The 115,343-nt window shown below is 63.5% G+C and carries 101 protein-coding genes, 2 tRNA genes, 1 pseudogene and 1 riboswitch (1 of these 105 running past the window's edge); of the genes and pseudogenes, 55 read left to right on the top strand and 49 right to left on the bottom strand.

Going from position 1 to position 115,343, the window contains the following annotated elements:
- From rpsC to rpsL, 12 genes are all read right to left on the bottom strand, one after another.
- Positions 1–305 carry the 5' portion of a 30S ribosomal protein S3 gene (rpsC, locus tag MRBLMC3_RS16710; protein WP_021239758.1) on the bottom strand. Its footprint begins 391 nt before the window's first position, so 305 of the gene's 696 nt are visible here — the first part of the coding sequence; the start codon lies at positions 303–305; its stop codon lies beyond the left edge, outside the window.
- Positions 306–310: 5 nt separating this feature from the next.
- A complete protein-coding gene (gene rplV, locus MRBLMC3_RS16705; protein WP_363738609.1) occupies positions 311–697 on the bottom strand; it encodes a 50S ribosomal protein L22 in 387 nt (128 codons plus the stop codon).
- Positions 697–975 carry a 30S ribosomal protein S19 gene (gene rpsS, locus MRBLMC3_RS16700; RefSeq protein ID WP_007686576.1) on the bottom strand — a complete coding sequence of 93 codons (279 nt, stop codon included), beginning with the start codon at positions 973–975 and terminating at the stop codon, positions 697–699. Before rpsS ends, rplV begins: the two co-directional genes overlap by 1 nt.
- A 5-nt stretch (positions 976–980) precedes the next feature.
- A complete protein-coding gene (gene rplB, locus MRBLMC3_RS16695) occupies positions 981–1,817 on the bottom strand; it encodes a 50S ribosomal protein L2 (RefSeq protein WP_022682112.1) in 837 nt (278 codons plus the stop codon).
- Positions 1,818–1,819: 2 nt separating this feature from the next.
- Positions 1,820–2,137 (bottom strand): 50S ribosomal protein L23, encoded by a 318-nt coding sequence (locus MRBLMC3_RS16690; protein WP_363830637.1) that lies wholly within the window; start codon positions 2,135–2,137, stop codon positions 1,820–1,822.
- Positions 2,130–2,753, bottom strand: a complete 624-nt coding sequence (rplD, locus tag MRBLMC3_RS16685; RefSeq protein ID WP_133652658.1) for a 50S ribosomal protein L4 — start codon at positions 2,751–2,753, stop codon at positions 2,130–2,132. Before rplD ends, MRBLMC3_RS16690 begins: the two co-directional genes overlap by 8 nt.
- Before the next feature lie 2 nt (positions 2,754–2,755).
- Positions 2,756–3,511: a 50S ribosomal protein L3 gene (gene rplC / locus MRBLMC3_RS16680; RefSeq protein ID WP_133652657.1), complete on the bottom strand. Its 756-nt coding sequence runs from the start codon at positions 3,509–3,511 to the stop codon at positions 2,756–2,758.
- Between the two features lie 274 nt (positions 3,512–3,785).
- Positions 3,786–4,094, bottom strand: a complete 309-nt coding sequence (gene rpsJ / locus MRBLMC3_RS16675) for a 30S ribosomal protein S10 (protein ID WP_007686587.1) — start codon at positions 4,092–4,094, stop codon at positions 3,786–3,788.
- A gap of 208 nt (positions 4,095–4,302) precedes the next feature.
- Positions 4,303–5,493 (bottom strand): elongation factor Tu, encoded by a 1,191-nt coding sequence (gene tuf, locus MRBLMC3_RS16670; protein ID WP_133652656.1) that lies wholly within the window; start codon positions 5,491–5,493, stop codon positions 4,303–4,305.
- A 136-nt stretch (positions 5,494–5,629) separates the two neighbouring features.
- The gene (gene fusA / locus MRBLMC3_RS16665) at positions 5,630–7,702 is read right to left on the bottom strand and encodes an elongation factor G (RefSeq protein ID WP_133652655.1); all 2,073 of its coding nucleotides are present in this window, start codon (positions 7,700–7,702) and stop codon (positions 5,630–5,632) included.
- Positions 7,703–7,876: 174 nt separating this feature from the next.
- A complete protein-coding gene (rpsG, locus tag MRBLMC3_RS16660) occupies positions 7,877–8,347 on the bottom strand; it encodes a 30S ribosomal protein S7 (protein ID WP_363738602.1) in 471 nt (156 codons plus the stop codon).
- A gap of 15 nt (positions 8,348–8,362) precedes the next feature.
- Positions 8,363–8,734 (bottom strand): 30S ribosomal protein S12, encoded by a 372-nt coding sequence (rpsL, locus tag MRBLMC3_RS16655; protein WP_007686591.1) that lies wholly within the window; start codon positions 8,732–8,734, stop codon positions 8,363–8,365.
- 482 nt (positions 8,735–9,216) lie between these two features.
- Between rpsL and MRBLMC3_RS16650 the strand changes: the two genes are divergently transcribed.
- The gene (locus MRBLMC3_RS16650; protein ID WP_363830634.1) at positions 9,217–10,395 is read left to right on the top strand and encodes a M23 family metallopeptidase; all 1,179 of its coding nucleotides are present in this window, start codon (positions 9,217–9,219) and stop codon (positions 10,393–10,395) included.
- Between the two features lie 215 nt (positions 10,396–10,610).
- On the opposite strand, the gene rpsI is transcribed toward MRBLMC3_RS16650, so the two are convergent.
- The 3 genes from rpsI to MRBLMC3_RS16635 all read right to left on the bottom strand — a co-directional run bounded on the left by rpsI (position 10,611) and on the right by MRBLMC3_RS16635 (position 12,823).
- Entirely contained in the window at positions 10,611–11,138 is a 528-nt protein-coding gene (gene rpsI, locus MRBLMC3_RS16645) for a 30S ribosomal protein S9 (protein ID WP_363738599.1), read from the bottom strand.
- On the bottom strand, positions 11,138–11,617 hold the full coding sequence (gene rplM, locus MRBLMC3_RS16640) for a 50S ribosomal protein L13 (RefSeq protein ID WP_007686594.1): 480 nt from the start codon (positions 11,615–11,617) through the stop codon (positions 11,138–11,140). The genes rpsI and rplM overlap by 1 nt, the downstream gene beginning before the upstream one ends.
- Before the next feature lie 159 nt (positions 11,618–11,776).
- Positions 11,777–12,823, bottom strand: coding sequence for a COX15/CtaA family protein (locus MRBLMC3_RS16635; RefSeq protein ID WP_363830631.1), 1,047 nt, complete (start codon positions 12,821–12,823; stop codon positions 11,777–11,779).
- Between the two features lie 146 nt (positions 12,824–12,969).
- On the opposite strand from MRBLMC3_RS16635, the gene MRBLMC3_RS16630 reads away from it, so the two are divergent.
- Positions 12,970–15,006 (top strand): hybrid sensor histidine kinase/response regulator, encoded by a 2,037-nt coding sequence (locus MRBLMC3_RS16630; protein WP_363830628.1) that lies wholly within the window; start codon positions 12,970–12,972, stop codon positions 15,004–15,006.
- Between the two features lie 13 nt (positions 15,007–15,019).
- Here the strand turns inward: MRBLMC3_RS16630 and MRBLMC3_RS16625 are convergent, their stop codons facing one another.
- Both MRBLMC3_RS16625 and MRBLMC3_RS16620 read right to left on the bottom strand, forming a co-directional pair.
- Positions 15,020–15,649: a 2-dehydro-3-deoxy-6-phosphogalactonate aldolase gene (locus MRBLMC3_RS16625; RefSeq protein ID WP_363830625.1), complete on the bottom strand. Its 630-nt coding sequence runs from the start codon at positions 15,647–15,649 to the stop codon at positions 15,020–15,022.
- Between the two features lie 93 nt (positions 15,650–15,742).
- On the bottom strand, positions 15,743–16,642 hold the full coding sequence (locus MRBLMC3_RS16620; protein ID WP_363830622.1) for a 2-dehydro-3-deoxygalactonokinase: 900 nt from the start codon (positions 16,640–16,642) through the stop codon (positions 15,743–15,745).
- 111 nt (positions 16,643–16,753) lie between these two features.
- Between MRBLMC3_RS16620 and MRBLMC3_RS16615 the strand changes: the two genes are divergently transcribed.
- The 5 genes from MRBLMC3_RS16615 (at position 16,754) to MRBLMC3_RS16595 (ending at position 22,911) form a co-directional block, all read left to right on the top strand.
- Positions 16,754–18,556, top strand: a complete 1,803-nt coding sequence (locus MRBLMC3_RS16615) for an IlvD/Edd family dehydratase (RefSeq protein WP_363830619.1) — start codon at positions 16,754–16,756, stop codon at positions 18,554–18,556.
- A gap of 74 nt (positions 18,557–18,630) precedes the next feature.
- Positions 18,631–20,208, top strand: coding sequence for an aldehyde dehydrogenase (NADP(+)) (locus tag MRBLMC3_RS16610; protein WP_363830617.1), 1,578 nt, complete (start codon positions 18,631–18,633; stop codon positions 20,206–20,208).
- Positions 20,205–21,218, top strand: a complete 1,014-nt coding sequence (gene araD1 / locus MRBLMC3_RS16605; protein ID WP_363830614.1) for an AraD1 family protein — start codon at positions 20,205–20,207, stop codon at positions 21,216–21,218. The genes MRBLMC3_RS16610 and araD1 overlap by 4 nt, the downstream gene beginning before the upstream one ends.
- Entirely contained in the window at positions 21,215–22,138 is a 924-nt protein-coding gene (locus MRBLMC3_RS16600; protein ID WP_363830612.1) for a Gfo/Idh/MocA family protein, read from the top strand. Before araD1 ends, MRBLMC3_RS16600 begins: the two co-directional genes overlap by 4 nt.
- 17 nt (positions 22,139–22,155) lie before the next feature.
- Positions 22,156–22,911: a FadR/GntR family transcriptional regulator gene (locus MRBLMC3_RS16595; protein ID WP_133652647.1), complete on the top strand. Its 756-nt coding sequence runs from the start codon at positions 22,156–22,158 to the stop codon at positions 22,909–22,911.
- Between the two features lie 42 nt (positions 22,912–22,953).
- Here the strand turns inward: MRBLMC3_RS16595 and MRBLMC3_RS16590 are convergent, their stop codons facing one another.
- The 7 genes from MRBLMC3_RS16590 to yajC form a co-directional block, all read right to left on the bottom strand.
- On the bottom strand, positions 22,954–24,462 hold the full coding sequence (locus MRBLMC3_RS16590; protein WP_363830609.1) for a YifB family Mg chelatase-like AAA ATPase: 1,509 nt from the start codon (positions 24,460–24,462) through the stop codon (positions 22,954–22,956).
- Positions 24,463–24,543: 81 nt separating this feature from the next.
- Positions 24,544–25,215, bottom strand: a complete 672-nt coding sequence (locus MRBLMC3_RS16585; protein ID WP_363738581.1) for an RlmE family RNA methyltransferase — start codon at positions 25,213–25,215, stop codon at positions 24,544–24,546.
- Complete coding sequence (locus MRBLMC3_RS16580) at positions 25,212–26,330, bottom strand: Ppx/GppA phosphatase family protein (RefSeq protein ID WP_363738579.1); 1,119 nt, start codon at positions 26,328–26,330, stop codon at positions 25,212–25,214. Before MRBLMC3_RS16580 ends, MRBLMC3_RS16585 begins: the two co-directional genes overlap by 4 nt.
- 103 nt (positions 26,331–26,433) lie before the next feature.
- A complete protein-coding gene (locus MRBLMC3_RS16575) occupies positions 26,434–26,718 on the bottom strand; it encodes an MTH938/NDUFAF3 family protein (RefSeq protein ID WP_414714660.1) in 285 nt (94 codons plus the stop codon).
- 113 nt (positions 26,719–26,831) lie between these two features.
- Positions 26,832–27,818 carry a protein translocase subunit SecF gene (secF, locus tag MRBLMC3_RS16570; protein WP_363738577.1) on the bottom strand — a complete coding sequence of 329 codons (987 nt, stop codon included), beginning with the start codon at positions 27,816–27,818 and terminating at the stop codon, positions 26,832–26,834.
- Between the two features lie 15 nt (positions 27,819–27,833).
- Positions 27,834–29,435: a protein translocase subunit SecD gene (gene secD / locus MRBLMC3_RS16565; RefSeq protein WP_363755458.1), complete on the bottom strand. Its 1,602-nt coding sequence runs from the start codon at positions 29,433–29,435 to the stop codon at positions 27,834–27,836.
- Positions 29,436–29,442: 7 nt separating this feature from the next.
- Positions 29,443–29,778 (bottom strand): preprotein translocase subunit YajC, encoded by a 336-nt coding sequence (gene yajC, locus MRBLMC3_RS16560; protein ID WP_363738575.1) that lies wholly within the window; start codon positions 29,776–29,778, stop codon positions 29,443–29,445.
- A 189-nt stretch (positions 29,779–29,967) separates the two neighbouring features.
- Between yajC and MRBLMC3_RS16555 the strand changes: the two genes are divergently transcribed.
- From MRBLMC3_RS16555 to MRBLMC3_RS16545, 3 genes are all read left to right on the top strand, one after another.
- Positions 29,968–30,044: transfer RNA gene (locus tag MRBLMC3_RS16555), tRNA-Pro, on the top strand.
- A 137-nt stretch (positions 30,045–30,181) separates the two neighbouring features.
- Positions 30,182–30,721: a glycoside hydrolase family 108 protein gene (locus tag MRBLMC3_RS16550; RefSeq protein WP_363830606.1), complete on the top strand. Its 540-nt coding sequence runs from the start codon at positions 30,182–30,184 to the stop codon at positions 30,719–30,721.
- Between the two features lie 10 nt (positions 30,722–30,731).
- Positions 30,732–31,001 (top strand): 3TM-type holin, encoded by a 270-nt coding sequence (locus MRBLMC3_RS16545; protein ID WP_363755454.1) that lies wholly within the window; start codon positions 30,732–30,734, stop codon positions 30,999–31,001.
- A gap of 502 nt (positions 31,002–31,503) precedes the next feature.
- On the opposite strand, the gene MRBLMC3_RS16540 is transcribed toward MRBLMC3_RS16545, so the two are convergent.
- Positions 31,504–32,043 (bottom strand): hypothetical protein, encoded by a 540-nt coding sequence (locus MRBLMC3_RS16540; protein WP_363830604.1) that lies wholly within the window; start codon positions 32,041–32,043, stop codon positions 31,504–31,506.
- Between the two features lie 318 nt (positions 32,044–32,361).
- Between MRBLMC3_RS16540 and rpsM the strand changes: the two genes are divergently transcribed.
- From rpsM to MRBLMC3_RS16475, 13 genes are all read left to right on the top strand, one after another.
- The gene (rpsM, locus tag MRBLMC3_RS16535) at positions 32,362–32,730 is read left to right on the top strand and encodes a 30S ribosomal protein S13 (protein ID WP_097090689.1); all 369 of its coding nucleotides are present in this window, start codon (positions 32,362–32,364) and stop codon (positions 32,728–32,730) included.
- 76 nt (positions 32,731–32,806) lie between these two features.
- A complete protein-coding gene (gene rpsK, locus MRBLMC3_RS16530; RefSeq protein ID WP_004208752.1) occupies positions 32,807–33,196 on the top strand; it encodes a 30S ribosomal protein S11 in 390 nt (129 codons plus the stop codon).
- Between the two features lie 121 nt (positions 33,197–33,317).
- Positions 33,318–34,382 (top strand): DNA-directed RNA polymerase subunit alpha, encoded by a 1,065-nt coding sequence (locus MRBLMC3_RS16525; protein WP_363830601.1) that lies wholly within the window; start codon positions 33,318–33,320, stop codon positions 34,380–34,382.
- A gap of 245 nt (positions 34,383–34,627) precedes the next feature.
- Positions 34,628–35,053 (top strand): 50S ribosomal protein L17, encoded by a 426-nt coding sequence (rplQ, locus tag MRBLMC3_RS16520; RefSeq protein ID WP_133652635.1) that lies wholly within the window; start codon positions 34,628–34,630, stop codon positions 35,051–35,053.
- Positions 35,054–35,164: 111 nt separating this feature from the next.
- A complete protein-coding gene (locus MRBLMC3_RS16515; protein WP_363830598.1) occupies positions 35,165–37,438 on the top strand; it encodes a prolyl oligopeptidase family serine peptidase in 2,274 nt (757 codons plus the stop codon).
- 240 nt (positions 37,439–37,678) lie between these two features.
- Positions 37,679–38,224 (top strand): hypothetical protein, encoded by a 546-nt coding sequence (locus tag MRBLMC3_RS16510; RefSeq protein ID WP_363755450.1) that lies wholly within the window; start codon positions 37,679–37,681, stop codon positions 38,222–38,224.
- A 91-nt stretch (positions 38,225–38,315) separates the two neighbouring features.
- A complete protein-coding gene (locus tag MRBLMC3_RS16505) occupies positions 38,316–38,930 on the top strand; it encodes an OB-fold-containig protein (RefSeq protein ID WP_363830596.1) in 615 nt (204 codons plus the stop codon).
- 9 nt (positions 38,931–38,939) lie between these two features.
- Complete coding sequence (locus tag MRBLMC3_RS16500; protein WP_363830594.1) at positions 38,940–40,655, top strand: flotillin family protein; 1,716 nt, start codon at positions 38,940–38,942, stop codon at positions 40,653–40,655.
- A 17-nt stretch (positions 40,656–40,672) separates the two neighbouring features.
- Positions 40,673–41,320 carry a YoaK family protein gene (locus tag MRBLMC3_RS16495; protein WP_363830592.1) on the top strand — a complete coding sequence of 216 codons (648 nt, stop codon included), beginning with the start codon at positions 40,673–40,675 and terminating at the stop codon, positions 41,318–41,320.
- Between the two features lie 219 nt (positions 41,321–41,539).
- Positions 41,540–42,793: a TCR/Tet family MFS transporter gene (locus tag MRBLMC3_RS16490; RefSeq protein WP_363738554.1), complete on the top strand. Its 1,254-nt coding sequence runs from the start codon at positions 41,540–41,542 to the stop codon at positions 42,791–42,793.
- Between the two features lie 42 nt (positions 42,794–42,835).
- Positions 42,836–44,395 (top strand): glutamine-hydrolyzing GMP synthase, encoded by a 1,560-nt coding sequence (guaA, locus tag MRBLMC3_RS16485; RefSeq protein WP_133652629.1) that lies wholly within the window; start codon positions 42,836–42,838, stop codon positions 44,393–44,395.
- 202 nt (positions 44,396–44,597) lie between these two features.
- Positions 44,598–46,310 (top strand): type I secretion system permease/ATPase, encoded by a 1,713-nt coding sequence (locus MRBLMC3_RS16480; protein ID WP_363830590.1) that lies wholly within the window; start codon positions 44,598–44,600, stop codon positions 46,308–46,310.
- A gap of 5 nt (positions 46,311–46,315) precedes the next feature.
- The gene (locus tag MRBLMC3_RS16475; RefSeq protein ID WP_363738419.1) at positions 46,316–47,698 is read left to right on the top strand and encodes an HlyD family type I secretion periplasmic adaptor subunit; all 1,383 of its coding nucleotides are present in this window, start codon (positions 46,316–46,318) and stop codon (positions 47,696–47,698) included.
- On the opposite strand, the gene pelF is transcribed toward MRBLMC3_RS16475, so the two are convergent.
- The 8 genes from pelF to MRBLMC3_RS16435 are packed head-to-tail and all read right to left on the bottom strand — an operon-like array spanning position 47,699 to position 60,839.
- Positions 47,699–49,189, bottom strand: a complete 1,491-nt coding sequence (gene pelF, locus MRBLMC3_RS16470) for a GT4 family glycosyltransferase PelF (protein ID WP_363738417.1) — start codon at positions 49,187–49,189, stop codon at positions 47,699–47,701.
- Positions 49,189–50,058 (bottom strand): hypothetical protein, encoded by an 870-nt coding sequence (locus tag MRBLMC3_RS16465; protein WP_363738415.1) that lies wholly within the window; start codon positions 50,056–50,058, stop codon positions 49,189–49,191. Before MRBLMC3_RS16465 ends, pelF begins: the two co-directional genes overlap by 1 nt.
- Positions 50,055–50,996, bottom strand: coding sequence for a hypothetical protein (locus MRBLMC3_RS16460; RefSeq protein WP_363830589.1), 942 nt, complete (start codon positions 50,994–50,996; stop codon positions 50,055–50,057). Before MRBLMC3_RS16460 ends, MRBLMC3_RS16465 begins: the two co-directional genes overlap by 4 nt.
- On the bottom strand, positions 50,996–52,522 hold the full coding sequence (locus MRBLMC3_RS16455; protein WP_363830587.1) for a hypothetical protein: 1,527 nt from the start codon (positions 52,520–52,522) through the stop codon (positions 50,996–50,998). Before MRBLMC3_RS16455 ends, MRBLMC3_RS16460 begins: the two co-directional genes overlap by 1 nt.
- Complete coding sequence (locus MRBLMC3_RS16450; RefSeq protein WP_363830585.1) at positions 52,519–54,273, bottom strand: tetratricopeptide repeat protein; 1,755 nt, start codon at positions 54,271–54,273, stop codon at positions 52,519–52,521. The genes MRBLMC3_RS16455 and MRBLMC3_RS16450 overlap by 4 nt, the downstream gene beginning before the upstream one ends.
- Positions 54,270–55,133 (bottom strand): endo alpha-1,4 polygalactosaminidase, encoded by an 864-nt coding sequence (locus tag MRBLMC3_RS16445; RefSeq protein ID WP_363830583.1) that lies wholly within the window; start codon positions 55,131–55,133, stop codon positions 54,270–54,272. The genes MRBLMC3_RS16450 and MRBLMC3_RS16445 overlap by 4 nt, the downstream gene beginning before the upstream one ends.
- Positions 55,130–56,527, bottom strand: a complete 1,398-nt coding sequence (gene pelG, locus MRBLMC3_RS16440) for an exopolysaccharide Pel transporter PelG (protein ID WP_363830581.1) — start codon at positions 56,525–56,527, stop codon at positions 55,130–55,132. Before pelG ends, MRBLMC3_RS16445 begins: the two co-directional genes overlap by 4 nt.
- Positions 56,528–56,552: 25 nt before the next feature.
- A complete protein-coding gene (locus tag MRBLMC3_RS16435; RefSeq protein ID WP_363830578.1) occupies positions 56,553–60,839 on the bottom strand; it encodes a cadherin domain-containing protein in 4,287 nt (1,428 codons plus the stop codon).
- Positions 60,840–61,451: 612 nt separating this feature from the next.
- On the opposite strand from MRBLMC3_RS16435, the gene MRBLMC3_RS16430 reads away from it, so the two are divergent.
- The 10 genes from MRBLMC3_RS16430 (at position 61,452) to MRBLMC3_RS16385 (ending at position 71,575) form a co-directional block, all read left to right on the top strand.
- Positions 61,452–62,318, top strand: coding sequence for an endo alpha-1,4 polygalactosaminidase (locus MRBLMC3_RS16430; protein ID WP_363830576.1), 867 nt, complete (start codon positions 61,452–61,454; stop codon positions 62,316–62,318).
- A gap of 220 nt (positions 62,319–62,538) precedes the next feature.
- Positions 62,539–63,960, top strand: coding sequence for a DNA recombination protein RmuC (rmuC, locus tag MRBLMC3_RS16425; protein WP_363830573.1), 1,422 nt, complete (start codon positions 62,539–62,541; stop codon positions 63,958–63,960).
- 158 nt (positions 63,961–64,118) lie between these two features.
- Positions 64,119–64,751: a nicotinate-nucleotide adenylyltransferase gene (locus tag MRBLMC3_RS16420; protein WP_363738943.1), complete on the top strand. Its 633-nt coding sequence runs from the start codon at positions 64,119–64,121 to the stop codon at positions 64,749–64,751.
- A gap of 12 nt (positions 64,752–64,763) precedes the next feature.
- Positions 64,764–65,153 (top strand): ribosome silencing factor, encoded by a 390-nt coding sequence (rsfS, locus tag MRBLMC3_RS16415; protein WP_007686701.1) that lies wholly within the window; start codon positions 64,764–64,766, stop codon positions 65,151–65,153.
- Positions 65,154–65,298: 145 nt separating this feature from the next.
- Positions 65,299–65,721 carry a 23S rRNA (pseudouridine(1915)-N(3))-methyltransferase RlmH gene (locus MRBLMC3_RS16410; protein ID WP_363830571.1) on the top strand — a complete coding sequence of 141 codons (423 nt, stop codon included), beginning with the start codon at positions 65,299–65,301 and terminating at the stop codon, positions 65,719–65,721.
- 121 nt (positions 65,722–65,842) lie between these two features.
- Complete coding sequence (locus MRBLMC3_RS16405) at positions 65,843–67,078, top strand: murein hydrolase activator EnvC family protein (RefSeq protein ID WP_363830569.1); 1,236 nt, start codon at positions 65,843–65,845, stop codon at positions 67,076–67,078.
- 124 nt (positions 67,079–67,202) lie between these two features.
- A complete protein-coding gene (locus tag MRBLMC3_RS16400) occupies positions 67,203–68,492 on the top strand; it encodes an RsmB/NOP family class I SAM-dependent RNA methyltransferase (protein WP_363738393.1) in 1,290 nt (429 codons plus the stop codon).
- Positions 68,493–68,537: 45 nt separating this feature from the next.
- Entirely contained in the window at positions 68,538–69,023 is a 486-nt protein-coding gene (locus tag MRBLMC3_RS16395; protein WP_363830566.1) for a diguanylate cyclase, read from the top strand.
- A 126-nt stretch (positions 69,024–69,149) separates the two neighbouring features.
- On the top strand, positions 69,150–69,812 hold the full coding sequence (gene rpe, locus MRBLMC3_RS16390) for a ribulose-phosphate 3-epimerase (protein WP_363738389.1): 663 nt from the start codon (positions 69,150–69,152) through the stop codon (positions 69,810–69,812).
- The gene (locus MRBLMC3_RS16385) at positions 69,809–71,575 is read left to right on the top strand and encodes a heparinase II/III family protein (protein ID WP_363830564.1); all 1,767 of its coding nucleotides are present in this window, start codon (positions 69,809–69,811) and stop codon (positions 71,573–71,575) included. The genes rpe and MRBLMC3_RS16385 overlap by 4 nt, the downstream gene beginning before the upstream one ends.
- A gap of 161 nt (positions 71,576–71,736) precedes the next feature.
- Here the strand turns inward: MRBLMC3_RS16385 and htpX are convergent, their stop codons facing one another.
- On the bottom strand, positions 71,737–72,666 hold the full coding sequence (gene htpX, locus MRBLMC3_RS16380) for a zinc metalloprotease HtpX (RefSeq protein WP_363830561.1): 930 nt from the start codon (positions 72,664–72,666) through the stop codon (positions 71,737–71,739).
- Between the two features lie 86 nt (positions 72,667–72,752).
- Between htpX and MRBLMC3_RS16375 the strand changes: the two genes are divergently transcribed.
- The 9 genes from MRBLMC3_RS16375 to gltB all read left to right on the top strand — a co-directional run bounded on the left by MRBLMC3_RS16375 (position 72,753) and on the right by gltB (position 84,415).
- The gene (locus tag MRBLMC3_RS16375; protein WP_133652548.1) at positions 72,753–72,926 is read left to right on the top strand and encodes a DUF1674 domain-containing protein; all 174 of its coding nucleotides are present in this window, start codon (positions 72,753–72,755) and stop codon (positions 72,924–72,926) included.
- 197 nt (positions 72,927–73,123) lie between these two features.
- On the top strand, positions 73,124–73,552 hold the full coding sequence (locus MRBLMC3_RS16370; protein ID WP_133652712.1) for a hypothetical protein: 429 nt from the start codon (positions 73,124–73,126) through the stop codon (positions 73,550–73,552).
- Between the two features lie 84 nt (positions 73,553–73,636).
- Positions 73,637–74,536 (top strand): UTP--glucose-1-phosphate uridylyltransferase, encoded by a 900-nt coding sequence (locus MRBLMC3_RS16365; protein ID WP_133652547.1) that lies wholly within the window; start codon positions 73,637–73,639, stop codon positions 74,534–74,536.
- A gap of 125 nt (positions 74,537–74,661) precedes the next feature.
- Positions 74,662–74,778: riboswitch (yybP-ykoY riboswitch) on the top strand.
- 95 nt (positions 74,779–74,873) lie between these two features.
- Positions 74,874–75,452 carry a TMEM165/GDT1 family protein gene (locus MRBLMC3_RS16360; RefSeq protein WP_363738385.1) on the top strand — a complete coding sequence of 193 codons (579 nt, stop codon included), beginning with the start codon at positions 74,874–74,876 and terminating at the stop codon, positions 75,450–75,452.
- Positions 75,453–75,561: 109 nt separating this feature from the next.
- Positions 75,562–76,488 (top strand): complex I NDUFA9 subunit family protein, encoded by a 927-nt coding sequence (locus MRBLMC3_RS16355; protein WP_363738384.1) that lies wholly within the window; start codon positions 75,562–75,564, stop codon positions 76,486–76,488.
- Positions 76,489–76,644: 156 nt separating this feature from the next.
- Positions 76,645–77,454 carry an undecaprenyl-diphosphate phosphatase gene (locus tag MRBLMC3_RS16350; protein WP_363738382.1) on the top strand — a complete coding sequence of 270 codons (810 nt, stop codon included), beginning with the start codon at positions 76,645–76,647 and terminating at the stop codon, positions 77,452–77,454.
- A 165-nt stretch (positions 77,455–77,619) separates the two neighbouring features.
- A complete protein-coding gene (locus MRBLMC3_RS16345) occupies positions 77,620–79,071 on the top strand; it encodes an NAD(P)-dependent oxidoreductase (RefSeq protein ID WP_363738380.1) in 1,452 nt (483 codons plus the stop codon).
- Complete coding sequence (locus MRBLMC3_RS16340) at positions 79,071–79,790, top strand: DUF2059 domain-containing protein (protein ID WP_363830558.1); 720 nt, start codon at positions 79,071–79,073, stop codon at positions 79,788–79,790. The genes MRBLMC3_RS16345 and MRBLMC3_RS16340 overlap by 1 nt, the downstream gene beginning before the upstream one ends.
- Positions 79,791–79,876: 86 nt before the next feature.
- Entirely contained in the window at positions 79,877–84,415 is a 4,539-nt protein-coding gene (gltB, locus tag MRBLMC3_RS16335) for a glutamate synthase large subunit (RefSeq protein WP_363738377.1), read from the top strand.
- Positions 84,416–84,437: 22 nt separating this feature from the next.
- On the opposite strand, the gene MRBLMC3_RS16330 is transcribed toward gltB, so the two are convergent.
- Positions 84,438–84,905: a hypothetical protein gene (locus MRBLMC3_RS16330; protein WP_363830555.1), complete on the bottom strand. Its 468-nt coding sequence runs from the start codon at positions 84,903–84,905 to the stop codon at positions 84,438–84,440.
- A gap of 148 nt (positions 84,906–85,053) precedes the next feature.
- Between MRBLMC3_RS16330 and MRBLMC3_RS16325 the strand changes: the two genes are divergently transcribed.
- Positions 85,054–85,140: transfer RNA gene (locus MRBLMC3_RS16325), tRNA-Leu, on the top strand.
- A 201-nt stretch (positions 85,141–85,341) separates the two neighbouring features.
- Here the strand turns inward: MRBLMC3_RS16325 and MRBLMC3_RS16320 are convergent.
- From MRBLMC3_RS16320 to MRBLMC3_RS16285, 8 genes are all read right to left on the bottom strand, one after another.
- Complete coding sequence (locus tag MRBLMC3_RS16320; protein WP_363830553.1) at positions 85,342–86,979, bottom strand: recombinase family protein; 1,638 nt, start codon at positions 86,977–86,979, stop codon at positions 85,342–85,344.
- Positions 86,976–87,407: a DUF2924 domain-containing protein gene (locus tag MRBLMC3_RS16315; RefSeq protein WP_363830550.1), complete on the bottom strand. Its 432-nt coding sequence runs from the start codon at positions 87,405–87,407 to the stop codon at positions 86,976–86,978. The genes MRBLMC3_RS16320 and MRBLMC3_RS16315 overlap by 4 nt, the downstream gene beginning before the upstream one ends.
- Positions 87,407–87,736, bottom strand: coding sequence for a DUF3489 domain-containing protein (locus tag MRBLMC3_RS16310; RefSeq protein WP_363830547.1), 330 nt, complete (start codon positions 87,734–87,736; stop codon positions 87,407–87,409). Before MRBLMC3_RS16310 ends, MRBLMC3_RS16315 begins: the two co-directional genes overlap by 1 nt.
- Positions 87,737–88,194: 458 nt before the next feature.
- On the bottom strand, positions 88,195–89,565 hold the full coding sequence (locus tag MRBLMC3_RS16305; protein WP_363830544.1) for a hypothetical protein: 1,371 nt from the start codon (positions 89,563–89,565) through the stop codon (positions 88,195–88,197).
- A gap of 67 nt (positions 89,566–89,632) precedes the next feature.
- Complete coding sequence (locus tag MRBLMC3_RS16300) at positions 89,633–91,555, bottom strand: UvrD-helicase domain-containing protein (RefSeq protein WP_363830541.1); 1,923 nt, start codon at positions 91,553–91,555, stop codon at positions 89,633–89,635.
- Positions 91,552–93,867, bottom strand: coding sequence for an AAA family ATPase (locus MRBLMC3_RS16295; RefSeq protein ID WP_363830539.1), 2,316 nt, complete (start codon positions 93,865–93,867; stop codon positions 91,552–91,554). Before MRBLMC3_RS16295 ends, MRBLMC3_RS16300 begins: the two co-directional genes overlap by 4 nt.
- 142 nt (positions 93,868–94,009) lie before the next feature.
- On the bottom strand, positions 94,010–95,077 hold the full coding sequence (locus MRBLMC3_RS16290) for a hypothetical protein (protein WP_363830538.1): 1,068 nt from the start codon (positions 95,075–95,077) through the stop codon (positions 94,010–94,012).
- Positions 95,077–96,600: a hypothetical protein gene (locus MRBLMC3_RS16285; protein WP_363830535.1), complete on the bottom strand. Its 1,524-nt coding sequence runs from the start codon at positions 96,598–96,600 to the stop codon at positions 95,077–95,079. The genes MRBLMC3_RS16290 and MRBLMC3_RS16285 overlap by 1 nt, the downstream gene beginning before the upstream one ends.
- 166 nt (positions 96,601–96,766) lie before the next feature.
- On the opposite strand from MRBLMC3_RS16285, the gene MRBLMC3_RS16280 reads away from it, so the two are divergent.
- Positions 96,767–97,495 (top strand): hypothetical protein, encoded by a 729-nt coding sequence (locus MRBLMC3_RS16280; RefSeq protein ID WP_363830532.1) that lies wholly within the window; start codon positions 96,767–96,769, stop codon positions 97,493–97,495.
- Positions 97,496–97,498: 3 nt separating this feature from the next.
- Positions 97,499–98,374 carry a bacteriophage abortive infection AbiH family protein gene (locus tag MRBLMC3_RS16275; RefSeq protein ID WP_363830530.1) on the top strand — a complete coding sequence of 292 codons (876 nt, stop codon included), beginning with the start codon at positions 97,499–97,501 and terminating at the stop codon, positions 98,372–98,374.
- 12 nt (positions 98,375–98,386) lie between these two features.
- On the opposite strand, the gene MRBLMC3_RS16270 is transcribed toward MRBLMC3_RS16275, so the two are convergent.
- The gene (locus MRBLMC3_RS16270) at positions 98,387–98,782 is read right to left on the bottom strand and encodes a hypothetical protein (protein ID WP_363830528.1); all 396 of its coding nucleotides are present in this window, start codon (positions 98,780–98,782) and stop codon (positions 98,387–98,389) included.
- Between the two features lie 437 nt (positions 98,783–99,219).
- On the opposite strand from MRBLMC3_RS16270, the gene MRBLMC3_RS16265 reads away from it, so the two are divergent.
- From MRBLMC3_RS16265 to MRBLMC3_RS16250, 4 genes are all read left to right on the top strand, one after another.
- Positions 99,220–99,669: a hypothetical protein gene (locus tag MRBLMC3_RS16265; protein WP_363830526.1), complete on the top strand. Its 450-nt coding sequence runs from the start codon at positions 99,220–99,222 to the stop codon at positions 99,667–99,669.
- 287 nt (positions 99,670–99,956) lie between these two features.
- The gene (locus MRBLMC3_RS16260) at positions 99,957–100,907 is read left to right on the top strand and encodes a HamA C-terminal domain-containing protein (RefSeq protein WP_363830524.1); all 951 of its coding nucleotides are present in this window, start codon (positions 99,957–99,959) and stop codon (positions 100,905–100,907) included.
- Entirely contained in the window at positions 100,904–103,513 is a 2,610-nt protein-coding gene (locus MRBLMC3_RS16255; RefSeq protein WP_363830522.1) for a DEAD/DEAH box helicase, read from the top strand. Before MRBLMC3_RS16260 ends, MRBLMC3_RS16255 begins: the two co-directional genes overlap by 4 nt.
- A gap of 38 nt (positions 103,514–103,551) precedes the next feature.
- Positions 103,552–103,818, top strand: a complete 267-nt coding sequence (locus tag MRBLMC3_RS16250) for a DCL family protein (RefSeq protein ID WP_363830519.1) — start codon at positions 103,552–103,554, stop codon at positions 103,816–103,818.
- Between the two features lie 193 nt (positions 103,819–104,011).
- Here MRBLMC3_RS16250 and MRBLMC3_RS16245 read toward each other — a convergent pair whose 3' ends face one another.
- Entirely contained in the window at positions 104,012–105,271 is a 1,260-nt protein-coding gene (locus MRBLMC3_RS16245; RefSeq protein ID WP_363830517.1) for a hypothetical protein, read from the bottom strand.
- A 228-nt stretch (positions 105,272–105,499) separates the two neighbouring features.
- Here MRBLMC3_RS16245 and MRBLMC3_RS16240 point away from each other — a divergent pair.
- Together MRBLMC3_RS16240 and MRBLMC3_RS16235 are read left to right on the top strand one after the other, a co-directional pair.
- Positions 105,500–106,689: pseudogene (locus MRBLMC3_RS16240) on the top strand (IS256 family transposase).
- A gap of 138 nt (positions 106,690–106,827) precedes the next feature.
- Positions 106,828–107,328 (top strand): hypothetical protein, encoded by a 501-nt coding sequence (locus MRBLMC3_RS16235; RefSeq protein ID WP_363830515.1) that lies wholly within the window; start codon positions 106,828–106,830, stop codon positions 107,326–107,328.
- 53 nt (positions 107,329–107,381) lie between these two features.
- Here the strand turns inward: MRBLMC3_RS16235 and MRBLMC3_RS16230 are convergent, their stop codons facing one another.
- Positions 107,382–109,403 (bottom strand): DUF2075 domain-containing protein, encoded by a 2,022-nt coding sequence (locus tag MRBLMC3_RS16230; RefSeq protein ID WP_363830512.1) that lies wholly within the window; start codon positions 109,401–109,403, stop codon positions 107,382–107,384.
- Between the two features lie 70 nt (positions 109,404–109,473).
- Positions 109,474–110,010 carry a thermonuclease family protein gene (locus MRBLMC3_RS16225; RefSeq protein WP_363830509.1) on the bottom strand — a complete coding sequence of 179 codons (537 nt, stop codon included), beginning with the start codon at positions 110,008–110,010 and terminating at the stop codon, positions 109,474–109,476.
- 117 nt (positions 110,011–110,127) lie between these two features.
- Between MRBLMC3_RS16225 and MRBLMC3_RS16220 the strand changes: the two genes are divergently transcribed.
- Positions 110,128–111,312 carry a hypothetical protein gene (locus tag MRBLMC3_RS16220; protein WP_363830506.1) on the top strand — a complete coding sequence of 395 codons (1,185 nt, stop codon included), beginning with the start codon at positions 110,128–110,130 and terminating at the stop codon, positions 111,310–111,312.
- Positions 111,313–111,333: 21 nt separating this feature from the next.
- Here the strand turns inward: MRBLMC3_RS16220 and MRBLMC3_RS16215 are convergent, their stop codons facing one another.
- On the bottom strand, positions 111,334–111,828 hold the full coding sequence (locus MRBLMC3_RS16215; RefSeq protein WP_363830504.1) for a hypothetical protein: 495 nt from the start codon (positions 111,826–111,828) through the stop codon (positions 111,334–111,336).
- A 380-nt stretch (positions 111,829–112,208) separates the two neighbouring features.
- Here MRBLMC3_RS16215 and MRBLMC3_RS16210 point away from each other — a divergent pair, with 380 nt between their 5' ends.
- From MRBLMC3_RS16210 to MRBLMC3_RS16200, 3 genes are all read left to right on the top strand, one after another.
- A complete protein-coding gene (locus MRBLMC3_RS16210; protein WP_363830501.1) occupies positions 112,209–112,727 on the top strand; it encodes a hypothetical protein in 519 nt (172 codons plus the stop codon).
- A gap of 10 nt (positions 112,728–112,737) precedes the next feature.
- Positions 112,738–113,724: a restriction endonuclease gene (locus MRBLMC3_RS16205; protein WP_363830499.1), complete on the top strand. Its 987-nt coding sequence runs from the start codon at positions 112,738–112,740 to the stop codon at positions 113,722–113,724.
- Positions 113,725–114,163: 439 nt separating this feature from the next.
- Positions 114,164–114,436, top strand: a complete 273-nt coding sequence (locus MRBLMC3_RS16200) for a hypothetical protein (RefSeq protein WP_363830496.1) — start codon at positions 114,164–114,166, stop codon at positions 114,434–114,436.
- Positions 114,437–114,511: 75 nt separating this feature from the next.
- Here the strand turns inward: MRBLMC3_RS16200 and MRBLMC3_RS16195 are convergent, their stop codons facing one another.
- On the bottom strand, positions 114,512–114,928 hold the full coding sequence (locus tag MRBLMC3_RS16195) for a hypothetical protein (RefSeq protein WP_363830494.1): 417 nt from the start codon (positions 114,926–114,928) through the stop codon (positions 114,512–114,514).
- Positions 114,929–115,343: the final 415 nt, after the last annotated feature.

Here is a 115,343-nt window from a genome sequence, read left to right as displayed (position 1 = left end):
TTCAGGCTGACGTCCGAAGAGGTCAGGCTGCCCAGCTTCTTGCGCAGCTTTTCGATGTCCGCGCCCTTCTTGCCGATGATGACACCGGGACGGGCAGCGTAGATCGATACGCGGCACAGCTTGGCGGGACGCTCGATCACGACCTTGGAGATCGCAGCCTGCGGCAGGTTCTTCATGATGTACTGGCGGATCTTCAGATCCTCCAGCAGCAGGCGGCCATAGTCGGCGCCTTCGGCGAACCAGCGGCTGTCCCAGGTACGGTTGATCTGCAGGCGCAGACCGATCGGATTGCTCTTGTGACCCATGTCTCTTACGCCTCCGCTTCTTCAGCTGCTTCGCGAACGACGATGCGCACGCGGCTGAAGGGCTTCAGGATCCGGGTCGACTTGCCGCGGCCGCGAGCGTGGAAGCGCTTCATGGTGAAGCTCTTGCCCACCGATGCTTCCGCGACGACCAAGCTGTCGACGTCCAGATTGTGGTTGTTTTCCGCATTGGCGATGGCCGAAGCCAGCACCTTGCGCACGTCGACCGCCATCGCCTTCTTCGAGAAGGCGAGGATGTTCAACGCATCCTCGACCTTCCGGCCGCGGATGAGCGTGGCGACCAGGTTCAGCTTCTGGGCCGAACCACGGATCTGCGTGCCAACGGCCAGCGCCTCATTCTCGGCGACGCGACGGGGAGCCTTTTCCTTGCTCATTAGCGCTTGCCCTTCTTGTCGGCAGCGTGGCCGGGGAAGTAGCGGGTCGGGGCGAATTCGCCCAGCTTGTGACCCACCATGTCCTCGTTCACCGAAACCGGCACATGCTTGCGGCCGTTATAGACGTTGAACGTCAGGCCGACGAACTGCGGCAGGATGGTGGAGCGGCGCGACCAGGTCTTGATCGGACCCGAACGGCCACCGGCGTCCTGCGCCACTTCCGCCTTCTTCAGAAGGCTGAGGTCCACGAACGGACCTTTCCAGACGGAACGAGCCATCTCGCTTACCTCTTCTTCTTCGCGTGGCGGCTACGGATGATGAACTTGTCCGTCGCCTTGTTGTGGCGGGTGCGCGCACCCTTGGTCGGCTTGCCCCAGGGCGTGACCGGATGACGGCCGCCCGAGGTCCGGCCTTCACCACCGCCATGCGGGTGATCGACCGGGTTCTTCGCCACACCGCGCGTCAGCGGGCGCTTGCCCAGCCAGCGGTTGCGGCCGGCCTTGGCGAGGTTGGTGTTGGCATTGTCCGGGTTCGACACGGCACCGACGGTGCCCATGCAATCCGAACGGATGTAGCGCTGCTCGCCCGAGGACAGGCGAACCATCACCATGCCACGATCGCGACCGACCAGCTGGGCGTAGGTGCCCGCCGAACGGCAGAGCTGACCGCCCTTGCCGGGCTTCATCTCGATATTGTGGATGATGGTGCCGACCGGCATCTGGCCCAGTTCCATCGCATTGCCCGGCTTCACGTCGGTCTTCTTGCCGGCGATGACCTTGTCACCGGGCGCCAGACGCTGCGGCGCCAGGATATAGGCCTGGGTACCGTCGGGATAGTTGACCAGTGCGATGAAGGCGGTGCGGTTGGGGTCATATTCCAGACGCTCGACCGTGCCTTCCACGTCCCAGAGGCGACGCTTGAAGTCGATGATGCGGTAACGCTGCTTATGCCCGCCGGCGATGCCGCGCGAGGTCACATGACCCTTGTTGTTGCGGCCACCGGTCTTGCGCTTGCCTTCGGTCAGCGCCTTGACGGGCTTACCCTTGTGCAGGCCGCTGCGGTCGACGAGGATCAGGCCGCGCTGGGCCGGGCTCGTCGGGTTGTAGCTCTTAAGCGCCATGGTCAGCGCACTCCTTCGGTGATGTCGATCGACTGGCCGTCAGCCAGACGAACGATCGCCTTCTTCACATCCGAACGGGTGTAGGGCTTGCCCTTCCACTTCTTCGTCTTGCCCTTGGCGACCAGCGTGTTGACGCTCTTGACGGTCACGCCCCAGAGCGCTTCGACGGCGGCCTTGATCTCCGGCTTGGTCGCGTCATTGGCGACCTCGAAGACCACGGCGTTGTTTTCGGAGAGAAGGGTCGACTTCTCGGTGATGACCGGGGCGACGACGACGTCATAATGACGGTTGTCGACCTTCGTGGCTTCTTTCTTAGCCATTGAAACGCGCCTCCAGCTTTTCGACCGCGGCGCGCGTCAGCACCAGCGAATCCGCCCTAAGGATGTCGTAGACATTGGCGCCGACGGCCGGCAGCAGGTCCACGCCGACGATGTTCGCCGAAGCCTTCGCGAAGCTGACGTTCACCGCGTCGCCGTCGATGAACAGCGCCTTGTTGAGGTTCAGCTTGGCGAGGTGCGCGACCAGAGCCTTGGTCTTGCCTTCCGCCACGTCGAGATTGTCGAGAACGATCAGCGAGCCGTTCTTCGCCTTCGTCGACAGGGCCATTTTCAGGCCGAGCGCACGAACCTTCTTGTTGAGGTCGTGGCCGAAGGTGCGGGCACGGGCACCGTGCGCCTTACCACCGCCGATGAACACGGGCGCCTTGCGATCGCCGTGACGGGCCGTGCCGCCGCCCTTCTGGCGACCGAACTTCTTGCCGGTGCGGGCGACATCCGAACGCTCGCGGGTAGCGCGAGCTGGCGCACGACGCTTTTCGAGCTGCCAGAGGACGACGCGGTGCAGAATGTCGGTGCGGGGCTCGACGCCGAACACGGCATCGTTGAGCTCCAGATCTCCGGCAGCCTGCGCGTCGAGGGTCTGTACATTGACCTTCATGATTAGCCCTCCTGGCCTTCGGTCGCTTCGGGAGCGGCCGCTGCTTCAGCGGGCGTCTCAGCCGGAGCGTTGTTGCTGTTGGCGGCAGCCTTGAGGCTCGCCGGATAAGGCGCGTCGGCGGGGCGCTTCACCTTGACGGCGTCGCTGACGGTCAGCCAGGTGCCCTTGGCGCCCGGAACCGAACCCTTGACGAACAGCAGGCCGCGCTCGACGTCGGTGCGGACGATCTCGAGGTTCTGCTGCGTGCGCTCGCGGTCACCCATGTGGCCCGCCATCTTCTTGTTCTTGAAGACGCGACCCGGATCCTGACGGTTACCGGTCGAACCATGGGCACGGTGGCTGATCGACACGCCGTGGGTAGCGCGCATACCGCCGAAGCCCCAGCGCTTCATGGCGCCGGCGAAACCCTTACCCTGGGTGTGACCGGCGACGTCGACCAGTTGGCCGGCAATGAAATGATCGGCCGCGATCTCGGCGCCGACATCGAGGAGCGCGTCCTCGGCGACACGGAATTCGACCAAGCGCGCCTTGGGCTCCACTTCCGCCTTGGCGAAGTGGCCGCGCTGCGGCTTGGCGACATTCTTGACCTTCGCGACGCCCGCGCCGAGCTGAACCGCGACATAACCGTCGCGATCGACTTCCTTGCGGGCCACGACCTGGTTGCCCTCAAGGGCCAGAACCGTAACCGGAATATGACGTCCGTCCTCCTGGAACAGACGGGTCATCCCGACCTTCTTAGCGATCACGCCTGTGCGCATCACTGATTACTCCCATAGAGGCCCGCCTTAGCAGCGGGCGTATCCAACGAAAAAACCGCTCAGGATCTCTCCCTCGCGGCCCAACCCAATAGCATGATCACCCCGTCCGGGTTGGATGCCGACCCCTGCTCGGGGAAGGCGACGGGGGACCAGGACCACGAGCCATTCCGGTTCACCGGAGAGGCCGTGCGGTATCCCTTGTGTCCTTTGAGCTTCCGGCAAGCCGGAATGCCCGATACCCTGCCCTCATAATCGAGAGCAGGGACTTGCCAGCTTACGCCAGCTTGATTTCGACGTTCACGCCGGCAGCCAGATCCAGCTTCATCAGCGCGTCGACCGTCTGGGGCGTCGGCTGCACAATGTCAAGCATGCGCTTGTAGGTGCGGACTTCGAACTGCTCGCGCGACTTCTTGTCGATGTGCGGGCCACGGTTGACCGTGAACTTTTCGATGCGCGTCGGAAGGGGAATCGGACCGCGAATGAGGGCGCCGGTGCGGCGGGCGGTGTCGGCGATGTCGCCGGTCGCCTGATCGAGCACGCGATGATCGAACGCCTTGAGGCGAATGCGGATGTTGCTGTCCATTGTTCCTGTACCGATGCGAAAGAGCCAAAAACCCGGAGCATTTTCAAAAATCAGCCGGAGCAGCCGATGATTTATGAAAATGCGCCAACCAAAAAATATCCGCCCCGTTTCTTGCCCTTCTAGCTCTATCGAGCCGGAGAAAGGCGATCCGGGGCGGTAAAAAACTCAGCGGCGCGAATCAGGCGATTCGCGCCGCTGCGGTCCTATATTACTTCGAGATCGTGCCGACAACCCCTGCGCCGACGGTCCGGCCGCCTTCGCGGATCGCGAAGCGCAGACCCTGGTCCATGGCGATCGGAGCGATCAGCTTGACGCCGAGCTTCACATTGTCGCCAGGCATGACCATCTCGGTACCCTCGGGGAGGATCACTTCGCCGGTCACGTCGGTGGTGCGGAAGTAGAACTGCGGACGATAGTTCGCGAAGAACGGCGTGTGACGGCCGCCTTCTTCCTTCGACAGGACGTAGACTTCTGCGTCGAACTCGGTGTGCGGGGTGATCGTGCCGGGCTTGGCCAGAACCTGGCCGCGCTCGACTTCTTCACGACCCACACCACGGATCAGCGCACCGATGTTGTCGCCCGCACGACCTTCGTCGAGCAGCTTGCGGAACATTTCGACGCCGGTGACGGTGGTCTTGCGGGTGTCCTTGATGCCGACGATCTCGACTTCTTCACCAACCTTGACGATACCGGTTTCGACACGGCCGGTCACGACGGTGCCGCGGCCCGAGATCGAGAACACGTCTTCGATCGGCATCAGGAAGGGCTTGTCGATCGGACGCTCCGGCTGCGGGATGAAGGTGTCGACCGCTTCCATCAGCTTCAGAACGGCGTTCTTGCCGATTTCGTCGTTCGAACCGTCCAGAGCCTTGACGGCCGAGCCGGGGATGACGGGGATGTTATCGCCGTCGAAGTCGTAGGACGACAGCAGCTCGCGGATTTCCAGCTCGACCAGCTCGAGGATTTCGGCGTCGTCGACGAGGTCAACCTTGTTCATGAACACGACGAGCTGCGGCACGCCGACCTGGCGGGCGAGCAGGATGTGCTCGCGGGTCTGCGGCATCGGGCCGTCGGTGGCCGAAACGACGAGGATCGCGCCGTCCATCTGGGCCGCACCGGTGATCATGTTCTTGACGTAGTCGGCGTGACCCGGGCAGTCGACGTGCGCGTAGTGACGGGCTTCGGTCTCATATTCGACGTGGGCGGTCGAGATGGTGATGCCGCGCTCGCGCTCTTCGGGAGCCTTGTCGATGTTGGCATAGTCGACGAAGGTCGCGCCGCCGGTTTCGGCAAGCACCTTGGTGATCGCCGCGGTCAGCGAGGTCTTGCCATGGTCGACGTGACCGATGGTGCCGATGTTGCAGTGCGGCTTGTTCCGCTCAAACTTAGCCTTAGCCATTTTATCCTACCTTCTAATCAAATCAGCTTTGGTCTGACCGCTCGGCCGCGCCTCGCGAAGGCGCGTCCATAGCAGCAAATTTACAGAATGCCAGCCCAAAACCGAGCCACTTGCGCGGCCCGGCCAGGGAAACTCATCAGGCCATCTTCGCCTTGACCTCGTCCGCCACATTCTGCGGCACTTCATCATAGTGCGAGAAGATCATCGAGTAGTTCGCGCGCCCCTGGGTGAAGGAACGCAACGAATTCACATAGCCAAACATGTTGGCCAGCGGCACCATGGCCTCGACCACCTGCGCGTTGCCGCGCGTGTCGGTGCCCTGGATCTGACCGCGACGGCTGTTCATGTCGCCAATGACGTCGCCCAGATATTCCTCCGGGGTGACGACCTCGACCTTCATGACCGGCTCAAGCAGGGTGATGCCCGACTTCTGCGCCGCTTCGCGCATCGCGGCGCGACCGGTGATTTCGAACGCCAGCGCCGACGAGTCGACGTCGTGATAGGCGCCGTCGTAGAGCAGGATTTCGAAGTCGATGATCGGGAAGCCGATGAGCGAACCGGTGGCCGCCGTCTCGCGCATGCCCTTTTCGATCGCGGGGATATATTCCTTGGGAATGTTACCGCCCTTGATCTCATCCTTGAAGATGATGCCCGCGCCACGTTCGCCCGGGGTCAGCTTGACCTTGATGCGACCGAACTGGCCGGTGCCGCCCGACTGCTTCTTGTGGGTGTAGTCGATATCGACCGGTTTCTTGAGATATTCGCGGTAAGCAACCTGCGGCGCACCGACATTCGCCTCGACCTTGAACTCGCGCTTCATGCGGTCGACCAGGATTTCGAGGTGAAGTTCGCCCATGCCCTTGATGATGGTCTGGCCCGATTCGTGATCGGTCGTGACACGGAAGGACGGATCCTCGGCGGCCAGACGATTGAGCGCGACGCCCATCTTTTCCTGGTCGGCCTTGGTCTTGGGCTCGACCGACAGCTCGATCACCGGCTCGGGGAATTCCATCCGCTCCAGGATGATCGGCTGGCGTTCGGCGCACAGCGTATCACCGGTGGTCGTTTCCTTCATGCCGGCCAGAGCGACGATGTCGCCGGCATAAGCCGCTTCGACGTCTTCACGGCTGTTGGCATGCATCAGCAGCATGCGGCCGATCTTTTCCTTCTTGTCCTTGACCGAGTTCAGATAGGTACCCTTGGTCAGGGTGCCCGAATAGACGCGCAGGAAGGTCAGCGAACCGACGAACGGATCGTTCATGATCTTGAACGCCAGGCCCGCGAAGGGCGCGTCGTCCGCCGTCTTGCGGCTGTCGGGCTCCTCGGTGTCGGGGTTGATACCCTGCACGTCGGGGATGTCGAGCGGCGAGGGCAGATAGTCGACGACCGCGTCGAGCAGCGGCTGCACGCCCTTGTTCTTGAATGCCGAGCCGCACAGGACCGGCGTGAACGCCTGGCCCAGCGTGCCCTTGCGGATCAGCTTCTTGAGCGTGGCGGTGTCAGGCAGGTTGCCTTCCAGATAGGCTTCCATCGCGTCGTCGTCCTGCTCGACGGCGAGTTCGATCAGCTTTTCGCGATATTCGGCGGCCTTGTCGGCGAGATCGGCCGGAATTTCCTCATAGGAGAATTCAGCGCCGAGATTCTCGTCCTTCCAGATGATCGCGCGGTTCTCGACCAGGTCGACCAGGCCCTTGAAGTCCGATTCCGTGCCGATGGGCAGATAGAGGACGGCCGGGGTCGCGCCGAGACGGTCGATGATCGTCTGCACGCAATAATAGAAATCGGCGCCGGTGCGGTCGAGCTTGTTGATGAAGCACATCCGCGGCACCTTGTACTTGTCCGCCTGGCGCCACACGGTTTCCGACTGCGGCTCAACGCCCGCGACACCGTCGAACGCGGCGACCGCGCCGTCGAGCACACGCAGCGAACGCTCGACTTCGATGGTGAAGTCGACGTGGCCGGGGGTGTCGATGATGTTCAGGCGGTGGTCGTTCCAGAAACAGGTCGTCGCAGCCGACGTGATGGTGATGCCACGCTCCTGCTCCTGCTCCATCCAGTCCATGGTAGCGGCGCCGTCATGGACTTCGCCGATCTTGTAGGACTTGCCGGTATAGTAAAGGATACGCTCCGTCGTGGTGGTCTTGCCGGCGTCGATATGCGCCATGATACCGAAATTGCGATAGCGTTCGAGCGGATGGCTGCGGGCCATGATGCTTCTCCGTTGCCGGTGCGCCGGCGGTTGGGGATTCGTTAAATCTGCGCGTGGCCCCTAAACCAATCCGTCCGCCATGGGTAGCCACCCGTGGCGAACGGACCGATTTTTTGAAACCATGAGAGGAAGCGAGCGATATGGGTGCCCGCTTCGCCTTTTTCCAGCGCCGGATTACCAGCGATAGTGCGAGAAGGCGCGGTTCGCTTCCGCCATGCGGTGCGTGTCTTCGCGCTTCTTGACGGCATTGCCGCGATTGTTGGCGGCATCCAGCAGCTCGCCCGACAGACGGGCAGCCATGGTGGTTTCGCTGCGGTTGCGCGAAGCCGTGATCAGCCAGCGGATCGCCAGCGCCTGGGCGCGCTCGGGGCGCACTTCGACGGGAACCTGGTAGGTCGCACCGCCGACGCGGCGGCTGCGGACTTCGATGCCGGGCTTCACATTGTTCAGCGCATCGTGGAACATCGCGATCGGATCCTTCTTTGACTTCGTCTCGACAGTGTCGAGAGCGCCGTACACGATGGATTCGGCGACGGCCTTCTTGCCGTCCTGCATGATGCTGTTCATGAACTTCGACAGCACGACATCACCGAACTTGGGATCCGGCAGGATGACGCGCTTTTCGGGGCGACGACGACGTGACATATTACTGGTCTCCCCTTACTTCGGACGCTTGGCGCCGTACTTCGAACGGCTCTGCTTGCGGTCCTTGACGCCCTGGGTATCCAGAACGCCGCGCAGCACGTGATAGCGCACACCGGGAAGGTCGCGCACGCGGCCGCCACGGATCAGCACAACGCTGTGCTCCTGAAGGTTGTGGCCTTCACCCGGAATATAGGTGATGACTTCGCGCTGGTTGACCAGGCGCACCTTCGCCACCTTACGGAGAGCCGAGTTCGGCTTCTTCGGGGTCGTCGTGTAAACACGGGTGCAAACGCCGCGCTTCTGCGGGTTCGCTTCCATGGCAGGGACCTTCGACTTGGTCTTCTGCAGCTCGCGGCCCTTGCGGACCAGCTGGTTGATTGTTGGCATGAAGCCCTTCACCTTTTTCAGTTACTTTACCGCATGCATTTCCCGCGTTCCTTGCGGTCTGGAAAGCAATCGCCTCCAAACAGCAAAGGCCCCGGCGGAAACCCGCCCGGAGCCGCAAGAGCACCGGCAATGTTCAGCTCTGACGCCCCCAGAACCGGGAACTGGCGCGAACGAATCCGTCCAGCCGGGCCTTTGGGCAGGCGCGCCTATATCCATGTGGGGGACGCGGGTCAAGAACCGGCCGAAAGATCGGGCGCTGCCCTCCGGCGCAGGCGGCCCGCCGATCAGTCATCGGTCATCAGGCAATCGCCCGGAAAAAATCCGGTGGATCGGAACCAATGGCACGGATCCACGTTTCACCCCGTTCATCCTTCGACTCGTCACGAGTCCGTTTTGGCGGATTCGCGCGACTCGGATTGTTTTGTTAGCGCCCCGTTCACTTAAAAAGAAATGCGGGGTCGCAATTGTCGCAACGGAGCAAGGTGAGGGTGCCTGCCCTCTGGGCCAGCATGGCTGCCCACTGTTCGAAGCTGTGCCCGGAACGGGAAATTTTCCTGCACTCGGGCGGCCAGATGAAGTTCATCCGCATTTCGCGCCGGACGCAGCTTGTCGCGCTCGGGCTGCTTTCCTGCGCCCTGGTCGGGGGCGCGGGGCTCACTTTGTCCATGATCTCCCGCAGCGCGGAGATCGAGCAGGAACGTGACTCCCTCACCGCAAGGGGCAAGGCCGTCGCGAGCACCGCCAGCCAGGTCGAGCGCTATCGCAAGTCGGTCGACCAACTCGCGCAGGAGCTGAAAGAGCGCCAGGATTTCATGGACGACCTCTACCGCACCCATTTCGGCCAGGAGGACGCCGTTTCCGCCAGCGATGTGGTCGGCAAGGCCGACGGCGGGGCCAAGCACGGCACGTCCAAACTGGACACGAAGATCAGCGTCGCGCCCGAAGCCGCCACGCTGTTCCAGATCGATGCGCGGCAGCGCCGTTTTGCCGCCTTGCTGACCAGCGCAGTCCAGCATCGCGCCGACAAGGCCGCCGCCGCTATCCGCAGCTTCGGCCTCAACCCCAATGGCCTCGCCCGCACCGCCGCGCGCGCGCAAGGCGGACCCTTCGTTCCCTGGGAAGGCCAGGACGCCCTGCCGGGCGAGTTCGAAAAGCTCGCCAGTGCGCTGTCGCGGATGGAATTTCTGGAAGCCAGCCTGCTCGCCATCCCCTCCGGCAAGCCCACGGCAACGCCGATGCTGAGCAGCAGCTATGGCTATCGCAGCGATCCGTTCAACGGCCATGCGGCCTTTCACGCGGGGCTGGATTTTCCCGGCAGCATGGGTCAGCCGATCCTGGCCGCCGCATCGGGCAAGGTCAGCTTCGTGGGCCAGCGCAGCGGCTATGGCAATGTGGTCGAGGTCACCCATGGCAACGGCATCCTGACCCGCTATGCCCATCTTTCCGGCTTCAACGCGCGGGTCGGCCAGCCGGTAGCCCGTGGCGACACCATTGCGCGCATGGGCTCGACCGGCCGCTCCACAGGTCCGCATCTCCATTTTGAAGTGCGGGTGAACGGCAACGCCATCAATCCCCGCCGCTTCCTGGAAGCCCGCAAGGACGTCCTCCAGATCCAGCAGATCGCGACGGCGCGCCTGGCTGATGTCGGCGATCGCGGCTAAGGCGGTTTCCACACGATCGGCCGTGATCGCCGGTTAGGAGATCGCGGCTTTTCCGTCCGATCGAACCGGTTCGGCCATTCCGGATCCCGTCAATGCCTCCCCGATTGCGAGGAAGACGGCGGACCCTTGACATGCCCGACCGCGAGGGTCCCATCTGCCCGAAAAGAAAAGGGGCCGGAAAACCGGCCCCTTTGCATTGCTGTCGATCGAACCGATCAGCGCTTCGAGAACTGGAAGCTCCGGCGGGCCTTGGCCTTGCCGTACTTCTTGCGCTCGACGGCGCGGCTGTCGCGGGTCAGGAAGCCTTCGGCCTTGACCGCGCTGCGCAGCGCCGGCTCATATTTGGCGAGTGCCTGGGCGATGCCGTGCTTGACCGCGCCGGCCTGGCCCGAGAGGCCGCCGCCCTTGACGGTGGCGATCACGTCATACTGACCTTCGCGCTCGGTGACGCCGAAGGGCTGGTTGATCACCAGACGCAGGGTCGGGCGAGCGAAGTAGATTTCCTGGTCGCGGCCATTGACCGTGATCTTGCCGGTGCCGGGCTTTACCCAGACGCGGGCGACGGCGTCCTTGCGGCGGCCGGTCGCATAGGCGCGGCCGAGGCTGTCGATTTCCTGGGCGCGCAGCGGAGCGGCAGGCTGAACCGGCGCGATCGGGGCGTCGGCGGCGGGCGCGGCAGCGGCAGCCGGCGCGTTGGCGGTCAGCGACGCGAGGTCGGACAGGGACTGGCGGTTATCGGTCATTATGCACCCACCTTGTTCTTGCGGTTGCGCGACGCGAAGTCGAGCACTTCGGGGTTCTGCGCGGCGTGCGGATGTTCGGCGCCGGCGAAGATGCGCAGGTTGCGCATCTGCTGACGGCCCAGCGGGCCGCGGGGGATCATGCGCTCAACGGCCTTTTCCAGGACGCGCTCGGGGAAACGGCCTTCCAGAACCTTCTGGGGGGTGGTTTCCTTGATGCCGCCGGCATAGCCGGTGTGCTTGTAATAGACCTTGTCGGTCAGCTTGCGGCCGGTGAACTTCACCTTTTCCGCGTTGATGATGATGACATTGTCACCGCAATCAACGTGGGGGGTGAAGCTCGGCTTGTGCTTGCCGCGCAGGATGTTCGCGACGGTCGAGGCGAGGCGGCCGACGACGAGGCCTTCCGCGTCGATCAGAACCCATTTCTTTTCGACCGTGGCCGGGGTTGCCGGCTTGGTGGTCTTCATCAGCGCCTTCATGGTGCCAATACTCCAAGAATGAAACAGTGAATTGAACGCTGTTGCCAGCTTTCAGAAGATGGCGGCTAATGACGGGTAGGGCCGCGCAAGTCAAGCGATTCGGCGGCTTTGCTGACGGGTAAAATAATACCCGTAAAGCCGACATGCGCGCGACCGCGCCTATCCCCGGCGTTCCCCCAGGGCATGGGCGCCCCAGGTGGCCGATGCGACCACCAGCGCGCCGACCGCCTGGTGCAGCACCGCCAGCGGCAGCGCGATGCCGCTGACGACCGTCGCGATGCCCAGCGCGATCTGCGTGCCGACGGCGGCATTGATCGCGATCGAGGGGCCGCGCTGTCCCGCCTGCTTCGCCATCCTGGCGAGCATGATCAGCATGAACGCCGCCACCCAGGCCCACCAGCGGTGGATGAAATGCACCAGATAGGGGTCGCTGGAGACGGTCGCCCAGAACGAGCCGAGCCATTCGATTCCCTGCGGCACGAGATGGTCGTTCATCAGCGGCCAGGTGTTGGAGACATAGCCTGCATCCAGCCCGGCCGTGAACGCGCCGAACAGCAATTGCACCATGAGCGCCAGCAGCGCGGCCACGGCGAAGGGGTGCAGCATGGCCGGCTTCGCGAAGGGCGTCCTGGCACGTGTCAGCAGGTCGAGGGCGGTCCAGATCAGGCCGCCCATGATGAACAGCGCCGTCAGCAGGTGCACCGCCAGCCGGTAATGGCTGACATCGGTACGGACCGACAGGCCCGATTCCACCATCCACCAGCCGATCGCGCCCTGAAGCCCGCCAAGCGCGAGCAACGCGACGAGGCGCGGGCCGTAGCCCTGGGGGATCGTCCGTTTCCACGCGAACCAGAGCAGCGGCAGCGCGAAGGCGACGCCGATCAGCCGCCCCAGCAGCCGATGCACCCATTCCCAGAAGAAGATGAACTGGAAATCGCCCAGCGTCATGTCCTGCCGCAATTGCCGATATTCGGGGATCTTCTGATAATCGCGGAAGGCGTCCATCCACTGGTCGTGGGTCAGCGGCGGAATGGCGCCGCTGATCGGTTTCCACTGGGTGATCGACAGGCCGGATTCGGTCAGGCGGGTGATCCCGCCGACCACGACCATGCAGAAGACGAGGGCGGCGACCGTCAGCAGCCAGCGCGCGATCGGCGCGGGGCGTGGGACGGCGTTGGCGGGTCGGCTCAAGGTCATCGCAGTCATGGACCCGATCCATGCGCGCTTGTCCCGCGGGTTGCAAGGATAACCCTGAACCATGAACAAAAGGTCATAACGCCTTGTGCATGAAGGGATACAAAGCGCGGGAGGGGCGTATCTCGTCCCATGAGCATATTGATCGAGGATAATCAATGAGCGGCGCGCGGGGCATAGGGGAGATGATCGCCGCCCAGGGCGCGCTGGGCGCGCTGACCGCGCGCATCGACGCCGGGTCGCCGCTGGGGCCGGTTGACGGCTGGTCCCCGGCGCTGGTGTCGGCGGTCCGGCTGATGCTGTCGTCGCAGGCGGAGATCGTGCTGTTCTGGGGTCCGGAGCTCTGCGCGCTCTATAATGAAGCCTATGCGCCCACGATCGGGGACAAGCATCCCCGCGTGCTCGGCCGCCCGGCGCGGGAGGGGTGGACGGAGCTTTGGGACGATCTGGAGCCGCTGCTGCGCTCCGTCGTCGAACAGGGGCAGCCGGTGCATGCCAAGGACCGGCCCTTCTATATCGAGCGGGCCGGCGGGCTGGGCGAACAGGTGTTCTTCGACATCAACTATTCGCCGGTCTACGAGGCGGACGGCTCCATCGGCGGCGCGCTCTGCATCGTCAGCGAGACCACCAAGAGGGTGATAGCGGAAAAGGAGATGCGCGCCGATCGCGCCCGTCTCTGGGCATTGGCGCGCGACCCCTTCCTGGTCGCTGACCGGGACGGCACGTGGCTGGCCGCCAGCCCGGCCTGGACCGACATATTGGGTTGGAGCGAGGCCGAGCTGATCGGCCGCACGTCCGAATGGATGGAGCATCCCGACGATCTGGCGAAGACCAGGGGCGAAATCGCCGCCCTGGCGCAAGGCATGCCGACGGCGCGGTTCGAGAACCGTTTCCGGGCAAAGGACGGCAGCTACCGCAATTTCAGCTGGACGGCGGTGCCCGAAAACAACCTCGTCTATTGCGTCGCCCGCGACGTGACCGAGCAGCGCGCCCGTGCGCGGGCCCTCGCGGACGCCGAGGATGCGCTGCGACAGGCGCAGAAGATGGAGACGCTGGGCCAGTTGACCGGCGGCGTGGCGCATGATTTCAACAATCTGCTGCAGATCGTCACCGGCAATCTGGAACTGCTGCAACGCGACCTTCCCGAGGATCAGGCGCGGCTGCGGCGCGCGGCGGACAATGCGATGGCGGGCGCGGAGCGCGCGGCGCTGCTGACGCAAAGGCTGCTCGCCTTCTCTCGCCGCCAGCCTCTGGCGCCCGAACGAATCGATCCCAATCGGCTGGTGAGCGGCATGTCCGACCTGCTCAACCGCACATTGGGCGAGACGATCGAGGTGGAGACGATCCAGAGCGCGCGGATCTGGCCGGTCGAGGTCGACGTCAACCAGATGGAGAATGCGTTGCTGAGCCTGGCGGTGAACGCGCGCGATGCCATGCCGGACGGCGGCAAGCTGACCATAGAGGTCGCCAACACCCATATCGACGAGGCTTACGCCGCGCAGGAGGCGGAAGTGTCGCCCGGCCAATATGTGCTGATCAGCGTATCCGACACGGGCCAGGGCATGGACGAGGACGTGCTGAGCCACGCGATCGAGCCCTTCTTCACCACCAAGGAGGTCGGGCGCGGCACCGGGCTGGGCCTGTCCATGGTCTATGGTTTCATCAAGCAGTCGGGCGGCCATATTCGCGTCTATTCCGAACGCGGCCATGGCACGACGGTCAAGATATACCTGCCGCGCTTCTACGGCCCCCTGCCCGACAATGACACGGGCACGGTCAGCCGGGCCACGCCGGTATGCGGCGGCGACGAGACGGTGCTGGTCTGCGAGGATGACGACAAGGTGCGCGCCTATACCGTCGATGTGCTGAAGGAACTGGGCTATCGGGTGATGGAGGCGGACAACGGCGCGGCGGCGCTGCAGGCGCTGGAAATGGCGTCGGAGCCCATCGACCTGCTGTTCACCGACGTCATCCTGCCCGGCGGCATGACCGGCGCCGACATGGCCCAGCAGGCGCGGGCGCAGCAGCCGGGGCTGAGGATATTGTTCGCCACCGGCTATGCGCGCAACGCCATCATTCATCACGGCCGGCTCGATCCGGGCGTGGAACTGCTGACCAAGCCCTTCACCTATGCCGAGCTGGCCGCCAAGGTTCGCGACATGCTGGACCGAGACGACGCGCGGCAGGCGGGATGAAGCCTCCCGGCGGTCAGAGCGACCGCCGCCAGGCGGCGACCAGTTCGACCGCCCGGTCCCGCACCGAGGCGCCGCCGTCGCCCGGCCGGTAGAGCGCACCGCCGACGCCGATGCCTTCGCAGCCGGCGGCCAGCCATTCCCCGATCGAATCCGCGCCGGTGCCGCCGACCGCCCAGATGCCGACATGGCCGGGCAGCACGTCCTTCAGCGCCCTTACATAAGCGGGGCCGAGACGGGCGGCGGGAAACAGCTTGATCCGGCGCGCGCCGGCCTGCACCGCGGCGAAGGCCTCGCTGGGCGTCATGAAGCCGGGGAGAAGCTCCAGTCCCAGTTCCGCCCCGCGCGCGATCACCTGCATGTCGCTATTGGGCGTCACCATGATCCGTCCGCCAGCGCCATGCAGTTCCTCCACCGCCGTCACGGACAGTACCGTGCCGCCGCCGATCAGCGCGCGATCGCCATATTCGGCCTGCATTGCAGCGATGCTGCGAAGCGGATCGGGGGAGTTGAAGGGCACTTCGAGAATGCGGATGCCGGATTCGATCAGGACGTCGCCGATCTCCAGCGCTTCTTCCGGCCGGAGACCGCGCAGGATCGCGCAAATAGGCGGCGCGCCGTCGGCCAGCAAATCATCGAGGGTCATGGTGGTACTCCGTTGGAATAGGGCAGATGCGCCGGGGACGCCGAATGCTCCCGCCAGCAGGAGGTGGGGGAATGAAATGGTCCCCATCCCTCATCAGGAAAGGCCGAGGCCGGCGAGCGCGCAGGCATCGCCCTCCAGCACCTGCGTCGCCAGCCCCCGCCTGCCCAGCGCCTGGACATAGAGCATCGAGAGGCGGCCGTCGCCGATCAGCAGGATATCGTCATCCTGTTCCAGCATGTCCGCGACTTCCGCGATCTCCGCCCCGATCAGCAGGCCGGACAGATAGCCCGCCGCCCACTGGGCCGATCGCCCCGCCCGCAGCCGCATGCTCCGCGCGGCGAACAGGGAGGAGAGCAGCCGCCCTCCCTCCGCACGCGCCAGGCCTTCGGCAAAGCCCTGCGCCTCCTGCGCGGGATCGGACTGGTCGGTCTGCGCGCCGAGGGTGGAATGGTCCCGCAGCAGCGCGAAAAGCTCTCCCGTCGGCATGGTGCGGAAGGTGGTGACATGGCCGTCCTCCACCACCGCCCATTTATTGTGCGTGCCGGGCAGGACGACCAGCCGGCGGCCCTGGCCCAGCGCGGGATCGCGCGCGATGGCGCCGAAGATCTGCGTCTCCTCCCCGCGCATCACGTCGGGCGCGCCGTTCGGGTTCGTGCAGGCAAGGCCGGCCATGATCGCGACGGGCACGCCACGCCATTCGAACCGGGCCGACGCCATGCGCCAGGCGACGGCGTCGGCCGGACAGTCCGCATAGGGCGCCTCCACCCAGCCGTCGCGGGCGCCGGCCATGCCGCACAGGCGGATCTGCGCGGGTGCGGCCTGGTCCAGCCAGGGGCCGATGGTGGCAGCGAAGGCCGCCTCCGCCTGTCCCCGCGCCGCGGCGATGCCGGGGCCGTCATGACGCGCCGTCACGCGGCCCTGCTCCACCCGGAACAGCCTCAGGCGGCTGGTGCCCCAGTCCCCGACAACCTCATAGCGGCCCATCAAATCCATCACTTTGTCCGAAGCATCCTTGATATTCTATTTGTATGAGTATATCGGAGAGGCAAGCGGGTCAACTTGCCCGGAATAAAATGGTCATTTTCTTCGACAGGTGCCTTTTCCATGAATGATTCGTCCAAGCCCGTTAACAAGCTTCGCAGCCGCGCCTGGTTCGACAATCCAGACAATATCGACATGACCGCGCTCTATCTGGAGCGTTACCTGAATTTCGGCCTCAGCCTGGAAGAACTGCGCAGCGGCAAGCCGATCATCGGCATCGCCCAGACCGGCAGCGACCTCAGCCCGTGCAATCGCCATCATATGGTGCTGGCCGAGCGCGTGCGCGAGGGCATTCGCGAAATGGGCGGCATTGCGCTGGAATTTCCCGTCCACCCGATCCAGGAAACCGGCAAGCGGCCGACGGCGGGGCTGGACCGCAACCTGGCCTATCTGGGACTGGTCGAGGCGATGTACGGCTATCCGCTGGACGGAGTAGTGCTGACCACGGGCTGCGACAAGACGACGCCCGCGCTGCTGATGGCGGCGGCGACGGTCAACATCCCCGCCATCGCGCTGTCGGTCGGGCCGATGCTGAACGGCTGGTTCAAGGGCGAGCGGACGGGTTCGGGCACGATCGTGTGGCATGCGCGGCAATTGCTGGCGGCGGGCAAGATCGACGATGAGGGCTTCATCAAGCTGGTGGCGTCGTCGGCACCCTCCACCGGCTATTGCAACACCATGGGCACGGCGACGACGATGAACTCGCTGGCCGAGGCGCTGGGCATGATGCTGCCGGGTTCGGCGGCGATCCCCGCGCCCTATCGCGACCGGCAGGAGGTCGCCTATCGGACCGGCAAGCGCATCGTCGAGATGGTGGCGGAGGACCTGAAGCCCTCCGACATCCTGACGCTGGACGCCTTCCACAACGCCATAGTGGTGAACTCGGCCATTGGCGGGTCGACCAATGCGCCGATCCACCTGACCGCGATCGCGCGCCATGTCGGTGTCGACCTGCCGCTCAAGGATTGGGAGACGGTGGGGCACAGGGTGCCGTTGCTGGTGAACCTCCAGCCCGCGGGCGAATATCTGGGCGAGGATTATTATCGCGCCGGCGGCGTTCCGGCCGTGGTCGGCCAGTTGATCGGGCAGGGACTGATCCGCGAGGGCGCCATGACCGTCAACGGCAAGACGATGGGCGAGAATTGCAGGGGCGCGGAGATCGAGGATGAAAAGGTCATCCGTCCCTTCGCCCAGCCGTTGAAGGAAGAAGCCGGCTTCCTCGTCCTGTCGGGCAATCTGTTCGACGCGGCGGTGATGAAGACCAGCGTGATTTCGGACGAGTTCCGCCAGCGCTATCTGTCCAATCCCGAAGATCCCAATGCCTTTGAAGGACCGGCGGTCGTGTTCGACGGACCGGAGGACTATCATGCGCGGATCGACGATCCCGCCGTCGGCATCACGCCCGACACGCTGCTGTTCATGCGCGGCGCGGGTCCGGTCGGCTATCCGGGCGCGGCGGAGGTGGTGAACATGCGGCCGCCCGCCTATCTCATCACCGAGGGCGTGTCCGCCCTGCCCTGCATCGGGGACGGGCGCCAGTCGGGCACGAGCGGGAGTCCCTCCATCCTCAACGCCTCGCCCGAAGCGGCGGCGATGGGCGGCCTTGCGCTGCTCCAGACCGGCGACCGGGTGCGGATGGACCTGAACAAGGGTGTGGTGAACGTCCTCATTTCCGACGAGGAACTGGCGAGCCGCCGGGCGAAGCTGGTGACCGAGGGCGGCTATCCCTATCCCGCCTCGCAGACGCCCTGGCAGGAAATCCAGCGCTCCGTGGTCGGCCAGCTCAATACCGGCGCGATCCTGGAGGGCGCGGAAAAATATCAGCGCATCGCCCAGACCATGGGTCTGCCGCGCGATAATCACTGATCCCCTTTTCGGCATTGATCCCCTTTCGGCACTGATCCCCTTTCGGCACTGATCCCCTTTTCGGAGTTTTCCCCATGTTCAACGGAGCCATCCTTGTCGGCGCGAGCGAGCGCCAGGGCGGCGCACCCTTCTTCGCCATCGACCCGTCGACCGGCGCGAAGGGCGAGGTCGCCTTCCACAACGCCTCGGCCGCCGATGTCGCGGACGCCTGCGCGCTGGCCGATGCCGCGTTCGAGAGCTTCTCGACCCTGACGCCAGACGCCCGCGCCGCCTTTCTGGAGGCGGTGGCGGACGGCATCATGGCGATTGGCGACCTGCTGATCACCACGGCCATGAGCGAAACCGGCCTGCCGCGCGGCCGGCTGGAGGGCGAACGGGGCCGCACCGTCGGCCAGCTTCGCCTGTTCGCCGGCTATGTGCGCCAGGGCGACTGGCTGGACGCGACCATCGACAAGGCCCTGCCGGAGCGCCAGCCGCTGCCGCGCAGCGACCTGCGTCGCGTCAACCAGTCGGTCGGCCCCGTCGCCGTGTTCGGCGCGTCCAACTTCCCGCTCGCCTTCTCCGTTGCGGGCGGCGACACGGCATCGGCGTTCGCGGCGGGTTGCCCAGTCGTGGTGAAGGGCCACCCGGCCCATCCCGGCACCGGCGAACTGGTCGCCCGCGCCATCGCGACGGCGGTCAGGGAAAGCGGCCTGCATGAAGGCGTATTTTCCTACCTGCCCGGCACGACCAACGACCTTGGCGGCGCGCTGGTGGCCGATCCGCGCATCAAGGCGGTGGGCTTTACCGGGTCGCGCGGCGGCGGCCTGGCCCTCATGAAGATCGCCGCCGAGCGCGCCGAACCGATCCCGGTCTATGCCGAAATGTCGAGCATCAATCCGGTCGTGCTGCTGCCCGGCGCACTGGCCGCCCACGCCGAGGCACTGGGGACTGCCTTCGTCGGATCGCTGACCCTGTTTTCGGGCCAGTTCTGCACCAATCCGGGCCTGGTGATCGCGCTCGACAGCCCCGACCTCGACCGCTTCGTCGCTTCGGCCGCAGAAGCGCTGTCGGGCAATGCGGCGCAGGTCATGCTGACGCCCGGCATCCATGCCGCCTATGAAAAGGGCGTCGCCGCCCTGTCCAGCGCGGAGGGCGTCACCACGGTCGCGCGCGGCGCCGCGGGAGACGGCGTCAATCGCGGGCAGCATGCGCTGTTCGCCACCAGCGGCGATCGCTTCCGCGCCAATCCCGCGCTGGCGCATGAGGTGTTCGGTTCCTCCTCCATCCTCGTCAAATGCGCGACCGTCGAGGAGATGATCGCCACCATCGCCGATCTGGAGGGCCAGTTGACCGCGACGCTGCAGATGGAGGAGAGCGATCAGGCCGATGCCGCCCGGCTGCTGCCCACGCTGTCGCGCAAGGTCGGCCGCGTGCTCGCCAATGGCTGGCCGACCGGCGTCGAGGTGACCCATGCCATGGTCCATGGCGGTCCCTTCCCGTCGACCTCCGACGGGCGCTCCACATCCGTGGGCACGCTCGCCATGATGCGCTTCCTGCGCCCGGTCTGCTATCAGGATGTGGCCGACGCCGTGCTGCCGCCCGCCCTGCAGGCCGCCAATCCCTGGCAGCTCAACCGCCGTGTCGAGGGCAGGCTGGAGATCGCCCGGTGACCCTGCCCCCCGATCAGTCCCCCGATCAGTCCGCCATCCGTTCGCTGGTGCAGTTCGAGGAAGGCGGCCGTCGCGGTGTCGCCGCCCTCGACGCCAGCGGCGCGGCCCGGCGCGTGGAGGGCGCAAGCTCCACCCGCGCGCTGGCGCTGGAGGCGATTGCGGCCGGAACGGCCCTCGCCGCCATGGCGCAAGCGCGCCTGGGCGGAGCGGTGGACCTTTCCACCGTCCGGCTGCTCTGCCCCATCGATCATGAGGATGCCGCGCATCTGCTGGTCGCGGGCACCGGCCTTACCCATCTTGGCTCGGCCGAAGGGCGCGACAAGATGCACAAGGCGGCCGCGGCGGGTGAACTGACCGACAGCATGCGCATGTTCCTGATGGGCGTGGAGGGCGGCAAGCCCGCCGACGGTGGCATCGGCGCGCAGCCCGAATGGTTCTACAAGGGCGACGGCCAGAGCCTGATCCATCCCGGCGAGGATTTCGCCATGCCCGCCTTCGCGGAGGATGGCGGGGAGGAGCCGGAGGTCGCCGGCATCTACCTGATCGACGCGGACGGCACGCCGGTCCGGCTGGGCTTTGCCCTGGGCAATGAATTTTCCGATCACGTCACCGAACGGGGCAATTATCTGTGGCTGGCGCACAGCAAGCTGCGTCAGGCGTCCCTGGGGCCGGAACTGCTGCTGGGCGACCTGCCCGACGATCTGCGCGGCACCAGCCGCATCGTCCGCAACGGCGAGACAGTCTGGGAAAGGCCGTTCCTATCGGGCGAAACCAACATGTCCCACCGCATCGACAATCTGGAACATCATCATTTCAAATATGGTCTGTTCCGTCGTCCGGGCGACATCCACGTCCACTTCTTCGGCACGGCCACCCTCTCCTTTTCGGACGGCTTCGCGACGCAGGAAGGCGACGTGTTCGAGGTGGAGGCCGCGCCCTTCATCCTGCCCGTGCGCAACGGCCTGCGCCGGGCGGCCGATGAAGGCCAGACAAGGGTGAAAGTCCTATGACCATCCGGGCAGGCCTTGTCGGCCTGGGCAAGATCGCCCGCGACCAGCATCTTCCCGCCATCGCGATGACCGAGGGCATAGAGCTGGTCGCGGTCGCCAGCCGCAATGCGCAGGCGGAGGGCGTGAACAACTATCCCGATCTGGACGCGATGCTGGCCGGGGAGCGGGACATGGACGCCGTCATCCTCTGCCAGCCGCCGCAGGTCCGATACCAGGCGGCGCGGCAGGCGCTGCTGGCGGGCAAGCATGTCTTCCTGGAAAAGCCGCCCGGCGCCACGGTGTCGGAAGTGGAGGCGCTGACCGCCCTTGCCCGCGCGCAGGGCGTCACCCTCTATGCAAGCTGGCACAGCCGCTATGCCGCGGCGGTCGCCCAGGCGAAGGCGTGGATGGCGTCGCGCACCATCAGGCGCATCGACATCCAATGGCGCGAGGATGTCCGCCATTGGCATCCGGGCCAGCCCTGGATCTGGGAAGCGGGCGGCTTTGGCGTGTTCGATCCGGGCATCAACGCCCTGTCGATCCTGACGGAAATCGTGCCGGAGCCGGTGACGATGCTGTCCGCCAGCCTGGAGGTGCCGGAAAACAAGGACGCGCCGATCGGCGCCGCGCTGCGCATGGCGACGGCTTCCGGTGCGGCGGTGGAGGCGGTGTTCGACTGGCGCCAGACGGGGCCGCAGACATGGGACATCGCGGTCGAGACCGCGAACGGCAGCCTGCTGCTGTCGGAAGGCGGCAACATGCTGCGCCTGGACGGGGAGATCCAGCTCAAGGCGCCGGACCAGGAATATCCCGCCATGTATCGCCGCTTCGTCGATCTGGTGGCACAACGGGCGATCGACGCCGACATCGCGCCGCTGCGGTTGGTGGCGGACGCCTTTCTTTGTGGCCGGCATTGTCCTACGACGGCATTTGAGGACTGAACAGGGGGAACAGGGCAGTGGGAAGCGAGCGCAAGGACGGACCGGAACGCAAATTTCCGACGGACGAGGGCTCGCTGCGCATCCACCAGGCGATCGCCCGGCAATTGGGCACCGCGATCCTGACGGGCGTCCACAAGCCCGGCGACCTGTTCGAGGGCGAGATCGAGGCGTCGGTGCGGCTGCACGTATCCCGCACCGCCTATCGCGAGGCGGTGCGCATCCTGATCGCCAAGGGCATGCTGGAAAGCCGGCCCAAGGCGGGCACCCGCGTGCTGCCACGCAGCCGCTGGAACGTGCTGGACCCGGAAATGCTGGCGTGGATGTTCGCGGGCGAGCCGGACCGCGATTTCGTGCGCGACCTGTTCGAACTGCGTGGCGTGATCGAGCCGGCGGCGGCCGAATTCGCGGCGCGGCGACGGACCGATGAGCAACTGGCCGTGATGGCGGCCGCGCTCGACGAGATGGAGAAGCATGGACTTTCCACGCCGGAGGGCCGGTCGGCGGACCAGCGTTTCCACCATGCGGTGCTGGCCGCGACGCATAATGACGCGCTGGCCGCGCTGGCAAGTTCGGTGGGGGCGGCGGTAAGCTGGACCACCACGTTCAAGCATCGCAAGAAGCTGCTGCCGCGCGACCCCCTGCCCGATCACAAGGCGGTCCACCAGGCGATCGCCGCCCGCGACACCGCCGCCGCGCGCAACAGCATGGTGGAACTGCTGCGGCTGGCCATGGCCGACATGGACGTGGTGATGGCGGAACCTCGCAGGCCCTGAGCCTGGCGCGGCGACGGGAAAGCCCCCGTCAGTTCAACTCCCTCAGTTTACGGGGGCGCGCCGCCGGTAGCTGAGCGCTTCGGCCACATGGACGCGCCCGACGCGCTCCGCGCCCGCCAGGTCGGCGATGGTGCGCGCCACGCGCAGCACGCGGGTATAGCCGCGGGCGGACAGCTTCATCGCCGCGGCCGCCTGCGCCAGCAATTCGCGCCCGGCCTGATCCGGCCCGGCAACCTCCTCCAGCCTTTCTCCATCCACCTCGGCATTGGTGCGAAGCCGCGTGCCGTCATAGCGCCGCGTCTGCACCGCCCGTGCCGCCGCGACCCGTGCGGCGACCTCCGCCGATCCCTCGGCGGGAGGCGGCAGGACCAGATCGGCCGCCGTCACCGCCTGCACCTCCACATGCAGGTCGATGCGGTCGAGCAGCGGTCCCGACACCTTGGCCTGATAGTCCGCCGCGCAGCGCGGGGCGCGGGAACAGGCCAAGGCGGGATCGCCCAGATGGCCGCAGCGGCAGGGATTCATCGCCGCCACCAGTTGCACCCGCGCCGGAAAGGTCACATGCGCATTGGCCCGCGCGACGGTGACTTCCCCCGTCTCCAGCGGCTGCCGCAGCGAGTCGAGGACGGTCCGCTGGAATTCGGGCAGTTCGTCGAGGAACAGCACGCCCAGATGCGCCATGCTGACCTCGCCGGGCCGTGCCTTGTGCCCGCCGCCGACCAGCGCCGCCATGGAGGCGCTGTGATGCGGATTGCGGAAGGGGCGGGCGCGGCTGATCCGGCCGCTCTCCAGCGTGCCGGCGACGCTCGCCACCATGGATGTTTCCAGCGCCTCGCCCGGCGTCAGTTCGGGCAGGATGCCGGGCAGGCAGCTCGCCATCAGCGACTTGCCCGCGCCGGGCGGGCCGACCATCAGCAGATTATGGCCGCCCGCCGCCGCGATCTCCAGCGCGCGCTTGGCGCTTTCCTGGCCCTTGACCTGGCGCAGGTCGGCGGTCCGCGCCGGCGGCTGCACTTCGCCGGGCTGCGGGGGCGACAGGGCGGCAGCGCCCTTGAAATGGTTGAGGATCGCCAACAGGTCCGGCGCGGCGATTACCTCCACCTGGCCGGCCCAGGCAGCTTCGGCGCCCTGCGCCACCGGGCAGACGAGGCCCAGTTCCCTCTCCCCGGCATGAAGCGCAGCGAGCAGCACGCCAGGCGTCGGGGCGATGCGGCCGTCCAGGCCCAGTTCGCCCACCACGACATAGCCCGCAAGCGTTTCGGCATCGATCACGCCCATGGCGCCCAGCAGCGCCAGCGCGATCGGCAGGTCGAAATGCGACCCCTCCTTGGGCAGGTCGGCGGGGGAAAGGTTCACGGTGATGCGCTTGGGCGGCAGCGACAGGCCGATGGCTGCGATGGCGTTGCGCACCCGCTCCCGGCTTTCCGCGACCGCCTTGTCAGGCAGGCCGACGACGATGAAATTGGGGAGGCCGGGCACGAGCTGGCACTGAACCTCCACGCCGCGCGCTTCCAGCCCCAGATAGGCGACCGTCGATACCGTCGAAACCAATGATGTTCCCCCAACGCCCCAAACGGCCTGCCTTCGCAGGAACAGGCAGGCATTTCAATCTCTTGGTAGAGATGAGCGGGATCAGCCTTCTTCGGCGCGCCCCTTGAAGCCCTGGGCCACGACATACCATTCGACGCTGCCCTTGCGGCTGGCCGGCGGCTTGGCGTGCTTGATCGTGGTGAAATGCCTTTTGAGGATGGCGAGCAGGTCGGCGTCCGTGCCGCCCGCGAACACCTTCGCCACGAAGGTGCCGCCCTTGCGCAGATTTTCGACGGCGAACATGGCTGCCGCCTCGACCAGTCCCATGGTGCGCAGATGGTCGGTCGCCGCATGCCCGACGGTGTTGGCTGCCATGTCGGAAATGACCAGGTCGGGCGCGTCGCCCAGCGCCTCGGCCAGAAGAACGGGCGCCTTGTCGTCCATGAAGTCCATCTGGAACAGCGTGACGCCCGGAATGGGATCGGTCGGCAGCAGGTCGATGCCCACCACCTTCGCCTTGGGGCAGAGTTTCCGCACCACCTGCGCCCAGCCGCCCGGCGCCACGCCCAGGTCGACCACGGCGCGGGAACCCTTCACGAAATGGAATTTCTCATCCAGTTCGATCAGCTTGAAGGCGGCGCGACTGCGCCACCCTTCCGCCTTGGCGCGGCGGACATAGGGGTCGTTCAACTGTCGTTCGAGCCAGCGGGTGGACTGTGCCGTCCGCCCCTTCGCCGTCTTGACCCGCACCTTGCCGGCACCAGTGCCTCTCACATCTTCACTCCGTCGCGGTCCATCAGGCCGCGCAATATGCCCTCGCGAATGCCGCGATCGGCCACGCCCAGTCGCAGGGCGGGCCAGATGTCGAGGATGGATTCCAATATGGCGCAGCCGGCCACGACCAGGTCGGCCCGCTCCGTCCCGATGCAGGGCAGCTTCTGCCGTTCCGCCAGCGGCATGGAGGACAGCCGCGCCGAAATCGCCCGCATCGACGTGGAAGGGACGATCAGCCCGTCAATCGCCTGCCGGTCGTAGCGCGGCAGGTCGAGATGCAGGCTGGCGAGCGTCGTCACCGTGCCCGATGTGCCCAGCAGGCGAATATCGGCCTGCGGCGAGGGCAGTCGGCGCGCCAGCGGCGCGAAGGCGTCCGCCACACGCGCGCGCATCCGGGCATAGGCCGACAGCCGGTCCATGGGATCGGCATGATCGAACGCCTCGCTCTCCGTCAGGGAGACGACGCCCCAGGGCGCGCTCACCCAGTCGACGATATGCGGCGCGCCCGCGCGATTGGCGTCCACCAGCACCAGTTCGGTCGACCCGCCGCCAATGTCGAAGATCAGCGCTGGCCCATCGCCCGGCTCCAGCAGCGCGTGGCAGCCCAGCACCGCCAGCCGTGCTTCCTCCTGCGCGCTGATGATGTCGAGGGCGATGCCGGTTTCCCGATAGACCCGCTGGATGAATTCAGCCCCGTTGGAGGCGCGGCGGCAGGCCTCTGTCGCGACCGAACGGGCCAGCGTGACATGCCGGCGGCGCAGCTTGTCGGCGCAGACCGAGAGGGCCGAAATCGCCCGCTCGATGGCTTCGTCGCTGATCCGGCCGGAAGCGGCAAGCCCCTCCCCCAATCGCACGATACGCGAAAAGGCGTCGATGACGATGAAGCCGTCCGCCGAGGGTTTGGCGATCAGCAGGCGGCAGTTGTTCGTGCCGAGGTCAATCGCCGCATAGGACCCCCGGCCCCGCAGCGCGTGAGGCAAGAGGCCCCGTGATTTCGACGGGGGAGTGAGGGCCGCAGCCTTGCTCCCATTGCCCGGACCGGAACGGACCCCCTTGCCCGAAATTCCGCCGGCCGGGCCGGAACTCTGCGGCGATGGGCGGCTGTGCTGCACCATGGCCGTATCTCTTTTCTTCTTCGCCAGCGCCGAGAGGCGCCGGAACTTGCCCCAAGAGTAGGCAAAGGAAGAGGAAAGCGCAAGGCGGGGCGGACAGCCCCCCTCAGACAAGCGGCATGAGGGCCGCGACGATCCACCGTTCCTCCGCGCGCAGCACGCCCCAGGCGCGGGCGGCGGCGCGGCTGTCCATCACCTCCACGCCGATCCCGCGGCCTTCCAGTTCGCGCACGAAGGCGCGCGGCGGCTGGCGCAGGGCCGCGCCGGTGCCGACCAGCAGGAATTCCGGCGGGACATCCAGGTCGAGCAGGTCGCCCAGATCCGCGACGGTCAGCGCATCGACGGCGGGGGCATGGCGCCAGGCGAGCGCCCGCACGGGAGACAGCAGCAGGCCGTCGGGAAAGACATCGTCCCTGACGCGAAAGCCGCGACCCTGAAAGCCGGTGACGATCGGCCCCTGCCCCGCATCATCGCGGCGCAGCTCTATCCCGGACCTGTTCCCGTTCAGGGCCGCGCCCCGTCGTCGCGCGGGCCCATGCGCTCCGCCTGGGCGGCGGGATTGGCCTTGCTCGCCTTCTTCTCCGCCGCGGCGGGGGACAGGCCAAGGCTGATCAGCAGTGAGGAGGAGACATAGACCGAGGAATAGGTGCCGACGATGATGCCCAGCATCATGGCCGCAGTGAAGCCGCGCAGCACATGGCCGCCCAGCAGCAGCAGCGCGCCCAGCGCCAGCAGCACGGTGAGGGAGGTCATGACGGTACGCGGCAGCGTCTCGTTGACCGACAGGTCGATCAGCGACTTCATGTCCATCTTGCGATATTTGCGCATGTTTTCGCGGATGCGGTCGTCGATCACCATCTTGTCGTTGATCGAATAGCCCACGATCGTCAGCACGGCGGCGACAATGTTGAGGTCGAATTCCAACTGGGTGATGGCGAAGAAGCCCAGCGTCATCAGCACGTCGTGCATGATCGCGACGAAGGTGGAGACGCCGAACTGCCATTCGTAACGGAACCAGGAGAAGATCGCGATGCCGATCACCGCCAGCATCACCGCCAGCACGCCGTTCTGGATCAGCTCGCCCGAAACCTTGCCCGACACCGTGTCGTAGCGGGAGAAGGTGACGCCGGGGAATTCCGCCGTCATCGCCTTGCGCGCCTTTTCGACGATGGCGTTGGCCGCGCCCGCGCCGCCCTGTTCCGGCAGCGGCAGGCGGATCTGCACTGTCCTGGGATCGCCGAACTGCTGGAGCGAACCGTCGCCCACGCCCAGCCGGTCGATCACGCCGCGCACCTTGTCGGTTTGCGGCGGCGTTTCGAACTTCGCCTCGATCATCAGTCCGCCGACGAAATCGACGCCGAGATTGAGGCCCTTGTAGAAGGTCGCGCCGACCGCGACCACGGTCAGCAGCGCCGTCAGGGCAAAGGCCCAGTGGCGCAGCTTCACAAAGCCGATATTGGTGTTGTCCGGGACGAGCTTAAGCAGTTTCATGTTTCTCTCCGCCCGTCAGATGTGGATTTCGGTCGGGCGCTTGGCGCGAACCCAACGCGACACCAGCAGGCGCGTGAAGGTGACGGCGGTGAACACGCTGGTCGCGATGCCGATCAGCAGCACGATCGCGAAGCCCTTGACCGGACCCGACCCCAGAGCGAGCATGATGCCGCCGGCGATGGCGTGGGTCACGTTCGCTTCGAAAATGGTGCGGCTGGCTTCCTTATAGCCATGTTCGATCGACTGGACCACATTGCGGCCCCGACGGCGTTCCTCGCGGATGCGTTCGTAGATCAGCACGTTGGCGTCGACCGCCGTACCGATGGTCAGCACGAAGCCGGCGATGCCCGGCAGCGTCAGCGTCGCGCCGAGAATACCCATCACGCCCAGGATCACCAGCACGTTGATGGCGACGGCCAAATTGGCGTACATGCCGAAGCGGCCGTAGCTCAGGAACATGAAGGCCGCGACGGCGACGACCGCGATGATCGAGGCGGTAAGGCCGGCCTTGATCGAGTCGGCGCCCAATTGCGGACCGACCGTGCGCTCCTCCACCACGGTCAGCGCGACGGGCAGCTTGCCCGACCGCAGCGCGATCGCGAGCTGGTTCGCGCTTTCCACCGTGAAGCTGCCGCTGATCTGCGCGCTGCCGCCCAGGATCGGTTCATTGATGTTCGGCGCCGACAGCACCTTGCCGTCCAGGATGATGGCGAAGGGACGGTTGACGTTCTGCGACGTCACCTGGCCGAATTTGCGCCCGCCCGCACCATTGAAGCGGATGTTGACGATCGGCTCGTTGCCCTGCTGGTTATAGCCCTGCTGCGCGTCGGTCAGGTCTTCGCCCGACACCATGACCTGCCGGTAGACGGCGATCATCGGCGGCCCGGCCGGATTGGTCGGATAGGGCAGCACTTCGCTGCCCACCGGGGCGCGGCCCTGCGCGACTTCGGCCGGGTTGGCGTTGACGTCGACCAGCTTGAATTCCAGCTTCGCGGTCTGGCCGAGCAGATCCTTCAGCGCCTTGGGATTCTGGAGGCCCGGCACCTGCACGACGATGCGGTTGTCGCCCTGCTGCTGGATGGTCGGTTCGCGCGTGCCCATCTCGTCGATGCGTTTGCGGATGACTTCGGTCGCAACTTCCATCGCGCCCTTGACCGCATTGTCGATGCCCGCCTGGGTCGGCGTGATGACGATGGTGGAGCTGTTCACCACCTCGACATTGAAATCGCGCTGGCCGGTGAGGCCCGCACCCTGCGTCAGCGGCCGGATACGCTCCACGGCGGCGTCAACCTCCGACGGGTTGCGGACCATGAAGCTGAGCTTCCCGTCGCGGCTGGAAATGTCGCCGATCGCGATCTTCGTGTCGCCCCGGCGCAGTTCCGTGCGGACCTGCTCCTCCATATTGGCGAGCCGCTGCTTGGCCACATCCTGCGTCGATGCTTCGAGCAGCAAATGGCTGCCGCCCGACAGGTCGAGGCCCAGATTGACGCGGGTCTGCATGAATTTGGGCAACTGCTCGACCACCCGGTCAGGCAGGAAGCTCGGCACGGCGCAGGCTATGCCGATCAGCAGCGGCGCCAGAATCGCAAAGACCGCCCAGCGGGGAAAGTTCAGCATGGACGTCTCAGTCGTTCGCGGGCTTGGCGGTGGCGGGATCGATCACGTCGGTCAGGGTGGACTTCACCGCCTTCACCTTCATGCCCGGCGCCAGTTCGACCTCGGCATAGAAATCGTCGACGCGGACCACCTTGCCGACCAGGCCGCCGCCGGTCACGACCTGATCGCCCTTCTTCACGGCGTCGATCTTGGCCTTGTGGTCCTTCATCTTCTTTTGCTGCGGACGGATCAGCAGGAAGTAGAAGACGACGAAGATCAGGACCAGCGGGGCCATCTGAACCAGCATGGAGGCGCCGGACGATTCCCCGCCCGCGGTTTGGGCAAAGGCTGGAGATATGAACATGCTTGGGACTTTCGCCTTCTTCTCTTGTCCTGTCGCGGGCGCAGACAAACGCCCACAGATCAAGGGCGCGCGGCTAACACAGATCGCACGGCTGAGGCAACATGATTAGGGTTTCCGACGAATGCGCAAAAAGCCTGCATCGAATGGCTTGCATATTCGCCAAACTGCTTCTAATTGCGCCGCTCCGGTCGGGACGTAGCGCAGCCTGGTAGCGCATCACACTGGGGGTGTGGGGGTCGGAGGTTCGAATCCTCTCGTCCCGACCAAATTTCCGGCAGGGCTTTTTTCAGCCTGCCTGGTTTCCTTCCCTCGCCGGATGACCTGCCTCAGCGCTTTTCCGCTGTCCTACAGCTAACCAAATGGGATAAATGATCCGCCTTTCGGAAACAGGAGGGCGGTTTTCATGGATATTGCGGCTATGATCGACGAGGTCATCGCGCGGGAGGGCGGCTACAGCAACCATCCGGCGGATCGCGGCGGTCCGACGAATTTCGGCATCACCCAAGGCGTGGCGCGGGAAAACGGCTATGGCGGCGACATGCGGGCGCTGCCCAGGTCGGTGGCCGAGATGATCTATCGCCGGCTTTATTGGGAGAAGCCGGGTTTCGCCTTTGTCGCCGAACTGGCTCCGGCGGTGGCGGAGGAACTGTTCGACACGGCCGTGAACATGGGGGCCACGGTCGCGGGCGGCTTTCTTCAGCGGGCGTTGAATGCCCTCAACCGCAACGGGCGGGATTATGCCGATGTGAAGGTGGATCGGGCCGTGGGCGCGAGGACGCTCGCCGCGCTGGGCGCATTCCTGGCCGTGCGCGGGCCCGCGGGAGAGAAGGTGTTGCTCAAGGCGCTGGAGGCGCTTCAGGGCGAGCGCTATCTGGCGCTGGCCGAGAGCAGGCCCGCCAACGAGGCCTTTCTTTACGGCTGGCTTGCCAATCGGATCGGTTAGGAGGGTCGGCATGACCTCTACGCGCAGGCGCATCGCGCGCGACCGGTGGACGCTGTCGGCGCGTCCCGCCTTTCTTTATGTGATGTACGGACTGCTGCTGTGGTCGGTGCCGCTGGGGCTGATCGGCGGGGTGCGCCCCGACGTGGCGGCGGGGATCATTCGGGCGATGCAGGCCTATTTCAGTGCCTTGCCCGAACCGCTCTATGCGCTCTTTGGCACCGGTTATCTCGGATATACGGCGGCGCGGGCCTGGGGGAAGGCAAAGGGGGTGGAGCGCTAGGACGGATCGATCGCGGGGTGAGGCAGGAGCGATCTTCGCGCGCCTATATCAGGCAAGACCGCGCCACATATGAGAGGGGCCGCTGGAGGGATAAGTCTCCAGCGGCCCATCATTGACATGGTCAGCGGCCGGAAGTGCCGCCCAAGGGAAACGTTGGTTCGCGCTATTCTGCGGATAGGGCGCTTCGCCTGCGGAACCGCAGTCGACAGTCACCGGATGTCTGCAAAACCGACGCTATGGCGTCGCTCAGCGGCGCGTTCCCCGAATGGACTTGACCGACCCCATTGCTGAACCATGAGACATCGGATCACCTCCTTTCGCTAGTTGAAGCCCCTATAGCCGTTCCCGGATACTGGTCCTTCGCCGTCTATGAAATGATATGTGAATCAGACGGGCCGCCAGTTCAAGGCTTGTAAAATTCTTTTTTCGAATCATACTTCTGCGTCCGCCGATCGCAGGTGATTTACCGTCACGTCGACGCAGTTCACCGGAAATCAAGGACTTAGGCGCGGCAGTCCTCGACGACGCGGCTCACCTCCGCCCAGCTTGGCAGCACCAGCATCTCCATGCCCTGCACCTCGACCGCGAAACGGCCCCGGCTATAGGCGATTTGGTCGAGCGTGGCGTCGCTCGCGGCGCGGATCGCCTGCGTCGCGGCGATGGTCCCGGCGGGGGCGCTTGCGGGCCAGTTGACCGCGCCATAGCTGGTCCGCACCGTCATTGCCGCCTGCGCCGGGCCGGGCCGCAAAAGCGCGATGCGGCGCGTCGCGCGGTCGCAGCGGATGATGAACTTGCTGCTTTGCGCGTCGGCGCCGAACAGGGCGACCGATCCGGCGCCGTCCACCTGATAGCGCCAGTCGCCCGCCGTGGTCGGCCGGTCCTGCCAGTTGGCCGGCGGGGGTGGAGGCGGCGCGGGCCTGGCGACGGGGGCCGGGCGCGGCGCGGGCACGGGCGCAGGTGCGCGCTGCGCAGGCGCGCCGACGCAGGAAGCCAGCACGGCCAGGGCGGCCACGGACAGGATGGAGGGCAGAGTGAAGCGCATCGCGCCTTCATGCCCCAGGGAACAGGATTGCATCAACCCGAAAAGGGCGCGACGATGCGTCGGACGGGTTGGAGATTCAGGGTCGCGGAAGCGCCGGATTTCACCGCTTTCGCGGCCGCCCGTCATTGACAGCCAAGGGCCGAATCGCTAAGGGCACCCCTTCCCGACACGCTCACGAGCGGCAGTGCTGTGGCGCTGGCCGTCTTTTTTGCGTCTTGGGGCCTATCGAATCGGCTGTCGTCTGCCTAAGGACTGCAGCCCTGACGCTTTGAGATGGGGTGGCGCCAACCGCCCCGTGGAGCAGGAGTACAGATTACCATGGCACGTATTGCGGGTGTCAACATCCCGACCAACAAGCGCGTGATCATCGCGCTCACCTACATCCACGGCATCGGCCGTCACACCGCCGTCGCGATCGCCGACAAGCTGGGCATCGACCACAGCCGTCGCGTCCAGGACCTGTCCGACGCCGAAGTCCTGCAGATCCGCGAAGCCATCGACGCCGATCACACGGTGGAAGGCGACCTGCGTCGCGAAACCGCGATGAACATCAAGCGCCTTATGGACCTCGCCTGCTATCGCGGCCTGCGTCACCGCAAGGGCCTGCCGGTTCGCGGTCAGCGCACGCACACCAATGCGCGCACCCGCAAGGGCAAGGCGAAGCCGATCGCTGGCAAGAAGAAGTAATCGTTGAGGGTCAGCCCCTTCGGCTCGGCCCTCCGGTCACTTCCGCTTTTAACGATTTCAGTAGGATTAGAGCAAAATGGCACGCGAACCCCAGCGCATCAAGCGCCGCGAACGCAAGAACATCTCGGCCGGCGTCGCGCACGTCAACGCCAGCTTCAACAACACCATGGTGACGATCACCGACGCCCAGGGCAATGCGATCAGCTGGTCCTCGGCCGGCATGATGGGCTTCAAGGGCAGCCGCAAATCGACCCCTTACGCCGCGCAGGTCTGCGCCGAAGACGCCGGCCGCAAGGCGGCCGAACATGGCGTGCGCACCCTGGAAGTCGAAGTGAAGGGTCCGGGATCGGGCCGTGAATCGGCCCTGCGCGCGCTGCAGGCCGTTGGCTTCCACATCACCTCGATCCGCGACGTGACGCCGATCCCGCACAACGGCGTGCGTCCTTCCAAGCGCCGCCGCGTCTGATAACGACGCGCGGCTTGTCGGCGGGCGGCGGACGCGTCGCCCGCTCACCCATCTGCATCGGTCGGAACGTCCTGTCGGGTCAGGATTTTGAACGTTTCGGCCACATCCCCAGGGGAAATACATGACTGTCAACATGAAGAACTGGCAGGAATTGAAGAAGCCCAACAGCCTTGAGATCAAGGTGGCGGGCGACGGCAGGCGCAAGGCGACCTTCGTCGCCGAACCGCTGGAGCGCGGCTTCGGCCTGACGCTCGGCAATGCGCTGCGCCGGGTTCTTCTCTCCTCGCTCCAGGGCGCGGCGGTCACCTCGATCAAGATCGAGAACGTCCTCCACGAATTCTCCTCGCTCGCGGGCGTGCGTGAGGACGTCACGGACATCGTCCTCAACATCAAGCAGGTCGCGCTCAAGATGGAAGGCGACGGTCCCCGCCGTCTCCAGCTGTCCGCCACCGGCCCTGCCGAAGTGCGCGCCGGCGACATCACCACCGTGGGCGACATCGAAGTGATGAACCCCGACCTGGTGATCTGCCATCTGGACCAGGGTGCGACCCTGAACATGGAGCTGACCGCCGACGTCGGCAAGGGCTATGTCCCCGCCGTCGCCAATCGCCCGGCCGATGCCCCGATCGGCCTGATCCCGATCGACGCGCTCTATTCGCCGGTGCGCCAGGTCGCCTACAAGGTCGACAACACCCGCGTCGGCCAGGAACTGGACTATGACAAGCTGTCGCTGACCGTCGAGACCGACGGCACCGTGACGCCCGAGGACGCGGTGGCCTATGCCGCGCGCATCCTTCAGGACCAGCTCCAGCTGTTCGTCCATTTCGAGGACGCCCTGCCCGCTTCCGCTCCGGCTACGGGCGCCGCCTCCGGCGCTTCGGCTGGCGAAGGCGAGAGCGACGCGAACCAGATCAACCGCTACCTGCTCAAGAAGGTGGACGAGCTGGAACTGTCGGTCCGCAGCGCCAACTGCCTCAAGAACGACAACATCATCTATATCGGCGATCTGGTCCAGAAGACCGAGGCAGAGATGCTGCGCACCCCGAATTTCGGTCGCAAGTCGCTGAACGAGATCAAGGAAGTGCTGTCGTCCATGGGCCTGCGCCTGGGGATGGACATCCCCGGCTGGCCGCCGGAAAATATCGAGGAAATGGCCAAGAAGCTCGAACAGGAGCTGCTGGGCTGAGACGAAGCGAGCCGCGCAGCGCAGCAGCGCGGCGGTTCGCAAAGCGAATGCGAACGACCGGCCAGCGACGCATGGCGTCGACTGACGTCACGGGATTTACTGCCGTGACGGTCCGCCGGACGATCGAAAGGGCATAGGGCGGCGGCCCTTGAACGCCGCCTGGTCTGGGGTACCAGAGGGCGCCCATCGAAATAGCATTTCGATGGGACCCGCTAGACGGCCCCTTAACGAACGAAGGAAGAAAAATGCGTCACAAGGTTGGTCATCGCAAGCTGCAGCGCAGCGCCGGGCATCGCAACTCGCTGCTCCGCAACCTCGCCGCCTCGCTCATCAAGCATGAGCAGATCCTGACGACCACGCCCAAGGCGAAGGAACTGCGTCCTTACGTCGAGAAGCTGATCACCCTCGCCAAGAAGGGTGGCCTGTCGAACCGTCGTCTGGCCCATTCCCGCCTGCAGGACGACGCGCAGCTCACCAAGCTGTTCGAAGTCCTGGCCGAGCGCTACAAGGACCGCAACGGCGGTTACACCCGCGTGATCAAGGCCGGCATCCGCGCTTCGGACGCGGCGCCGATCGCGATCATCGAACTGGTCGACCGCGACGTCGATGCCAAGGGGCAGGATTCCGGTCCGGTCCAGGGCGCCGATGCCGATGAGCTGGAAGCGGCGTGATCGGCTGATACCACTGCTTCGAAAGTGGTAATTTGATTTCGGAACAGGCCGTGGCTTGATAAGAGCCACGGCCTGTTTCGTTTGTTTTCATGGGGATGGAAGTTGGAGAGGATGCGCGCCCTTGGCTGCCTGGCTCTGGCGTCGCTGCTGCTGCTTGCCCTCCCCGCCGGAGCAGAGCCGGGCGCAGGTCCGATTGCGCCCGGAGACCAAGCAAACATAGCGCGCAACCTGGCCGCTGCGAGCGGTTCGGGAAGCAAGCTTCCGGAGACGGCATATCGTCCGCGCGGCAATGACGGCGATCTGCACGGCCATGGCCTGCGCTACCCCGAGGCGAGGCGGATTGACCTGATCGAGGATCATTTCGGGGTCAAGGTGAGCGATCCCTATCGCTGGCTGGAAAAGGAGCCGCGCGACGATCCTGCCGTCCGCGACTGGGTGGGACAGGAAAACCGCCTCACCCGCCGTTACATTGACGGCTTGCCGGGGCGCGAGATCCTCAAGAAACGAATGCAGGCGCTGTTCGCCCATGGCCGCTACATGATCCCGCGCAAGGCGGGGGGGCGCTACTTCTACGGCTATAACAAGGGGCTCCAGAACCAGACGCCGCTCTATGTGCGCGACGGACTGAACAGCGCGCAGCGATTGCTGATCGATCCCAATGCCTGGGCGGAGGACGGGTCGGACGCGCTGGCGGAATGGGCGCCCTCGCCCGACGGCCGCTTCCTGCTCTATGCCGTGCAGGAGGCGGGCAGCGACTGGCGCACGCTGAAGGTTCTGGACGTCGCCTCGGCCCGGCCGCTCGACGATGTCGTGCAATGGGTGAAATTTTCCCAGCTTGCCTGGGACGGGCAAGGGCAGGGTTTTTTCTATTCGCGCTTCGACGCGCCGCGGGATGGCGCCGGGTCGCAATCCGCAACGGTGGGGCAACAGCTCTATTATCACCGGCTCGGCACGGCACAGGCGCAGGACCAGCTGATCTACGCCACGCCCGATCAACCGCGCCTCAGCCATACGGCGCAAGTGACGCAGGACGGGCGCTGGCTGGTCATCAGCAGCTTCCAGGGCACGGACCCGCGCCGGGAGCTGCATCTGGCCGAACTGACGGGCGGCAGGGTGAAGATACGCCCGCTGGTGAAGGGCATCACCAATGACTGGCGACTGATCGGCAGCCGGGGGTCGACGCTCTACTTCATCACCGACCAATATGCGCCGCATTTGCGCGTGGTTTCGATCGACGCTCGCTTCCCCCGGCGCAGCAGCACACAGGTGGTGGCCGAACGCATGGATACGCTGGCGGGCGGGTCGCTGGTGGGGGACCGGCTGATCCTCGCCTATCTGTCCGATGCGGAAAGCGTGGCGGAACTGGTCGACCTCAGCGGGCGGAAGGTCAGCGACGTGCCGCTGCCGGGCACGGGCACAGCGGCGGGCTTCGGCGGGCGCGACGGCGACCCGGAAACCTTCTTCAGCTTCTCGGGCTTTGCCACGCCATCGAGCATCTACCGCTTCGACACGGCGACGCTGCGCTACGAGCTGTTCGCCCGGCCGGAACTGCCCTTCAATCCCGACGACTACGGCATTGAACAGATCAGCTATCCGTCGAAGGACGGCACGATGATCCCGATGACGGTCATCCGCAAGAAGGTGCTGGCCCTTTCCAGAACGCCCGCGCCGACGATCCTGTACGGCTATGGCGGCTTCAACATCGCGCTGACGCCTGGTTATTCGGCGACGCGCATGGCGTGGCTGGAGCAGGGCGGCGTCTATGCCATCGCCAATCTGCGCGGCGGCGGCGAGTTCGGCAAGGCATGGCATGATGCGGGCCGGCTGGCCAACAAGCAGAATGTGTTCGACGACTTCATCGCGGCAGGCGAATATCTGAAGGCCAATGGTTATACCACGAAGGACGGCCTCGCCATCGAGGGGCGGTCCAATGGCGGGTTGCTGGTCGGCGCGGTGGTGAACCAGCGGCCCGACCTGTTCGCCGCGGCACTGCCCGCGGTGGGCGTGATGGACATGCTGCGCTTCGACCGCTTCACCGCGGGCCGCTACTGGATCGACGATTATGGATCGCCGGACCGGGAAGAGGATTTCCACCTGCTTTACGCCTATTCGCCCTATCACAACATCATAAGCGGCAAGGACTATCCGGCGATCCTCGTCACCACGGGCGATACCGACGACCGGGTGGTGCCGGCGCACAGCTTCAAATATGCCGCGGCGCTGCAGGCGGCGGAGCTGGGGCCGAAGCCCCGCCTCATCCGGATCGACACCAGGGCGGGGCACGGCGCTGGCAAGCCTGTGGACAAGTTGATCGACGAATATGCCGACAGCTATGCCTTTGCCGCCTATTACACGGGGCTGAAACTGAGCGCACAGCCGCAATAGCCGCAACCGTCCGACGCGGCGCCTGGCGGTCCGGTGGACCGGGCCGGCGCTTAGCCATGGCGACACACCCGGCGTTCAGGCCCCCGACAGCCACAACCGCCTAGAGCGATTTCCAAGCGATCGGAACCGATCGCTGATTAAGAAATCGCGGCAAACAAGGAATTCGGAGCGGCTATCTGATTCAATCGGATCGAAACCCGCTCTAGCCATCGGCAAGATTTGCGTTGAGGGACGAGGGCCATGAACAAGATGAGGTGGATGACAGGGTCGCTGATCGCGCTGGGCCTGCTGACGGGCGGCATCGCATCGGCGCAGCCCTATCGACCGGGGCAAAGCGCGCCGCAGGAACAGGACGGGCTGTCGGACGAAGCGCAGCCGCCGGCCGATGACGCCGCCCCGGATGATCGCCCCGGCCAGGCGCGTGCCGACGATGATTTTTCCGACGTCGTGGCGGCGGATCAGGATCATGCCGACGCCGCATCCCCCGGCCGCGACGGCAGGCAGGACGATCTGGCCGAGGCGCGCCCCTCCGACCAGGAAGGGGAGGATGCGATCACCTATTGCGCCCTCGCCGCCCGCGACGAGGCCGAACGGGACGGCGGCTTTGCCGAGGTACGGCAGGTGCAGGAGCCCCGCGAGACGCGCAACGGCTATGATGTGGAGGGCGATGTCGAGGTCCGATCCGGCTGGCGGGCGCAGGACGGCCGGCCGCGCCACTTCACCTGCTCGGTGCAGAATGGCCGGATCGCGGACCTCTATTTCGGACGGGATCGCGCCGCCCGCTAAGCGCGCTCGGTTCGCCGCAGCGCCGCCACGCTTTGCCCTATCCCCTTTTTCGTCAATATATTAGCATTGACGCGAATCAGGGGAGACAGGGGTGGCCGCGTTTCTTTTCGCGACCGAGAATATCGTTTTCGTCTCGGCGATCGTGCTCATGCTGCTCATAGGGGCGGTGCAGGCCATCGGCATCGCGGGCGATTTCGATCTCGACATTCACGGCGACGCGGATCTGCTGGGCTGGCTGGGGCTGGGCTGGCTGGGGCTGGGCCGTCTGCCGCTGTTGATGCTGCTCGCGATCTTCCTGGCGCTGTTCGGCATGATCGGGCTGATCGGACAGCATCTGCTGCTTGACTTCGCCGGCGCCATGCTGTCGCCGCTGATCGCCGCGCCCGCCGCCTTCCTCGCCAGCCTGCCCTTGACCGGCTTTGCCGCGCGGTGGCTCCCCCCCTTGCTTCCCCGCGACCAGAGCAGCGCCGTTCCGCTGGACGCGCTGACCGGCAGCTTTGCCCGCATCGTCACCGGCGTGGCGCGCAGCGGCTCCCCCGCCCGCGCCCGGGTCGAGGATGCCTATGGCCAGGCGCATTATGTCATGGTCGAACCCGACAATGCCGGCCAGACGCTGGAAGAGGGCGAAACCATCCTGCTGGTCCGCCGGGAGGACCATGTCTTCCGCGCCATATCGCATGGCGACCATTATCTGCCCCGCCTTTAGGAGTATTCCATGAATTTGCCCGCCGTGCAGGAGAGCTTTTCGCTCATGCCCTACCTGATCATCTCCGGGACGGGGCTTCTCCTCCTGATCGTGCTCGGCGTCGTACTGGCGCGGCTCTACAAGCGGGCGTCGAAGGAAATCGGCTTCGTGCGAACCGGCTTTGGCGGAGAGAAGGTGGTGATGAACGGCGGTGCGCTGGTGCTGCCGATCTTTCATGAGACGATGCCGGTCAACATGAACACGGTGCGGCTGGCGGTGGAACGCAAGAACAGCGACGCGCTGATCACGCTGGACCGCCTGCGCATCGACGTGAAGGCGGAATTCTATGTCCGGGTGAAGCCCGATGCGCAGTCCATTGCCACCGCAGCGCAGACGCTGGGCGCGCGGACGATGAATCCGGAGGCGTTGAAGGAACTGGTCGAGGGCAAGTTCGTCGACGCGTTGCGTTCCGTCGCCGCGGGGATGACGATGAACCAGTTGCATGAGCAGCGCAGCGAGTTCGTGCAGAAGGTGCAGCAGGTGTCGTCCGTCGATCTCGCCATGAACGGGCTGGAGCTGGAGAGCGTGTCCCTCACGGGTCTGGACCAGACCTCGATCGAGCATTTCAACGCCAATAATGCGTTCGACGCAGAGGGCCTGACCAAGCTGACCGAGCAGATCGAACTGCGCAAGAAGTCGCGCAACGACATCGAGCAGGAAACCCGCGTCCAGATCGAGACCAAGAATCTGGAAGCGGAACGCCAGTCGCTGCTGATTTCTCGCGACACCGAATTCGCCCGGCTGGAGCAGGAACGCGAGGTCGAGATGCGCCGCGCCGTGCAGGCGGCGGAGGTGGCCCGCGAACAGTCGCTGCGCCAACAGGAGGCGGACCAGGCGCGCATCGAGGCGAAGAAGCTGGTCGACAGCCAGCAGATCGAGGCCGACCGCGCCGTGCAGCAGGCCCGCATCGCGCAGGAACAGGCGCTGGAGCTCGCCCGGCAGGAGCAGCAGATCGCCGTGCAGAACAAGAGCCGCGAGGAGAGCCAAGCCAAGGCGCAGGCCGACGAAGCCCGCGCCAAGGCGGTCGCCGCCGAGGAGCAGGTCCAGACCTCGCGCCAGACCGAGATTGCCGAACGCACCAAGCGCATCGAGTTGATCGACGCGGCGCGGGAAGCCGAGCGCGCCGCCATCCAGGTGCGGGTCGAGGCGGAAGCGGAGAAGCAGGCCGCGGCCGACCGTGCCGAGGCGCTGCGCCTGGCGGCCGAGGGCGAGGCGGAAGCCGCCAAGCTGCGCGCCGAGGCGGACCGGGTCCGTTTCGAGGTCGAGGCGGCGGGTCAGCGCGCGGTCAATGAGGCCGCGAATATATTGTCGTCGGACCAGATGTCGCTGCAGACGAAGATGGCCCTGCTCAAGGTGCTGCCCGATCTGGTGCGGGAGGCGGCCAAGCCGATGGAGGCGATCGATTCGATCAGGATCGTGCAGGTCGACGGGATTACCGGCTCACATGGGGACGGCGCGACGGTGATCGCCGGCGGCGAACAGAACCTGGCCAATGCCGCGGTTTCCGCTGCCCTGCGTTACCGGGCGCAGGCACCGGTGATCGACGGCCTGATGAAGGAATTGGGGCTGGATGGCTCCAGCCTTGATTCGCTGGTGAAGGGCGCGGTGGAGCCCGCTTCGGCGTCCTTCGCCCCGATCGTCGTCGAACCCGTGGACGGCGAGCGCGTGGCGCCACCCCGGCCCTGATCGAACGAGCCCGGACCATGCGTGGATATGATGCTTCCCGCCACATGCTGGCCATCGCGCTTGCGGCGCAGGCGGGGTTCATCGACGCATTGGGTTTCCTGAAGCTCGGTGGGCTGTTCGTCTCCTTCATGAGCGGCAATTCCACCCGGCTCGGCGTGGGGCTGGCCGCCGGCGCGGCGGTCTCGGGGATGGCGGCCGGATTGATCGGGGCCTTTGTCGGCGGCGTGCTGGCGGGCGCGCTGGTCGCGCGGCGAGCGGGGCGCTGGCGCAAACAGGCGGTGCTGGGCCTGGCGACCGCACTGCTGCTCTGCGCCGCGCTGCTCGCCCTGCCCGAGAGGCCGGGCACGGGGCTGACGCTGCTGATGGCGGCGGCGATGGGCGCGGTGAACAATGTCTTCCAGCGCGACGGGGAGGTCAGCATCGGCGTCACCTATATGACCGGCGCGCTGGTGAAGCTGGGACAGCAACTGGCGGTGGCGCTGAGCGGTGGGCCGCGATGGACTTGGCTGCCCTATCTAATGCTGTGGCTGGGGCTGGTGGCCGGCGCTATGACCGGGGGCGGGCTTTTCGCGATGATGGGCCTCCACGCACTGTGGATCGCCGTTGCATTTTCCGGACTGCTGCTGTGGTGGAGCGGTCATTTGGGTCCGGTCGACCTGGCATGACGGGCGCGGCGCCCAGGGCGGGTTCGGTCCAGCGAGATCGAAACGGGGCCCGGGATTTCTGCCTTCCGCGATTTCTTAGCCAGCGATCGCTTGGAAATCGCTGTAGAGCGTGTTGCAAGCAGAAGGAATCATCCGCCGGATCGAAAAACACGCCAAAAACAACTTTCTATGGCATTTGATCCGTTACGACCAGAAGCGGAACGGCACCAGGAGTCTATCATGCCCCCCCGCCCAACCCACCGCCGCAAGGCTGCGATCGCCTTCATATTGGTGACGGCGCTGCTCGACGTGATGTCGATGGGGATCATCATCCCGGTACTGCCGCAACTGATCGAGACGCTTTCGGGGTCCAGCAGGTCGGCGGGGATGTGGAACGGGCTGTTCGTGGCCTTGTGGGCCGGGATGCAGTTTCTCTGTTCGCCGGTCATCGGCTCGCTGTCCGATCGGTTCGGGCGGCGGCCGGTCATCCTGATCTCGGTCGCGGGACTGGCGCTCGATTTCCTGCTGATGGCGGTCGCGCCCAATCTCTGGTGGCTCGCGGCGGGGCGGCTATTGGGGGGCGTGACCTCGTCCAGCTTCACCTCCACCTTCGCCTATATGGCCGATATCACCCCGCCCGAAGGGAGGGCGCGGGGCTATGGGCTGATCGGCGCGGCGTTCAGCGGCGGTTTCGTGGCGGGGCCGCTGCTGGGCGGCGCGCTGGGAGAGGTTTCGCTGCGGGCCCCCTTCTGGGCGGCGGCCGGCCTGTCCGCCCTTGCCTTCTTCTACGGGCTGTTCGTGTTGCCGGAGTCCCTGCCCCGCGACAAGCGGATGGATTTTTCCTGGAAACGGGCCAATCCCTTCGGCGCCCTGCGACTGCTGCGGTCGCATCCGGAACTCTCCAGCCTGGCGATCGTCAATTTCCTGCTCTTTTTCGCGCATCACCTCTTCTCCGCCGTGTTCGTGCTCTATGCGGGCGACCGCTATGGCTGGGGGGCGTGGCAGGTCGGCGCGCTGCTTGCGCTGGCCGGCATTCTGGACATGGGCGTGCAGGCTTTGCTGGTCGGGCCGGTGGTGAAGCGGCTGGGCGACCGCACGACCATGGTGATCGGGCTTGCCTTCGGCGCGATCGGCCTGTCGGCGATGGGACTGGCGCCGACCGGCTGGCTGTTCGTCGCGGCGATGTTCCCCAACGCGCTCTGGGGGCTCGCCATGCCGACGATCCAGTCGCTGATGACGCAGCGCGTGTCGGAATCCGAACAAGGCCAGTTGCAGGGGGCGAACAACAGCGTGGGTTCCATCGCAGGCATAGTGTCGCCGCTGTTCTTCGGCACCCTCTATTCCCTGTCGGTGGGCCCGAAGCCGCTGCTGCCCTTCATCGGCAGCGCTTTCCTGATCGCTGCGGCGGTGCTGGCGAGCGGGGCCGCGCTGGGATGGGCGGCGGGGCGGCGCGACGACGCGGCTTCGCTGGACAAGGGGGCGCAAGCGCACTAACCGGGCGCGAATCCCTTCCTCTGGTCAAATAAAGGCGATTCGATGACGCTGCCCCTTCAGGATTCCATCCTCATCGTGGATTTCGGCAGCCAGGTGACGCAGCTGATCGCCCGCCGCGTGCGCGAGGCCGGCGTCTATTCCGAGATCGCCCCGTTCAACAGCGCCGCCGAAGCATTCGACCGGTTGAAGCCGAAGGGTATCATCCTTTCCGGCGGCCCGTCTTCGGTGATGTGGGAGGACAGCCCCCGCGCGCCGCAGCATTTCTTCGAGGCGGGCATTCCGATCCTGGGCATCTGCTATGGCCAGCAGACGATGATGCAGCAGCTGGGCGGCAATGTCGAAGGCGGTGAGAGCGGCGAATTCGGCCGGGCCTTCATCGAGGTGAAAAAGGGCTGCGCGCTGTTCGACGGCCTCTGGACGGAGGGCGAGCGCCACCAGGTGTGGATGAGCCACGGTGACAAGGTGACGAGCCTGGCGCCGGGTTTCGAAGTGGTCGCGGTCAGCGAAGGCGCACCCTACGCCATCACGGCCAATGAGGAAAAGCGCTTCTACGCGACGCAATTCCACCCGGAGGTCGTGCACACCCCGGACGGTGCGAAGCTGCTTGCCAATTTCGTGCGCCATGTCTGCGGCCTTGCCGGCGACTGGACCATGGCGGAGTTCCGCGCGACCAAGATTGCCGACATCCGCGCGCAGGTGGGCGAAGGCCGGGTGATCTGTGGTCTGTCGGGCGGGGTCGACAGCGCCGTTGCCGCCGTGCTGATCCATGAGGCGATCGGCGATCAGCTGACCTGCGTGTTCGTCGACCATGGGCTGATGCGCCTGGGCGAGGCGGAGCAGGTGGTGAGCCTGTTCCGCGAGCATTACGGCATCAAGCTGGTCCATGCGAATGCAGAGGAGCGCTTCCTGGGCGGGCTGGCGGGCCTGACCGATCCGGAGAAGAAGCGGAAGTTCATCGGCGGCGAGTTCATCGCCCTGTTCGAGGAAGAAGCGAAGAAGATCGGCGGCGCGGACTTCCTGGCGCAGGGGACGCTCTATCCCGACGTGATCGAATCGGTGAGCTTCACCGGTGGGCCTTCGGTGACGATCAAGTCGCACCATAATGTGGGCGGCCTGCCCGAGCGCATGAACATGAAGCTGGTCGAGCCGCTGCGCGAGCTGTTCAAGGACGAAGTGCGCGCGCTTGGCCGCGAACTCGGCCTGCCGGAGATTTTCGTCGGGCGGCATCCCTTCCCCGGCCCCGGCCTTGCCATCCGCATTCCGGGCGAAGTGTCGAAGGAACGCTGCGATATCCTGCGCAAGGCCGACGCCATCTATCTGGAAGAAATCCGCAATGCCGGGCTGTACGACGCGATCTGGCAGGCCTTTGCAGTGCTGCTGCCGGTCCGCACCGTGGGCGTGATGGGCGACCACCGTACCTATGACAGCGTCTGCGCGCTGCGGGCGGTGACCTCCACCGACGGCATGACGGCGGACATCTATCCCTTCGACGCCGCCTTCCTCAGCCGGGTGGCGACGCGGATCATCAATGAGGTGAAGGGCATCAACCGGGTGGTCTACGACTACACCTCGAAGCCTCCGGGTACGATCGAGTGGGAATGATTTTCGCCAGTACCGATTGACGGCGGCCCGCTGAACATCTGTTCCAGCGCGGCACAAGCCGTCGACTATGCTGATTGATATATTTACCGAAACTTGCCGGAATATTATGGTCCAGGCACAAGATATAGGTCGCATGATTTAGCGTCAGCTTTCGAGAAACGGGGGCGGTATGTTGCTTGATCTGCATGAACCGGCAGCCCCCATGAAAGCCGCACTATCTTCGTGCAGGCGACATTTCCTGTCTTCGCTGATCTTCAGCGCCTTGATGAACCTGCTCTACATCGGGCCTGTTCTGTACATGTTGCAGGTCTATGACCGTGTCGTGGCAGGACAGGGCAGGCTGACGCTGCTTTTCCTGACAATCATCATCGCGGTGGTCATCGGCACCCTGTCGCTGCTGGAACTGGTCCGGTCGCGCCTGTTGGTACGGGCGAGCATCCGGCTGGACCGGCAATTGGCGGGCCTGCTGCTCGACACGACGCTGAGGGCGCGCGGATCGACCGGCGAGACGATGAACAAGCAGGTCCTGCGGGAATTCGACACGCTGAGGCAGGCGCTGACCGGCCCGACCATCCTGTCGATCTTCGATTTTCCCTGGAGCCCGGTCTATGTCCTCGTCTGCTTCCTGATCCACCCTGCCATTGCCGCTCTGGCCGTGGTGGGCGGCGCCGCCTTGCTGTTCATCGCGCGACGTAATGAAAAGGGCACCAACGCGCCCTTGAAGCAAGCGAACGAAGCCGCCAATAAGGCCTATGTCAGCCAGGAACAGACGCTTGCGGGCGCGGAGGTGATTCGGGCGCTCGGCATGCGGAATGCGCTGGTGCGGCGCCATCTGCTGGAACGGCAGACGATGCTCGACCTTCAGGCGAGCGCCAGTTTCGCAGGTGGCCATTATGTTGCGATCAGCAAGTTCATCCGCCTGATCCTGCAGTCGCTGGCGCTGGGCCTCGGCGCCTGGCTGGCGATCAACAACCAGATTTCGGCAGGTGCCATCTTTGCCTCGTCCTTCCTTGTCGGACGCGCCCTCTCCCCCATCGACCAGTTGCTCGGCGCCTGGCGTAGCGTCGTCCATGCGCGGGCGAGCTATGCGACGCTCAATGACCTGCTGGCGACGCGGGAAGCAGATATCGCCCTGACCCAGCTCCCGCCGCCCAGCGGCCATATCGCGGTCGAACATCTCACCCATTTCATTCCCGGCCAGGAACACCCCCTGTTGGCCGATATCAGCTTTGCCGTCGAACCGGGCGAAGTCGTTGCCATTGTCGGTCCCAGTGGCGCGGGCAAATCGACGCTGCTGCGCATGCTGTCCGGCGCGGCGCGGCCCCTGCGCGGATCGATCCGCTATGACGGCGCGAATGTGCAGGATTGGGATACGGAAAGGCTGGCGGCCTTCATCGGCTATCTGCCGCAGGACACCGCACTGTTCGCCGGCACGATCAAGGAGAATATCGCTCGATTCCGGAATTTCCTGTCCGACGATGGCGAAGCCATCGACAATGCGGTGATCGAGGCGGCCCGATTGAGCGGTGCGCACGACCTGATCCTGCAAATGCCGGGCGGATATAATCGGACGCTGGGCTGGGGAGGACGCGGACTTTCGGCCGGCCAGGCCCAGCGCGTGGGATTGGCGCGCGCGCTTTATGGCAAGCCGCCCCTGGTCTTCCTGGACGAACCCAATGCGCATCTCGATGCCGAGGGAGAGGTGCGGTTGGTCGCCACGCTGGACGACCTCAAGAAGAAAAAGGCCTCCGTCATCATCGTCGCCCACCGGATGGGGATATTGGGAGTCGTCGACAAGATCATGGTGATGCGCGACGGAAGGCTGGAGACTTTCGGCCCGCGCGATGAGGTGCTGGGACGGCTGAAGGCCATCCAATCGGAAGAAAAACCCGAGGCACAGAGGGCGGAGGGATAGGCACCATGGGGGACATCGAACTCAGCGACGCCAGCGGCGCCATCCGCCTGACCTATCCAGCCAGCCATGAGACGCCGGTGATCGACGACCGGCCCGACCGGGACATGCGGACCGGCATCATCATCGCGTTCCTGTTTTTCGTCGTCTTCCTGGGCTGGGCCGCCTTTGCCCGGCTGGACGCCGCCGCCTATGCGCAGGGACGGCTGACCGTGGAGGGTCAGCGCCAGTCCGTCCAGCATCGCGACGGCGGCGTGATCGGCGCCATCTTCGTCAAGGAAGGGCAGCATGTCCGTCAGGGCCAGCCGCTGATGGAACTGGCGGCCGCGGATGTGCGGGCGCAGGCGCGCATGTACAGCGCGCAATATATCGGATTCCAGGCACAGCGCGCGCGGCTGATGGCCGAGCAGCTTGGTGCCGGTCATGTCGAATGGCCCGCCGAATTCGCGACGCTTCAGGGACAGGAAAAGGAGGATGCGCAGGAGGCGATCAAGCTTCAGACGACCCAGTTCGACAGCCGCGCCTCCGTGCTGACGGCGCAGACCGGCGTCCTGCACGAACAGGCCGGCCAGGTGCAGGAAACAGCGCGCGGATACAGGTCGCAACTGGCAGCATCGGCGGAGCAGGCCCGGCTGATCGGCGAGGAACTGGACAGCCTGCGCGACGTGGCGGAGAAGGGTTTTGTTTCCAAATCCCGTATCCGGGCACTGGAACGCGCGCGCGCCGACCTTCATGGGCAAGAGGGGCAATATTCGGCCAGCATTGCTCGGTCTGGCGCGGAGGCCGGCGAAAACCGCCTGAAGGCTCTGGAAGCGGAAAAGGCCTATAGGGAGCGGGCCGCGTCCGAACTGCGCGACGTCGAATTTTCGCTGAACGAGATCGCCCCCAAATTTCGCGCGGCCAAGGATCAACTGGCGCGGCTGGCGATCCGCGCGCCCGCGACCGGCATCGTCGTCGGTCTGAGCGTTTTCACCGTGGGCGGCGTGATCGCACCGGGCCAGAAGCTGATGGACATCGTACCCGACCATGCGGGCCTGGTCATAGAGGCTCGCATTTCGCCGGAAGATATTGACGACCTGAAGGTGGGCCAGGACGCCCAGATACGCTTCAACAGCCTGCATGAGCGCGACCTGCCGATCATGGACGGCCGGATCACCCGGCTGTCGGCGGACAGTTTCCAGGACGAGAAGACCGGCCAATCCTTCTACACCGGGGAAATCACGGTCCCGTCGAAGGAACTCGACATCATCCGCAGCAGGCGCGGAGAGGATTTCAATCTGAAGGCCGGAATGCCGGTCCAGGTGCTGGTGCCGCTTCGTGCCCGGACCGCCCTGCAATATGCGCTGGAGCCGCTTACCCAATCGCTGTGGCTCTCCTTCCGGGAACATTGATCATTGCAGTTCCGAAAAACGGGCCTGGGCGCCCAGCATGCTGTAGATATGCCGATATTCCGCGATGATGGCGCGCCTGTCATAGTCCTTGACCACGCGATCGCGTAGCGCTTCGCCCATGGCGCGGCGCAGCGACGGCGCGCGCAACAGGCGGAGGATGGCGGCCGCCGTTCCTTCCGGATTGACCAGTTCGGTGACGATGCCGCCGGGCCGATCCACGTCGGGCGAGCGCCCTTCGATCATCTCTCGGCAACTGCCTACATCGGGTGCGACCACCGGCACGCCACATGCCCCCCCTTCCAATATGACCAGCGGCTGGGCTTCCGACAGGCTGGTGAGGACAAGCAGGTCTATGCGCGGCAACCATTCGGCAACCTGGACGCGCCCGGCAAATTGTACCGCATTGCCGATGCCAAGTTCCTTGACGAGCGCCTTGCAATCGGCGGCATAGTCGGGATCCTCGTCCATCGGGCCCAATATGGCGAAGCGCACTTCAGGCATTTCCGCCAGGACGAAGCCGGCCGCCCGGACGAAGGTCTTCACATCCTTGATCGGTACCACGCGTCCGATCAGCGCCACCAGGGGGCGCGCCGGATCGCCCATGCGCTCGATATGGCAGAAGCGGTCGGCCTCGATACCGTTGGGAATGACCCTCAATCGCTCTTGCCGGGCGCCCAACCGCCGCTGCGTCTGGTTGTTGGCGCCATAGAGCGCGATGATCGGATCGCAGGCATCATAGCAGGCGCGCGTATAGGTCTGGAACACCGCCAGCCACAGATCGCGCAGGTCATGCCCTTCCCGGTCGAGCGTCAGTCCGGTTTCGATCTGGTCGCCGATCCAGTCCGCCATCATGATCTCTATCTGGCGCTCCAGCATGTAGATGCCATGTTCGGTGATGAAGGCGGGCTTGCCGGTTTCATAGGCGGCACGCGCCGCCAGGAGGCCCGCAAAGCCGGTGGAAATGGTGTGATAGACCCTGGCCCGGGGCAATGGCGCCAGCAGCATCTTGAGCAAGCCGCCCAGCAGCACCCGCATTGCCCAGAAGAAATGATGAAAGGATGCGGAACGGAAGGCCTTTTCATAATAATGGGTGAAGAGGTCAAATATCTCCGGATTGGACAACAGATCGCCCGCGGCCGGCGGCGGATTCAGTTTCCCGATCTCCTGCCGCAGCCTTATCAGGTCATCCTTTCCTCCCGTCGACAGGAAGGCGAGCAGCAACCGGCCGATGCGCTTCACCTGCGGCGCCGGATAGCGGCGCGGCAGGCACGGTTCGATCAGCAACGGGACTTCGATCACCTCGACGACATTGGGCGGCGGCGTCATTCGCCAGGGCTGTTCCATCGACCCGGCCTTGATCGCGACCAGGGAAAATCGCAGGTCGGGCATGGACAGGACCAGATCCTGCAACCAGTTCGATACGCCGCCGATGACGAAAGGATAGGCGCCCTCAACGATCAGGCATACATCGCTGTCCGCACGGTCGGGCATCAGGGCGACAGCTCCATCCGGAAGCTGCGAATGGGCCTGGACTGCGCTTCCCTGTCCTGTTCCATCGTCCGCCGGACATGGGCCCGCGCCGTGCGCAGCGCCCGGCGGCGAATGTCCGTGGCGGACAGTTGTTCGGTGATTTCATCCAACTTCCGGCAGGCATCCTGACAGAGGCGCGCCCGCTGAGACTGGGGCAAAAGCTGGTTGAAACAGCCATGGTCGGCGAGCAGCATCGCCAGCGCATAGCGGTCGTCCGGATCCTGCGCCGGCGCGATGCGCGCCTGCAATTCGCTGATCTGCAGGGTCAGATTATAGCTGACCTGCGCCGCGGCGGCCGCAGCCAGGGCGCGGATGGTCTGATCCTCATCGGACAGGGCCATGACGATCAGCGGGGAAAGCCGCGGTTCGAACGAGGTCACGGCCGTTTCCAACGCTCTGTAGCGCGCCTGCAGGCTGCCGTGGCGCAGGATCGTAGCCAATGATCCGATTTCATCGCAATCGGGATAGCGTACCCGCTCGTCGAGTATCCGTCCCAGCCGCTCGACCGGCGAAAGGGCATTGCCGATCCGATAGCGGCCGATGCGGATATTGCTGTAGACGATCTGCTTCCTGCGCCTGGAACTGCCCGCCAGCGGCGCCATCAACAGGCACAGCAACATGCCCGGCGCGCCCAGCGCCGCGCCGACCGGCAAGGCGAAGGATTGCAACGCGCTCATTCCGTGCAGCCTTCGCACCACGATCAGCAGCGTGGCGATGGCGAGCGCCATATGCATCGGCGCGAACCAGTAAATGGATGTGGCCCCCGCCAACAGCGCCTGGGCCAGCAGGAGAAGATCGATGATCGAACCAAGGGCGAGCAGCGCGATCACGCCACCTTCTCTTCGGGCATCTGCCATTTGGCATGGAAAGCAGGCTCCCGCCCGAAGAGCGCGCAGCTCTTGCCGAGCAGATCGGTGACCTGCAGCAATTGCGCCCTGTAGGCTGCGGTGACCCTGCTCACATTGTGAATGATGATGATCCCGACCAGTTGATCCCTTGCCCCCATGATCGGCAAGGCGATGGCGCCGACCTGTGCCAGAATGGCTTGATCCGCCGGATCGTCATTCTGCAACACCCTGGGTTTTGCGAACATGGCCTCGGCCAGCATCGACCTGCTGAGGTCGCGTGCCTGGCCCGAAGTCGCCCTGCCGCAAAAGCGGGCGACGACCTGGCTCCCGCGCACGTCGTAGAAGGTGAAGTCCTCGGTCCGGGCGACCAGTGCGATCATGCGGGCGACGGCATCGATCTGATGTTCGGAATCGGATCCCGACAGGTCGAGACCGGCCGCAATCGCCTCGACAACCGTCCGCTGTTCGGTTGCGATCCGCACCTGGAGCCTGCGGTTGGTGTCCGCCAGGCGCGCCATCACCTTGGCCAGCTTCTCCCGGTCGCGCAGCATGGCCTGGTGCTGCCGCTTTTGATCGGCGATCCGGTTGCGTCTGCTGGCCGTCACCTCGCCGACGATGAGCGCCGCCACCATCCAGAGCATCGGCTGGATGGACAGGCGCAGTTGCTGCTCCAGATGATCTGCCGATCCGGACCAGATGTTCGCCTGGCAGAGCCAGATCGCCGAAGCGATTGCCCCCGCCACCAATCCCATACCCGTCCCATAGGCAATCGCCATGACCAGCACCGGCAACCAATAGGGATTGGGGTTCAGACCGGAATAAGCGTCACCATGCGACAGCCCGTGGTCGATCGCGATCAATATCGCGAACAGGACCAGCATTTCTGCGCCTTGCAAAAGGATGGGCTGCCTCTTCAGCATCAATGTCTCCCCAGATAGCGCGTCAGCGCAATGCGCAGATAAAGCTGCCGTCCCGAAATGCCGGGCCGGCTGATGGAACTCACGCCACCGCTCGCCTGCAGGCGCCAGCCGTCACTGAGCCGCCCTGTGGCGCTGATATTGGCGGTCGGGCCGTTGGTCTTGCCCTTCCGGTCGAAGGTCCAGCCGGCGGCACCCGTCAACTGCCACCGGGTCCAGGACATGCCGGACACCAGTTGGAAGCTGTGATTCTCCCGGTCGCTCAGCGGAATATAGGCGAGGCCGTTCGGCCTTATGCCGGTGTGATCGACATATTCGGCGTCCAGCCGATAGCTGAACGCCAGCGACGGCTTGCCCCGCCGCAGCAGATAGTCGAAGCCGCCCGCCGCGGTGAAGCTGCGCGTCCGCGCACCGGTGCCTCTCAGCCCATAGCCGTTCCAGGCGCCGTCCGCCTGCACCACCAGTTCCGGCGTCAGGCGGATCGTGCCGCCGAGCCCGGCGCGGCTGATGTGGCCGCCGAAGGTCGACTGTTCAGGCGTGGCGAGATCGGGCAGATGATAAGCCAGCACCAGCCGCCCCTGCCTTTCGGGCGGCCCCGCGAACAGGCGCAAACCGGCGCCGGCGACCTTTTCGTCAAGCTGGGCGCTGCCCTGCAGTTCCAGCCGCGAGACAGGCCCGAGGTTGATCGTGGCAAACAGGTCGCCGATGGTGGAGCGGGATGTGCGGTTGCTGAGAATGCCGGTGGGTCCATAGACCGTGTCGGCTTCCGAGCGGAACCAGCGCAGACCTGCCCCGGCGGAGATTTGGGCGTCGAGCGGTATCATGCCGTTGAGACCGCCCTCCGCCTGCCAGAAGACCTTGCCCCCGCGCAACGTCAGCGCCGCTGCGACATTGCCACCCGCTTCCGCCAGGGTCTGCCGTGCGAAGGGGTCGTCCGCCGCCAGATTGCGGTAGCGCCCCGCCCCCAGCGCCAGCGCGCCTTCGGCAATTTCCATATCGGCCAGCAGGCGCTGAATCCGCTTGTCGTCGGGATGCGCGGCCGCCAGCGGCGCAAGCCGCCGCCGCGCCAGATCGGAATAGCCGGCGGCTGCATCGGCCTGCGCCCTGGCTATGGCGAGTTCGACGTCCATGTCGGGCGAGGGGGACGGGCTGGCGACGGTGGGCGCGGCTGGGGACTGCGATTCCGGAACGAAGCGGACGCGCAGCTTTCGCGCTTCGGCGACGGCCTCCAGCCGACGTCCGGCTGCGGCGCGCAACAACAGGCTGTTGTCGTTCCAGCGCAGATCGGCGAGGTCGTCGCCCGCCATGCTGGCGAAATCCTTCAGCCTCTCATCCGCTATCGGCCGATCGAAGCGGACAACCAGTTCATAGCCATTATTTTCCAGTTGCAGATGCACGTCCCCGCTCCATTGCAGGTCGACCGTTCGCACCTCGGCCGAAGCCGAAACGCCGGTATCGGGCGGCAGCGCCGCGACGAGCAAGGGCAGCGGCGGCGCTGGCAGCAGAAGGGCGGCGACAAGTGGCGTCACGACCGCAGCACCTTTCTTGCCCGTCCAGGATCACCGGAGGCAATCAGCAGCCGCGACAGCATGATGTCCAGCCTGCGGTTGCCGGGCGATACCCGACGCAACATTTCCACCAGCGCCATGGCGTCGGCCGTGCGCCCCAGCCGGTTCAGCAGATCTGCCCGATCGATCGATGGCGGCGTGATGGCCAGAAGCCGTTCCAGCCAGGGCCGGGCGGCGACATCTCCCTTCAACTTCGCCTGCGCGTCCGCCATCAGGCGCAGCGCGGCCCGGTCATCGGGTCGATCCCGCAAATAACCCTGTAAATAGCCCACGGCTTCCTCCGCATTTCCCCTGTCCCAGCCATCCCAGGCCAGGCTCAGGCGGTCGGACGGCTCCCCCTGCCCCGCCGCGATCCGGGCGCGGGCCAGGGCAAGCGCATAGTGCCCGGCCCTGTCCGCCGGAACGGTGGCCGTGGCGGCGGCCTTGAGCTGCCTGGCGGTCAATGGGCGGCCGTCAAGCAACCCGTCCAGCGCCCGCGCCGCCGCCACACGATCCCGCGCTGCATTGGCAAGCGCGATGCGCTGCACGAGCATGTCGCTGCTATCCGCCGCCGGGCGGGATTCGACGAAGGCCAGCGCCTTGGCGGGCTGTTCCCGCTCGATATAGGCAGCCAGCCAGCGCGGGTCGGCCGACGCGCGGGACCGCAACCAGTCCAGATCCTCCCCCGTCGGGCGCGGCCCCATCAGATAAAGCATGCGCGCCGAAGCACCCCCGTCACCCGCTTCCCGGGCCGATTGCTGCCTGAGCAGCGCAATGGCGTCGGGGCGGAAACCCTTTTCCAGCAGCCGCTGGGCGATGGCGGGACGATCGGCGCCCCTGGCGGAGGCCTGAGCGAGCAGATATTGCCGAATGCCCTGCGGATTGCCCGACGCCATGACGATGCTCTCCCGCGCGGCATCGCGGCCGGACGGCAGCAGGGCTGCGTAGCGCAGCGCCGATCCGGTATCGCCGGACCGTTGCGCCAATGTCATGGCCAGCCAGGGATTGTCGGCGCGCCAGCCGGGCGTACCCACCCGGTCGATGCGGGATATCAGGTCATAGCGCTGCGCCGTGTTCGCCCATGATGCCAGATCGAGTGACTGCGCCTGGCTGAGCGGCGGGATCGCCCCATGTTCGGCGGCGGTGATCAACAGCTCGGGCGTGGCAAGGGCATAGGCCGCCTCCACGAGATCCTGTGGCGGCGCGTTTCCGGGCGTCATGACGGCAGACCGCAACAGGTCGGCGGCACCCGCCATGTCGCCGGTCTTGCGATGCAGGTCGAAGCGCAGGCGCCAGAGAGCAGGAGCAGCGCGATCCGGGCGGCTTTCCAGAAAGGTGAGGGCGACGTCCGGCCGGCCGGCGGCCATGATGTCATAGCTGACCCGGTCGGTCGCGACAGGGGCGCCGTTCTTTGCCAATGCGTCGGCGATCGCCGAAAGCGTGGAGGCGCTGCCCGTGGCGGACGATGCCGCCATCAGGCGCTGAAGATCGGGCGATGCCAGCCGCCTGCCTTCGGAAAAGCGCTGCATCAACTGGGCGACACCGGGCGGCGGCAGGGGAATGGCGGCGGGCGGCGGCGAGAATGTGCCCCGGCGTATGGCGTCTGCGATCTGCCAGCGATTGGGCATCAGCACGAGCGTGGCGGCAAGCAGCACGCCTCCCCCCAGGATCGGTCCGAGGAAAACCATGTTCGGCTTGCGTAGCGCCTGAATATTGATGGCTCTGAGATTCATGGTCGGGGCTCCGGAATGAGCCGGTCGAGGGCCAGGGTGGATACATAGGGCTGGAACCCGGCGGCGCGTTCACGCGCATAGAGGCTGGCGACGGTCGCCTCGTCCTGAGGATCCCAATAATCGAGCGTGGCGAGGACCAGGCGCGGGTTGAGCTGGCGCGCGGCGAGCAGATGCCCGGCCTGCCACGCCCAATCGTCCGCGGATGTCATTTCATAGCGCCCATCCGCGAAGTTCCAGCGGGATGCCATGGCCTCCCCCAGCACCAGGTCGATCCGGGTCGCAACCGCGGGCAGTAACGCATAGCCGCGGTTCATCATGATGGTGATGCCCGGAAACCGCTCCCGAATGGCCGCCACCAGCCGGGCGGCGGCGGCGGTCATGCCTTTGTTCCGGTCGGCGTCCTGCCGTTCCAACGCCTCCGCATTGTCGAGCGTGTCCATGAAGATGCCATCATAGCCCTTCTCCAGGATTGCCGGCACCAGCCGGTCGAGCACCAGCTTCGTCCAGGTGGGATCGCGCAGGTCGACAAGGCGTGCATCGGGCCAGTTGGGATTGGGTTGGCGCAGCGCTCCCGCCCTTTCCAGTTCAGGGACGAAGGGACGCCCCCCATGGACTTCACCCATGCTGATATAACCGAGCAAGCGGCTCCCCTCGGCCCGCAGCGGGGTCACGGGGCGCGGGAAATCGGGTTCGAGCACGAGCAGCCTGAACCGGCGGGCAACAGCCGGATCGGTGACGTGGCCATAGTCCACGCCCCAGGCCCCGGCATGGTCGGTGTTGGGGACCGCTCGCGCCGACAGGCCGAATACCATCAGCGACAGGGCGAACAGGTCGCGGCGGCGAAGAGAGGCCGGGCTCATGGCCAGAACCTCGCATTGCCGACCACCGCCGGATTGTTGCCGACGAATAGGAGATAGGTGAGGTTGCCGGTGGCCTGCGCCACCAGCGCCACCGCCAGCGATGCGCCGGTGACGGCCCCCGCCAGATAGCCGAAGCCGAAACCGGCAAAGCCCAGATCGCGCAACAGCCACGTTCCGATGGCGCTGGCGATCAGGAAACTGCCCCAGACGACGACGATCCGGCCGGTGAGGTCATAATAGGAAAGGATGATGCTCATCTGGATGACGACGAGGTGAAAGACCACCCCCACCGCGGTCAGGCGAAAACCGAATATGGCCCGCGCATTAAGGTCCAGCAGCCGAACGATCTCCGGCGCGAAGACCCAGCAGAAACTGGCCAATATCGCCTGTTCGACCACCAGCAGGCGCAGATCCAGCCGGATCGTGCTGCCCACCTTCCGTCGGGCTTTTTCGATCCGGCGCCAGTTGGCCGTGCCCGTGCAATGCGCCATCAGTTCGGCAAAGGCGCGGTCGAACCGCGTTTCCGTCGTCACCAGGATGAGCGTCAGGCCCGGGATCATCGTCAACAGGCCAAGGAAGCTGGCCTGGTCGTTGATCGGATTGACCCTGAGCGCGCCGACTGCCTGGATGCTTCCCGGCGCCCACCAGAGCAGCCATTTGTCGATCCAGATGGCCAGCGCATTGGCGAGGCCCGCCACCCCCAGCGCCACCACGCCGGGCGTACGGCCGATCCAGTCGAGCCGCCAGCCGGGGCTGCCCGGAAAATCGTCCCTGATCGCCTTGACCAGCAGTGCCAAGGTCACCACCAGGCCGGCGGCGATAGTGGCCAGCACGGCTGATGGCGTCATCGGCCGAACAAGGGCCAGGCAGATGGCGGCCATGGCAATGCCCGAGAGATAGGCAAGGAAGATCGACCCATGCCGCGACGTCGCATGGAGGAAGGGGCTGGCGATCCAGATCTGGGCGAACAGGGCAAGGATGGCCGTCGCCAGCAGGAACTGGTCCGGGCGCATGGCAGCAGCGAGACCGAACAGCACATCGCCCGCGATCAGCGCCGCAATGGCGGCCAGCACCATCGCAACCATCAGGATCGATGGAATGGCGTCCCGCTCGCCGAGGTAGAAGCGATCCGATGCCATGCGCGTGGCGATCATCGCCAGGGGCGCGGTGACGACGGTCGACACGCCAAAGGCATAGACCAGGCTTGTCTGGACGATCACATGGTCGGCAGGTTGCATGACCGAGCGGGTCCAGCCCTGAAGCAGGAATATGGCGCAGGCGGTTATCAGCCACGGACCGGAGCTGATGACAGCGCCCTGGAAAGTGGCGCGGGCGATGCCGCCCAGCCCCTCCTCCCGCGCTATCCGATCCAGCCTGAAACCGATCCCTGCCATGTTCCCGCCCTCCTCATGTCCAGGCCTAAAGCAGGAAATCGCTCGCGGTCAGGTTATGCACACCGATCAACCTGATCGCCATTTCAATCGTTGCAGGATTATTGTCCGTATTCGCTTCGACAAAGCTATCCGTGCCGTCCGAATAGACATGGATCTGTCCGGGCGCGGTGAAGGCTCCTGTAACGAATGCGAAGTGCTGACTGCCGCCAAGCACAATATTGGCATCGATGCCAGACAGGCTTATCTTGTCGATGCCATCCTCGAAATCCATGATCCGATCCATGACGAGGGGCGTGCTGTTGCCGATTGCATTGTAGATGAACAGATCGGCACCCGAACCCCCCGTCAATATATCGGCCCCCGCTCCGCCGGTGATGCGATCATTGCCTGCTCCGCCATCGATAACGTCATTACCGCCATTGCCGACCAGCGTGTCGTTGCCGCCGTTGCCGATCAGCGTGTCGTTGCCCGCCGCTCCCTTCAGCGTATCTTCCTCCCCCGTGCCCGTCAGCGTCGATCCGCCATTCGCCGCCGTCAGCGAAACGCCTTTGACGTTGGTGATGACGATGGTCAGGTTCTGGAAATCCTGCGCACCCAGGCTGTCGGTCGCCAACACCTGCACCTGGTAGCGGTTGTCCTGATTGGAGTCGGTGGGACTTTCGAAATCCGCAGCCGTTTTGAAGGTCAGGACACCCGTGGCCGGATCAATATTGAAGAGTGATCCATCAACTGCCGATCCCAGCGAATAGCTGACGGTCTGGCCGATATTGACATCGGTCGCATGGACAGTCGTCACCGCCGTCCTGTTCTCCGCCACATTGATCGTGGCCGACGCGCCACCGCCATTGGACGTGATGATCGGCGGTGCGTTGAATATGGTGACGGTCACTGCAATGGCCTGTTGGTCATAGAATGTTCCGTCCGAAGCGCGAACCGTCACATCGTAGACATTGTCGTTGCCGGCATCGGTCGGCAGCAGAAAATTGGGCGCGTTCAGGAAGTTGAGCTGGCCGGTCGACGCGTTGATCGTGAATTTGCTGGCATCCGCTCCCCCGGCGATCGAATAGACCAGCGTCGTGCCGACATCAGGATCGATGGCCGTCACCTTCATGACGGGTTTCGTGCCGCTGGAAACGGAAATGGCAGCCGTGTCGCCACCGCCGCCCGAAGTGATGACGGGCGTGGATTCGTTCGCATTGGTAATGGTGACGTTGATCGCCTGATCAGCGAACAATGTCCCGTCGGATGCGCGGACGGTCAAGCTGTAGACATTGTTTCCGTTTGCATCGGCAGGGGCTTCGTAATTGGGCGGGGTCAGGAAACTGAGCGCTCCCGTCGATGGATCAATCGCAAATGCCGTGCGATCCGGACCCCCGACGATCGAATAGACCAGCGTCGTCCCCGCGTCGGGGTCGATCGCCTGGACCGTGGTCACTATGGTGGTGTTTTCAGGAACGGAGATGGCCGCTGACGCTCCACCGCCATTTGAGGTGATGACGGGCACCTCGTTCACATTGGTGACGGTGACCGCCATGGCCTGTTCATCGAACAGATAGCCGTCGGAGGCGCGGACCACCACATTGTAGACATTATCCTGGCCGACATCGGTGGGCGCTTCGAAATTCGGTGCGTTGATGAACGAAAGTACGCCGGTCGTGCTGTTGATCGCGAACCTGGCCGCATCCGCCCCGCCGGATATGGAATAGGCGACGACGTCACCGACATCCGCATCGGTGGCGGTGACGGTGGTGACCAATGTGCCGTTCTCCGGCCTTGAAAACACCGCGCTGTCGCCGCCGCCGTCGGAAGTGATCACGGGCTGATATCCCGTTTCCAGCGTGACATTGTGAAGGCCGGAGCTGCCGAGATCCAGCGTCACGATCTCTCCGACCTGGCTGGCCAATGTGGCGCCGCTGACGATGACGCCCTTGGCGCCGGGATTGGCGATATCGATGATGACCTTGCCCTCGCCCACCAGCGAGAAGGCCAGATTGCGACCGTCACCCGTGACGTTCATCAGCACCGACCGCATCGGCAGGTCGATGATATGGGTCACGTCGTCTGCCGCAGCGCCCATGTGGATGGTGAATGTGCCGCCGCTCTGCGGCAGGAATACGCTGTCGCTGTCATAGGCATACCAGCCCGAGACATTCTGTATGACCAGTGATCCCTGGCGGTCGACATCGAGCGAGAGATTGCCGACATTGGCTCCCGTGACGGAGGCGGTGATGGTGGTTCCAACCACCGTCGAGGTGATTGTCGAACTCTTGAGCGCCGTCATCCGGTGCGCCAGATCGTCCAGTGTCACAAATTCCATGTTGGCCGCGACCGCATGTTGCAGCCAGGCGTTGAACATCGAAATGTCATAGGGGCCGTCAGCCGTCGGACTGCCCGACACGAAGTCCGCCGCGCCATAATCATGCCAGGGCCAGACGATCACAGGGGTTTGCGCATTGGCAACGAGCTTGTCGAATTCGGCCAGCCAGGCGCTGGTGGCATCAGCCACGCTCTTTCCCTGGAACTCGACCAGGGTAAAATCGAAGGAGGTGTTGGGCGCGAAATAGATCTGGCTCTGATTGTCGGGCGTCATATAGCCGAAGGCATTGGGAAAGCCCGCCCCCTGCGCCGCATAGCCGCCCGTCAGATAATCCGTCACATATTTCATGATCTCCTGGGAGACCGGCAGCGTTTCCGGCATGCCGGGGACAGCGGCGCCGGCCACCTGGAAGGCGTAGCCCAGATAATTGCTGAGCTGGGTGTTGATGATCGAGGTGCTGCCGCCGAACTCCGTCGCGATCTGGCTCGCGCTCAGCTTGTTGGTATCGTCAGGATGGGTCAGGCTGTGCGTGCCGATCTCGCTGCCCAGATCCAGTATCGCCTTGTAATAGGGCGCCGATATGGCCCAGTCCGTGCCGGTGCCGTTCGTTCCATTCCCGACATTGATGAAAAAGCTGCCGACGAAATTGTAGTCGGCCTTCCATTGGGTGAGGATGGGCAACAGCTTGTCGTAGATGCCCGGCGTGGATCCCGGCGGATTGACGTCTTCCAGTTCCTGGCTCTGATCCATGTCGACGCGCGCAGCGACGATGCCGGAATCGCGGGTCAGATGCAGGCCGACCGACAGGCCGGTCCCGTTGACCGCATAGCTTATCGCCTGTTGCAGCATATTGGCGTCGGCCATGACGCCGTCGCTGGAGAAGAGGACATTGCGCGCCGATCCCGTCTGGGTGGCGAGCGCCGCCGTATAGGTCTGGCCGCCGTTGATGGTTTCGGTCGCGATCGTCTGGCCAGTGCCGCTGACGCTGGTGAAGGCGTTCCACCCGACATTGGTGTAGCTGTTGACGAGTTGTCCGTTCGTATAGTGATCCAGCACTAGACCCGCCGGATCGGTCGCGTTCACCTGCACGTTGCCGGTGCCCCCCGTGACCCGCGTGGCGTCGAACAGGACCTTCATCGCCGCATAGGGATCACCCGGAAGCGGGTCGCCGCCAATGGTGCCTCCACTCACATAGGGCTGGTTCGTCATGAACTCGCCCGCGGTGATGAGCCCTATGCCCAGTTGCTTGCTGGCCATTTCGAGCGTGTGGGTAATCGCCTCCACCTGGTCGACCGGTACGTTGCGGAAGGACGGAAAGACCAGCGCGTCATAATGGGAAAGCTTGTTGAGATCGGTCAGATCGGCTTCGGTCAGGATGTCGAAGGGGATGCCGGCCTGCATCGCCTGGGACTGGACCGACATGAAGAGCTGGGAATAGGCGGTCGAGTTGAAATAGGCATCGGAGGTCGTCTGCGAAAAGACGATGCCGATCCGCATGTCGGGCGCCTCGGTCGCCGTCGGCTGATTGAAGACCGTGAAAGGTGCAGACTGGTAGTTCGACGGCAGGAAGATCGTGTCGTTGATGTCGTAATAGCTGTACATCGCCGCCGGATTGCCCACCGAAGCGGTCGGCAGCCGGAATTCGACGGTCGTGTGATCAGCGGACCAGGCGGCGGTCAGGCCGCCGAGCACCAGGGTCTCACCTGCAGCGCCGGTATAGAGATTGATCGTCCCGTCGGCGGCGAAATTGATGTTATATTCCGCGCCGCCCGCATAGCCGAATATCTGATAGCCGGTGGACGTCTTGCCATCCGTGTTCAGCCAGATCGTCGTATTCGTCCCGATGGCGACGGGCGCCTTCAGCGCGAAGACGAAGTCGCCATTATCCACGGTTGAATAGATCTGATAGCCGGAATTACTGTTGTCATCGATCCGATCGGTGGCAAACCAGTCATCCAGAGAGCCGTCTATTGTGACGCTATGGCCAAAGGTCATGACAAACCCCCAAACTTATGGATCCTGGAAATCACATCATAAGTTTGCGACCTGAACGTTTTTTCTTTTATTCGGCAAAGCCGAGACAGAACATATATTGGACAATGAAGGACAGCACTTCTCCTGGCATCGACGATAAATCGATGCCATCCGGCCCGTCCCGGCCATTATCCGTGCCAATAAGGCGATATCAGAGTAAAAAGCTCACTTTTCTCAAAACGCCCTTGCGGCCCGGACATCGGAAGCGCCGCATATGGCTACAGTCAAACCACGCAATCTTGGGGCGACTCGATTTTTAACAATTTTTTTCCATGGTTAATGTGCTGTTAGATACGATCTTATGTCAACTTCATTTAACCAGCATTCCCATAAAATTGTCCCGTTCATGAATAGATTGGTCTATCATTCGACATATGAGATCGTCGATTATAAAATTTGATTTATATCTTAGGGTATATCCCAGAGTGAGTTGTTTTTCTTTATAAGGTTGCCAGTTTTGATTGCCCGTCCCGCCGGAACCATTTCGTGATCCACGATCAATGTTCCCGAAATACAGGGACCATGACTATGTCTCCGGCTCACAAAAATCTCTCGCAACTCAGCGCCTTGGCAATGGCAGCTTTGATGCTTGCTGGCTGTGGTGGTGGCGGTAGCGGTGGCGGCGCCAACAACAATAGCGCCCCGACTCCGACGCCCGCGCCAACACCAGCGCCTTCGCCCAGCCCGTCACCGACCCCGTCACCGCCGCCGCTGTCCAGTTGGGACTGGATATTGCAGAGCCAGGGATTACCGGCGACACCGCCTGCGGTCGCCTATCTCGACGTCGACGGGTTCGACACGCCGACGAGTTATGTGACGCTTGCCAAGGCCAGCGGGATCAGGACGATCTGTTATCTCGACATTGGATCGGCCGAAAATAATCGTCCAGACTATGCCAGCCTGGCCGCCATTTCCGGACTGTTGGGCAACAGCTATCCCGGTTTTGCGGGGGAACGCTATATCGACATCCGCCGCTATCCCGAGTTCATCCAGATCATGGATGACCGATTGCGCATGTGCCGCGACAAGGGATTTGATTATGTCGAATTCGACGTCATGGATTCCTTCGAGGATGGCGCATCGACCACCGGCTTCGCCCTGACCGAGCAGGATATGATCGATTATGTCACCGCCCTGTCGGTTCGGGCACGGGGCTATGGGCTGAAACCGGTGCAGAAGAACGCGAGCAAATCATCCGCCAAGCTCCTTCCCCTGTTCGACGCGATCCTGTTCGAAGGCTGCGTCCTGGACAATTTCTGTTCCGATACCGCGCCCTATATCGCGGCGGGAAAACCCGCCTTCAATGCGGAATATCCGGAAGAATGGCCAGCAGGCTCATTCGATCGAACACGGGTGTGCAGTACATCTGTCAGTGCGCAGATTTCGACGATCATCACCGTCGTCGCGCTCGATCGGCCTGCGCCCGACCGGTGCAACTGACATGATCCATTGATAATTTCGGCAGAAATGGAGCGGATTTACGCGTGCAAAAGGGAAATTCGACAATCTATTTCTTGCACTATTTCTCTTTAATATCGGTTACGACTTGTCACTATTCTTAAGTTTTTATCTGTTTTTTCAATTCTGTGGCGAGACAATCCGACTTGCGGCATTGACGTCATGCGGCTAGGTTCACCTTTCGTTCTGGAAAGGGGCATATATGGACAGCCTGGCCACCATCTTTGTCATTGTCGCTCTGGTCGCGGGGCTGGCGATCGGCTGGCTGGCGCGGGGCCGGTCCGTGGCTCCGCTGCTGGCGGAAAAGGCCGATCTGGCGGGCAAGCTCGACATGGCGGCGGCCCAGCGCAATGCCGCCATCCAGGAACTGGTGGTGGCGCAGGAACGCGCGGCGCAGGCGGCGGATCTGGCGCAGAAGGTGGAAGCGGAGCGCGCGGCGCGGGAAGTGGCGGGGCGGGAACTGGCGGCGTTGCGATCCGACACGCAGGCACGGGCGGAAGCCTTCGAGGCGCAGATCGCCGCGCTCAAGGACGCGAAGGAGCAGCTTTCCGCCCAGTTCAGCGAGATTGGCGGCAAGCTGCTGCACCAGGCGCAGAGCCATTTCCTGGAACGCGCCGACCAGCGCATGACGCAGGCGCATGAGAAGAGCGAGGCGCAGCTCAGGCAATTGCTGCATCCGGTCAACGAGACGATCCAGCGCTACGACCAGAAGATCACCCAGATCGAGCAGCAGCGGACAGAGGCCTATGGCATCCTTCGCGGCGAGATCGAATCGATGAAGACGGGCCAGGAGGCGGTGCGCGCCGAGGCCCAGCGGCTGGTCGATTCGCTGCGCCATGCACCCAAGGCGCGCGGGCGCTGGGGCGAACAGCAGTTGCGCAATGTCCTGGAAACCTGTGGGCTGTCCGAGCATGTGGATTTCCGGACCGAAGTGAGCGTGGAGGGCGAGGACGGCCGTTTGCGCCCCGATGCGATCCTGCGCATTCCGGGCGGGCGGGCGCTGGTGATTGACGCCAAGGTGTCGCTGAATGCCTATCAGGATGCCTATGGCGCGGAGAGCGAGGAGGAGAGGAAACGGCTGCTGTCCGCCCACGCCGCCGCCATGCGCGCGCATGTCGATACATTGGGGCGGAAAAGCTATGCCGACCAGTTCGACGAGGCGCCCGATTATGTGATCATGTTCGTGCCCGGCGAACATTTCCTCTCCGCGGCGCTGGAGCATGATCCCCAGCTTTGGGACCATGGCTTTGCAAAGCGGGTGCTGCTGGCCACGCCGACCAACCTCATCGCCATCGCCCGGACCGTCGCGGCGGTTTGGCGCCAGGAAAAGATGGCGGACGAGGCCAAGCGAATCGGCATGCTGGGGAAGGAACTATATGAGCGGCTGGCCGGAGCGGCGAGTTCGCTCAAGAAGCTGGGCAACCGGCTGAACGGGGCCGTGGCCGATTATAACAGCTTCGTCGGCAGCTTCGAAGGTCGTGTGCTGGTGACGGGGCGCAAGCTTCGCGACCTCAATATCGAGACGGGTGGCAAAGAACTGGAGGAACTGGAGCCGGTGGAGGCGCTGGTCCGCGAACCCTCTTCGGCGGAAGCGATTCGGGCCCTGCCGAACGCGGCAGAATAGAAGGCGGCATGAAATTAGGAAGCTAACCAATGCCGTTCACCACAGGATGGGACGCTGAGATTGCTTGTCGCGGCCATTTATTAGCTCACTAAGAATAAGAGAGTGCTCCCGTCACACCCGTTGAATTTGCGTGCGGGGCCGCTGACTGGCATGGGCGAATCATGAAACGCATCGGCCTTCTCGGCGGCTCCTTCAATCCGGCGCATGACGGACACCGGGATATTTCCCTGTTCGCGATCGATGCTCTGCGACTGGATGAAGTCTGGTGGCTGGTCTCTCCGGGCAACCCGCTCAAGCCGAAAACCGGCATGGCGCCCCTACCCGCCCGTCTTGCCCACGCCCAAAAAGTTGCGCGGCGCAACCTCATCCGGCCAACTGCGATCGAGGCGCGGCTTCATACCCGCTACACGATCGACACGGTGAAGGCGCTGCAAAGCCGCTATCGCCGCAATCGCTTCATCTGGTTGATGGGGGCGGACAATCTTGCCCAGTTCGGCCAATGGAGGGACTGGCGTGGCATAGCCCGGATTATGCCCATTGCCGTAATCGCCCGGCCCGGCTATGATGAGGACGCCCGTGGCTCATCGGCCATGAGCTGGCTGCGGCGCTTCGTCCGGCCCGCACGCCAGAGTGCAGCATGGACGGATTGGAGACCGCCGGCGCTTGTGCTTCTGCGCTTTCGCCCTGATCCAAGATCGGCGACCCTGCTGCGGCAGGCAGACCCCCTCTGGCATCGCGAATATGAACACAAACGCGTGCGCGACCCGCTCACGCGCCGGTTGATTGTCTAGAATGGAGCATCTTTGACCAGACCGCATCCCGCCAACGACACGGCTCATAATGCCGACAGCGTTGCCGCCCTGCACGACCTTGTCTTGAAGTCGCTTGACGACGACCAGGCGCAGGAAACCATCTCCATCCCCCTCGAAGGCAAGAGCAGCATCGCCGATCATATGGTGATCGCCAGCGGGCGTTCATCCCGTCAGGTGGCATCGATGGCGCAGAAGCTGGCCGAGCGGATCAAGCAGGCGACTGGCCGCTCCGCCCGCGTCGAGGGCCTGCCCGTGGCTGATTGGGTGCTGATCGACGCGGGTGACGTGATCGTCCACCTTTTCCGGCCGGAGGTTCGCAGCTTCTACAATCTGGAACGGATGTGGGGTTTCGTCGACGCGCCGGTAGCGGGAACCGCCTGAGCCGCCCTTCGACAAGCGTGTCCTGAGCCGTTAGAGCGATTTCCAAGCGATCGGAACCGATCGCTGGTTAAGAAATCGCGGAAAACAAGGAAACCTGAGCGGCGATCTGATTCAATCAGATCGAAACCCGCTCTAGTGGGGGGACATGCTTCTCCACATCATTGCCCGCGGAAAGATCGGGCGCTCGCCCGAAGCGGAACTGGTCGACCGTTATGCCAAGCGGCTGACCATGCCGTTCAAGATCACCGAACTGCCCGACCGGGGCGGCAAGCTGCCGCCGGCCTCGCCGGGCACGGTGACCGTCATGCTCGACGAAAAGGGCAGGCAACTCAGTTCCCTTGATTTCGCCCGTCATGTCGAGGGCTGGCGCGATTCCGGCAAGCGCGAATGCCGCTTCCTGATCGGCGCGGCCGATGGCTTCGACGATGCGGAGCGGGACAAGGCCGACCTGCTGATCGCCTTTGGCGCGATGACATGGCCGCACATGATGGCCCGCGCCATGCTGGCCGAGCAATTATGGCGGGCTTGCTCGATCCTGGCCGGCCATCCCTATCATCGCGAGGGATAGCGCCCACCGGACCCGTGTTCCTGCGCCGATCAGGAATATGCGGGAATGGAGGTTCTTTCATTCCGCCCAAACACGGCCTAGTCAGATGCGGTCGGCATAGCGGGCCGGCAGGGGGCCTTGGTTGAGACGGACGGCAATCTTCGCGGCATGTCTTGCTGGTGCGGCGGCGCTCGCCGGATCGCGCCTGCCCGCCGCCGATGGGCAGGCCATCATCCTGACGGGCACTGGCGGGACCAGCCTCAGCGAGGAACAGGCCGCCCTGAAGACCGCGCGCCGCCAGTCGGAGGAAGCGCGGTCGCGTTCCGAGCGGCTGGAGAAACAGGCGGCCGCGGCCCGCAGCGAAGCCGATCAGGCCCGTCGCCGCGCCGCCGCCATGGCCGCCCGCATCCAGCAGGCAGAGGCCGACATCCAGGCCGCGCAGGCCCGCATCGCCATTGTCGCCCGGCTTCAGCGCGCGCAGGCCGCTCGTCTGGCCGCCAGGCAGGAGCCAGTGGTGCGCCTGACCGCCGCCTTGCAGATGATGGCGCAGCGACCATTGGCGCTGGCGCTCGTCCAGCCGGGATCGATCGACGATGCCATCCATATGCGCGCCGTGCTGGCACAGGTGCTGCCCGTCATCGAGCAACGGACAGCCGGCCTGCGCGCGGAACTGGAGCGCAGCCGCGCGCTGCGCGCCACTGCCGAGCAGGCGGCGGCGTCCCTGGCGCAGAGCCAGGAGGACCTGAAGCAGAGGCAGGCCGCGCTGCAAAAGCTGGAAGCGCAAAAGCGGCTCGCGGCGCAGGATTACCGCGCCAATGCCGATCTGGAAAGCGACCGGGCGCTCGCCCTTGGCGAGCGGGCCCGCGACATCGTCGACCTGATGGACAGGCTGGAGGAGGCAGGTGACCTGCGCGACCGGCTGGCTGCCCTGCCGGGGCCCCTGCTGCGCCCCGCCCGACCTGACCAGGCCCGCGCCCCCGCGCCCGCCCGTCCACGCGGCATGGGCGCGCCGCCGCCCTATCGCCTGCCCGTGGTCGGCGAGCTGGTGACCGGCATGGGCGAGGTGTCGGAAGGCGGCGTCCGGTCAAGGGGCCTCACCATCGCCACGCGGCCCGATGCGCTGGCGGTCGCGCCGACCGCGGGGCGCGTCGTCTTTGCTGGCCCCTATCGCGGCTACGGGCAGATCATCATCATCGACCATGGCGGCGGCTGGACGACGCTGATCACCGGGCTGCTGCGGCTGAACGCCGCCGTGGGCGATGTGGTGCGGCAGGGCGATCCGCTGGGGAATGCCGGGCCGGGACGACCCAGCGTCACGGTCGAGCTGCGGCGCAATGGCCGCCCCGTGGACATTGTGCCGCTGGTGGGCGCGGGCTGATCCAGGCCGTTTGCGTCGGCAGGGCGCGGGCCCCGCGTTCGCCGCCAGGCCCCCGATCGGCAAAGGCGCGACTCGCATTCGAACACAACTTACTTTCCCTCGCATTTTGCCCTAGGCGCTTTCCATGCCCCGACCATCTGCCCCCAAGGACGTCCCCGGCCTCCCCGCCCGCCGCGCCGCGCTTCGCCTGCTGGATGCCGTTCTGCGCCGCGGCGATCCGCTCGAAGGCGCGCTGCATGGCGCGGCGCAGGGGCTTGCCCCGGCGGACCGGGCGCTGGTCCACGCCATCGCGGCCGAGACGCTGCGCCACCTGCCGGACCTCGACGCGCTGATCGACAGCGCCACGCGCCAGCCGCTTCCCCATGATGCCAAGGCGCGGATGGTCCTGCGCATCGCCCTTGTCCAGGTGCTGGCACTGGGCACCGCGCCCCACGCCGCCATCGCGACGGCCCTGCCGCTGGTCGATGGCGGCCCCCGCAAGCTGGTGCATGGCGTCTTCGGCACGCTGACCCGCGCCGATCCCGCGCTACCCTCGCCACCCACGCTGCCGCATGAGACCGCCAGCCGCTGGGCCGCGCAATGGGGCGAGGCCATGCCGCAGGCCGCGGCCCACGCCTATGCCCAGCGTCCGCCCGTCGACATCAGCCTGCGTGATCCCGGCCAGACCGCGCATTGGGCCGAGGCCCTCAATGGCCTGAGCCTTGCCCCCGGCCATGTCCGCCTGCCCGAAGGCGCCGTCATCCCGGATCTTCCCGGCTTCGACGAAGGCGCCTGGTGGGTCCAGGACCTGGCCGCTTCCATCCCCGCGCGCCTCCTAGGCAGGGGAGAAGGACGCGATGTGCTGGACCTCTGCGCGGCGCCTGGCGGCAAGACGATGCAGCTTGCCGCTGCCGGCTGGCGCGTGACGGCGGTCGACCAGTCCAAAAAGCGCCTGGAGCGCCTGAATGAAAATCTGGAGCGCACCGGCCTGTCCGCCGCGATCGTGCAGGCGGACCTGCGCCTGTGGGAACCCGACGCTCCGGCGGACGCCATATTGCTCGACGCGCCATGCACCGCGACCGGCATCTACCGCCGCCATCCCGACGTGCTGCACCGTATCGGCGCGCGGCAGATAGCGGAGCTGGCCGAGATCCAGGCCGAACTGCTGGCGCGCGCCGCGGCGTGGCTGAAGCCGGGGGGCATGCTGATCTACGCCACCTGTTCGCTCGAACGCGCCGAGGGCGAGGAGCAGGTCGCCCGCTTCCTCGACGAATGGAAGGATTTCAGCGCCTTGCCTGCGACGGCCGCCGAATTGCCTGACGGCATCCAGCCTACGGCGCAGGGCTGGGTCCGCACCCTGCCGGACAATCTCGCCGCGCAGGGCGGCACCGATGGCTTTTTCGTCGCAAGGCTGATACGATCCATCAAGCCTTAACCAGACCAGCCCTATGGTGCGATCCGGCATTCAGAAAGACCTGTCTTGCGCCCGACCGAGCCTCTTCCCCTGCATCATAGCTGGCCGCTCTACGCCTTGCGAGACCATCTGGCGCCCGTGATGCTGGACGACCGGATCGCCAGCGACGATGGGGCACTGGCGGAACGCGGCCTTGGCCTGTGGCATTGCGACCTTGGCGACGACAGTCTGAGCTGGACCAACGGCGTCTATGATATTTTCGGGCTGGAGCGCGGGATAACGGTTCCCCGCCCCCTCGCCGTGTCGCTGTACACAGCCGAAAGTCGTACCGCGATGGAACAGTTGCGCGCCTATGCGATCCGCCACAGGCGGGGCTTCACGGTGGACGTCGACATCCGTCCGGCGGATGGCGGCGAATGCGCCATGCGCCTGATCGCTGCGCCCATCGTCCAGCGAAATCAGGTGGTTGCCCTGCACGGCGTCAAGCAGTTCCTGCCGAAGGGTTCGAAGCCGTCGACGGGACTAGACCCGACATTGTTCGTCCTCTCCTGAAAGCCCGCGATTCGGATCGGCACGTCCCGGCCAAAGCACGTGCCGAAAGCCTGTGGCCAAAAGCCTGTGGATAGCGTTAATCGAACGTTGCCCTTGGCTGCGGCCAAGGCTAAGGCCGATAGTCAAATGACCAGCCCGATCCTGATCTCGCCCTCCATCCTGTCCGCCGATTTCGCCCGTCTGGGCGAGGAGGTCCGCGCCATTGACGAGGCCGGGGCGGACTGGATCCATATCGATGTGATGGACGGCCATTTCGTGCCCAACATCACCATCGGCCCCGGCGTGGTGAAGGCGCTGCGCCCCCATACGAAGAAGCCGTTCGACGTCCACCTGATGATCTCGCCCGTGGACCAGTATCTGAACGCCTTTGCCGAAGCGGGCGCCGACATATTGACCGTCCATCCGGAGGCCGGGCCGCATATCCACCGCTCCATCCAGCATATCAAGTCGCTGGGCGTGCAGGCAGGCGTGGTGCTCAATCCCGGCACCCCGGCCAAGATGCTGGATTACCTGATCGATGATGTCGACCTGATCCTGGTGATGAGCGTCAATCCCGGCTTTGGCGGACAGAGCTTCATCAGCAACCAGCTTCGCAAGATCGAAGCGATCCGGAAGATGATCGAGAAGTCAGGCCGCGACATCCGCCTTCAGGTGGACGGCGGCATCGACTTCGCCACCGCGCCCCGCGCCATTGAGGCGGGCGCCGATGTGCTGGTCGCCGGCACAGCGACCTTCCGGGGCGGGCCGTCCGCCTATGCCGACAATATCCGGACGTTGCGCGGCGGGTGAGCGACCGCCGCCGCCTTTCCCCCCATCCCGCCCCCGAGGAGGCCGGATCCGGCCCGGAGGACGGGATCGAACAGGGCAAGCGGCTCATCCGCATCGCGGATGACAAGGGACTTTCGCTGGCGCAACGCATCGCCAATCGCTTCTATCTCCTGAGTTGGAAGACGCCGATCCACGGCCGCCGGCTGAAGGGCAAATATCCACTCAAGCTGCTCGCCGTGCCGGACGACGAAATTCCCGGCAACGCCCATGCGGGCCAGGCGATCCGTGCTGGCTATTTCCTGTTCCGGGGCCAGAAACTGCCCCTGGACAGGCTGGATTTCGCCAATCCCGGCGTGCCGGCGGGCTTTGCCGATTATCTGCACGGTTTCCATTGGCTGCGCGACCTTGCCGCCGTGGCCACCCGCGAACAGGCCGCGCCGATTGCCGAAGGCGTCATGCGCAAATGGCTGACCGCCCATGCCGACACGCCCAGCGAACCCGCCTGGCGCGCCGACAATGCGGGCTGGCGCCTGTTCTTCTGGTCGGCCTATGCACCGCTGATCCTCTCGTCCAGCGACCTTGTCTATCGCTCGCTGGTACTGAACTGCATCGCCCGCACCGCCCGCCATCTGGACCGCGGCGCGGACAAGGCGCCGGTCGGGCTGCCGCGCCTTGTCGCCTGGGGCGGGATCGTGGCGGCCTCTATGCTGCTGCCCGGCGGCGCGACGCGCAAGCTGTTCGGAGAAGCCGGCCTCAAACGCGCACTCGACACCGGCCTTCATGGCGATGGCGGCATCATTTCGCGGTCGCCGCTGGACCAGCTTGAAGCCATCATGCTGCTGACCATGGTCGCCGCCGTCTATGAGGTGCGGCGTGAACAGACGCCCGCTTTCCTGATGGAGGCGCTGGCAAGGGCGGTTCCTGCTTTGCTGGGCCTCACCCATGGCGATGGCGGGCTGGGCAACTGGCAGGGGGCCGGCGCCGTCGATCCCGCCACCGTCGAAGCCGTCATCCGCGCCAGCCGCGTCCGCGCGCGCCCGTTGCGGCAGGCCAATGGCTGGGGTTATCAGCGGCTGGCCGCCGGGACCACGGTGATACAGGTGGACGCCGCCCCGCCCCCGGTCGCCCAGTTGGCGGATGCGGGTTGCGCCTCCACCGGCGCGATCGAGATCAGCGACGGGCAGCAGCGGTTGATCGTCAATTGCGGCGGCGCGGCATTGGAGGGCGCGTGGGTACCGCGCGATCTGGCGCAGGGTCTGCGCACCACGGCCGCCCATAGCACGCTGGTGCTGAACGACAGCAATTCCACCGCCCTGCTGCCCGACGGCACGCTGGGCAAGGGCGTGACCGAGGTCGAGATCAACCGGCAGGAAACGGAAAGCGGCAGCCGGTTCGACCTCAGCCATGACGGCTATGTGCGGCGCATGGGCTATGTCCATCGTCGCCTGCTGCTGATGAGCGGAGACGGTAAGGAAATCCGTGGCGAGGACATGCTGACGCCCGCAGCGCGGCGCCGCAAGCCGGTGAAGCTGCCCGTCCAGCTCCGCTTCCACCTGGCGCCCGGCGTTGAACCCACGCCCACAGCCGACGGGATGGGCGCGCTGCTGCGCATCGACACGGGCGCGACCTGGCAATTCCGCGCCAATGCGGGCAAGCTGACGATAGAGGAAGGCCTGTGGGTGGATGCCCATGGCCGCCCCCATGGCACAAAGCAGTTGGCGGTCACCAGCGAAGCCCTGCCGGGCGGATCGACCGTGGGATGGCTGCTGAAGAAAGTCAGCTGAGGGCACCCTACAGCAAATGATCCTCAACAGGGCTTGATCGCCCGCCTCCCCGACCAGCGCTAGAGCGGATTTCGATCTGATTGAATCAGATCGCCGCTTTCGATTCCTTGTTTTCCGCGATTTCTTAACCAGCGATCGGTGCCGATCGCTTGGAAATCGCTCTAGTCCCGCCGGAGCGGATCGAGGGCGCTCGACTTGCGTATCTTGGGCTCGAGGGGCGCCGCAGCGGGAGACAGGGCGGAGGCGCGAGGCGGCATGAACGTGCCGCCCGCCAACTCCTCCAAGGCGGCGATGCGCTTTTCGGTTGCCGGGTGGGTGGAGAAAAGCTCGCTCACATGCACGGGCACGATATAGAGTTGCGCGGCGGCGGGATTACGTTCCGCCACCGGGTTGGGAATCATTTCCGCGCGGCCGGAAATCTTGGCGAGGGCAGAGGCCAGCGCGCGGGGGTTACCGCTGATCTCCGCACCCGCACGATCAGCGCCAAACTCGCGCGTGCGGCTGATCGCCATCTGCACGATCATGGCCGCGAAGGGCGCGACGATCACCGCGAGCAGGGTCGCCACGATATTGCCATGGCCATTTTCCTGATTGCCGCCGCGGAAGAACAGGCCGAAATTGGCGAGCATGGAAATCGCGCCCGCAATGGTCGCCACCATCGTCATGATCAGCGTGTCGCGGTTGCGCACATGGCCCAGTTCATGCGCCATGACGCCGCCGACTTCGTCCCGGCTCAGCATCGAGAGCAGGCCGGTTGTGGCCGCGACGGCAGCATGATCCGGGTCGCGACCCGTCGCGAAGGCATTGGGATGGGCCTCATCGATCAGGTAGACGCGCGGCATGGGAAGGCCGGCGCGCTGGGCCAGCTCTGCAACGAGGGTGTAGAATTCGGGCGCGCTTTGCCCATCCACCTCCCGCGCATTGTGCATGGACAGCACGATCCTGTCGGCGTTCCAGAAGGTGAAGAGGTTCATGCCCGCCGCCACCAGCAGGGCGACCACCGCCCCGCCGCTGCCGCCCAGCGTATAGCCCAATGCCATGAACAGCGCCGTCAGCGCCGACAACAGCATCGCCGTCTTCATCCCACTCACTTGCACAAATCTCCTTTGCGGCCCAGAAGCGGGCCGGCCCTGAATATGGGGTGACGATGACGCGCCCGCAATCGAAAGGATGATCGATGGGAACCTTCAACGGCAAGCGCCCCGCGCATGTGAAGCCGCCCGCGCATCTTTCCAAGAGCCCGCCCGTGCCGCAGCCCGACCCGATCGACAATCCTTCGCCTCATGACGAGGAATTGAGCCCGGTTCGCTATGGCGACTGGGAACGCAAGGGAATCGCTGTCGATTTCTGAACGGTCGTCGAAGAGGGTTAACGGCTCATCGCTGTTTGGGCACAGTTGGCGACGGCCTGTGCCGCTGCTGCGGGCGGCATCGGCGCCCCCCCTAGCCTTTTGCGCTGCAAAACGGGCAGGCTTTCTTTGGAGCGGAAAGCATAACATGCCGGGGCGCGGATGAAGTGAACGTGGTTGCCGAAGTCAATTTGAGGGCAGTGTCGGATTATGCGCCGGAAGATGCGGCGCTTTTATGTGCGGTGGGTCGACTGGTCTGCGCCTGGACGATGCTGGAGCAGAGCCTGGAGGCGAAGATCGCGATGATGCGGGAAGCCATGGGGGATGTGCGGACCGTAGGTGCCCGGACCCGTCCGGGCATGACGAAGCTGATGACCGAAATGCGAACGATGGTGTCGATGCGGGACAGGCGCAATGCCAGCGCATTGATGGAAATATCGGATATCGAGCGCGACATGCAGAGGATCGACCGTTTCCGGTCGCTCATCATCGGCGGCTTTCAGCAGCCCGCGCCCGGCGGTTTCACATGCCGCGATGCGCGGAACAATCAGACGCATGTCTCGCTTGAGCAACTCGAAGCGGAAATTGCATCCCTCGAAAGGGTGGCGCAGCGCCTGCTGGCTGTCTGAAGGGGTTAAGTAATCTTCCATGCTTGATCTTTACGTGGCGGAGGGCGAAGCCTTTCGACGCGCCTAGCGAGAAACAGGAGCCTCATGTCCTATAAACCGATTCGCAAAGCCGTTTTCCCTGTCGCGGGTCTTGGCACGCGCTTCCTTCCGGCGACCAAGTCGGTGCCCAAGGAATTGCTGCCGGTCGTCGATCGGCCGCTGATCCAATATGCCGTCGACGAGGCGCGAGAGGCGGGGATCGAGCAGATGATCTTCGTGACCGGCCGCGGCAAGGGCGCGATCGAGGATTATTTCGACATGGCCTATGAGGCCGAGGCGACCCAGCGCGAGCGGGGCAAGGATCTTTCGGCGCTGGATGGCACCCGCCTGTCGCCCGGCAATGCGGTGTTCCTGCGCCAGCAGGAGCCGCTGGGCCTGGGCCACGCCATCTGGTGCGCGCGGGACATTGTCGGTGACGAGCCCTTCGCCATCCTGCTGCCCGACGAATTCATGAAGGGGACACCCGGCCGGGGATGCCTGAAGCAGATGGTCGATGCCTATGAAAAGGTCGGCGGCAATCTGGTCTGTGCGCTGGAAGTGCCGATGGCCGATACGCCGAGCTATGGGGTGATCGATCCGGGCCAGCGCGACGGCGCCCTGACCGAGGTGAAGGGATTGGTGGAAAAGCCCGCACCGGGTACGGCGCCGTCCAACCTGATCCTGCCGGGCCGCTACATCCTGCAGCCCGAAGTGATGAAGATCCTGGAGACGCAGGAGAAGGGCGCCGGCGGCGAGATTCAGCTGACCGATGCCATGGCGTCGATGATCGGTACCCAACCCTTCCATGGCGTGACGTTCGATGGCCGCCGTTTCGATTGCGGGTCGAAGGCAGGCTATATCGAGGCGAATCTCGCCTTGGCGCTGGATCGCGAAGATATGGGCGAACATATCCGCAAGTTCGCGCTGGCCGAACTGGGCGTCAGCGGGATCGCGGCCGCGGCCTGACAGGGCAGGAAAACGGCAGGATCAGGGAAGGCGCGGCGATGGGAGCCGCGCCTTGACCGGATCCTGCCCCTTGCGGAACAAGGCATCCGCCAGACCTTGCCTCTCCCCCCGAATTATCATAAGGCCCCGGCGTCATCTGGGGAGTAGCCAGCCGTTCCGAAGGGGACGGACCGTTCGTCAACATATTTGGCCGAGAGGTCGTGGCGGACGGGATGCAGGGGACTTTTGAGCCTCCCTGCATCGGGCGAGACCAATGGCATCATCCTCTCCGTCCGGCCGGGCGGGAGCGGATGGTGGCATTGTGTCTTTGTCTTTCGCCTGGCCCGGACAGATCCTGATGGAAGCATTTTTCACCTCCGCCGCACTCGTCGCCCTCGCCGAAATGGGGGACAAGACGCAATTGCTGGCGATGCTGCTCGCCACCCGCTTCCGCAAACCGGTGCCGATCATCGCGGGCATATTCGCAGCAACCCTTGCCAATCATTTCCTGGCCGCCCTGGTCGGTCATTCGGTCGCGGGCGTGTTGAAGGAAGCCTGGTTTCGCTATGCCGTGGCTGCGAGCTTCATCGCCATGGCGGCGTGGACGCTGATCCCCGACAAGATCGACGAGGACGAACCGTTGCGCGCGCCGTCGAAGGCGGGCGTGTTCCTGACGACGCTGGTCGCCTTCTTCCTGGTCGAAATGGGTGACAAGACGCAGGTCGCGACCGTGATGCTCGGCGCGCGGTTCGACAATGTGCTGGCGGTGACGGCCGGCACGACGATGGGCATGATGATCGCCAATGTCCCTGCCGTGCTGTTCGGCGAAGCATTGGCGAAGAAGGTGCCGATGCGCGCGCTCCAGATCGGGGCGGCCCTTCTGTTCCTGGGACTGGGCCTGTGGATGATTGCTGATTTGCAGGGCTGGATCGGGTAAAGCAGTTGTCAGCGGGCGGCGGCTGTTGCAAGGGGATGGCGTACGCGTCCCCTCGAAAAAGGGGATGCGCAGGATCATTCCCTTTGAACATACAGGCATGGGACGCGTGATGAAGGACAGTCTGGTTACGGTGTTCGGCGGCGGCGGCTTTCTGGGCCGGCAGGTCGCCCAGGCGCTCCTGGCGCGTGGCGCGCGGGTGCGCGTGGCGCAGCGCGATCTGTCGACCGCCCTGCGCGTCAAGCCGTTGGGCGCCCTGGGCCAGACCCAGTTCGTCGCGGCCGACATCCGCAAGCCCGAAAGCGTCGCCCGCGCCGTTGCCGGCAGCGACATCGTCATCAATCTGGTGGGCGTACTGTCCGGCGATTTCCAGGGTTCCCATCATGACGGCGCGGCGAACGTCGCCAGGGCGGCGGCGGAAGCGGGCGTCCGGGCGCTCGTCCACGTCTCCGCCATTGGCGCGGACGCGCAGAGCCCGTCCGCCTATGGCCGGTCGAAGGCCGAGGGCGAAGCGGCGGTCAAGGCGGCCTTCCCCCATGCGACCATCCTGCGCCCCTCGATCATTTTCGGGCCGGAAGACCAGTTCCTCAATCGCTTTGCGGAGATCATCCGCATCGCCCCCGTGGTGCCAGTGATCGCCGCCGACACCCGGTTCCAACCGGTCTATGTCACGGACGTGGCGCAGGCCGTCGCCAATGCCGCCGGGAATCCCGGTGAATATGGCGGCAAGACCTATGAACTGGGCGGGCCGCAAAGCTATACGATGCGGGAACTCAACGCCTGGATCGCCAGGGCCATCGGCCGGGAGCGCAGCCTGTGCGCCGTTCCCGCCTCTGTCGCCTCGTTGATCGCCATGCTGCCGGGCGGCCCGATCACGCAGGACCAATTGTCCATGCTGGCCAGGGATAATGTCGTCGCGCCCGGCGCGGAGGGACTTGCCGAACTGGGCGTCGCGGCCACGCCGATGGCGGCCGTCGCGGAGAAATGGCTGGTCCGTTACCGCAAGCATGGCCGCTTTGCCGGCCGTGCTCAGGCCTGATCGGTCGCAATCCGATCAGGCGGGCCGACATGGGACCGCGACAGGCCGTCTTGCACGGGCCATTCGCTTCTGCACAATGGATGCCACGTTCCTGACGCCCTTCCCCGTTCGGGGGAGGGCTTTCCCCTGCTTGCCCCATAAGGATCTCATCCGCCCATGGACCTGCATTATCTGACAGTCATCCTGCTTGGCATCGTCGAGGGGTTGACCGAGTTCCTGCCCGTATCCTCGACCGGCCATCTGATCCTGGCGAGCGAATTGCTGGGCTATGATGCGTCGACATGGGCGATGTTCAACGTCATCATCCAGTTGGGCGCGATCCTGGCGGTGGTGGTGCTTTACTGGCGTACATTCTGGGCAGTGGGCATGGGACTGCTGCGCCGGGAACCGACAAGCTGGCGCTTCCTGCGCAATCTGCTGGTAGCCTTCATCCCGGCAGCGATCATTGGCCTGGCGCTGCATGATCATATCGAACAGTTGCTGGGCGCGCCGAAGGTCGTCGCCTGGGCGCTGATCGCCGGCGGCGTCGCGATCCTGGCGATCGAGCGGATGGTGAAGGAAAACCTCTTTCACGGCATAGCCGACATTCCCCTCCTCCGCGTGGTCGGCATCGGCCTGATCCAGTGCATGGCCATGATCCCCGGCATCAGCCGTTCGGGCGCGACGATCATGGGCGCGCTGACGCTGGGGGTGGAACGGCGCACAGCGGCGGAATTCAGCTTCTTCCTCGCCATCCCGACCATGTTGGGGGCATCGACATTGGAACTGCTGAAGAATGGCGACAAGCTGACATCGGCGGCGGTGGGATGGGACAGCATCGCTCTGGGCTTCTTCGTGTCCTTCATCGTCGCCCTGCTGGTCATCAAATGGTTCGTCGGGCTGGTGTCGCGGCACGGCTTCGCGCCATTTGCCTGGTATCGAATCGTCGCCGGAATCGCCGCCCTGGCGTGGCTTTCCCTAAGATAGGTCCAAATCGGCCATATTAAGCGCAAGATTATTTCAGACTTGGGTGCATTCCAGCGCGTTTTTCCCATAAATATGTCATCTGTGCTGACCTAATTCGTAGAATCCACGTGACTCTGCGGGTTTTTCTGCTATGCGCACCCTGCAAATTCTTTTCAGGGACTCATCATGGCAGACAATCCAATGCTGAAATTCGTGGGAACGGGCCAGGCCTATCCCGAGAAGCGTTCGGCCGACGATCGCGCCGACGACTTCCTGGAAATCAGCCGCAGCTTCATCCTGGACAGGGCGGAGGAACAGGCGTCGCGCTGCTCGCAATGCGGCGTGCCCTATTGCTCGACCCATTGCCCGCTGCACAACCATATTCCCGACTGGCTGCGCCTGACCGCCGAAGGCCGCCTGCGCGAAGCCTATGAACTCAGCAACCTGACCAGCACCATGCCGGAAATCTGCGGCCGCATCTGCCCGCAGGACCGCCTTTGCGAGGGCAATTGCGTCATCGAATTTTCCGGCCATGGTTCGGTCACTATCGGTTCGGTCGAAAAGTTCATCACTGATACGGCCTGGAAGGAAGGCTGGGTCGAGCCGCTCGTGCCCGGCGCGTCGCTGGGGCAGTCGGTCGGCGTCATCGGCGCGGGTCCGGCGGGCCTCACCACGGCGGAATATCTGCGCGTCGCGGGCTATGATGTCCATGTCTACGACCGCCACGACCGCGCCGGCGGCCTGCTGACCTACGGCATTCCCGGCTTCAAGCTGGAGAAGGACGTCGTCATGCGCCGGATCCAGCGCCTGAAGGATGGCGGCATCGTCTTCCATGAAAGCTTCGAGGTCGGCCGCGACGCGACCATGGATGAACTGCGCAGCCGTCACGACGCCGTCCTGATCGCGACCGGCGTGTACAAGCCGCGCGACATCAAGGCGCCGGGCGTCGGCGCGCCGGGCGTGGTCAAGGCGCTCGATTTCCTCATCGCCTCCAACAAGGCCGGCTTCGGCGACGCCGTGCCGGAGCATGAGGACGGTTCGCTCCACGCCAATGGCAAGAAGGTCGTCGTTATCGGCGGCGGCGACACGGCGATGGATTGCGTCCGCACGGCGGTCCGCCAGGGTGCGACTTCGGTCAAGTGCCTCTACCGCCGCGACCGCGACAATATGCCCGGATCGCAGCGTGAAGTCGCCAATGCGGAGGAGGAAGGCGTGGAGTTCGTCTGGCTCTCCGCCCCCATCGCCTTCGAAGGCACCGACCATGTGACCGGCGTCAAGGTAACGAAGATGCGCCTCGGCCAGCCCGACGCATCGGGCCGCCGCGCCCCGGAACCCGATCCGGGCACGGAGCATGTGCTGGAGGCCGATCTGGTGATCAAGGCGCTGGGTTATGATCCGGAAGAACTGCCCAGGCTGTTCGGTGCGGAAGACCTGTCCGTCACCCGCTGGGGCACGCTGCGCGTCGATCACAAGACGATGATGACCAGCATGGACGGCGTGTTCGCGGCGGGCGACATCGTGCGCGGCGCCTCGCTGGTGGTCTGGGCGATCCGCGACGGCCGCGACGTGACCGAACATATGCACCGCTACCTGAAGGCGAAGGCCAAGGCGGCGGCCGGGGAAAGGGTGGCCGCCTGATGCGCGCCGCCTTCCTCCTCCTGCTGGCGACCCCGATCGCTGCACAGGCACAGACCCAGGCACAGGTTGCGGCGGCGGCGGCGGTCCAGCCTGTGGACCCGGCACTGCTGGCCAAGGCTCAGCCGATCGCCTCCATCATCTTGCCCGACGGCACCATGGAAAGGATGATGGGGCCGATGATGCAGAAGATGATGGGACCAATGATGGACGGCATGACCCGAATGCCCATCCGCGAATTCCTGAAGATGGGTGGCCTCGATCCGGAAAAGGCCGATAGCCTGGGTAAAGGCACGGTCGAGGAAATGATGGCGATCATTGACCCCAATTTCCGCAAGCGGATGGACGTGATGGTCAACAGCATGATGCCGGCCATGGGTCGCTTCATGGGACGCTATGAACCGGACATGCGGGAAGGCATGGCAGAGGCCTTCGCCTATCGCTACAGCGCGGCCGAACTGGACCAGATCAGCGCCTTCCTGAAAACGCCCGTCGGCGCCAAATTCGGTGCGGGCTTCATGGAGCTGGCCACAGACCCGCATTATATTGGCCGAATGCAGAAGATCATGCCTGAAATGATGCAGGCCATGCCGGAGATCATGAAATCCTCTGCGGAACAACTCGCCAAGCTGCCCAAGCCGCGAACCTATAATGATCTGACGAAGGCCGAACGCGAGCGTCTCACCGCGTTGATCGGCGCGGACGCGAAGAAGGCCAACTGACAATAGCGCCGGCCCCGCCGGCAACCAACGGAATGACAGCGGCCGTACCCAGGAACAGGGACGGCCACATGCAAGGGTAAGTCATCATGACCGACACCAATTTCATGGCCAGCCCCGAAGAGCGCGCACGGATCGCGGCCGAGGGCATGTATCATCCCCAGATGGAAGGCGACGCCTGCGGCGTCGGCCTGGTCGCCGCGACCGACGGTCGCGCCAGCCGGCGCGTGGTCGCCAGCGCGATCGACGCGCTGAAGGCCGTGTGGCACCGCGGTGCCGTTGACGCCGACGGCAAGACCGGGGACGGCGCGGGCATCCATGTGGACCTGCCGGTACGATTCTTCGACGATGCGATCGCGGATTCGGGTCACAAGCCGCTGCCCAACCGCCTTGCCGTCGGCATGATCTTCCTGCCGCGCACCGACCTCAGCGCTCAGGAAACCTGCCGCACCATCGTCGAGAGCGAGATCATCGAGGCGGGCTACACCATCTATGGCTGGCGCCAGGTGCCGGTCGACGTTTCCGTCATCGGGGAAAAGGCGCAGCGCACCCGTCCCGAAATCGAGCAGATCATGATCGCCGGCCCCATGCCGGAGGAACGCGATCAGGCCGAGTTCGAAAAGGACCTCTACCTGATCCGCCGCCGGATCGAAAAGAAGGTGATCGCCGCCCAGATCCAGGACTTCTACATCTGTTCGCTCTCCTGCCGGTCGATCATCTACAAGGGGCTGTTCCTCGCCGAATCGCTGTCGGTCTTCTATCCTGACCTGCAGGACGAGCGGTTCGAGAGCCGGGTCGCGATCTTCCACCAACGCTATTCGACCAACACCTTCCCGCAATGGTGGCTGGCCCAGCCGTTCCGCACGCTCGCCCATAATGGCGAGATCAACACGATCCGCGGCAACAAGAACTGGATGAAGAGCCACGAGATCAAGATGGCGTCGCTGGCCTTCGGAGATCACTCCGAAGACATCAAGCCCGTGATCCCGGCCGGCGCTTCCGACACCGCCGCGCTGGATGCGGTGTTCGAGGCGATCTGCCGCTCCGGCCGCGATGCCCCGACGGCAAAGCTCATGCTCGTCCCCGAAGCCTGGCAGTCGGCCGACGCCGAACTGCCGCAGGCGCATTCGGACATGTATGAATATCTCGCCTCCGTCATGGAGCCGTGGGACGGCCCCGCCGCGCTGGCGATGACCGACGGCCGTTGGGTCGTGGCCGGCGTCGACCGCAACGCGCTGCGCCCGCTGCGCTACACGCTCACCGGCGACAATCTGCTGATCGTCGGTTCCGAAACCGGCATGGTCGTCGTGCCCGAAACCACCATCGTCCGGAAGGGCCGCATGGGTCCGGGCCAGATGATCGCCGTAGACCTGCAGGAAGGCGTGATCTTCGACGACCGGGAGATCAAGGACCAGATTGCGGGCGAGCGCCCTTATTCGGAACTGATCAAGGACTTCATGACGGTCAATGATCTGAGCGAGGCGCCGTCCGCCCTGCCCGCCTGGGACAAGGCCGAACTGACGCGCCGCCAGGTCGCCGCCAATCTGACGCTGGAGGATATGGAGCTGATCCTCGCCCCCATGGTCGAGGATGCGAAGGAAGCGGTCGGCTCCATGGGCGACGACACGCCGCTGGCGGTCATTTCCGACAAGCCACGCACGATCAGCCATTTCTTCCGCCAGAATTTCAGCCAGGTCACCAACCCGCCGATCGATCCGTTGCGGGAACGGTATGTCATGAGCCTGAAGACGCGCTTCTCCAACCTGCACAACATATTGGAGCAGGAAGCGCAGAACAGCCATGTGCTGGTGCTGGATTCGCCGGTGCTGACCTCGACCGAATGGGCGAAGCTGAAGAGCCATTTCGGTCCGGCTGTCGCGGAAATCGACTGCACCTTCCCGGCCGAAGGCGGGCAGGAACAGCTTCGCGCCGCCATCGCCCGCATCCGCGAGGAAGCGGAGCAGGCCGTGCGCGAGGGCCGCACCGAAATCTTCCTGACCGACGAGCATGTCAGCGCCGGCCGCGTCGCCATCGCCGGCGTGCTGGCGGCGGCGGCCGTGCACACCCATCTCGTCCGCAAGGGGTTGCGCAGCTATGCGTCGATCAACGTGCGCTGCGCCGAAGCGCTCGACACCCATTATTTCGCGGTGCTGATCGGGGTCGGCGCGACCACGGTGAACGCCTATCTGGCCGAGGCGAGCATCGCTGACCGCCATGCCCGTGGCCTGTTCGGCGACCTGTCGCTGGAGGCCTGTTTCGAACGCTACCGCATCGCCATCAATGAAGGCTTGCTGAAGATCATGTCCAAAATGGGCATCGCGGTCATCAGCAGCTATCGCGGCGGCTATAATTTCGAAGCTGTGGGTCTGTCGCGTGCACTGGTCAACGATCTCTTCCCCGGCATGCCCGCGAAGATTTCGGGCGAAGGCTATCAATCGCTCCATTATAGCGCGAAGATGCGCCATGACGCCGCCTATGACGGTGCCGTGGTGCGCCTGCCGGTCGGCGGCTTCTACCGTCAGCGCAACGGGGGCGAGACGCATGCCTATTCGGCGCAGCTGATGCACCTGTTGCAGACCTCGGTCGCGACGGACAGCTATTCGACCTATCTGCAATTCTCGCGCGGTGTGCGCGACCTGCCGCCGGTCTATCTGCGTGACCTGCTGGAGTTCAACTTCGCCCGCGAGGCCGTGCCGATCGACGAGGTCGAGGCGACCACGGAGATCCGCAAGCGCTTCGTGACGCCGGGCATGTCGCTGGGCGCGCTCTCTCCGGAAGCGCATGAGACGCTGGCGATCGCCATGAACCGGATCGGCGCCAAGGCCGTGTCGGGCGAAGGCGGCGAGGATGCGAACCGCTTCAAGCCCTATGACAATGGCGACAACGCCAATTCGGTGATCAAGCAGATCGCGTCGGGCCGCTTCGGCGTCCATGCCGAATATCTGGGCAGCGCCGAGGAAATCGAGATCAAGGTCGCGCAGGGTGCCAAGCCCGGCGAGGGTGGACAGCTCCCTGGTTTCAAGGTGACCGAGTTCATCGCGAAGCTGCGCCATGCGACGCCCGGCGTGACGCTGATCTCGCCGCCGCCGCACCATGACATCTATTCGATCGAGGATCTCGCGCAGCTCATCTACGACTGCAAGATGATCAACCCGCGCGCGCGGGTCTGCGTGAAGCTGGTCAGCCAGGCGGGCATCGGCACCGTCGCGGCGGGCGTGGCGAAGGCACATGCCGACGTCATCCTGGTCGCGGGGCATGTTGGCGGCACCGGCGCCTCGCCGCAGACGTCGGTCAAATATGCTGGCACTCCCTGGGAAATGGGGCTTTCCGAAGCCAATCAGGTGCTGACCCTGAACGGCCTGCGCCATCGCGTGAAGCTGCGCACCGACGGCGGCCTCAAGACCGGCCGCGACATCGTGATCGCGGCGATCCTGGGCGCGGAGGAGTTCGGCATCGGCACGCTGTCGCTGGTCGCCATGGGTTGCATCATGGTGCGCCAGTGCCACAGCAACACCTGTCCGGTCGGCGTCTGCGTGCAGGATGAGCGCCTGCGCGAAAAGTTCACCGGTACGCCGGAAAAGGTCATCAACCTCATGACCTTCATCGCGGAGGAGGTGCGCGAGATACTGGCACGTCTGGGCTATCGCAGCCTGGACGAGGTGATCGGCAGGACCGAACTGCTGAAGCAGGTCAATCGCGGCGCCGAGCATCTGGACGATCTCGACCTCAACCCGATCCTCGCCAAGGTGGATGCGCCGGACGATCAGCGCCGTTTCAGCCTGACCGAATGGCGCAACCCAGTGCCGGACAGCCTTGATGCGCAGATGATGAAGGACGCCCGCGCCGTGTTCGAACGCGGCGAGAAGATGCAGCTCACCTATACGGTGCGCAACACGCATCGCGCCGTCGGCACCCGCCTGTCGGCCGCCGTGACCGAAAAGTTCGGCATGTCGACGCTGGCGGACGGGCACCTTACCGTGCGGCTGCGCGGTTCGGCCGGCCAGTCGCTGGGCGCCTTCCTGTGCAAGGGCATCAAGCTGGAAGTGTTCGGCGATGCCAATGATTATGTCGGCAAGGGCCTGTCGGGCGGCATCATCACGGTGCGCACCACCGTATCCTCGCCGCTGTCGAGCAAGGACAACACGATCATCGGCAACACCGTCCTCTATGGCGCGACCAGCGGCAAGCTGTTCGCGGCGGGCCAGGCCGGGGAACGCTTCGCCGTGCGCAATTCGGGCGCACAGGTGGTGGTCGAAGGCTGCGGCGCGAACGGATGCGAATATATGACCGGCGGCACCGCAGTCATATTGGGCAGGACCGGGGCGAATTTCGGTGCGGGCATGACCGGCGGCATGGCCTTCATCCTGGATGAAGATGGCAGCTTCCCGACACGGGCCAATCCGGAAAGCATCCTCTGGCAGCGGCTGGAAAGTGCGCATTGGGAAGCGGAGCTGAAGGCCCTGGTCGCCCAGCATGCCGTGGCGACCGACAGCAAATGGTCAAACACGATCCTGGACGACTGGGATCGCTGGCGCCGTTATTTCTGGCAGATCTGCCCGAAGGAGATGGTGAGCCGCCTCGCCCATCCGCTGAGCGATGCTCCGGCGGAAGTTGTGGCCGCCGAATAAACGGCGGTCCGGCAGAACGGCATCAATATGACATGGCAACGTCCGCCGGGGCATCCTCGGCGGACGTTCTGTCTCCGGCGGCCTGAGCGATCTTCATCCCATGCGGGCCGCCGTCGCCCGATCCACCATCAAGCCCCTCCAGGGATACAGACGACGCCCCTCCGGCCTGTGGCGGTTCAGGGACGGCCTCGCCCAGGTCATACCGCGCCTCATCATGGCGGACATCAGGATCGTTCGACCCATTCCAGTTTGCCAGGTCTGCCGCCATTTGCCGATCGGCCAGCGTGGGGCCGCATCCCTTGCAATCAACGACCGCAGGGCCAGTCAGACCGGCAGGATCAGAAAGGCTATCCTGCGGCATCGCGGCTTGCGGCAATGGCGTTTCCAGCGCGGCCCGCGGCGACGTCGTGGCATATAGGCCCAGCCCATAGCCCCCGGTGAGGGCCGTCGCCGCGCATGCACATGAAAATAACCAGAAGCGCGCGGACATGAGCAGCCCTTCCTCTATTCGTCACTCGTTCCCCGACTTTCTCCGGGCAAAACAACGCAAATGAAGATCGGTTGTTGCATGAGGAAAAAGCCTTTGCTAAGGGCCGCCTCCTACCAAGGCACCGGCCCCGCCGGTTCCCGGAAAATGTGCGGTCGTGGCGGAATTGGTAGACGCGCAACGTTGAGGTCGTTGTGGCCGAAAGGCCGTGGAAGTTCGAGTCTTCTCGACCGCACCATTCAGTCTTCGTAGCAAACCAAATTCACCCCCTCGGGGGCATCCCGCGTGAATGCGGCGCGGTTCCGCGGCATTTCGCGGCGCATCTTTTCCGACTTGCAGTCAGAGACGCGACTCCGCCCTTGGTTGGCGGCGCAAAAACGGCCGGATTCTCTGTCGAGAATAACTTGGCTTCACTGTGGTTTGCTCGATGGTTGGGCGATCAGCCAGCGAAGCCCAACAGCTGCTCCTGCTCCGCCCATTCGATCGACAGGTTCGCCGCGAGGAGGAGTTGGCGATTAAAATTCCGGGGTTGGGAGCCCTCGACGATCGCTTCGACAATCCGCGGGCTGAGCCACGCGAGGCGCAGGAGGCGAGCGAGATGGGTCCGGCAGCGCCCTTCGCGCTTACCGATCTGATGAAGGCTGAGTTCGGGGTTGGATTGGACAAGCTCCAGAGCGGCGTGCGCGTCCGCCAGCAGTGCGATCAAGTCGTCCTTCACTGGCTTTCCGGGCTTGTCGCCATCGATCCTCAGCTTGGCTTCGCGGAACGGCTTGCGGGCCGGAAGGGGAATGCTGAAACGCCAGCATGGCTGATTGGCCAGACCGAGAGCGGCGGGCTTAAGGGTAAGATCAAGACTGCCGCTCTCCACCTTGATCAACACGACCAGTGATTGGATCGCAGCATGTGCATCGCTTGGCCGCGTCAGGCGCGCAGCGAGGAGCTTGGCTCCCTCAAACATGGCACGGAGCAGGTCGGCCTGTTCGATGTTCGCCAACCGACGCAAGCCATGATCATCGCCTAGCAGCCTTCCAAGGTGATGCAAAACATGCCCGTCGAGCAGGCCCTGCGTAAACCGGGTTGATGGTGGATCGGCAGGGCGGGCAAGGTCTTTCCGGGTCTCGTAATAGGCGTAACGGCGAGTTCCCTTGGTGGTATAAGTCGGCACGATCTGCCGTTGGTGCCGATCGACGAGCAAGCCAACCAGTAGCGCGTTCTGTCGGTCATTCTTCGGCCGCTTACGCGGTGGAGCCTTCTCCTGGAGCTGCATCTGGACGCGCTCCCATAGATCCTCGTCCACGATCGCCTCGTGCTCCCCATCATGGGCGTTGCCCTTGTGGACGATCTTACCCCGGTAAACCGGATTCTTGAGCAGGTAGAACAAGCTGCCCCGCCGGAACGGGATGCCGCCGCGATGGGGACCGCTTACCCGGCGCTGCACCTTGGTGACGACGCCTTCCGCTCGAAGCTGCTCGAGCAAAGCCGGTACCGACCGGATCTCGAGGTAGCGTCGCATGATCGTCCTGACCCGCTCGACCTCCTCCGGCACCGGCACCAGCTTGCGCTCGACCACCTCATAGCCGAGCGGTACGGGACCGCCCATCCACAGGCCCTTCTTCTTCGAGGCAGCGATCTTGTCGCGGATGCGCTCCCCGGTGACTTCGCGCTCGAACTGGGCAAACGACAACAGGACATTCAGCGTCAGCCGTCCCATGCTGGTGGTCGTGTTGAATGCCTGCGTTACCGATACGAAACTGGCCTGCTTCGCATCGAGCCGTTCGACGATCTTGGCAAAGTCGGCGAGACTGCGGGTCAGTCGATCGACCTTATAGACGACGATGACATCAACCAACCCAGCGTCAACATCGCCAAGCAATGCCTTGAGGCCCGGGCGCTCCATGTTGCCTCCGGAGAAGCCGCCGTCGTCGTAGTGACATGGAACGAGATTCCAGCCTTCGTGACGTTGGCTCAGGATGTACGCTTCGCAAGCTTCGCGCTGGGCATCGAGGCTGTTGAACTCCTGCTCCAGCCCATCTTCGGTGGACTTGCGAGTGTAGACCGCGCAGCACAGCGATTTCACTTCCTGGGCTCCGTCAGCCCGAAGAAGCGATTGCCGTTCCAATGCGTGCCGGTGATCGCCTTGGCCACGGCCGTCAGCGATCTCCAGCGCTGCCCGTTGTATTCAAAGCCTTCGTCGAGCACGATCACCGTGTGGCCGGTGCCATGCCAATCGCGTACCAGCCGGGTGCCCACAGTCAGCTTGCGTGGCATGGGCTTCGTTGCCCGGTCCTCGTTGGGCGTTGCCGCAATCTGTCTTAGCAGCGACCTGGTCGATCGTTTGACCGCGCCCAGCCGTTGGGCCTGCAGCTTGTAGCCGATACCCATGCGTAGAAGATCAGCTGACATGTTGGGAGCGGGCGCGCCATAGTAACGCGCCCACTCTACCTTAAGACCCTCAAGTGGTAGCTCGGCAAGCCGCTCAAGTGGCATTCGGGGCGTACGGGCCATCAGACGGCTTCCACGCGGTACACGCGGCTCGCACCCTCCCTTTTCTCGCTGATAATGACATGCCCCTTCTTCCTGAGGCCAGTCAGAGCTGCGCGGGTCGTGTGGGTCAGCCATCCAGTTGCTTCCACGATCTGCTCGATCGTCGCGCCATCTGCTCGTGAGAGCAGTTCGAGGACCAGGCCGATCTTGCTGGCGTGTTGGCCGCTGGCTTCCTTCGCCGTCAGAGGTTTGCTAGCGGGCGTCGTCAACTGGTGGCTCTCAGCTTGTGGTTCGCGGGCCATCTTGCGCAGGTACTTGGCGGCAGGTTTGATTTCGATGGTATCGGGCATTGGGTGGTCTCCTGACATGGAGCGGCCCTGCGCCGCTTCCACCACCCAAGGCCCTGCCGATTCCATCGGTCAGGGCTCCAGCCGCGGAGCGGCTGCGATTCAGTGACAACACTAATGCTTGGTGTGTCGCTGAAGTCGAGGGAAATGTCGGGTTTTTGGGACTTGTACATGTCAGCGTTTACGTACGCCTGTCGGCGCCCGAAACCCTTCGACTTATTACTCCGTCCGCTTTGGAGCAGGTATGGGCTAGAAACGGACATTCTGGGCGCCAGGCGCTATGTCCGCTTTGCGCCATTGTTGCCGTTCAGCGATGTGATCGTCGGCCTTGGAAGCAGACATTCGTTTTCTAGAGGTCCGGGACGAGGCGCGCCGTTGCATACACCTGCTCAAACGTAGAGCGCCGCGCTGGTGAGCGGCCCGGGATCGGGCGGCAGGGGTGACAGAACGTAATAGCGATGTCAGATTGCACTAGCTTCGTCGGACACCTCAGAGGTGTCACCCCCTAGAGTGATGCTGGTCCGCGAAATATAGGGTTGGAAGTCAGGCAACAGCGACATGATGCTGCCATCCGGTTGAAGGAACTCGTGGTCCGCGCCAGGAATGAGGTCGGGATCGAGCGGAATCCGCGCATGGGGATTGTGCAGGACGACGGCACCCTCCACCCAGCTTTCTGCATAGGCCGGGTCGCGGACGTCCTGATGGAACATAGTCGGGCGCGGGTCATTCGGGTTCCCTTCGCCGCGTGCGATGCCGCTCCGGATCATCCTGACATCGCGGTTGCCGAAACCTGCGATGTAGCCGAGCCGGTTGAATTTCGTGATCGTGCCTTGGGGATTCAAAAATATAGCGCTGACATTTTCGGATTCGGGCAGTTCGAAGAAGTTCGATGGCTCGCGAGTATTGCCATAAACGTGCTCGATCAGCCGCTCGATCTGGCGCTTCCCCTCGACTATGGAATGGCGCACGCCGAACACATATTCGATAGCCAGCGGGGTAATCCGCGTCATCGCTGCGGGCGCGTGAAAATCCTGCAGGGCGATCACGAATGGAGCACCATCAACCCCAGGCGCATTCCAGTAGCGCTGCTTGTGATAGAGTTTGCGCGTCAGAGCCCGAGCAAGTTTGATCTGCACATAGTTTTCGAGATAGGCGCGGATCTCGTCGTCGGACCTAGGCTGCGGCACGGCTCCCACCTGCGGCGGGTTGGCGGTCGTGGCCTCGATCGCGATGCGACCGCGCGGCCCTGCAAGCAGGAGGTCCGGGACGGCCACGCCCTCTTCATGTGCATAGCCGAATTCGGTGAACGCCGCGAAGAGATAAAGCTCCCACAGCCGCGGATCGAAGCCGGTGGTCTGGAACTGCTCAACGAAGTTGCCGTCGGCATCCTCGAAGAAAGCCATCATTGCCCTGATCAGTTCGCGCGCAGGGGAGAAACGTTCCTGCTCGACCAGCACCTTGAAGATCGGATGCAATCTCGCCTCGGCCACAGTCGGCGTGAAAAAATCGACCGGCGCGCCCTCTTCATCACCCTGATAATAGCTCTCGTCCGGCAAGGCCGCGTGCTTCTCAATTGCTGCCGCGAGACGATCCTGTGCCTCGGCTAAGGTCGGGTGCGAGACATCCTGATCGATCGCGCGGAAGCGCCCACGCAGGTCCCGTCCCAGGACGATCCATCCGTAATCATGGTCGAACCGGTCCCAGGTGATGAGACCGAGCAGCCGTTCGTCTGCAGTTGCGAACCATGCCGCTTCCTGGATGATCAGCACGATCGCCGGCAGACGGGTATACCCTGCCAATGCGTCGAACCGTTGTTGGCTAATTGGGGTCATGGCGTCCGCCCGCGGCAGTCAGTGCCGCACGCTCGCGCTTCAGGTATTCCGAAGTCTTGCGCTTCCATCATCGGACGATCTCGATCTCATCCGCATCGAACCAGTTGCGTGCGATAAGACCATCGCGAACGGCCACGGGATCGCTCGAGTAATAGACGATCGCGAGGCTCTGTTCGGCACGGCTGCAGGTCACGTAGAATAGCCGCCGGGTGCGATCGAGGGAGGTCTCTTTGCCAGCCGCCTCATTGTCATGGTCGGCCTTGGTCCGCTCCTTGATGCCCATCAGCTTGCCGTAGTTGAACATGAAACCTCGGGCTTCTTCGTCGCTGATCACCACCATCACGCGCGGGAATTCGAGACCTTTCACGCCCTGATGGGTATCGAACCGCGACACACCCCGAACATAGCGATCATACTTTGAGATCTGCTCGAACGGAGCATCAAGCGCGAGGCGCCAAGCGCCCGTTTCGCTCTTTGCATCCTCAAGATCTTCAGCGGCCTGCGCGTCAGCTTCTTCAGGGGTCTGTTCTTCGACGACGGGCTCGACTGGATCGTCGGGCTTCGCGAATGGCGCCAGAATATCCGGGATTGTGAACAGCCCGGTCTCGGCAACGAGGCGCAGCACGTTCCGTAGGGTGGGCGAGCCGCCGGTGTGCAGCAGTTGATGCAGCCGGCCGCACGCTGCTTTGGCTTCGATGAGTAGGTCGCGTTGGTTCAAACCCGCTTCGGCCAGCCGATCGCGGTCGAGCAACGGCGATGTCTTGCGGAGCGTCGCAGTGATCGCGAACCTGTCGTCTCCGGCTAGCGCTTGCGCCAGCGGAAGCAGCTCGCGGGTGAAGAAACCGATGCCGCGGGCGGAGCCGTCGAGCAGGCCCGTTCGCATCCGTTCGTGATTGTAGAGCGGCTCGAAAAACGCCTCAAACCCGAATCGGCGCGCCGACATCAAATGCTCAAGCGCCAGAGTCTTTATTTCGGCATCGCCCCCCGACCAGAGCGCGTCGCCGGTGACGTCGGCCATTCGAGCCGCAGCGGCGGCCTCGATTTGCGACGGGCTGATACTTGTCTCTGGCGCAAGGAAGATGCGAACGACGCCATCCGTCGCGTCTTCGCGGGGACGCTGCTCCTGCTTATCGTCCTCGGCACGTATCTGATTGATCAGCCGGATCACACGCTTCGGGCAGCGATGGTTCATGATCTTGCGCGGCCGCGCCCATTCCGACGGGATGACATCCGCCAGCTTCTCCATGCCTTCGGCATAAATGCGCTGCATTGTGTCGCCGAACAGCCCGAGGCTGAAGCTGTCCTTGTGGGCGGCTTGTACCTCGAGCAGTGCCTCCATCAGGCGACGGCTGGTGTCCTGACTCTCGTCGATCAGCAGTACCGGGAACCGGGCGATCAGCAGGCGCCGCAAGCCTGACTTGGTGCGAAGGAATTGCGCGGTCATGGCGATGACCTCAGCATGGTTCAGCGCGTCTCGCGTGCGGTTGTCGCCGGTCGGGCTGTAGACGAAGCGGATAATCTCGTTCAGGCTCGCATGCCGCCGACGCTTGGACTCGATCGATCGTGCGCGATCCGATGCGGCCTTGGAACCCGCTCGGCCCTTCGCCTGAGCGGCTTCAAGTTCGGCGATCTCCTCGAGCAGATTGGTGGCGAGCCATTCGCGAATATCAGCATCGTATCCGCCGATCAGCGCCCAGGCGAACGCATGGATCGTTGACACCTCGACGCGTGGATCGAATTCCAGACGTTGCTTGATCTCGTCGCAAGCGGCGTTGGTGTAGGTGATGACGCCGATCTGTCGACCACTCAGCGACAGCTGGCGACCCTGCTTTTCGCATACCGTGCGGATGGCCTCGACCAGCGAACGCGTCTTACCCGAACCCGCACCGGCATAGAGGAAGAAGCTCTTGGGCGCGGCGAGATCCAAGCAGGCGAGGATGATCGCGTCGGCCTCTGCATCGACCAGTTCGTCGGATACCGCGCTGCTCATATGGTCGGCTCAGGCGCTGGGAGGATGTCGACCTGCTTCTTTTTGAGCCGGTCCTGAAGCCAGTCGAGCCCTTCCGCGATGTAGCGCGGCACGGCCAATGTTTCAAAGCCCTCAGCAAAGATGACATCGAGTGCGAACTCGGCCTTCTTGCCATTGCGCAGCGCGTCGTACATCGCCGCGCCGATCGCAGAAACACCGCCACCAGCGTTGATCGCGTCACGGAACTTGCGGACCAGCCCATGCCCGTCGAGTCCTGCAAAGAATTCCAAGTTCTCGAAAGCGAGCGCGTCCTCAAACGTATATGGGTAGGCCGTCTCCACCGCGGTCGCCCCTGGTACCATCACTGGGAACGTCGTCTGATAGGCGACGCGGACTGCAAACAAGGCGTCGTGCGCCGGTTCGAGCGTCTTGGCCGCAGCGTCCGCCGCCATCAGCGCATCAACCTGAGTAAGGGACGGCACCCAAGATTTGAGCGTATCATTGTCTGTGTTCTGACCCGCGCCCAGCGCTGGTTGCGCGGATTTGCCGGTGGTCGCATCGAGTGTGTCGATGTCGGTGATGATCAGGGTCAGTAGGCCGAGATGATCGATCAGAGAGCGTAGCCGATGTGCGTGGCTACCGCCGATTTCCAGTAGCGAGATGTAGCTCTGGTTGAGCTTCTCGAAGTTGGTGCGGATGAAATTTGGCAGCATCATCCGCTCAGCCGGACCCTCGACGAGGATGGCCGCATCGGCGAAAAACAGATCGGCATGCTGCGCGCGCAGATAGCGGGTCACGAACCGCTGGGTTGCGTCGCCGCTGCCGAAAACGTCGTGAAGGTTGATGACGGTGGAGACCGGCACCCGGGCGACCATACCTGCCGGCAATCGGCGGAAATATCTCAGGCAGTCGAACGGCGTTTCGTGCGCGACGTGGCTCGAATGCGTGCTGACCACTAGTTGGGTCCGCAGCCGAGGGTTTTCGCCCAGGTCCTCGTGCGCTCGCAGAACGTCATAGGCTTTCTTGATGAAAACCTGCTGGACCTGGGCGTGGAGATGTGCCTCCGGCTCTTCGATCAATACGAGATGGAGTGGTTCGGTGTTGGTGGCAGCCACGCTCTTCGATGCCTTGCCGACGCGCATCCAGGCATCGCGAAAGCTCATCAGCTTGAAGATCATCGAGATGAGGTTCTGATAGCCGAGGCCATTGTTGTTCTCGGGCAGACGCAGCAGCGGCGTAACCTCACCATTCTCGCTCGTCACATCGACCATAAACGTGACGGCTGCGGAGTGATTGAGGCCGTCGATCGCCTTCAGGCGCGTCGATACCTTTGGCCGCGGATCGGTGACGCCCGGGTATCCCATTTCCTCGACTTCAAGGAACGCAGCCATGAAACTCTCGGTCAGTCGCTGATCGAATGCGTCCTGTGCAGCCTCGATCGCCTGCAATGCGCCGAGGTCTTTTGGGTCCGGACCCTTAGTCGGGTCGAGATGCTTGGAATAGTAACTCCGCAGCTGATCCGAGAGTCGGCTACCCGGCGATCCCGCAGGCGTGTCCTCGTCTTCCTCCTTCGCCACCTCTTCGCCAAACCCGCGCTGCGCCGGGATGTCATGCACGCGCACGAGGCCTTTCAGAGGGTCTCCCTCAATCGGCAACGACGCTGCGGGCAGGATTTGGGGGTGAGCCCGCAACTGGACCGGTGACGCAAGCTGGTCGGGATCGAGCGTGAATGCCCTAATCGTGAAATGGGTCTTGAGCCGACGGCTGAGGAAGTCGCACAGGCTGGACGGCCAAAGCGTGAGCTTGGGCTGCGGTGCCGGGGGATCGACATTTTCATTACGCTTTGCGTGGTCGGCCGTGGCTGCGGCCCGCAACTCCGCCGCCTCGGCGACGGCTCGCATGAAATCCTTGTACAGCTCGGACAGATCGTCGGGTTCGTAGCGAAGGCGCACACCCAGTCTGCCGCCCTCCCAGTCGAGCGTGGGGATCAGGTCGCGGACGTGATGCATCTCGCCTGGCTCGACATGCAGCCACAGATCGAGCGTAGGGAGCACCCCAACCCACGGCCTGAGATCGAGCTCGACTAACTCGTCAGCAGCACGTGCAGCGATCCAGCTTTGCCCGATGGCATCGATCGCCGGCCAGTGGCACAGAGTGAAATCGTGGAGCTCGAACGGACAACGGCGAGGCGTCAGGAAACGCCGAAGGGCCAGCATCGCCGAGGTTTTGCCGCTGTTATTTGCTCCAACGAACAGGGTCTTGTTTGGTGACAAATCTATTCGCGTCGCCAGCAGCTTGCGAAAATTGGCAACCTCGACGAACTCGATATGCACGTATCATCCCCCGTATATTCTCACGATGTGTAAGTCCGCTCTAACGAACTATGCCCATTGCGTGCCCATCGTTGAAGGTCTTCAGTAGCTCTGTGACCTTCAATGACTTCCTTAGAGCGATTGAGCAGGCGATCGACTATCTTCACGGTGACCGCAAATCTCGCGAATTCTGCGTATCATGACAATCGTTCGCTTCGTCTACATCCGATGAGGCCCCCTCAGCGCCGGCATCGTCGATCGTCGCATCCGGCTCGAAGCCTTCTGGGTAGATGAACGGAATGTTGGACTCCTTACTAAGCGAGAGGATGAGGCTGGCGAGGACTGAGCGTCCTGCCTTCACATGGCGATGGAGCTCGTCCGCTGGGTCATACGCAATAGTGCTCGATAACCAGTCATCGAAGCCTTCGAAGGGAAAGGCGGTGCCGAGAAGGACGAGCGGCATGAAGCAAGAGGTGTAGATGCTGATCGTCAAGATCGACATGTTCGACTTCGCCCCCCAGTGACCGAGCCAATTTTCATCCGGCCCGGTCTGAATGAACTGGGTCGCTACTAGATGCCCGCCCGCAAAGCTGGGATGGGCGGTGCCGGAAAGGACTTGGCCAAGCTCGCGCTGCTGTTCGGCGAAGAAGTCGGCCGCGTCGTCGACAGATTGGAAGAACTTGCCCCATGCAGTCCTGATCCGCTTGTGCAGCTTTCCCCGGGCGAGATGTTGGAAGTAGAAGGCATTCGACGTTTCGGGCGTGTCGGCCTTCACGAACTCCGCCGCGAGAGCAGGATCGTCGATGATCGCGACGAGCACCTGCATATATTCGGAAATGGAACGCATAAGCGTGCGCGCCGAACTGTCGAAGCCCAGCATCACTAAGTGCCGCATCGAGGTTGTATCGGAGACGAGCTTGATGAGAATCATGACCACCGACTGCTCGAAATCGGTCATGGCCGCGTCGCCGCGTGAGCCGGGGCGATAGACGACGCTGAGGAGGCTGATCAGCCAAGAATTGAGTTCGTCGAGGATTTCGACCCAGAGATCGAGATGGACCGTTCCGAGTTTGTCTCCACGCTCCTTCGACATGGTTATCAGCTCGGCGATCTCGATGCCCAGCCGCTTTCCCGGTTCGAGCGTCTCGCCAGTTTCATTCCAATGGGTGCGCATGTAGGTGCGCAGATTGTCCCTGGCGAAGATCGTTTCCTCCTGATCCATCGCGGTCATCACGCCGCGCTCGCCGGGAGGCGAAAAGGATCGTCGATGCCGATACGGTCGGCCTCGCTTAGCAGAAAGTCGAGCCAACCTTCCGGCTCCTCCAAGCCGGCGAGTTCGTTGGCATAATGGGAACTGAGCCGAATCCAGGCGCGCTGCTTGTTGCCGCCGCACTTGGTGAGCAAGGAGCGGTAGACCGCTCGGCAGCCCACGGCTTTATTGTGGTTTTTCCAGTAGGTCTTGGTGAGTTCGGCGAGTGGCAGGCTCGCCCGGGCATGCTCCGCTGCCGCAGCCCAGTCTATGTCATGGGCTTGATTGGGGGTGGCGGTCGCGATGGCCCTCATGTCGCTAAACTGGAAGAGCACTTCCGAAGCAGAGATGTCCGGCCACCGTGATTTCACGCCCGCCATGATCGTCGAGCAATCGAGACAGATCAGGTGCAGCTCGTGGCGATCGATGAAAGGGTCGACCGCGAACTCTGCATCTTCGTCATCCGCCACCGAATCCGTAACGATGTATTCGGTATGGCGGACAAGCTTTCCCGCCCAAGGCCGCTTGCGATTGTTGGAGCGACGCAGAATGTCTCCGCGGTCGCGTCCGCAGGCTGGGCACCGCCAGTCGGGCGGCGCAGCCTGCCAGAGATCAGCAGCACCACCGCCATCATAGGTCGCAATTTCGGCTTCGGTCGGCCGAATGACGGTGTGGGGTTTCTTGCGTCCCGCCGTCGCTACGCCGTCGCGCGACACTGAACGCGCCTCGAAGGCCTCGACATCCTTCGAGATTATGGTGTGCTGCTCGGGACATTCGCGCAAAAACCAGTTGTGGAGATGGCGGTACATTCCCATCGGATTGCCCGCCAGCATAGACGGCTGGTTGCCAGGCTCGAGTGTCATCTCGCCGGCGAGCGTCATCGCGGCCAGCGTCTCGATCAGGCCGAGCCTGCGCTCGAAATCGAAACGCGCTTCGGCGAAGATCGCGCGGGCGACCTCAAGATCGATCTGGTGCTCGACGTTGGGACGCGCCGTCACGAAGCGGCGGATCTCGCTAGGTCGGAAACTGAAGCTGCGAGGGATTTCCTGCAGCTTCGCTTTCACGGCGCCGTCGGCACCGTTGCAGTCCAGGCAGACCGTGCTCGGCTCGAAGCGGGCGACGAGCCTCGAGCCGAGCTTTTCGAGATGGGCTGTGTCTGGCGGGATGGCGGCGCGCCATTGCGGCCCTAGTTTGGCATGCAGGATCGACTTGAAATGGTCGGTTAGATGGTCGTGATGGACATCTAGGCGCGCGAGGAGGACGCCAGCGCCTGAAATCCGCACGAGATCGGGCTTGCGCCGGCCGCAGCCCGGGCATTCCCAGTCTGGAGAACGGGATGCCCAATTTTCATCGAGGTCCAGCTTCTCGGTGCCAAAGCGACGCATGGCTGCCTTGATCGCAGATGACCAGCGACCGTCGCGCTCGACGTAAAGGCCTTCAAGTTGTTCGTCGGTCAACGAGCTCAGCTCGGGGATGCCGAACTCGATGACGTGCCAATCGACCAAGGTTGGCCTCCCGCAGTCGGTTCTCCAATTGTTCTCATGTGCAAAGGTCGATAGGTCAAGAGCGATGTGCTGACGAGTGGAGGTAAACGGAGTCGATGAACGAGTCAGCGGCAGCAGCAGAGGATGCGAGGAGTGGGCTGATCATGATGACTGATCGGGGGGCGATATGATCAGCTTACAAGAGACGATCGACGATGCCTGGGAGCAAATGGACATGGGCGAATATGCCCACGCCGCCGATCTCGCCCGGCAGGCGCTCGAAACACAGCCCGACGCGATCGATGCTTATGTCGTGCTCGCCCAAACGCGCGGTGTGGCCGCTGAAGCGATAGCATTGCTGCGTGAGGCCGTGCTCATCGGCAACCGAACTGGTAGGGCGAGCGATGGAGCTGACACGACGGAATGCCCTTATGACCGTCGCGCCCATGTCCGCGCGATTGGCAATCTCGCCCGGTTGCTCTGGGCTGATGGCCGTGCGCACCACCGGGCCGAGGCGGTCAAGCATGCGCGCCGCGCGTCCCGCCTCGATCCCGATGATCGCGCCGGCACCCGACTCCTACTGATGGCCTGGGAGGCTACGGCGGGAAACTGGCCGGCAGCACGACGCGTCACTCGGCGGTGTCGTGATGAAGGGCGCACCGAGGTCCGTTACTGGCTGGCGCTCCATGCCTTTCGTGATGGATCGGCCGATGCCGATACACTGCTAGCACAGGCGATCAAAACCAACCCTCATGTCGTGGCAGCGTTACAAGGGCGTTTGCTGGCGCTGCATCTGCCCGAGGGATCTTATGGGTTCGGTTCGCCCGATGAGGCTGCGCTTTATGCGTCCGATGCGCGAGACGGATGGAAATCGACGCCGGGCGCACTTGCCTGGCTTGCTGCCGCCGAAGCCTGAACGATGGCGAGTGACCGTCTTTACATTGTCGGCAACGGCTTTGATCTCCATCACCGCATCCCGTCGACCTATCGGCATTTCGCCGCCTGGCTCGCGCAGGCCGATTACCGCATATTCCGATTGGTCGAGGAGTATTTCTCGGGCGACGAGGACTTCTGGGCCGACTTCGAGCAGCGGCTCGCCGAGTTCGACGCGGACCAAGCCGTCGACTACGCGATGCAGTTTCATTCCGACGAGCGGCACGGCGACTTTCAGTATGAGTGCGAGCAGATCGCGACCGGGCTTTCAAGCGGCCTGCGCGGGCGCTTCGCCGAGTGGATCAGAGGTCTGCAGATTCCCGTCCGCAGCGAGATCGCCCGACCAATCGTGATCGATCCTGATGCCCTGTTTCTGAGCTTCAACTACACGCCGACGCTGGAGCACATCTACGGCATCCCGCGCGGTCAGATCCTGCACATCCACGGCTACGGCGGCGACCCAACAGAGACGCTGGTCCTAGGGCATGGGTGGGAGCGACGCCCCGAGGACAAACTCAATTTCAAACCCGTGGGGCCGGACGACGACTGGCGTATCCGCGATGGCATGGACTATCTCGACGACTATTTCACCGAGACCTTCAAACCGACGGTGGAGCTGATCGCAAAGCATCAGGCGTTCTTCGACGGACTTTCCCATGTACGCGATATTTTCATTTTGGGGCATGGGCTCGCTAACGTCGATGAGCCCTATTTCTCGGAGATCATGGACCGAGTCGATCTCACTGCGACGCGCTGGACCGTCAGCATCTACCATGATCTCGCCGAACGGCGTGCGTGCTTCGGGGCCTATGGTATCGCGCCGCATCTGGTGCGCTATCTGGAGATGACCGACTTCGACTGACCTTCCGGCAGCTCAGTTCGGGATCTTTACGACCGTTTTAATGACATTCGTGCCTAGTAGCTCCATCAGTTCGTCGGCATCGGCCGGCGACACCTGACACTGAATCGCCTCCGCACCGTTATCGCGCAGCCAGGAAAATCGGTGCCGTCCGTCTGTGAAGGTAATCCGGCCATTGGACTTGAGATTGATGACCAGCATGTTGCTGTAGGAGTATTTCGCAAACCATACCCCGACTTTGGCATAGCGACGGTCCTGACCGTTGGCTCCGCCCGGCACAATATATTGGTCAGTACGCTGCCATGCTGCATCGACCTTCGCGACATCAAGCCAGAGCGCGACATCGGGTTCGTAGTCCTCCCAGCCTTCCGCCGCCGAAATATAGCGCCATTCGATCATCTGGTTCGGCATGGCAGCGGTTTCCTGAAGAGATGTGGCGGACGATGAGGTTTGATTAGTGTGGTGGGGAGGAGTCGAACCTCCCCTACGGTGCAAACGGCTGATCGCGCCCCGCTATTCCCGGGCAGTCACTGCATGGATCGGCGCGCCACCAAGGCACCACAACACCGTATGCTTCACCACGCCCGTAAGGTCGAAGAGTTTGTCCATGCTGATCTCCATCGCAAGTGGCAGGCCGGAGCCTAGGTCAATCTGAAACAGAGTGATGCTCAGCAGCGACGCGATCCACACCGTGACGGCTACCAGGAACTTGGAAAACGACTTTGACGCCGAACCAAGCCCTCCCATGATGTAAGGGGCCGTGACGGCGAGGACAAGGCCACCTATTTAGCGGCTAAGCCTTATTCGTTTCGTGATTGGTGATAAGATACGGCGCGGAAGGGGGCGACGTGGCAAAAGAATTTGATCCGGGAAATCTTGTGATTGTCGGCGCGGGGTTCTCGTTCAATGCCGGCCTTCCGCTCGCTGGCGGTTTTACAAAGGAACTGTTGAGCTTGGGGCGTGTAGTCGCCGATGGCCCCAGCGCGAGGCAAATCGCGTTCATCAGGGGCTTTGCTGATCGTGTCTTTGGCGAGGGCGCATCCCGCACCGCAGACGAGTGGCCTGATCTCGAGGACATCTTCACGCTCGTAGATCTGTCCGCCAATACCGGCCATCATCTTGGCCCGCATTATTCAGCGGCCGATCTGCGCGTGGTTCGGCGTGCAATCATCGTGCGGATGATCCGGATGCTTTACCAAGCGTATAAGAGGAGGCAGCGTTCGCCTGATGCCGACTGGCGGGCGCTGGAGACATTCTTCGACGGGTTCAGAGCCGATACAGCGCGGTGCTCAGCATGAACTGGGACACGGTGTTCGAGCGTGGCATGGCGTGACACCAAACTTGCCGATGGAGAACTGCCGTCGAAAGCGCCGGCTCGCGGGATTCGAGGCAAAATCGGCCGTATCCGAATTGATCCAAGTTGGATGAGATTTTTCAGCGCGGTGGTTACCGCGAGGATTGCTGGCGCGATCGGCTGAAGGCAGTACATCTTATAGCAGATGCGAGAGGTGCTCGACGGCATCAGGTAAAAGGCATAGCTTCGAACGATATCCGGTCATGGATAATTTGGGGGTCTGGGGGGATTTTGTCGAACATCACTGCAACTGAGCTCGCCGCGCAGCTTACCGGTGACCCTGGCGTACTCGACGTTCATCTTACCCTAGTCGAGAGGGATGTTGTGATCGATGGCCAGGCAGTCCGCATTCATTGCCATTGCCTGAGTGTCGACGGCAACGGGCGGGTGCAGCCGCAGCGCCTTGCCGAGTTTATGCGCAACGCGGTGGTCGATTATGCCATCCCGCGCTCACAAGTCGCCGAGGCTCGGGCGCGCGATCTCAAATACAATAGCAGCGAGGCCACCACGGCCCTCGTCGAGCGGGCCAAGCGTTCGTTCACCGATCTGGCCAACACCGGCGAAGGCGGCGAGATGCTGCTCTTTCTGCTCGCCGAGCGTTTCCTCAAACTGCCGCAGATCCTCTGCAAGATGGATCTCAAAACAGACACTCGCATGCACTATCACGGTGCCGATGGCGTTTATGCCGGCGTCACGCCCGAAGGGATGCTCAAACTTTATTGGGGCGAGTCCAAAGTTTATGAGACCGCCAGCGCCGCGATCCGCGACTGCCTCGCGTCGCTGGCCCCATTCCTCATCGAGCCCGACCATGAAGACGCTGAGCGCGAGCGCGATCTTATCCTGTTGAGCGACAAGGCGGATCTCGCCAACCTAGAGCTTACTGCGGCGCTCAAGCGCTATTTCGACCGCAACTCGGTGATGTCAAACCGGGTGCAATACTGCGGCGTCGCATTGGTCGGGTTCGACGCACCCTTCTATCCCGCCGACAATGTCAAAGCGATTGCCGATGAAATTGTCAAAGGCTCGCGCGAAGCCTTGACGGGCTGGCGCGAAGCGATCGGCAAGCGGCTTGCCGCTGAAAAGTTGAGCGACATGGAAATCGAGCTTTTCTGCATTCCGCTGCCCTCGGCGAATGGTTTTCGCAGCGCGTTCCTCAAGGCGATGGGGATCAACTCGCAATGAGCCTCGCCCACTTGCAGCACTGGCTGCTTGAAGATGGCATTCGCGACGAGCTCGATGAGATCACGCGCCAGATTGTGCGGCTTGAGATCGACAATCTTCAGGCTGAACCAGATGGCAGTGCGGTCGATTGGCCACGGCTCATCCTGGCCGGGAGCATCCTGGCGCGATCCGAGCAGCGCGCCGACCAAGAGGCAGCACTACGCATTGCGACTGGTGCGCTGGCACTGGGCATGCGCCAGGACATCAAGGACGCTGGCGCCGTACTCCTTGGCAAGCTTTCGAATTTCCGCGCGGTGGCACTGGCCGATCGGCGTGATCTGCTGCCTGAGGGGCTTGATGCGCGGCTTGGGGTTGCGCTGCGCATCGAAGCGCAACGGCGTGAAATGGAGAGCTCGATCCTTGTCGAATCTAGCGGTCGCTGGCTTCAGGTGAACGAGTTTCAGCGACGATTTTGGACTGAGGCCAAAGGACAAAATTGGCTGTCAGCGTCGGCGCCGACTGCGTCGGGCAAGACCTTTCTGGTACTACAATGGCTGATCGATCAGATGCGCTCCGGCGCGGCGAACATCGCCATCTATTTGGCGCCGACCCGGGCGTTGGTCTCTGAGATCGAGACCAATCTTGCCGGGCTGCTTGGCAAGAATAGCGAAATCGAAGTCTCGTCGCTGCCTTTGCGCGAGAAACATGATGCAGCGCGTGCCGGCGGCCGCCGACTCATTCTAGTGTTCACCCAAGAACGCCTGCACCTTCTCGCCAATGTGCTTGGCGGCGAGTTCTCCGCCGATCTGCTAATCGTCGATGAAGCCCATAAGATCGGCGACAATCAGCGCGGCGTCATTCTTCAGGACGCGATCGAGCGCGCGACACGCGCCAACCCCAAGCTCAAGGTCGTGTTCATCAGCCCCGCGACGCAAAATCCAGAAGAGCTATTGGCCGACGCGCCCGAGGGGACGGACACGGTCGCGGTCGATAGCGACACGCCGACCGTCCTGCAAAATCTGATCATGGCCGAGCAGGTGCCGCGCAAGCCCAGGCTTTGGAAATTGACCGTCCGCCATCAGGAAGCGCTACTCCCAGTCGGCACTCTTGAACTTGCCAGCACCCCGAGCGGGGCGCGCAAGCGGCTCGCCTTCATAGCGGCCGCTGCCGGCGAGCGCGGCGGGACGCTGGTTTATGCCAATGGCGCCGGCGAATCGGAGGAAATCGCCGATCTCATCAGCCAACTGCTGACGGCACCCGCTGACATCGACCCGGATTTGGCGGCCTTGGCTGAGCTCGCGCGCAAGGGGGTCCATCCCAACTTCCGGCTGGCGCTGCTGGTCGAACGCGGCGTCGCCTTTCACTTCGGCAATATGCCGTCGCTCATCCGGCTCGAGATCGAACGGCTGTTCAAGCTCGGCAAGATCCGCTTTCTTGTCTGCACCTCGACGCTGATCGAAGGCGTCAACCTCTCCTGCCGCACCATCGTTTTGCGTGGCCCCCGTAAGGGTAAGGGCAATCCGATGGAGCCGCATGATTTCTGGAATCTCGCTGGCCGCGCCGGGCGCTGGGGTGACGAGTTTCAGGGCAATATCATCTGCATCAATCCCGACGACAAAGCGGCCTGGCCGACCGGGGTACCGCAGCGTGCGCGCTATCCGATCAAGCGCGAGAGCGATGCCGTGCTTGAGCTCGCCGACGAATTGGGCACCTATCTCTCGGGCCGCGACACGCAAGATCTGGCTGAGCTTGGCGCATCCGACGAGTTCGAGCAGGTCGGCGCCTATCTGCTTACCACCTATTTGCGGCTGGGGACGATCACCACCGCCAATCTTGCCAAGCGCCACGACCCAGCGAGGCTGGCCGCGCTCGATGGCGTGCTCGAGCGGCTCGCCAGCCAGCTCGACATCAATGTCGAGCTGGCCTCTCGCCATCCCGGCGTAAGCGCAATCGGCTTGCACCGCCTGCTTGAAGCATTCCGCGTTTATCTCGGGGAAGTTGAAAATCTGCTCCCGGCGCCAGTCGCCTCGCTCGACAGCTATGACCGGTTCGTGGCGATCATGGGCCGGATCAACACCCATCTATTCCCGGCCTTCGGCCCTGAAAATGTCAATCGGCTCTACGCGCTGATCGTCGTCAATTGGCTACAGGGCATGTCGCTGGCCACGATGATCCGCCGCAATATCGAATTCCATCAGCGGATCGGCAGGCCCTTTCGGCTGCCTGCGCTGATCCGCGACACCATGGATCTGGTCGAGCAGATCGCCCGCTTCAAGGCGCCCAAATATTTCTCTGCCTATATGGATGTGCTGCACAAGCATCTGCGCGAGATCGGCCGCGAGGATCTGATTGATGAGGATCTCGATATTGGCACGCAGCTCGAATTTGGTGTGTCCTCGCGTACCTTGCTCTCGCTCATAGAGCTCGGCCTTTCGCGCATGAGCGCAGTCATTCTCTACGAGAAGATCGCGCGCGACGATTTGACCAAGGAAGACTGTCTCGCCTGGTTGAGCGAGCGCCGCGACAGCCTCGAAGCGATGGACATTCCAGTGATCATCGTTCGTGAACTGCGCGAGCGGCTGCTCCCGCCCGACGATCCGACATCGCAGCTGAACCAGGAGGCATAAGGCGTATTATGCCGGCAAAACCACTTGATCTTGGGCCGATGCATTTTGCCAAGCGCGGCGATGCTGTCGCCCATCTCAATGACATGCTTCACCGTTACGATTTGGGCGACAGGGTGAACGAAGCGGATGCGGTGATTCTGCGCGCGGCTCTCGAGCGGCACCCTGAGGCGCCAGACAAGATCGGTTGCGGGATCACGCATTTCAGCGTGCGGACCGCCGATTTCGGCACGCGCTGCTTCTGGCTTAATCGCACGGATGGCACCACCGAGAAATTCTCACACACCGCCTGCATTTACGTCACCTGACGACACGCTGGTACACTGCTACGCAGGCCCAATTCTGGCGCGTTGCCGCAGCTCTAGCGTTCGCGCCCCCGAGTGCTCGGCCTACCTGTGACGAACCGCCGACCAGTAAGCGAACACGCGGGTCAAACGACCTCCCGCGGAGCGGGTTCGTGCATGGGTTGACAGTAGCTATACGGCTGAGATGAAAGTCGCCTCAACGCACCCTAAACCACATATCAATCCTGCTGGACGTATCTTCCGTCACACATGCCAGTCGAGGGCCAGCGGTGAGAATCACATCAGGCCCTGGATGCTTAGTGCTGGTTGCTTTCACATGAGCGATCAAGGTCGCCGCCGGACACAGATCCTGGAAATCCTCGTCTGAATTTCTATCCGAACCATGATGGGGTAGGGCAAGCGCCCTAACGTGTTTGAGCTCGGCGGCATACCAATTCTCCCAATCGTGAAGGTCGCGGGCCTTGCGAAGCTCAGCGTCGCCTGTGTTTAGCCAGGCCGCTAAGCCGGACCCGTATTCCAAATCGAAAGGATGGCGAAGATGCCAATAGCAATCATTCTCATCGTTGATCACCGGCTCACTGAGCAAAGATAGCGAAGCCCGATTGGACGAGCCGACATAGTTCTTGAAGATTTTCCGCAACGCCGCGCGGCCAGCCGAAGTCCTTGCGTGATTTGCCACCCCATAGGCGAGCCCGGCCAGCCCGGGCCGCGCCCTAACCGGGGCCGCCGTTCCAACAAGCGCCTGGATTGTCTTGATCAAGCCTCGATGTTCAAAGGGAATAATGGGAGCACGATAGGGCTTGAGACGCAAACCGACGGGTCCCATCAGCACATTAATTTGGCAGCCGGAAGTATCCACCCATCGAACTTTAGAAGGCTGGCTTTTCCCGCTGGCCCAAAGGGGAGCTTTAAGTGGGCGGGGTTGAGGTTGGAGCTTGCAGATCCAGCCGCGGCCATCCCGGGGATCTGGGTCGAAGTCGATCGTATCCAATTCGCCTTCCCGACCTCGACCGCCGAGGAAAGTCACTCGCTCAGCGCCTCGAGATAGGAAATAGGCAGCTGGATCCGCAGCTAATTCAACTAATGATCGGTCCAGATTATCGCGGCTGATTTCGTGCAGCAGAAGATAAGCAAGTTCACGCTCATTCAGGTAAGGAACCATCACATCCCGGACCACCATCCGGGACATTAGCGTATCCAGACCGCTCACATGATCGGTATCGAAATGCGAGATGAACAACCAGTCCAACGGTCCTACCGCAGATCTCGTCCAGTTACGCAGATAGGTGTCGAATTGCCTGGTACGCCGAGCCCCACAATCAAAGGCCCAGTTAAAGCGTTCTCCATTTGGGCCTTCGAGATGCCCCGTATGGAAACCGCCATGACCGATGGGATGCTGCACCCAGTGAATCGAAATCATAACAGCCCTTTGGCTCAAACTGTCAGTCTGTTTCAAGGACAACCGCTTGAGCCATACGGTAAAGCTTGGATATCGCAGCGATACCAGACAATATTCTGCGGATTGCCAGGTCGTGTCCCCGGTGATGGTGTAGCTCGACGGTTAGCGAAGCTGACCGGACGCGCGCTCATCGATCAAGCGCAGTAGCGGCCGGTCAGTTTCGCGGGTGGCCATCGGAGATCTCGGATAGATTTGGGTTGCGAGACTCAAGCTATGGAGATCCCGATGACCAAGGAGATGATGGACGTTCAGGCGCTGCTGGGAAAGAGTGCCGACAGCGATTTTCTACGCGAGATGATCGGCTTTGCGGCGCAGCGGCTGATGGAACTCGAGGTCGGTGGGCTGACGGGCGCCGCTGGAGCGCAGAGCGGCAGGCCCAGCGCAATGGCTACCGCGATCGGGATTGGGAGACGCGGGCCGGAACGGTCGAACTGCGCATCCCCAAGCTGCGCACCGGCAGCTATTTCCCCGGCTTCCTGGAGCCCCGCCGGTTGGCGGAGAAGGCGCTGACAGCCGTAATCCAGGAGGCATACATACAGGGCATTTCGACGCGCTCCGTCGACGATCTGGTCAAGGCACTCGGCATGAGCGGCATCTCCAAGAGCCAGGTCAGCCGGCTGTGCCAGGAGATCGACCAGCGGGTGAAGGCGTTCCTCGATCGGCCCATCGAAGGCGACTGGCCCTATCTCTGGGTCGATGCCACTTACCTCAAGGTACGGCAGGCGGGGCGGGTCGTCTCAGTGGCGGTCACCATAGCGGTCGGCGTCAATAGCGACGGCCGCCGCGAGGTGCCGGGCATGGCGATCGGCGCATCGGAAGCCGAGACTTTCTGGACCGACTTCCTGCGCAATCTGGCGCGGCGGGGCCTGCGCGGTGTGAAGCTCGTCATCTCCGACGCCCATGAGGGTATCAAGGCGGCGGTGTCGCGTGTCTTCAATGCCACCTGGCAGCGCTGTCGCGTCCATTTTGCCCGCAATGCCATCGCTCATGCCGGGCGGAGCCGGAACCGTGTCGTCTCCGCACTGATCGCCACCGCTTACGCTCAGGAAACCGCCGAGGCCGCCACGATCCAGTGGCGCAAGGTGGCTGATCAGCTTCGACCGGCAGTGCCCAAGCTCGCCAAGCTGATGGATGATGCAGAGCAAGATGTATTGGCATACATGTCCTTCCCGCCCCAGCATCGCACGAAGTTGCACTCGACCAATCCGCTCGAGCGCCTCAACGGCGAAATCAAGCGGCGAACAGAAGTGGTCGGCATCTTCCCCAACGAAGACGCCATCACCCGCTTAGTCGGGGCTATCCTGCTGGAACAAAATGATGAATGGGCCGTCCAGCGCTCCCGCTACATGACACTGGAAAGCGTCGCCCAAATCGGCGATGATCCCCTCGTCACGCTGCCGCCTATGGCAGCATGATCAACCCGGCTCTAGCCGGAGATCGCCATGGCTACGCCGGCGAACCTACACCATGTGTTGGGACACGATCGATTGCCACGTCGAATTGGCTGAATCCGACAGTTCCGTCGACGATCCAACGTGATTATACCGTTGCGCATGAGCAACCATCTCGAGCAGCTAACAGCCGAATGGCTGGAATATCGCGGTTATTTCGTTCGACAGTCTGTGCTGGTTGGCAAGCGCGAAAAAGGCGGCTTCGAAGGCGAACTCGACATCGTTGCCCTCAATCCAGTGACCCGTCACCTCCTCCACGTGGAATGCTCATTGGATGCTGATCCGTGGGAGAAACGCGAACATCGCTTTACTGCCAAATTTGAGCGCGGCCGCAGATATGTGCCGTCGCTCTTTGATGGACTCGACCTACCGGCTGAGTTTGATCAGGTAGCGCTGCTGCAAATGGGCGGAGGCGAGCGTACCACGCTCGGCGGCGGCCGGCTTGTTTGGGTCGCGGATTTCATATCTGAGATTGTTGAGCATCTGCGCCAACACCGGCCGGACAGATCCGCCATACCATCCACTCTGCCTTTGCTCCGCACGCTTCAACTGGCAGCTCATTTTTCATCAAGTCGCGGGCGGCCTGGCTTGATCTCCGGATGAAAGCACCGGCATTGCGTACCGCGATAATCGCCAGTCCCAATGTCTGCGATGGCTCAGTGATGCGCCTCGCCGATTAGCAACGGGACATCTGTTTCTACGTCCTCGATTGTTGGAATGCCGCAGCTTCGCAAGAATTCAAAGACGCCGTCATAAAATGCCGGATTGCGTGATGGATCTATTGGATCTCCTTCGGGCACGAAGATGACCAGCCCTTGCCGCGCGCGGGTGAGAAGAACGCGATAAGCGTTCAGCAGATAGGACCGACGCTGTGGATCATTGATCTGCTGCCACTTGGTACCCTTGAACGCCATGCTGCTCCAGCCGTCAGCAGCCCATCGCAGATTGGCGTCCCAGCACACACATGCCCAATCCAGTTCCAGGCCCTGCACGTCAAATTCCGTGGCAGCGTCCTCGAGCATATTGGATGATCGGACATCGCTTGGCGGCGCCAAAAACCAAATTGGTGGCTCAATCTTCGCTTTGACAAATACACCCTCGGCTTTGAGCCGAAGCGCATTGGAGGAGGCAAGCAAGCCGACCCGTTCATTGGCACGCTGATGGCGACGAAGCCATTCGCGGGCCGCGATCAGATCGCGTGTAATGACGACGGGATATTCGGTCAGCTGGGACAGCAGCGTCCGAGCTCGATCACCATCTCCCTCGATAATCGCGCCGATAAAGTCAGAGAGCTTTTCAGCCCGGAATGAACGAAGCGACACCGATAGATGAAGGTCGGGGGTCTTTGTCGGAGCGATCTCCGCAATCGCCTCTTCGCCGCGCCCTGCCAGCAGATATTCACGGCCCAGAATCTGCTCCGGCAAATGGACCTGCCAGTGCGGAAAATGCCCCGCAAGGGCGTCAAGCCACTCACCCAAGCCCGCCTCGCCGGTGTTGATTTCTTGGCCACCGCCGATGAGGCACACGACGGTGCACCAATCAGAATGTCTGTCCATCACCGAAAGCAGGAACCGTGGTTCGGACATGGCAAAGCCGATCTGACCGCGCTTCTGTCGCATAAATTGGCTGGTCTGTTCTTCACCCCAGGCGCGCTGTGCCTCATCAAAGACCACGACCTTTTCGACGGGCGGCATATTCCCCTCGAGATTGTCGTCCCGGAAGTGGTGAATGTTCTGAATGAAGGCACATGATTTTTGATATTCCGAGGCGCGGGACGGACGCTCGGACCGTGGAAGCGTGAGATATCGCTCCAGTGCGTCTTGGGTCAGTGCTTCGCGCAACACATCGACCAGGGGACCATTGCCCGAGAGAAACACGGCATGCTCATCCTCGTGCGCCCGCATGCGGCTGTTCGCAATGCTGAGCCCGGCTAGCGTTTTGCCCGAACCGGGCACACCCGTCACGAAACAGATTGCCTTCTTCTGCTCGCGCTTCGCGGTTTCGACCACAGCCGCAATATAGGCCGATGTCGTGGTGAGGTTTTCAGCTCCGGCCTCGGATCGCGAAATCTCATCAACACTATGACCCCGGTAGAGGGCCTGTGCCGCCTCGATGATGGTCGGGGTCGGCTTATAGCGGCCTGCCGCCCAGATAGTCGCATCGAGCTTTGTGTGGCCAAAGCGATCAGCGACGTGCTGAATCTTGGACAAAAGGCTATCTGCGTTTGTCAAAAGGGGCGACATCACATTGTCCGTCCCCCAATCAGCACTGCTCAATGTGTCTGCCGCATCCGTTGCGACCAATATCGGCACGATCCGCAAGTCATGGCTGGTTTCGTGGAAGTTTTTAAGGTCGATCGCATATCCCAATGTTTGATCGATGGCAGCGCGGCCGAAATTGCGTTCACCCACCTTATACTCAACGACAAAAATCAGGCCCCGATAGAGGATGATGACATCGGCGCGCCGTCCCATGCGCGGGATCATGAACTCGAAGAAGAAATGGCCACCCGGCAATTCGGCTGCAATCGCCTGGAGATGGCTGATCTCAAAAATCCATGCCTGCCGCTGTGCCGGTTCAACGGCAAAAGGCAGATTCTCAGCAAGCGCGCCAAGGATAGCAAGGGGATCGGCACGCTCCAGCTCAGCGGCCGTGCATTGAAAGTAAGCGCGCTTCATAGATCCTCATTGTCTCCCGAATCGACAATTGCCGATGCAGATATTTGATTGATCGCCATGCCGAGCCCATTCAGCACCAGGGCTGCCGCGATCCAGTCCAACGGCACGCCAACCCCTCTTCTACCAGTTGAGACCCTAAGGACACCCCGTTGCGCGTCACGACCCGCAGCTTTCGCCCATATTTATCCTCATCTCGCAGCAGCGGAGCTTCAAGATTGAAGGGACCGGCATTGAGCAGGTCATGCAGGCGTTGAGTAGCACGATTGCCCAATTCAGCTTCAGCGGCACAGCGCGGTGGGTGGGTCTCAGGCGTGTCGATATCGGCGACGCGGATGCGTTCACCGTTGAACCAGAAGGTATCGCCATCCACTACGCAATTGATCCCGCCGCCGACGTGACAAAATCCGAATTGGGTTGACGACGCCTCTTGCTGGGCGGGTGCCAGGATCGGCCAATAAATAAACCCCAAGCCAGAACAGGTCCCAAACGCCAATCCTATCAGGATCAGTAGCAGCTGGGATGGAGCCTTGCGCTTGCTGACCGGGACACCCCAATCATACGAAAATTTGCGACGGCGTCGTCGACGAAATTTCAGAATATCCCCCATGCACCTGAAATTAGCGGGATCCCTTCTTCGATCAAGCCGTGTTTCCGGAAGCCGTCATCCCTAAGTAATAGGTCTAACACACTGGACCGATGCCATAATGCCGGAAAATTGCGCGCCATGAACGACGAGCCGACCAAAATCGAACCTACAACGGTAAGCCGGGAGGAACTGCATCGCCTCGTGTGGGAAACACCCATGGTCCGGCTTGGGGAACGCTTTGGGATCAGCGGCAATGGTCTGGCGAAGATCTGTAGGCGCCTTGATATTCCCTATCCACCGCGCGGGCATTGGGCGAAGAAGGCGGCAGGCCATAAGGTGATAACCGTTCCCTTACCTGCTGCCCAGTCCAATACGCCCGCGTCAGTGCGCATTTCGTCTACGGAACCGGAAGGCCTCGACGATCCCAACTCACCGGTTCAGCAGGCGCTGGACGATGCGCGGAGTAAGACGGTCTCCCTTCATGTGCCCGAGCGCCTCAACAGACCCCATACGATCATCGCAGGATGGCTGGCAGACCATGAGCGCCGCAAGCAAGAGGCAAGACGGGAGCGTGATCCCTGGCGACGGGATTTTATGAGACCCGCGGAATTTTCCGAGCAAGATCGGCGACGGCACCGCATTCTCGACGCGCTGTTCAAGGAGCTGGAACGACAAGGCGTGCGCATCATCCAGGGCGACTATCGCGCCCTATCTGCTGAAGTAGCTGGCGAAAAGATTGAGTTTGAACTGCGCGAGAAGCAGAAACAGATTCGCCGGCCGTTGACAGAGAAGGAGCGAGAGCGGGAGCCCTGGAACAAAAAAGGCGTGAAGCAGGAACTACAGCCCTCTGGCTTTTTAGTGTTCGTCATCAAGACCTATTTGGTCGGATCCCTCCGACGGGAATGGCTCGAAAAGGCGGCCAAGCCGATGGAGGAGCTACTTCCCGAAATTGTAGCAACATTCATTGCCGCCGGCCCGCTGTTAGCCGAGCAGCGCCGCGCGCAAGAAGAACGGGCCCGGCTTCACGCAATTGCGGAGCAACGCCGGGAGCAGGAAAGGCAGAAACGCAAACAGGACCAAAACCGCTGGCGCCGCCTCGTTCAGATTGCCGGCGGATGGCGTGAGGTGGAGGTGGCGCGAGATTTCATAGCCGCGATGCGTCAGCTCCCCGTTGCAGAAGAGCAGCTGGTGGATGGCCAGCCCCTGGAACAATGGCTCCTCTGGGCAGAAAAGCACCTGAAATCCGCCAATCCACTCAGCCATGGCGTCGAAGGCATTTTCAAGGATATCGCGCAGGTTCAATCATGGACCTATCGGGATTAGCGAGCGCCCTGGGCGCTGCCGCTAGTCTTGAAGATTGGCAAAGGGGCGGGCGCCAAATTTCTTACGAAAGGTGGCGATCAGGTCTCGCTCGACGTCTCGAGGTTCAACCTCAGTCGCCTTCCAGCAGATAAGCAGCGAATGGCATCCATGCAGCTGCCAGATATAGCGCCCGCCCCAATGCCCAACGGCTTGCCCTTGGCCGAAGCGAATATATTGCCGGAGCCGCTTCCGCAGCGTGCTGGAGCTGGATGCTCCACCGGCCTTACCGATATTAATCACCCGTGCGCCCTTCACCCAGGCCGTGCTCAATATGGCGGCTGAGACATTAGGGTCTCGGCCTTTAAAGAAACCGCCTGTGCCGCGTTCAACATATTGCGGGTCAAAGCCGTCGGGGGTGACGACTAGATAAACCCCCATCGCATCAGGTATCTCGCGATAGCGTTCAGCCAGTTCGGCCACGGTCAGAAATCCCTCAAATCCGTGTTCCCGCAGATTGTCGATGCTCACAAAGTCCATGGTCCATCCCCCGATATGGTCCTCGTGTCAGCTCGGCGGTTCATGCGCCGACATATTCTTTTCGCTTGAACCTTGTGTCGGTTCAATCAATGGTCGTCCTGCCTTCGGAGAAAGCCCGAAGGTGGGGCGTGGAAACCCCTCTCATCAGGCTCGGTCGAGATTATCGGCCGGGTGGCATGCGCGCATGTCCAGCCGGCAACGGTAAAGGCGCATGCGCCTATGATGAGTAGGTTTCCAACATCCGGCTTTGGCCGTCGCCCCGAGAGGACATAGGCGCGACGAAAGGCTGAAGCTGCAACCGCCGCGCCCAAACGAGGGGGACGGCGATGACGAAACAGAAATTCTCAAGGGCGAATAGCCGCGGGCGAAGGGCTGCGACCTTGATCTCGCTGATGGCGAGCTTGTTCGCCTCGCCGGCATGGGCCGCGCCTGGTGGCTGGGAGGTTACCGAAGACCACTCGCCTCTTACCAACCTCACGTCGGTCAGCGCGATCCTTTCCTCTACCAAGGACCTCGTCAATATGATCGGCAGGCCAGAGCGTGCCTCGCTCGTCTTACGATGCAGCGACCGAGCATTGGTGATGTATGTGAGCTGGCCGGAAGTCGTGAACCGCGATGGCGAGAATTTTGCCGGGCAACCCAAAACCATGGCTGTGTGGCGGATCGATGACGGCCCGGTCAAAGCCAATCTCTGGACAATCTCCAATACCGGCACAGCTGCGGGGGAGTTCGCGAGCCGCAATGCGCTCAAGCTCCTGTCCTCCATCGTGACCGCCAATCGGTTGGCAGTGCGCCTCTCTGGCCGGATGACGCAGGACGCGGGGTTTGATCTTACCGGCATCCAGGAGGTCGCCACCAAGGTGACTGCTGCCTGCGGGATCAAGCTAGGCGCTCCTTGAGGAGCGTGCCATGGACAGTGTCACTCAGCTGGTTCCCCGATCCGCCCCTGATCCCATCCTCGCAGCAAAACTCGCCCACCCTTCGGCGGTTCGCTATATCAAGCTCGGTAAGGGCGGTGCTTGGACAGCAGACGCCATTGCGGGCGGGATCATCCCGTTTGGTTTCCGGAAAATCGCTCATGCGCCCTGCGTCGCTGGTGATTGGGAAAGAGTAGCCCAAGAGCTTAAGGCTGCCGGTCGAACGAAAAGCGGCGTCACCCAAGGGCTTCGTGAATTGCGCGATTTCTATGACCTCGGCGATAATTGTCTCTGGATTACCTTCGCTGACGGGCATCTCTGGTGGGCGTTTGCCGAGGCTGAGGTTTTGCCCAATGCCGATGACGGCGCCGACGGGCCGCGCCGGTTTCGACGAACAGTGGATGGCTGGCACCGCCACAGCCTGACGGGTGATCTCCTGGCAGTGCGTTCGCTGAGTTCAGCACTCACCCGTGTCGCGGGTTATCGCATGACGATCTGCGCGGTCGAACGCGAAGACTATCTGTTACGCCGGATCCGCGGTGAGGAAGAGCCGCTAGTCACCGAGATGCGCGCGCTGCGTTCCCAGATGGAAACGGCCGCCGCGCGCATGATTGCGGGGCTCGACTGGCGCGATTTTGAGATCATGGTGGAACTCATCTTCACTCGGGGTGGCTGGCAGCGCCAATCTGCGCTTGGGACCGGCGAGGTCGATATCGACCTCCTGCTCGATAATCCGACGACGAACGAAACGGCATGGGTTCAGGTGAAATCGAGCGCCAGCCAAGCCACACTCGATGATTATCTGGAACGCTTCCACCGTGACGGAAGCGCCCAGCGCTTCTACTTCATCTGCCACTCGCCGAAGGAAAATCTCAGCCTACCGCCTTCATCTCAGCTCCATCTTTGGGCTGGCATCGAGCTCGCCCACAGTGCTCTTGCCGCCGGGCTGCTCGATTGGCTCATCGAACGAACGCGCTGATTCTTTCCTTTGGAGGCAACGGACGAGTTCCTCGCCATTATTGCCGGATGTTGTCCACGGTTCGATATAGAGAATCGTGAGCGCTGTGGAACCAAAAGCACAGTTGGACGGTCAGCAGCCGTTAAAACGGTGTGGCGGCTTGGCGCCACTTTTCGCCGTCCAGCAGCTCGTCATCATCTGCCACAAGCGGCCATTGGGTCTGAGAATCCTGTTTGGCGATGTACAAGCCGTCGGCTGGCAATCGACTACCTGTTCACGCCGGCGACAGCGGTGCGGCAAGCCAGTCAAGGTCGTTCATCCGCGCTCTACATATTGAGGATGAAATAGGACTCTGCTGGTTCGTTCAACCGTGATAAGATGCATCATCACCCGGTTCTAGTCGCAAGCATCCTGTGGCAGAGAGACTCAGTCGCTCCCGCTTGCTGACGCGGAGTTCATCATGATTACCGATAAAAAAAACGATGCCGGACCTGCCGAATGGGCAGACTATGTCATCCGCGCTGCTGCTGGAATAGCCAATGCCGGATCGATCTTCGGCTATGAGAAAATCGTCGCTGCCAGGATTTGGCTGGCCAAACGCAACGCGCGTTTGCTGGTTGGTGCTGCGGACCGCAAGTGGGACGATCAGGTCTGGTGGAGCCGAGCGAAGAGAGATGAACTCGCTACTGCTCTGGACGAATGGGAGAACGAGGGTGGTGGCATCTCGAGGTAAGGTGATGGAAAAGCCCGCACGACTGTATTGCTTGGTAAGCGAGAATATTTTTAGTGCGGGGTCTTTCGCGCGGCTTTACACAGTGTCACCCTTTCGAACTATTGCCTGCTCGATCGCCCGGATGAATTGATCACCATATTGCTGCGTAGTCACATAATCCTGTTCCTCCTCTCCGAGGACATGGCCTTGACCGAATGTTTGTTTGAGGCGCGCCAGAATGTCGGGCTGCTCCTCTGCGATATGACGGATCAAAGCTCGGAGAATCCGTTCATGGGCAAGTACCCGGCGTTCCAGATCCGTGTTTTCAATATTCATCGCGAAGTAATTCCTTTGGTTATAATTCTGCGAATCACTTTGTGATACGGCCTTCTGCTGAATCGCATATTTCAAACTGGCGTCTGCTTTTGCCTTTTGTTCGTTAGCCATTCCTACTTCTTCAGCTGCCGATCGAAAGGCGCTAAAGCGCCTTCGAACTTCTTGCGCATCAGACATGGTCCACCTCCATTTGAGTAGAGTTGCGTTCCGAAGCCGGACGCCGCTGAACCTAGGCTTCGTTCTGCGAACTGGACAAACCGGTTGATTTGCTCAGCGTATTTAGGGTGTCGCCACGTCGCCGAAGGCCTCGTTGAGGCGGCGCACGTCGGAACGAGTCAGAAGTTTGCCGCGCGCTAGTAGGTCACGCGCACTGGCGAGAAGCGCATCAAGCCCGAAGACGCTTTCGAGTTGTGTTGGGCAGACTTGCCAGTCCAGCCTGAGGATTGATGATCATGGCTGCGATATCTAGGCGATGTTGACAAAAGAGGTTTTCATTTGGGCTGAGTTCTGATTCAAGGCTGCTTTTTTGGGGCAGCGATGTTTCGGGGCGATTTGTCGGATGAAGAGTGGGCGGTGATCGGCGGACTTCTGC

The organism is Sphingobium sp. LMC3-1-1.1, from assembly GCF_040676285.1.
Classification (GTDB): domain Bacteria; phylum Pseudomonadota; class Alphaproteobacteria; order Sphingomonadales; family Sphingomonadaceae; genus Sphingobium.
The sequence above is the reverse complement of the archived record's forward strand: the minus strand, read 5'-3'. Positions and strand labels throughout refer to the sequence as shown.

Coding starts and splice junctions, on each gene's coding strand:
- rplV (WP_363738609.1), bottom strand. CDS start 697: ATGAGCAAGGAAAAGGCTCCCCGTCGCGTCGCCGAGAATGAGGCGCTG.
- rpsS (WP_007686576.1), bottom strand. CDS start 975: ATGGCTCGTTCCGTCTGGAAAGGTCCGTTCGTGGACCTCAGCCTTCTG.
- rplB (WP_022682112.1), bottom strand. CDS start 1,817: ATGGCGCTTAAGAGCTACAACCCGACGAGCCCGGCCCAGCGCGGCCTG.
- MRBLMC3_RS16690 (WP_363830637.1), bottom strand. CDS start 2,137: ATGGCTAAGAAAGAAGCCACGAAGGTCGACAACCGTCATTATGACGTC.
- rplD (WP_133652658.1), bottom strand. CDS start 2,753: ATGAAGGTCAATGTACAGACCCTCGACGCGCAGGCTGCCGGAGATCTG.
- rplC (WP_133652657.1), bottom strand. CDS start 3,511: ATGCGCACAGGCGTGATCGCTAAGAAGGTCGGGATGACCCGTCTGTTC.
- rpsJ (WP_007686587.1), bottom strand. CDS start 4,094: ATGGACAGCAACATCCGCATTCGCCTCAAGGCGTTCGATCATCGCGTG.
- tuf (WP_133652656.1), bottom strand. CDS start 5,493: ATGGCTAAGGCTAAGTTTGAGCGGAACAAGCCGCACTGCAACATCGGC.
- fusA (WP_133652655.1), bottom strand. CDS start 7,702: ATGGCCCGCAGCCATCCGCTCGAACGCTATCGCAATTTCGGTATCATG.
- rpsG (WP_363738602.1), bottom strand. CDS start 8,347: ATGTCACGTCGTCGTCGCCCCGAAAAGCGCGTCATCCTGCCGGATCCC.
- rpsL (WP_007686591.1), bottom strand. CDS start 8,734: ATGCCAACAATCAACCAGCTGGTCCGCAAGGGCCGCGAGCTGCAGAAG.
- rpsI (WP_363738599.1), bottom strand. CDS start 11,138: ATGACCGATAACCGCCAGTCCCTGTCCGACCTCGCGTCGCTGACCGCC.
- rplM (WP_007686594.1), bottom strand. CDS start 11,617: ATGAAGGCGCTGATGAAGACCACCAAGCCGGCAACCCCGGCCACGGTC.
- MRBLMC3_RS16635 (WP_363830631.1), bottom strand. CDS start 12,823: ATGACTGCGATGACCTTGAGCCGACCCGCCAACGCCGTCCCACGCCCC.
- MRBLMC3_RS16630 (WP_363830628.1), top strand. CDS start 12,970: ATGAGCGGCGCGCGGGGCATAGGGGAGATGATCGCCGCCCAGGGCGCG.
- MRBLMC3_RS16625 (WP_363830625.1), bottom strand. CDS start 15,649: ATGACCCTCGATGATTTGCTGGCCGACGGCGCGCCGCCTATTTGCGCG.
- MRBLMC3_RS16620 (WP_363830622.1), bottom strand. CDS start 16,642: ATGGATTTGATGGGCCGCTATGAGGTTGTCGGGGACTGGGGCACCAGC.
- MRBLMC3_RS16615 (WP_363830619.1), top strand. CDS start 16,754: ATGAATGATTCGTCCAAGCCCGTTAACAAGCTTCGCAGCCGCGCCTGG.
- MRBLMC3_RS16610 (WP_363830617.1), top strand. CDS start 18,631: ATGTTCAACGGAGCCATCCTTGTCGGCGCGAGCGAGCGCCAGGGCGGC.
- MRBLMC3_RS16600 (WP_363830612.1), top strand. CDS start 21,215: ATGACCATCCGGGCAGGCCTTGTCGGCCTGGGCAAGATCGCCCGCGAC.
- MRBLMC3_RS16580 (WP_363738579.1), bottom strand. CDS start 26,330: ATGGTGCAGCACAGCCGCCCATCGCCGCAGAGTTCCGGCCCGGCCGGC.
- secF (WP_363738577.1), bottom strand. CDS start 27,818: ATGAAACTGCTTAAGCTCGTCCCGGACAACACCAATATCGGCTTTGTG.
- secD (WP_363755458.1), bottom strand. CDS start 29,435: ATGCTGAACTTTCCCCGCTGGGCGGTCTTTGCGATTCTGGCGCCGCTG.
- yajC (WP_363738575.1), bottom strand. CDS start 29,778: ATGTTCATATCTCCAGCCTTTGCCCAAACCGCGGGCGGGGAATCGTCC.
- MRBLMC3_RS16550 (WP_363830606.1), top strand. CDS start 30,182: ATGGATATTGCGGCTATGATCGACGAGGTCATCGCGCGGGAGGGCGGC.
- MRBLMC3_RS16545 (WP_363755454.1), top strand. CDS start 30,732: ATGACCTCTACGCGCAGGCGCATCGCGCGCGACCGGTGGACGCTGTCG.
- MRBLMC3_RS16540 (WP_363830604.1), bottom strand. CDS start 32,043: ATGCGCTTCACTCTGCCCTCCATCCTGTCCGTGGCCGCCCTGGCCGTG.
- rpsM (WP_097090689.1), top strand. CDS start 32,362: ATGGCACGTATTGCGGGTGTCAACATCCCGACCAACAAGCGCGTGATC.
- rpsK (WP_004208752.1), top strand. CDS start 32,807: ATGGCACGCGAACCCCAGCGCATCAAGCGCCGCGAACGCAAGAACATC.
- MRBLMC3_RS16525 (WP_363830601.1), top strand. CDS start 33,318: ATGACTGTCAACATGAAGAACTGGCAGGAATTGAAGAAGCCCAACAGC.
- rplQ (WP_133652635.1), top strand. CDS start 34,628: ATGCGTCACAAGGTTGGTCATCGCAAGCTGCAGCGCAGCGCCGGGCAT.
- MRBLMC3_RS16515 (WP_363830598.1), top strand. CDS start 35,165: ATGCGCGCCCTTGGCTGCCTGGCTCTGGCGTCGCTGCTGCTGCTTGCC.
- MRBLMC3_RS16510 (WP_363755450.1), top strand. CDS start 37,679: ATGAACAAGATGAGGTGGATGACAGGGTCGCTGATCGCGCTGGGCCTG.
- MRBLMC3_RS16500 (WP_363830594.1), top strand. CDS start 38,940: ATGAATTTGCCCGCCGTGCAGGAGAGCTTTTCGCTCATGCCCTACCTG.
- MRBLMC3_RS16495 (WP_363830592.1), top strand. CDS start 40,673: ATGCGTGGATATGATGCTTCCCGCCACATGCTGGCCATCGCGCTTGCG.
- MRBLMC3_RS16490 (WP_363738554.1), top strand. CDS start 41,540: ATGCCCCCCCGCCCAACCCACCGCCGCAAGGCTGCGATCGCCTTCATA.
- guaA (WP_133652629.1), top strand. CDS start 42,836: ATGACGCTGCCCCTTCAGGATTCCATCCTCATCGTGGATTTCGGCAGC.
- MRBLMC3_RS16480 (WP_363830590.1), top strand. CDS start 44,598: ATGAAAGCCGCACTATCTTCGTGCAGGCGACATTTCCTGTCTTCGCTG.
- MRBLMC3_RS16475 (WP_363738419.1), top strand. CDS start 46,316: ATGGGGGACATCGAACTCAGCGACGCCAGCGGCGCCATCCGCCTGACC.
- pelF (WP_363738417.1), bottom strand. CDS start 49,189: ATGCCCGACCGTGCGGACAGCGATGTATGCCTGATCGTTGAGGGCGCC.
- MRBLMC3_RS16460 (WP_363830589.1), bottom strand. CDS start 50,996: ATGCTGAAGAGGCAGCCCATCCTTTTGCAAGGCGCAGAAATGCTGGTC.
- MRBLMC3_RS16450 (WP_363830585.1), bottom strand. CDS start 54,273: ATGAATCTCAGAGCCATCAATATTCAGGCGCTACGCAAGCCGAACATG.
- MRBLMC3_RS16445 (WP_363830583.1), bottom strand. CDS start 55,133: ATGAGCCCGGCCTCTCTTCGCCGCCGCGACCTGTTCGCCCTGTCGCTG.
- pelG (WP_363830581.1), bottom strand. CDS start 56,527: ATGGCAGGGATCGGTTTCAGGCTGGATCGGATAGCGCGGGAGGAGGGG.
- MRBLMC3_RS16435 (WP_363830578.1), bottom strand. CDS start 60,839: ATGACCTTTGGCCATAGCGTCACAATAGACGGCTCTCTGGATGACTGG.
- MRBLMC3_RS16430 (WP_363830576.1), top strand. CDS start 61,452: ATGGCAGCTTTGATGCTTGCTGGCTGTGGTGGTGGCGGTAGCGGTGGC.
- rmuC (WP_363830573.1), top strand. CDS start 62,539: ATGGACAGCCTGGCCACCATCTTTGTCATTGTCGCTCTGGTCGCGGGG.
- MRBLMC3_RS16410 (WP_363830571.1), top strand. CDS start 65,299: ATGCTTCTCCACATCATTGCCCGCGGAAAGATCGGGCGCTCGCCCGAA.
- MRBLMC3_RS16400 (WP_363738393.1), top strand. CDS start 67,203: ATGCCCCGACCATCTGCCCCCAAGGACGTCCCCGGCCTCCCCGCCCGC.
- rpe (WP_363738389.1), top strand. CDS start 69,150: ATGACCAGCCCGATCCTGATCTCGCCCTCCATCCTGTCCGCCGATTTC.
- MRBLMC3_RS16375 (WP_133652548.1), top strand. CDS start 72,753: ATGGGAACCTTCAACGGCAAGCGCCCCGCGCATGTGAAGCCGCCCGCG.
- MRBLMC3_RS16365 (WP_133652547.1), top strand. CDS start 73,637: ATGTCCTATAAACCGATTCGCAAAGCCGTTTTCCCTGTCGCGGGTCTT.
- MRBLMC3_RS16360 (WP_363738385.1), top strand. CDS start 74,874: ATGGAAGCATTTTTCACCTCCGCCGCACTCGTCGCCCTCGCCGAAATG.
- MRBLMC3_RS16355 (WP_363738384.1), top strand. CDS start 75,562: ATGAAGGACAGTCTGGTTACGGTGTTCGGCGGCGGCGGCTTTCTGGGC.
- MRBLMC3_RS16350 (WP_363738382.1), top strand. CDS start 76,645: ATGGACCTGCATTATCTGACAGTCATCCTGCTTGGCATCGTCGAGGGG.
- MRBLMC3_RS16345 (WP_363738380.1), top strand. CDS start 77,620: ATGGCAGACAATCCAATGCTGAAATTCGTGGGAACGGGCCAGGCCTAT.
- MRBLMC3_RS16340 (WP_363830558.1), top strand. CDS start 79,071: ATGCGCGCCGCCTTCCTCCTCCTGCTGGCGACCCCGATCGCTGCACAG.
- gltB (WP_363738377.1), top strand. CDS start 79,877: ATGACCGACACCAATTTCATGGCCAGCCCCGAAGAGCGCGCACGGATC.
- MRBLMC3_RS16330 (WP_363830555.1), bottom strand. CDS start 84,905: ATGTCCGCGCGCTTCTGGTTATTTTCATGTGCATGCGCGGCGACGGCC.
- MRBLMC3_RS16315 (WP_363830550.1), bottom strand. CDS start 87,407: ATGGCCCGTACGCCCCGAATGCCACTTGAGCGGCTTGCCGAGCTACCA.
- MRBLMC3_RS16310 (WP_363830547.1), bottom strand. CDS start 87,736: ATGCCCGATACCATCGAAATCAAACCTGCCGCCAAGTACCTGCGCAAG.
- MRBLMC3_RS16305 (WP_363830544.1), bottom strand. CDS start 89,565: ATGACCCCAATTAGCCAACAACGGTTCGACGCATTGGCAGGGTATACC.
- MRBLMC3_RS16300 (WP_363830541.1), bottom strand. CDS start 91,555: ATGAGCAGCGCGGTATCCGACGAACTGGTCGATGCAGAGGCCGACGCG.
- MRBLMC3_RS16290 (WP_363830538.1), bottom strand. CDS start 95,077: ATGACCGCGATGGATCAGGAGGAAACGATCTTCGCCAGGGACAATCTG.
- MRBLMC3_RS16280 (WP_363830532.1), top strand. CDS start 96,767: ATGATCAGCTTACAAGAGACGATCGACGATGCCTGGGAGCAAATGGAC.
- MRBLMC3_RS16275 (WP_363830530.1), top strand. CDS start 97,499: ATGGCGAGTGACCGTCTTTACATTGTCGGCAACGGCTTTGATCTCCAT.
- MRBLMC3_RS16270 (WP_363830528.1), bottom strand. CDS start 98,782: ATGCCGAACCAGATGATCGAATGGCGCTATATTTCGGCGGCGGAAGGC.
- MRBLMC3_RS16255 (WP_363830522.1), top strand. CDS start 100,904: ATGAGCCTCGCCCACTTGCAGCACTGGCTGCTTGAAGATGGCATTCGC.
- MRBLMC3_RS16250 (WP_363830519.1), top strand. CDS start 103,552: ATGCATTTTGCCAAGCGCGGCGATGCTGTCGCCCATCTCAATGACATG.
- MRBLMC3_RS16235 (WP_363830515.1), top strand. CDS start 106,828: ATGAGCAACCATCTCGAGCAGCTAACAGCCGAATGGCTGGAATATCGC.
- MRBLMC3_RS16230 (WP_363830512.1), bottom strand. CDS start 109,403: ATGAAGCGCGCTTACTTTCAATGCACGGCCGCTGAGCTGGAGCGTGCC.
- MRBLMC3_RS16225 (WP_363830509.1), bottom strand. CDS start 110,010: ATGGGGGATATTCTGAAATTTCGTCGACGACGCCGTCGCAAATTTTCG.
- MRBLMC3_RS16220 (WP_363830506.1), top strand. CDS start 110,128: ATGAACGACGAGCCGACCAAAATCGAACCTACAACGGTAAGCCGGGAG.
- MRBLMC3_RS16215 (WP_363830504.1), bottom strand. CDS start 111,828: ATGGACTTTGTGAGCATCGACAATCTGCGGGAACACGGATTTGAGGGA.
- MRBLMC3_RS16205 (WP_363830499.1), top strand. CDS start 112,738: ATGGACAGTGTCACTCAGCTGGTTCCCCGATCCGCCCCTGATCCCATC.
- MRBLMC3_RS16200 (WP_363830496.1), top strand. CDS start 114,164: ATGATTACCGATAAAAAAAACGATGCCGGACCTGCCGAATGGGCAGAC.
- MRBLMC3_RS16195 (WP_363830494.1), bottom strand. CDS start 114,928: ATGTCTGATGCGCAAGAAGTTCGAAGGCGCTTTAGCGCCTTTCGATCG.